Annotated in this window: 110 protein-coding genes, 1 tRNA gene and 1 riboswitch (2 of these 112 cut by a window edge); of the genes, 59 read left to right on the top strand and 52 right to left on the bottom strand. The window is 74.2% G+C overall.

All coding sequences use genetic code 11. From position 1 onward, the window contains the following. A protein-coding gene (locus QRT04_RS08090; protein WP_289454709.1) for a TetR/AcrR family transcriptional regulator crosses the window boundary here: on the bottom strand, window positions 1–471 show its 5' portion. It extends 135 nt beyond the left edge of the window; the window shows 471 of its 606 coding nt (coding positions 1–471); its start codon is at window positions 469–471; its stop codon lies off the left edge, out of view. Between the two features lie 113 nt (window positions 472–584). On the opposite strand from QRT04_RS08090, the gene QRT04_RS08085 reads away from it, so the two are divergent. The 3 genes from QRT04_RS08085 to QRT04_RS08075 all read left to right on the top strand — a co-directional run bounded on the left by QRT04_RS08085 (window position 585) and on the right by QRT04_RS08075 (window position 3,742). Beyond that, window positions 585–1,814 (top strand): GAF domain-containing protein, encoded by a 1,230-nt coding sequence (locus QRT04_RS08085; RefSeq protein WP_289454708.1) that lies wholly within the window; start codon window positions 585–587, stop codon window positions 1,812–1,814. Between the two features lie 266 nt (window positions 1,815–2,080). Next, a complete protein-coding gene (locus QRT04_RS08080; protein WP_289454707.1) occupies window positions 2,081–2,626 on the top strand; it encodes a DinB family protein in 546 nt (181 codons plus the stop codon). Window positions 2,627–2,836: 210 nt separating this feature from the next. After that, entirely contained in the window at window positions 2,837–3,742 is a 906-nt protein-coding gene (locus QRT04_RS08075) for a hypothetical protein (protein WP_289454706.1), read from the top strand. Window positions 3,743–3,802: 60 nt separating this feature from the next. Here QRT04_RS08075 and ligD read toward each other — a convergent pair whose 3' ends face one another. Beyond that, the gene (gene ligD / locus QRT04_RS08070) at window positions 3,803–5,428 is read right to left on the bottom strand and encodes a non-homologous end-joining DNA ligase LigD (RefSeq protein ID WP_289454705.1); all 1,626 of its coding nucleotides are present in this window, start codon (window positions 5,426–5,428) and stop codon (window positions 3,803–3,805) included. Between the two features lie 105 nt (window positions 5,429–5,533). Here ligD and QRT04_RS08065 point away from each other — a divergent pair, with 105 nt between their 5' ends. Further along, window positions 5,534–7,264, top strand: coding sequence for an SDR family oxidoreductase (locus tag QRT04_RS08065; protein WP_289454704.1), 1,731 nt, complete (start codon window positions 5,534–5,536; stop codon window positions 7,262–7,264). 26 nt (window positions 7,265–7,290) lie between these two features. Here the strand turns inward: QRT04_RS08065 and QRT04_RS08060 are convergent. Then, window positions 7,291–7,361 (bottom strand) — tRNA-Gly (locus QRT04_RS08060). 169 nt (window positions 7,362–7,530) lie between these two features. Between QRT04_RS08060 and QRT04_RS08055 the strand changes: the two genes are divergently transcribed. After that, the gene (locus QRT04_RS08055; protein WP_289454703.1) at window positions 7,531–8,145 is read left to right on the top strand and encodes a GNAT family N-acetyltransferase; all 615 of its coding nucleotides are present in this window, start codon (window positions 7,531–7,533) and stop codon (window positions 8,143–8,145) included. Window positions 8,146–8,250: 105 nt separating this feature from the next. Here QRT04_RS08055 and QRT04_RS08050 read toward each other — a convergent pair whose 3' ends face one another. Next, entirely contained in the window at window positions 8,251–10,050 is a 1,800-nt protein-coding gene (locus QRT04_RS08050) for a carbohydrate-binding protein (protein ID WP_289454702.1), read from the bottom strand. A 343-nt stretch (window positions 10,051–10,393) separates the two neighbouring features. On the opposite strand from QRT04_RS08050, the gene QRT04_RS08045 reads away from it, so the two are divergent. Then, the gene (locus tag QRT04_RS08045) at window positions 10,394–11,416 is read left to right on the top strand and encodes a LacI family DNA-binding transcriptional regulator (RefSeq protein ID WP_289454701.1); all 1,023 of its coding nucleotides are present in this window, start codon (window positions 10,394–10,396) and stop codon (window positions 11,414–11,416) included. Window positions 11,417–11,502: 86 nt separating this feature from the next. On the opposite strand, the gene QRT04_RS08040 is transcribed toward QRT04_RS08045, so the two are convergent. Both QRT04_RS08040 and QRT04_RS08035 read right to left on the bottom strand, forming a co-directional pair. Then, the gene (locus tag QRT04_RS08040) at window positions 11,503–12,480 is read right to left on the bottom strand and encodes an aldose epimerase family protein (RefSeq protein WP_289454700.1); all 978 of its coding nucleotides are present in this window, start codon (window positions 12,478–12,480) and stop codon (window positions 11,503–11,505) included. Window positions 12,481–12,510: 30 nt separating this feature from the next. Next, window positions 12,511–14,982: a GH36-type glycosyl hydrolase domain-containing protein gene (locus tag QRT04_RS08035; protein WP_289454699.1), complete on the bottom strand. Its 2,472-nt coding sequence runs from the start codon at window positions 14,980–14,982 to the stop codon at window positions 12,511–12,513. A 199-nt stretch (window positions 14,983–15,181) separates the two neighbouring features. On the opposite strand from QRT04_RS08035, the gene dcd reads away from it, so the two are divergent. Genes dcd through QRT04_RS08020 form a run of 3 tightly spaced genes read left to right on the top strand, consistent with a single transcriptional unit; the run spans window position 15,182 to window position 17,506 of the window. Continuing rightward, entirely contained in the window at window positions 15,182–15,757 is a 576-nt protein-coding gene (gene dcd / locus QRT04_RS08030; protein ID WP_289454698.1) for a dCTP deaminase, read from the top strand. Between the two features lie 4 nt (window positions 15,758–15,761). Beyond that, window positions 15,762–16,910 (top strand): hypothetical protein, encoded by a 1,149-nt coding sequence (locus QRT04_RS08025; protein ID WP_289454697.1) that lies wholly within the window; start codon window positions 15,762–15,764, stop codon window positions 16,908–16,910. Next, complete coding sequence (locus tag QRT04_RS08020; protein ID WP_289454696.1) at window positions 16,907–17,506, top strand: NUDIX domain-containing protein; 600 nt, start codon at window positions 16,907–16,909, stop codon at window positions 17,504–17,506. Before QRT04_RS08025 ends, QRT04_RS08020 begins: the two co-directional genes overlap by 4 nt. Window positions 17,507–17,513: 7 nt before the next feature. Here QRT04_RS08020 and QRT04_RS08015 read toward each other — a convergent pair whose 3' ends face one another. Next, window positions 17,514–18,836: an FAD-binding oxidoreductase gene (locus tag QRT04_RS08015; RefSeq protein WP_289454695.1), complete on the bottom strand. Its 1,323-nt coding sequence runs from the start codon at window positions 18,834–18,836 to the stop codon at window positions 17,514–17,516. A gap of 82 nt (window positions 18,837–18,918) precedes the next feature. Here QRT04_RS08015 and QRT04_RS08010 point away from each other — a divergent pair, with 82 nt between their 5' ends. Further along, entirely contained in the window at window positions 18,919–19,833 is a 915-nt protein-coding gene (locus QRT04_RS08010) for a sigma-70 family RNA polymerase sigma factor (protein ID WP_289454694.1), read from the top strand. 57 nt (window positions 19,834–19,890) lie between these two features. On the opposite strand, the gene QRT04_RS08005 is transcribed toward QRT04_RS08010, so the two are convergent. Next, window positions 19,891–21,786, bottom strand: coding sequence for an ABC transporter ATP-binding protein (locus tag QRT04_RS08005; protein ID WP_289454693.1), 1,896 nt, complete (start codon window positions 21,784–21,786; stop codon window positions 19,891–19,893). A 54-nt stretch (window positions 21,787–21,840) separates the two neighbouring features. On the opposite strand from QRT04_RS08005, the gene QRT04_RS08000 reads away from it, so the two are divergent. After that, window positions 21,841–22,404: a MarR family winged helix-turn-helix transcriptional regulator gene (locus QRT04_RS08000; RefSeq protein ID WP_289454692.1), complete on the top strand. Its 564-nt coding sequence runs from the start codon at window positions 21,841–21,843 to the stop codon at window positions 22,402–22,404. A gap of 63 nt (window positions 22,405–22,467) precedes the next feature. After that, entirely contained in the window at window positions 22,468–22,863 is a 396-nt protein-coding gene (locus QRT04_RS07995; protein WP_289454691.1) for a PLD nuclease N-terminal domain-containing protein, read from the top strand. A 21-nt stretch (window positions 22,864–22,884) separates the two neighbouring features. Here QRT04_RS07995 and QRT04_RS07990 read toward each other — a convergent pair whose 3' ends face one another. The 4 genes from QRT04_RS07990 to QRT04_RS07975 all read right to left on the bottom strand — a co-directional run bounded on the left by QRT04_RS07990 (window position 22,885) and on the right by QRT04_RS07975 (window position 28,588). Further along, window positions 22,885–25,116, bottom strand: a complete 2,232-nt coding sequence (locus QRT04_RS07990) for a (Fe-S)-binding protein (protein ID WP_289454690.1) — start codon at window positions 25,114–25,116, stop codon at window positions 22,885–22,887. Between the two features lie 139 nt (window positions 25,117–25,255). Further along, window positions 25,256–26,212, bottom strand: a complete 957-nt coding sequence (locus QRT04_RS07985; protein ID WP_289454689.1) for a hypothetical protein — start codon at window positions 26,210–26,212, stop codon at window positions 25,256–25,258. Between the two features lie 190 nt (window positions 26,213–26,402). Further along, on the bottom strand, window positions 26,403–27,668 hold the full coding sequence (locus QRT04_RS07980; protein ID WP_289454688.1) for an ABC transporter permease: 1,266 nt from the start codon (window positions 27,666–27,668) through the stop codon (window positions 26,403–26,405). Further along, on the bottom strand, window positions 27,665–28,588 hold the full coding sequence (locus QRT04_RS07975) for an ABC transporter ATP-binding protein (protein WP_289454687.1): 924 nt from the start codon (window positions 28,586–28,588) through the stop codon (window positions 27,665–27,667). Before QRT04_RS07975 ends, QRT04_RS07980 begins: the two co-directional genes overlap by 4 nt. A gap of 176 nt (window positions 28,589–28,764) precedes the next feature. On the opposite strand from QRT04_RS07975, the gene QRT04_RS07970 reads away from it, so the two are divergent. Genes QRT04_RS07970 through QRT04_RS07940 form a run of 7 tightly spaced genes read left to right on the top strand, consistent with a single transcriptional unit; the run spans window position 28,765 to window position 35,752 of the window. After that, a complete protein-coding gene (locus QRT04_RS07970; protein ID WP_289454686.1) occupies window positions 28,765–31,749 on the top strand; it encodes a Na+/H+ antiporter subunit A in 2,985 nt (994 codons plus the stop codon). After that, on the top strand, window positions 31,746–32,303 hold the full coding sequence (locus QRT04_RS07965; protein WP_289454685.1) for a Na(+)/H(+) antiporter subunit C: 558 nt from the start codon (window positions 31,746–31,748) through the stop codon (window positions 32,301–32,303). Before QRT04_RS07970 ends, QRT04_RS07965 begins: the two co-directional genes overlap by 4 nt. Continuing rightward, window positions 32,300–33,835, top strand: a complete 1,536-nt coding sequence (locus tag QRT04_RS07960) for a Na+/H+ antiporter subunit D (protein ID WP_289454684.1) — start codon at window positions 32,300–32,302, stop codon at window positions 33,833–33,835. Before QRT04_RS07965 ends, QRT04_RS07960 begins: the two co-directional genes overlap by 4 nt. Further along, window positions 33,832–34,425 (top strand): Na+/H+ antiporter subunit E, encoded by a 594-nt coding sequence (locus tag QRT04_RS07955; protein WP_289454683.1) that lies wholly within the window; start codon window positions 33,832–33,834, stop codon window positions 34,423–34,425. The genes QRT04_RS07960 and QRT04_RS07955 overlap by 4 nt, the downstream gene beginning before the upstream one ends. Continuing rightward, entirely contained in the window at window positions 34,422–34,838 is a 417-nt protein-coding gene (locus QRT04_RS07950) for a monovalent cation/H+ antiporter complex subunit F (protein ID WP_289454682.1), read from the top strand. Before QRT04_RS07955 ends, QRT04_RS07950 begins: the two co-directional genes overlap by 4 nt. Further along, on the top strand, window positions 34,835–35,206 hold the full coding sequence (gene mnhG, locus QRT04_RS07945) for a monovalent cation/H(+) antiporter subunit G (RefSeq protein WP_289454681.1): 372 nt from the start codon (window positions 34,835–34,837) through the stop codon (window positions 35,204–35,206). Before QRT04_RS07950 ends, mnhG begins: the two co-directional genes overlap by 4 nt. A gap of 51 nt (window positions 35,207–35,257) precedes the next feature. Continuing rightward, window positions 35,258–35,752, top strand: a complete 495-nt coding sequence (locus QRT04_RS07940; protein ID WP_289454680.1) for a hypothetical protein — start codon at window positions 35,258–35,260, stop codon at window positions 35,750–35,752. A 59-nt stretch (window positions 35,753–35,811) separates the two neighbouring features. Here the strand turns inward: QRT04_RS07940 and QRT04_RS07935 are convergent, their stop codons facing one another. The 4 genes from QRT04_RS07935 to QRT04_RS07920 form a co-directional block, all read right to left on the bottom strand. Next, on the bottom strand, window positions 35,812–36,243 hold the full coding sequence (locus QRT04_RS07935) for a MarR family winged helix-turn-helix transcriptional regulator (protein WP_289454679.1): 432 nt from the start codon (window positions 36,241–36,243) through the stop codon (window positions 35,812–35,814). After that, complete coding sequence (locus tag QRT04_RS07930; protein WP_289454678.1) at window positions 36,240–36,656, bottom strand: SRPBCC family protein; 417 nt, start codon at window positions 36,654–36,656, stop codon at window positions 36,240–36,242. The genes QRT04_RS07935 and QRT04_RS07930 overlap by 4 nt, the downstream gene beginning before the upstream one ends. Before the next feature lie 85 nt (window positions 36,657–36,741). Next, a complete protein-coding gene (locus QRT04_RS07925) occupies window positions 36,742–37,635 on the bottom strand; it encodes an HTTM domain-containing protein (protein WP_289454677.1) in 894 nt (297 codons plus the stop codon). Next, window positions 37,632–38,171 (bottom strand): hypothetical protein, encoded by a 540-nt coding sequence (locus QRT04_RS07920; RefSeq protein WP_289454676.1) that lies wholly within the window; start codon window positions 38,169–38,171, stop codon window positions 37,632–37,634. The genes QRT04_RS07925 and QRT04_RS07920 overlap by 4 nt, the downstream gene beginning before the upstream one ends. Window positions 38,172–38,311: 140 nt before the next feature. Between QRT04_RS07920 and QRT04_RS07915 the strand changes: the two genes are divergently transcribed. Beyond that, window positions 38,312–39,796 carry a phytoene desaturase family protein gene (locus QRT04_RS07915; protein WP_289454675.1) on the top strand — a complete coding sequence of 495 codons (1,485 nt, stop codon included), beginning with the start codon at window positions 38,312–38,314 and terminating at the stop codon, window positions 39,794–39,796. 174 nt (window positions 39,797–39,970) lie between these two features. Here the strand turns inward: QRT04_RS07915 and QRT04_RS07910 are convergent, their stop codons facing one another. After that, complete coding sequence (locus tag QRT04_RS07910) at window positions 39,971–40,921, bottom strand: hypothetical protein (protein ID WP_289454674.1); 951 nt, start codon at window positions 40,919–40,921, stop codon at window positions 39,971–39,973. Between the two features lie 430 nt (window positions 40,922–41,351). Here QRT04_RS07910 and QRT04_RS07905 point away from each other — a divergent pair, with 430 nt between their 5' ends. The 5 genes from QRT04_RS07905 (at window position 41,352) to QRT04_RS07885 (ending at window position 46,941) form a co-directional block, all read left to right on the top strand. Continuing rightward, window positions 41,352–41,615 carry a DUF4235 domain-containing protein gene (locus QRT04_RS07905; RefSeq protein WP_289454673.1) on the top strand — a complete coding sequence of 88 codons (264 nt, stop codon included), beginning with the start codon at window positions 41,352–41,354 and terminating at the stop codon, window positions 41,613–41,615. A gap of 356 nt (window positions 41,616–41,971) precedes the next feature. Beyond that, window positions 41,972–42,097, top strand: a riboswitch (TPP riboswitch). An 81-nt stretch (window positions 42,098–42,178) separates the two neighbouring features. Continuing rightward, complete coding sequence (locus QRT04_RS07900; protein ID WP_289454672.1) at window positions 42,179–43,258, top strand: thiamine ABC transporter substrate-binding protein; 1,080 nt, start codon at window positions 42,179–42,181, stop codon at window positions 43,256–43,258. After that, window positions 43,258–45,012: an ABC transporter permease gene (locus QRT04_RS07895; RefSeq protein WP_289454671.1), complete on the top strand. Its 1,755-nt coding sequence runs from the start codon at window positions 43,258–43,260 to the stop codon at window positions 45,010–45,012. Before QRT04_RS07900 ends, QRT04_RS07895 begins: the two co-directional genes overlap by 1 nt. Further along, entirely contained in the window at window positions 45,006–46,061 is a 1,056-nt protein-coding gene (locus QRT04_RS07890) for an ABC transporter ATP-binding protein (protein ID WP_289455735.1), read from the top strand. The genes QRT04_RS07895 and QRT04_RS07890 overlap by 7 nt, the downstream gene beginning before the upstream one ends. Before the next feature lie 118 nt (window positions 46,062–46,179). Then, window positions 46,180–46,941, top strand: a complete 762-nt coding sequence (locus QRT04_RS07885) for a hypothetical protein (RefSeq protein WP_289454670.1) — start codon at window positions 46,180–46,182, stop codon at window positions 46,939–46,941. 66 nt (window positions 46,942–47,007) lie between these two features. Here the strand turns inward: QRT04_RS07885 and QRT04_RS07880 are convergent, their stop codons facing one another. Further along, window positions 47,008–48,114, bottom strand: coding sequence for a GNAT family N-acetyltransferase (locus tag QRT04_RS07880; protein ID WP_289454669.1), 1,107 nt, complete (start codon window positions 48,112–48,114; stop codon window positions 47,008–47,010). A gap of 160 nt (window positions 48,115–48,274) precedes the next feature. Between QRT04_RS07880 and QRT04_RS07875 the strand changes: the two genes are divergently transcribed. Then, the gene (locus tag QRT04_RS07875) at window positions 48,275–49,603 is read left to right on the top strand and encodes an Nramp family divalent metal transporter (RefSeq protein ID WP_289454668.1); all 1,329 of its coding nucleotides are present in this window, start codon (window positions 48,275–48,277) and stop codon (window positions 49,601–49,603) included. Between the two features lie 9 nt (window positions 49,604–49,612). On the opposite strand, the gene QRT04_RS07870 is transcribed toward QRT04_RS07875, so the two are convergent. The 3 genes from QRT04_RS07870 to QRT04_RS07860 all read right to left on the bottom strand — a co-directional run bounded on the left by QRT04_RS07870 (window position 49,613) and on the right by QRT04_RS07860 (window position 51,911). Continuing rightward, complete coding sequence (locus QRT04_RS07870) at window positions 49,613–51,058, bottom strand: RNA polymerase sigma factor (RefSeq protein ID WP_289454667.1); 1,446 nt, start codon at window positions 51,056–51,058, stop codon at window positions 49,613–49,615. Beyond that, window positions 51,055–51,462, bottom strand: coding sequence for a YciI family protein (locus tag QRT04_RS07865; protein ID WP_289454666.1), 408 nt, complete (start codon window positions 51,460–51,462; stop codon window positions 51,055–51,057). Before QRT04_RS07865 ends, QRT04_RS07870 begins: the two co-directional genes overlap by 4 nt. A gap of 92 nt (window positions 51,463–51,554) precedes the next feature. Beyond that, on the bottom strand, window positions 51,555–51,911 hold the full coding sequence (locus QRT04_RS07860) for a YciI family protein (RefSeq protein ID WP_289454665.1): 357 nt from the start codon (window positions 51,909–51,911) through the stop codon (window positions 51,555–51,557). Between the two features lie 187 nt (window positions 51,912–52,098). Here QRT04_RS07860 and QRT04_RS07855 point away from each other — a divergent pair, with 187 nt between their 5' ends. Beyond that, window positions 52,099–52,878, top strand: coding sequence for a class I SAM-dependent methyltransferase (locus tag QRT04_RS07855; RefSeq protein ID WP_289454664.1), 780 nt, complete (start codon window positions 52,099–52,101; stop codon window positions 52,876–52,878). Between the two features lie 34 nt (window positions 52,879–52,912). On the opposite strand, the gene QRT04_RS07850 is transcribed toward QRT04_RS07855, so the two are convergent. Beyond that, window positions 52,913–53,977: a matrixin family metalloprotease gene (locus QRT04_RS07850; RefSeq protein WP_289454663.1), complete on the bottom strand. Its 1,065-nt coding sequence runs from the start codon at window positions 53,975–53,977 to the stop codon at window positions 52,913–52,915. Between the two features lie 145 nt (window positions 53,978–54,122). Here QRT04_RS07850 and QRT04_RS07845 point away from each other — a divergent pair, with 145 nt between their 5' ends. Together QRT04_RS07845 and QRT04_RS07840 are read left to right on the top strand one after the other, a co-directional pair. After that, on the top strand, window positions 54,123–54,869 hold the full coding sequence (locus QRT04_RS07845; RefSeq protein WP_289454662.1) for an SDR family NAD(P)-dependent oxidoreductase: 747 nt from the start codon (window positions 54,123–54,125) through the stop codon (window positions 54,867–54,869). 185 nt (window positions 54,870–55,054) lie between these two features. Next, the gene (locus QRT04_RS07840) at window positions 55,055–55,972 is read left to right on the top strand and encodes a PadR family transcriptional regulator (protein ID WP_289454661.1); all 918 of its coding nucleotides are present in this window, start codon (window positions 55,055–55,057) and stop codon (window positions 55,970–55,972) included. A 61-nt stretch (window positions 55,973–56,033) separates the two neighbouring features. Here the strand turns inward: QRT04_RS07840 and QRT04_RS07835 are convergent, their stop codons facing one another. Next, the gene (locus tag QRT04_RS07835) at window positions 56,034–56,504 is read right to left on the bottom strand and encodes an NUDIX domain-containing protein (protein ID WP_289454660.1); all 471 of its coding nucleotides are present in this window, start codon (window positions 56,502–56,504) and stop codon (window positions 56,034–56,036) included. A gap of 111 nt (window positions 56,505–56,615) precedes the next feature. Here QRT04_RS07835 and QRT04_RS07830 point away from each other — a divergent pair, with 111 nt between their 5' ends. Next, window positions 56,616–56,882, top strand: a complete 267-nt coding sequence (locus QRT04_RS07830; protein ID WP_289454659.1) for a hypothetical protein — start codon at window positions 56,616–56,618, stop codon at window positions 56,880–56,882. A 36-nt stretch (window positions 56,883–56,918) separates the two neighbouring features. Here the strand turns inward: QRT04_RS07830 and QRT04_RS07825 are convergent, their stop codons facing one another. From QRT04_RS07825 to QRT04_RS07815, 3 genes are all read right to left on the bottom strand, one after another. Beyond that, window positions 56,919–57,674: a VOC family protein gene (locus QRT04_RS07825; protein ID WP_289454658.1), complete on the bottom strand. Its 756-nt coding sequence runs from the start codon at window positions 57,672–57,674 to the stop codon at window positions 56,919–56,921. A gap of 72 nt (window positions 57,675–57,746) precedes the next feature. Next, complete coding sequence (locus QRT04_RS07820) at window positions 57,747–59,204, bottom strand: lipase maturation factor family protein (protein WP_289454657.1); 1,458 nt, start codon at window positions 59,202–59,204, stop codon at window positions 57,747–57,749. A gap of 105 nt (window positions 59,205–59,309) precedes the next feature. Continuing rightward, on the bottom strand, window positions 59,310–60,431 hold the full coding sequence (locus tag QRT04_RS07815) for a low temperature requirement protein A (protein WP_289454656.1): 1,122 nt from the start codon (window positions 60,429–60,431) through the stop codon (window positions 59,310–59,312). 274 nt (window positions 60,432–60,705) lie between these two features. Between QRT04_RS07815 and QRT04_RS07810 the strand changes: the two genes are divergently transcribed. The 5 genes from QRT04_RS07810 (at window position 60,706) to QRT04_RS07790 (ending at window position 65,574) form a co-directional block, all read left to right on the top strand. Continuing rightward, complete coding sequence (locus tag QRT04_RS07810) at window positions 60,706–61,839, top strand: ABC transporter substrate-binding protein (protein ID WP_289454655.1); 1,134 nt, start codon at window positions 60,706–60,708, stop codon at window positions 61,837–61,839. Then, a complete protein-coding gene (locus QRT04_RS07805; protein ID WP_289454654.1) occupies window positions 61,836–62,681 on the top strand; it encodes an ABC transporter ATP-binding protein in 846 nt (281 codons plus the stop codon). The genes QRT04_RS07810 and QRT04_RS07805 overlap by 4 nt, the downstream gene beginning before the upstream one ends. Continuing rightward, window positions 62,674–63,546 (top strand): ABC transporter permease, encoded by an 873-nt coding sequence (locus QRT04_RS07800; protein ID WP_289454653.1) that lies wholly within the window; start codon window positions 62,674–62,676, stop codon window positions 63,544–63,546. The genes QRT04_RS07805 and QRT04_RS07800 overlap by 8 nt, the downstream gene beginning before the upstream one ends. Before the next feature lie 88 nt (window positions 63,547–63,634). Next, the gene (locus QRT04_RS07795; protein WP_289454652.1) at window positions 63,635–65,026 is read left to right on the top strand and encodes an LLM class flavin-dependent oxidoreductase; all 1,392 of its coding nucleotides are present in this window, start codon (window positions 63,635–63,637) and stop codon (window positions 65,024–65,026) included. After that, on the top strand, window positions 65,023–65,574 hold the full coding sequence (locus QRT04_RS07790; protein WP_289454651.1) for an NADPH-dependent FMN reductase: 552 nt from the start codon (window positions 65,023–65,025) through the stop codon (window positions 65,572–65,574). Before QRT04_RS07795 ends, QRT04_RS07790 begins: the two co-directional genes overlap by 4 nt. Before the next feature lie 102 nt (window positions 65,575–65,676). Here QRT04_RS07790 and QRT04_RS07785 read toward each other — a convergent pair whose 3' ends face one another. The 3 genes from QRT04_RS07785 to QRT04_RS07775 all read right to left on the bottom strand — a co-directional run bounded on the left by QRT04_RS07785 (window position 65,677) and on the right by QRT04_RS07775 (window position 67,604). Beyond that, window positions 65,677–66,384, bottom strand: coding sequence for a VIT1/CCC1 transporter family protein (locus QRT04_RS07785; RefSeq protein WP_289454650.1), 708 nt, complete (start codon window positions 66,382–66,384; stop codon window positions 65,677–65,679). Between the two features lie 70 nt (window positions 66,385–66,454). Beyond that, window positions 66,455–66,880 (bottom strand): VOC family protein, encoded by a 426-nt coding sequence (locus QRT04_RS07780; protein ID WP_289454649.1) that lies wholly within the window; start codon window positions 66,878–66,880, stop codon window positions 66,455–66,457. Window positions 66,881–66,890: 10 nt separating this feature from the next. Beyond that, window positions 66,891–67,604, bottom strand: a complete 714-nt coding sequence (locus QRT04_RS07775) for a class I SAM-dependent methyltransferase (protein ID WP_289454648.1) — start codon at window positions 67,602–67,604, stop codon at window positions 66,891–66,893. Between the two features lie 148 nt (window positions 67,605–67,752). Between QRT04_RS07775 and QRT04_RS07770 the strand changes: the two genes are divergently transcribed. Beyond that, on the top strand, window positions 67,753–68,775 hold the full coding sequence (locus QRT04_RS07770) for a zinc-dependent alcohol dehydrogenase family protein (protein WP_289454647.1): 1,023 nt from the start codon (window positions 67,753–67,755) through the stop codon (window positions 68,773–68,775). A 156-nt stretch (window positions 68,776–68,931) separates the two neighbouring features. Here QRT04_RS07770 and QRT04_RS07765 read toward each other — a convergent pair whose 3' ends face one another. From QRT04_RS07765 to QRT04_RS07755, 3 genes are all read right to left on the bottom strand, one after another. Beyond that, window positions 68,932–69,960 (bottom strand): glycoside hydrolase family 11 protein, encoded by a 1,029-nt coding sequence (locus tag QRT04_RS07765; protein ID WP_289454646.1) that lies wholly within the window; start codon window positions 69,958–69,960, stop codon window positions 68,932–68,934. Window positions 69,961–70,408: 448 nt separating this feature from the next. After that, the gene (locus QRT04_RS07760; protein WP_289454645.1) at window positions 70,409–71,737 is read right to left on the bottom strand and encodes a glycoside hydrolase family 11 protein; all 1,329 of its coding nucleotides are present in this window, start codon (window positions 71,735–71,737) and stop codon (window positions 70,409–70,411) included. Window positions 71,738–72,229: 492 nt separating this feature from the next. Continuing rightward, a complete protein-coding gene (locus tag QRT04_RS07755; RefSeq protein WP_289454644.1) occupies window positions 72,230–73,579 on the bottom strand; it encodes a polysaccharide deacetylase family protein in 1,350 nt (449 codons plus the stop codon). Window positions 73,580–73,980: 401 nt separating this feature from the next. Here QRT04_RS07755 and QRT04_RS07750 point away from each other — a divergent pair, with 401 nt between their 5' ends. Continuing rightward, window positions 73,981–74,739, top strand: coding sequence for a hemerythrin domain-containing protein (locus tag QRT04_RS07750; RefSeq protein ID WP_289454643.1), 759 nt, complete (start codon window positions 73,981–73,983; stop codon window positions 74,737–74,739). A gap of 15 nt (window positions 74,740–74,754) precedes the next feature. Here the strand turns inward: QRT04_RS07750 and QRT04_RS07745 are convergent, their stop codons facing one another. The 3 genes from QRT04_RS07745 to QRT04_RS07735 all read right to left on the bottom strand — a co-directional run bounded on the left by QRT04_RS07745 (window position 74,755) and on the right by QRT04_RS07735 (window position 76,743). Then, window positions 74,755–75,327 carry a dihydrofolate reductase family protein gene (locus QRT04_RS07745; protein ID WP_289454642.1) on the bottom strand — a complete coding sequence of 191 codons (573 nt, stop codon included), beginning with the start codon at window positions 75,325–75,327 and terminating at the stop codon, window positions 74,755–74,757. Window positions 75,328–75,409: 82 nt separating this feature from the next. Next, entirely contained in the window at window positions 75,410–76,147 is a 738-nt protein-coding gene (locus tag QRT04_RS07740; RefSeq protein WP_289454641.1) for an SRPBCC family protein, read from the bottom strand. Then, the gene (locus tag QRT04_RS07735) at window positions 76,144–76,743 is read right to left on the bottom strand and encodes an ArsR/SmtB family transcription factor (RefSeq protein ID WP_289454640.1); all 600 of its coding nucleotides are present in this window, start codon (window positions 76,741–76,743) and stop codon (window positions 76,144–76,146) included. Before QRT04_RS07735 ends, QRT04_RS07740 begins: the two co-directional genes overlap by 4 nt. A gap of 153 nt (window positions 76,744–76,896) precedes the next feature. Between QRT04_RS07735 and QRT04_RS07730 the strand changes: the two genes are divergently transcribed. Further along, window positions 76,897–77,157 carry a GlsB/YeaQ/YmgE family stress response membrane protein gene (locus QRT04_RS07730; protein WP_289454639.1) on the top strand — a complete coding sequence of 87 codons (261 nt, stop codon included), beginning with the start codon at window positions 76,897–76,899 and terminating at the stop codon, window positions 77,155–77,157. Window positions 77,158–77,192: 35 nt separating this feature from the next. Here QRT04_RS07730 and QRT04_RS07725 read toward each other — a convergent pair whose 3' ends face one another. The 4 genes from QRT04_RS07725 to QRT04_RS07710 all read right to left on the bottom strand — a co-directional run bounded on the left by QRT04_RS07725 (window position 77,193) and on the right by QRT04_RS07710 (window position 81,698). Beyond that, the gene (locus tag QRT04_RS07725; RefSeq protein WP_289454638.1) at window positions 77,193–78,194 is read right to left on the bottom strand and encodes a YrhK family protein; all 1,002 of its coding nucleotides are present in this window, start codon (window positions 78,192–78,194) and stop codon (window positions 77,193–77,195) included. Beyond that, on the bottom strand, window positions 78,191–79,606 hold the full coding sequence (locus QRT04_RS07720) for a glutamate decarboxylase (protein ID WP_289454637.1): 1,416 nt from the start codon (window positions 79,604–79,606) through the stop codon (window positions 78,191–78,193). Before QRT04_RS07720 ends, QRT04_RS07725 begins: the two co-directional genes overlap by 4 nt. Window positions 79,607–79,828: 222 nt before the next feature. After that, the gene (locus tag QRT04_RS07715; protein WP_289454636.1) at window positions 79,829–80,275 is read right to left on the bottom strand and encodes an SRPBCC family protein; all 447 of its coding nucleotides are present in this window, start codon (window positions 80,273–80,275) and stop codon (window positions 79,829–79,831) included. A gap of 289 nt (window positions 80,276–80,564) precedes the next feature. Then, window positions 80,565–81,698: an endo-1,4-beta-xylanase gene (locus QRT04_RS07710; protein WP_289454635.1), complete on the bottom strand. Its 1,134-nt coding sequence runs from the start codon at window positions 81,696–81,698 to the stop codon at window positions 80,565–80,567. A gap of 231 nt (window positions 81,699–81,929) precedes the next feature. Between QRT04_RS07710 and QRT04_RS07705 the strand changes: the two genes are divergently transcribed. The 6 genes from QRT04_RS07705 to QRT04_RS07680 all read left to right on the top strand — a co-directional run bounded on the left by QRT04_RS07705 (window position 81,930) and on the right by QRT04_RS07680 (window position 86,110). Then, window positions 81,930–82,775 (top strand): ABC transporter ATP-binding protein, encoded by an 846-nt coding sequence (locus tag QRT04_RS07705; protein WP_289454634.1) that lies wholly within the window; start codon window positions 81,930–81,932, stop codon window positions 82,773–82,775. Between the two features lie 11 nt (window positions 82,776–82,786). Continuing rightward, entirely contained in the window at window positions 82,787–83,548 is a 762-nt protein-coding gene (locus QRT04_RS07700; RefSeq protein ID WP_289454633.1) for an ABC transporter permease, read from the top strand. A 55-nt stretch (window positions 83,549–83,603) separates the two neighbouring features. Continuing rightward, complete coding sequence (locus QRT04_RS07695) at window positions 83,604–83,957, top strand: DUF1048 domain-containing protein (protein ID WP_289454632.1); 354 nt, start codon at window positions 83,604–83,606, stop codon at window positions 83,955–83,957. Between the two features lie 11 nt (window positions 83,958–83,968). After that, window positions 83,969–84,757, top strand: a complete 789-nt coding sequence (locus QRT04_RS07690) for a MerR family transcriptional regulator (RefSeq protein WP_289454631.1) — start codon at window positions 83,969–83,971, stop codon at window positions 84,755–84,757. Window positions 84,758–84,792: 35 nt separating this feature from the next. Further along, a complete protein-coding gene (locus QRT04_RS07685; protein WP_289454630.1) occupies window positions 84,793–85,404 on the top strand; it encodes a hypothetical protein in 612 nt (203 codons plus the stop codon). A 64-nt stretch (window positions 85,405–85,468) separates the two neighbouring features. Further along, window positions 85,469–86,110, top strand: a complete 642-nt coding sequence (locus QRT04_RS07680) for an alpha/beta hydrolase (protein WP_289454629.1) — start codon at window positions 85,469–85,471, stop codon at window positions 86,108–86,110. Between the two features lie 22 nt (window positions 86,111–86,132). Here the strand turns inward: QRT04_RS07680 and QRT04_RS07675 are convergent, their stop codons facing one another. The 4 genes from QRT04_RS07675 to QRT04_RS07660 all read right to left on the bottom strand — a co-directional run bounded on the left by QRT04_RS07675 (window position 86,133) and on the right by QRT04_RS07660 (window position 88,628). Then, the gene (locus QRT04_RS07675; RefSeq protein WP_289454628.1) at window positions 86,133–87,386 is read right to left on the bottom strand and encodes an RNA polymerase sigma factor; all 1,254 of its coding nucleotides are present in this window, start codon (window positions 87,384–87,386) and stop codon (window positions 86,133–86,135) included. After that, window positions 87,383–87,769, bottom strand: coding sequence for a YciI family protein (locus QRT04_RS07670; protein WP_289454627.1), 387 nt, complete (start codon window positions 87,767–87,769; stop codon window positions 87,383–87,385). The genes QRT04_RS07675 and QRT04_RS07670 overlap by 4 nt, the downstream gene beginning before the upstream one ends. 16 nt (window positions 87,770–87,785) lie before the next feature. Beyond that, window positions 87,786–88,145: a YciI family protein gene (locus tag QRT04_RS07665; protein ID WP_289454626.1), complete on the bottom strand. Its 360-nt coding sequence runs from the start codon at window positions 88,143–88,145 to the stop codon at window positions 87,786–87,788. A gap of 117 nt (window positions 88,146–88,262) precedes the next feature. Beyond that, complete coding sequence (locus QRT04_RS07660) at window positions 88,263–88,628, bottom strand: winged helix-turn-helix transcriptional regulator (protein WP_289454625.1); 366 nt, start codon at window positions 88,626–88,628, stop codon at window positions 88,263–88,265. 137 nt (window positions 88,629–88,765) lie between these two features. On the opposite strand from QRT04_RS07660, the gene QRT04_RS07655 reads away from it, so the two are divergent. The 5 genes from QRT04_RS07655 to QRT04_RS07635 all read left to right on the top strand — a co-directional run bounded on the left by QRT04_RS07655 (window position 88,766) and on the right by QRT04_RS07635 (window position 92,738). Then, window positions 88,766–89,482: an SDR family oxidoreductase gene (locus QRT04_RS07655; RefSeq protein ID WP_289454624.1), complete on the top strand. Its 717-nt coding sequence runs from the start codon at window positions 88,766–88,768 to the stop codon at window positions 89,480–89,482. Between the two features lie 117 nt (window positions 89,483–89,599). Next, the gene (locus tag QRT04_RS07650; RefSeq protein ID WP_289454623.1) at window positions 89,600–89,977 is read left to right on the top strand and encodes a YciI family protein; all 378 of its coding nucleotides are present in this window, start codon (window positions 89,600–89,602) and stop codon (window positions 89,975–89,977) included. Window positions 89,978–90,073: 96 nt separating this feature from the next. After that, complete coding sequence (locus QRT04_RS07645; protein ID WP_289454622.1) at window positions 90,074–91,081, top strand: L-lactate dehydrogenase; 1,008 nt, start codon at window positions 90,074–90,076, stop codon at window positions 91,079–91,081. 83 nt (window positions 91,082–91,164) lie between these two features. After that, on the top strand, window positions 91,165–91,734 hold the full coding sequence (locus QRT04_RS07640) for a GNAT family N-acetyltransferase (protein WP_289454621.1): 570 nt from the start codon (window positions 91,165–91,167) through the stop codon (window positions 91,732–91,734). A 62-nt stretch (window positions 91,735–91,796) separates the two neighbouring features. After that, complete coding sequence (locus tag QRT04_RS07635; protein WP_289454620.1) at window positions 91,797–92,738, top strand: acyl-CoA thioester hydrolase/BAAT C-terminal domain-containing protein; 942 nt, start codon at window positions 91,797–91,799, stop codon at window positions 92,736–92,738. A gap of 12 nt (window positions 92,739–92,750) precedes the next feature. Here QRT04_RS07635 and QRT04_RS07630 read toward each other — a convergent pair whose 3' ends face one another. The 3 genes from QRT04_RS07630 to QRT04_RS07620 are packed head-to-tail and all read right to left on the bottom strand — an operon-like array spanning window position 92,751 to window position 94,304. After that, entirely contained in the window at window positions 92,751–93,317 is a 567-nt protein-coding gene (locus tag QRT04_RS07630; protein WP_289454619.1) for a dihydrofolate reductase family protein, read from the bottom strand. Window positions 93,318–93,348: 31 nt separating this feature from the next. Beyond that, window positions 93,349–93,888, bottom strand: coding sequence for a hypothetical protein (locus QRT04_RS07625; protein WP_289454618.1), 540 nt, complete (start codon window positions 93,886–93,888; stop codon window positions 93,349–93,351). Between the two features lie 50 nt (window positions 93,889–93,938). Beyond that, window positions 93,939–94,304, bottom strand: coding sequence for a nitroreductase family deazaflavin-dependent oxidoreductase (locus QRT04_RS07620; protein ID WP_289454617.1), 366 nt, complete (start codon window positions 94,302–94,304; stop codon window positions 93,939–93,941). Between the two features lie 205 nt (window positions 94,305–94,509). On the opposite strand from QRT04_RS07620, the gene QRT04_RS07615 reads away from it, so the two are divergent. Then, the gene (locus QRT04_RS07615) at window positions 94,510–95,439 is read left to right on the top strand and encodes a cold-shock protein (protein ID WP_289454616.1); all 930 of its coding nucleotides are present in this window, start codon (window positions 94,510–94,512) and stop codon (window positions 95,437–95,439) included. 65 nt (window positions 95,440–95,504) lie between these two features. Here the strand turns inward: QRT04_RS07615 and QRT04_RS07610 are convergent, their stop codons facing one another. Further along, window positions 95,505–95,966 carry an Lrp/AsnC family transcriptional regulator gene (locus QRT04_RS07610; RefSeq protein WP_289454615.1) on the bottom strand — a complete coding sequence of 154 codons (462 nt, stop codon included), beginning with the start codon at window positions 95,964–95,966 and terminating at the stop codon, window positions 95,505–95,507. A gap of 120 nt (window positions 95,967–96,086) precedes the next feature. Between QRT04_RS07610 and QRT04_RS07605 the strand changes: the two genes are divergently transcribed. Continuing rightward, window positions 96,087–96,491, top strand: coding sequence for a DUF2000 domain-containing protein (locus tag QRT04_RS07605; protein WP_289454614.1), 405 nt, complete (start codon window positions 96,087–96,089; stop codon window positions 96,489–96,491). Then, entirely contained in the window at window positions 96,491–97,870 is a 1,380-nt protein-coding gene (locus tag QRT04_RS07600; RefSeq protein WP_289454613.1) for an APC family permease, read from the top strand. The genes QRT04_RS07605 and QRT04_RS07600 overlap by 1 nt, the downstream gene beginning before the upstream one ends. A gap of 59 nt (window positions 97,871–97,929) precedes the next feature. Here QRT04_RS07600 and QRT04_RS07595 read toward each other — a convergent pair whose 3' ends face one another. After that, on the bottom strand, window positions 97,930–99,258 hold the full coding sequence (locus QRT04_RS07595; protein WP_289454612.1) for a cellulose binding domain-containing protein: 1,329 nt from the start codon (window positions 99,256–99,258) through the stop codon (window positions 97,930–97,932). A 320-nt stretch (window positions 99,259–99,578) separates the two neighbouring features. Between QRT04_RS07595 and QRT04_RS07590 the strand changes: the two genes are divergently transcribed. Then, a complete protein-coding gene (locus QRT04_RS07590; RefSeq protein ID WP_289454611.1) occupies window positions 99,579–100,370 on the top strand; it encodes a transglutaminase-like domain-containing protein in 792 nt (263 codons plus the stop codon). A gap of 75 nt (window positions 100,371–100,445) precedes the next feature. On the opposite strand, the gene QRT04_RS07585 is transcribed toward QRT04_RS07590, so the two are convergent. The 3 genes from QRT04_RS07585 to QRT04_RS07575 all read right to left on the bottom strand — a co-directional run bounded on the left by QRT04_RS07585 (window position 100,446) and on the right by QRT04_RS07575 (window position 102,930). Next, complete coding sequence (locus tag QRT04_RS07585; protein ID WP_289454610.1) at window positions 100,446–101,744, bottom strand: flavin-dependent oxidoreductase; 1,299 nt, start codon at window positions 101,742–101,744, stop codon at window positions 100,446–100,448. Between the two features lie 9 nt (window positions 101,745–101,753). After that, on the bottom strand, window positions 101,754–102,218 hold the full coding sequence (locus QRT04_RS07580; protein ID WP_289454609.1) for a DUF3237 domain-containing protein: 465 nt from the start codon (window positions 102,216–102,218) through the stop codon (window positions 101,754–101,756). Between the two features lie 106 nt (window positions 102,219–102,324). Further along, entirely contained in the window at window positions 102,325–102,930 is a 606-nt protein-coding gene (locus QRT04_RS07575) for a dihydrofolate reductase family protein (RefSeq protein ID WP_289454608.1), read from the bottom strand. A 296-nt stretch (window positions 102,931–103,226) separates the two neighbouring features. Between QRT04_RS07575 and dnaK the strand changes: the two genes are divergently transcribed. From dnaK to QRT04_RS07555, 4 genes are all read left to right on the top strand, one after another. Then, a complete protein-coding gene (gene dnaK / locus QRT04_RS07570) occupies window positions 103,227–105,089 on the top strand; it encodes a molecular chaperone DnaK (protein WP_289454607.1) in 1,863 nt (620 codons plus the stop codon). Further along, the gene (gene grpE, locus QRT04_RS07565) at window positions 105,086–105,721 is read left to right on the top strand and encodes a nucleotide exchange factor GrpE (RefSeq protein WP_289454606.1); all 636 of its coding nucleotides are present in this window, start codon (window positions 105,086–105,088) and stop codon (window positions 105,719–105,721) included. Before dnaK ends, grpE begins: the two co-directional genes overlap by 4 nt. 79 nt (window positions 105,722–105,800) lie before the next feature. Then, window positions 105,801–106,772 carry a DnaJ C-terminal domain-containing protein gene (locus tag QRT04_RS07560; RefSeq protein WP_289454605.1) on the top strand — a complete coding sequence of 324 codons (972 nt, stop codon included), beginning with the start codon at window positions 105,801–105,803 and terminating at the stop codon, window positions 106,770–106,772. 28 nt (window positions 106,773–106,800) lie between these two features. Continuing rightward, a complete protein-coding gene (locus tag QRT04_RS07555) occupies window positions 106,801–107,232 on the top strand; it encodes a heat shock protein transcriptional repressor HspR (RefSeq protein WP_289454604.1) in 432 nt (143 codons plus the stop codon). A gap of 333 nt (window positions 107,233–107,565) precedes the next feature. Here the strand turns inward: QRT04_RS07555 and QRT04_RS07550 are convergent, their stop codons facing one another. Then, window positions 107,566–108,537 carry a GlxA family transcriptional regulator gene (locus tag QRT04_RS07550; RefSeq protein WP_289454603.1) on the bottom strand — a complete coding sequence of 324 codons (972 nt, stop codon included), beginning with the start codon at window positions 108,535–108,537 and terminating at the stop codon, window positions 107,566–107,568. Window positions 108,538–108,608: 71 nt separating this feature from the next. Between QRT04_RS07550 and QRT04_RS07545 the strand changes: the two genes are divergently transcribed. Further along, window positions 108,609–109,859 (top strand): MFS transporter, encoded by a 1,251-nt coding sequence (locus QRT04_RS07545; protein ID WP_289454602.1) that lies wholly within the window; start codon window positions 108,609–108,611, stop codon window positions 109,857–109,859. 84 nt (window positions 109,860–109,943) lie between these two features. Continuing rightward, window positions 109,944–110,773 carry the 5' portion of an LCP family protein gene (locus tag QRT04_RS07540; RefSeq protein ID WP_289454601.1) on the top strand. Its footprint extends 364 nt past the window's final position, so the window shows 830 of its 1,194 coding nt (coding positions 1–830); it begins with the start codon at window positions 109,944–109,946; the stop codon falls past the right edge of the window.

Below are 110,773 nucleotides of genomic sequence, written 5' to 3'. Positions count from 1 at the left end.
GACGTCGAGGTCCTGCTCGGGGAACACGCCGGACTCGATGCCGGCGGTCAGGATGCCGCGCAGGATGCGCTCGACCACCACGACGTGCTCGCGCATGCGCTGCTGCGTGCCGCGCGACAGGACCGTGCGCAGCTCGGGGCCGGGCGTCACGTGGTGCGATGACGCGAGCTCGACCTGCTGGCGGACGTACGTGCGGAGACGCTCGACCGGGTCGTCGATGTCGTCGAGCGCCTTCTGCAGCGCCACGGCGTACTGCTCGGTCTCGTACGTGATGAACCCGAGCAGCAGAGACTCCTTGTCGGAGAAGTGGTTGTAGACGGCGGTCCGCCCGACGCCGGCCTCGGCCGCGATCTGCGCGAGCGTGATCGCGTCGAAGCCCTGCTCGGCCATCAGCCGCGAGAGCGCGTCGAACAGCCGGAGGCGCGTCTGCTCGCGGTGCTCGTGCAGGGACGCGCCGATGATCTTGGGCATGCTGACATGGTCGCACAATGTGTCAGGAAACCCGCACGGGATCTGACATCGGCGCAGAACAATCAGGAAATTCGTACACTCTTCCCAGGCGAAGAGGTCGCCGGGAGGTCTCGATGAGCGACGTCGTGACGACGGACCGCGTGCGCGCCGCGCACGAGCGGTTCATCACGACCGGGCGCCTGGCAGGCCGAGCGGTCCGGGCCATCGTCGCGGACTCGTGGCGGCGGAGCGCCCGAAGCGGCGTGGACCCCGAGATCCCGGCGGTCGCGGTCGACATGGAGGGCTCGGCCCTCGTCGACTACCGCAGCTCGCTCAAGATCGCCGCGGCCCTCCCGGCGGTGCGCGACCTGCTCGTCGGGCGCGAGCAGCCGTGGGTCGCGACCATCACCGACACCTCGGGTCGCCTGCTCTGGGTCGAGGGCGACCGTGACGTCGCGCGCCGGCTCTCGCCGGTCGGGTTCGTCGAGGGCGCCGTCTGGAGCGAGGAGTCGGCCGGCACGAACGCGCCGGGCATCGCTCTCGTCACCGGGCGGGCCGCCCAGGTGGTCCAGACCGAGCACTACACGCGGACGGTCCAGCCGTGGAGCTGCGCCGCCGCACCCGTGCGCGCGCCCTCGGGCGAGGTCGTCGGCGTGCTCGACGTGACGGGCGGCGACGTGGTCGGCTCGCCCGTGCTGATGTCGCTCGTGCGCGCGACGGCGGCGGCCGTCGAGGCGCAGATCGCGCGTGACGAGCAGACCGGGCCACGCCGCCGGCCGACGAGCGCCTCCCGGCTCCGCCTGCTCGGCGGGCCGCCCGCGCTCGTCGTCGACGGACGCGAGACGCGGCTGAGCCTGCGCCACGCCGAGATCCTGCTGCTCCTGTCGCAGCGCCCCGCGGGCCTGCGGGCGGACGAGCTCGCGGTGCTGCTGTCGCACCAGCTCCTCTCCGACGTCACGGTCCGCGCCGAGGTCTCGCGCCTGCGCCGGCTCGTCGGGCCGCTGCTCTCGGACGCCGCGCCGTACCGGCTCGGTGCGCCGCTCCGCACCGACCTCGACGTGGTGCGGGCGCGCCTCTCGTCGGGCGACCTCGGCGGTGCCCTGACGGCCTACCCGGGTCCGCTGCTGGTGCGGTCGGAGGCGCCCGGCGTGGAGCGCCTGCGCGACGAGCTCGCGGCCGACGTCCGGGCGTCGCTGCTGGCGAGCGCCGCGCCCGCCGTGCTGTCCCGGTGGGTCGCGCGCGACGACGGGGCCGACGACTGGCAGGCGTGGGAGCGGCTCGTGACGCTGGCGCCGCGCGGCACGCCGACGCGCGCGCAGGCGCTCGGTCGGCTCGAGCTGCTCCGCAGCCGCCTGATCCGCTGACCTCGTCCCGCGGCTGCGCTCCCGTGCGCGCCGCGCGCTCGCGGTTCACCCGTTCGGAGTAGTGGCTGCAACGCAGATGCAACGCCTACGCCCGTATCGTCCCATCATCCGGGCTGTCTCCGACCGGAAGCGGAGGCGGGCCGGACACCATGCTCGGCGCTGTCAGGCGGGGGCCAGGTGTTCGGTGGCCGGGCGGAGGTCGGAGGGGACCCGCCGCCCGGTCACCACTTCGTCGACGCCCTTCCCGCGGCTTGTAACGTTCCCGCATGACGAACGACGCGGCCGGCGGAGCCCCCGAGATCGAGCCCGACACCAAGGACTGGACGTGGGTGCTCGACGCCCGCTGCCCCGAGTGCGGTTTCGCGGCGCACGACGTCGACCCGCGCGGCATCGGCGCGACGGTGCGCGACCTGACGCCGCGGTGGGTCTCGGCCCTCGCGCGTCACGACGTGCGCGTCCGGCCCGAGCCCGCGGTGTGGTCGACCCTCGAGTACGGCGCGCACGTGCGTGACGTGCTGCGGATCTTCGACGGCCGCCTGGCGCTCATGCTCGAGCAGGACGACCCGCCGTTCGAGAACTGGGACCAGGACGCGACGGCGCTCGCGGACCGGTACGACCTGCAGGACCCGGCGCTCGTCGCCGACGAGCTGGTCGACGCGGCCGACGCGATCGCCGCCCGGTTCGACGCGGTGCGCGACGACCAGTGGGAGCGGCCGGGGCGCCGGTCGAACGGGTCGGTGTTCACGGTCCGCACGCTCGGCCAGTACTTCCTGCACGACGTGGTCCACCACCTCCACGACGTCCACGCCTGACGAGCCGCCGACTGCGCGCCCCGTCCGACCGCCGCGAGTCCCCGGCTCAGGGCGCGGAGTTATCCACAGGGTTCGTCCACACCCGTGTGTAGAGTTCCCAGGAAATCCGGAGGAATCGGCCCACCTCTGTGGACGAGGCCTCTGACCTGGGACGTCACACCGTCACACAGCCGAAACGGGCGCGCAGCAATCGTTGGCTAGCGTCGCGCCATGACAGCCCCGGCACAGGCGTTTCCCCAGACGCTCGACGGTCGAGACCTGCTCGTCGTCCCCACCGGCACCGACGTGCTGCAGCTCGCACGCGCCTGGTTCCCCGACGCGGTGTGGACGCGGCGGCCGGTGAGCGCGCAGGACGCGGTCGTCCGGCCGATGACAGGTGCCCGGTTCCGCGGCCTCGCGGCGGCGGGCGTCACGGTCGCCGCGCCCGGCGTCATGCGCCTCGACGCGGCGGTCGACCTGCTCGGGCCTCGCCCGGTCGCACTGGGCTCGGCGGTGGCGACCGGGCTCGCGGCGCAGCCGGCCGACGTCTACGAGCTCTCGCTCGCCGCGGTCGGCGAAGCCGCGGCCGAGACGGCGCGTGCCTGGCTGGTGGCCGCCGCGCGTCGTGCGAGCGGCGCGGTCGTCCCCGCGGACGGGTCGAGCGTCGTGGTGCCCGACCGCGGCGAGCTGCTCGACCTCACGCTCTGGACCGCGGTGCCGATGAGCGCGCAGGACGCGCTGCCGCTGCTGCGCCCCGCGCTCGCGGGCGGTCGCCTCGGCGAGCCGCGCACTGCGGGCGCCGGTCCCGGGCCCGTGCCGTTCTCGATCACCGCCATGTTCGAGTTCGACGGTGCGCTCACGATCGAGCTCGCGCGCCCCACGCACCAGCCTGCCGTGCTCGCCTCCCTCGACTGGCGCGAGCACGGGCCGTGGGCCTACCGCGTGGCGTGGTCGTCGTCGCCGGACGTCGAGATGGACCCGGCGTCGCCGCTGCTCGCGATCGCGCGCGGCCGCATGCGGCCCGTCGTCGGCCGCGCGATGTCCGCGCTCTGGCGCGCGGTGGGCGGCACGGTGGTCGACGCGGGGGGCTTCGTCGTCACGCCCGACGAGCTCCGCGACCAGGCCTCGCAGCGCTGACGCCCGGCTGACCCACCCGCGGCACCCGCGGCGGCGACCCCCGACCCGGGACGCCCGCAGCTAGGCGAGCCGCGGCAGCCTCTGGTCGGTGCGCAGCACGCCCGCGAACAGGTCGCCGCGTTCCGCCACGCGGTCCAGCACCGTGCGCACGGTGAACGCGTCGGGCCGCAGCCACGGCTCGTCGAGCTCGTCCCAGGTGATCGGCGCGGACACCGGTGCGCCGGCGGCCGGTCGCGGGCTGTACGGCGCGACGAGCGTCTTGTTGATCGCGTTCTGCGTGTAGTCCAGGCGGGCGTGCCCGCCGCGCTCGCGGACGCCCCACTTCCAGCTGACCAGGTCGGGGACGACGGCTCCGACGGTGCGCGACAGCCGCTCGACCCATGCGCGGGTGTCGTCGAAGCTCGGACCGGGCGCGATCGGGATCCACACCTGGATGCCGCGGCGGCCCGTCACCTTCGGGTACGCGCGGACACCGAGGTGCTCGAACGCGTCGCGGTGCAGGCGGGCCAGCACCAGCACGTCCTCCCACGCGGTCGAGGTGCCGGGGTCGATGTCGACCATCGCGTAGGTCGGCCGGTGGGGGTGATCGGTGGTGGACGTCCACGCGTGCCACTCGAGGCCGCCGAAGTTGGCGGCCCACAGCAGCGCGGCGGGCTCGTCGGCGACGAGGTAGGTGGTCGTGTCGTCGTCGTCCGCGTCGGGGTTGACCCACCGGGGCAGCCAGTCGGGTGCGTGGTCGGGCAGCTGCTTGTGCCAGAAGCCGCCGTGGTCGGCGCCCTGCGGGTAGCGGTGCAGGTTGAGCGGCCGTCCCCGCAGGTGGGGGACGACGACGGGCGCGATGCGGGCCGTGTAGGCGAGCAGCTCGCGCTTCGTGACGGGCGGCTCGTCGCCGCGGCCCGGGAACAGGACCTTGTCGAGGTTCGTCACGCGCAGGCGGCGGCCGAACACCTCCCACGTGCCCGCGGCGCCGAGGTCGGCGAGCGCCGCGAGGTCGTCGTCGGTCGCGGCCGGGACGGCGGGGTGGAGCTCGACGGACGCCTCCGCCGGCGGCAGGTCGGAGCGCCAGAGCCGGTCCGGGTCCGCCTTGACCTCGTCGTTCGTCCGGCCGCTCAGCACCGAGCGGGGGTGGTCCTCGGGGTCCCAGCCCTCGACGGCGTCGTCGTCGTGCTTGTGGACGAGGATCCACTGCTCCTTGCCGCCGTCGGCGGGTTCGTCACGCCGGATCAGCACGAGGCGGCCGCGCAGCTTCTCGCCGTGCATGTCGGCGTGCAGCTCGCCGTCCTTGACGGCCTGGGCCGGGTCGTCGGTCGCGTGCGGCTCCCAGGTGCCGCGGTCCCAGACGATCACGTCGCCCCCGCCGTACTGGCCGCCGGGGATGACGCCCTCGAAGTCCTCGTACTCGAGCGGGTGGTCCTCGACGTGCACCGCGAGGTGCCGCGCCGACGGGTCGAGCGTCGGGCCCTTGGGGACGGCCCAGCTGACGAGCACGCCGTCGATCTCGAACCGCAGGTCGTAGTGCAGCCGGCGCGCGCGGTGGCGCTGGACGACGAACCGCCGGCGGCCGGCGGCGTCGGGCGCGGGCGGGGCACCCGACGGCTCGGGTGTCCGGTCGAAGTCGCGCATCGAGCGGTACGTGTCGAGGCCGGGCTCGGGCGCCTTGTTCGTCGCGCGGCGCTTGGCGGGCATGGCACCAGGGTCGATGCCGAGCGGGCGGGCCGCGAGCCGACGCGTGAACCGCGCGGCGCCGGCCACCGCCGTGCGGTCGCCGCGTCGGCGGCTGAGACTGCTGCGATGACGACGGACCCGGACGTGGACCCGGACGCGGACCTCGACGCGGACGCGGACGCGGACCTCGCGCCCGAGCCGGTAGCCGCGACGCTCGCAGGCCTGGTCCCCGGGCACGACGCGACGGGGCACCCGCTGGGGCCGCTGGTCGCCGTCACAGGCGCCACCGGCTACGTCGGCGGCCGGCTCGTGCCCGAGCTGCTCGCGGCGGGCTACCGCGTGCGAGCGCTGGCCCGGCACCCGGACCGCCTGCGTGGTCGTCCGTGGTTCGACGACGTCGATGTTGCCGAGGCCGACGTCGGTGACGCGGCCGCGGTCCGCGCGGCCCTCGACGGCGTCGCGGTCGCCTACTACCTCGTGCACGCCCTCGGCAGCGACAAGGAGTTCGCCGCGCGTGACCGGCGCTCGGCCGAGACCTTCGCGGCGGCGGCCCACGACGCCGGTGTCGGTCGGATCGTCTACCTCGGCGGACTGACGCCCGACACGGACGACCTGTCGCCGCACCTCGCGTCCCGGCGCGAGGTCGGCGAGATCCTCCTCGCGTCCGGGGTGCCGACCACGGTGCTCCGGGCGGCCGTGATCCTCGGCTCGGGTTCCGCGTCGTTCGAGATGACGCGCTACCTGACCGAGCGCCTGCCGGCGATGACGGTGCCGCGTTGGGTCGCCAACCGCGTGCAGCCCATCGCGATCCGCGACGTGCTGCGGTACCTCGTCGGCGCGGCCGCCATGCCGCCCGACGTGTCGCGCGCGTTCGACATCGGGGGCCCCGACGTCCTGACGTACCGCGACATGATGCAGCGCTACGCCGCCGTCGCGGGCCTGCGCAGAAGGGTGATCGTCGGGGTCGGCGTCCTGACGCCGCGCCTCTCGAGCCTGTGGGTCTCGCTCGTGACGCCCGTGCCGGGTGGGCTCGCGCGCCCGCTCGTCGACTCGCTCGTGCACGAGGTGGTCTGCCGGGAGCACGACATCGCGCGGTACGTGCCCGACCCGCCGGGCGGCCTCGTCGGGTTCGACCGCGCCGTCCGCCTCGCGCTGCGGCGGACCGAGCAGGGCGACGTGCAGACGCGCTGGTCGTCGGCCGCGACGCCGGGGGCGCCCAGCGACCCGCTGCCGAGCGACCCCGGCTGGGCGGGCGGCTCGCTCTACGTCGACGAGCGGCGCACGGTGGTCGACGCGTCGCCCGCCGCGCTGTGGCGCGTGCTCGAGACGCTCGGCGGGGAGCGCGGCTGGTACTCGTGGGGTCTCGCGTGGCGCGTGCGCGGGCTGCTCGACCGGCTCGTGGGCGGTCCCGGGCTCCGGCGCGGGCGGCGCGATCCCGGGCGGCTGCGGGTGGACGACGAGCTCGACTGGTGGCGCGTCGAGGCTGTCGACCCCGGCCGGCTGCTGCGGCTGCGCGCCGAGATGCGGGTGCCCGGGCTTGCGTGGCTCGAGCTGCGCGTGGAGCCCGCCGGCGGTGCGGACGAAGCCGCGGAGGCGGGCGGGGCGCGAGGGATCGGCGAGGCCGGAGGGCTGGGCGGCGCGCGTGACGTCGGACCCGGCACCGACGGCTGGCTCCGCGCGCCGGTCGTGTTCTCGCAGCGCGCGCTGTTCCACCCGCGCGGCCTCGCGGGCGAGCTCTACTGGTGGTCGGTCGCGCCGTTCCACGGCGTCGTGTTCGGCGGCATGCAGCGCAACATCGCGCGCGCGGCGCGGTCCGCGGAGCGGGCTCGGACGGACGCGCCGCCGGCGGGGGGATGACGCGGACCCGCGTCGGGCGAGCAGGGAGCGGGTGACGGGAATCGAACCCGCGCCATCAGCTTGGGAAGCTGAAGTTCTACCATTGAACTACACCCGCGCGACGCCGTCGGAGGCTCGTCACGAGCACCTCCACCGTCGGCCGGGCCAGCATACCGGGCACGCCGGGCTGGCAGGAAAGCGCGCTCGCGAGCGCGCACCGGCACAGCGTGTCGAGCCGGGACCGGTCGTCCCGCCGGCCCGCCGGGACGGCTCGGTAGTGTCGCCGGGTGACCGCCGTGCTGCGCCCGTTCCACCCCGCCGACCTGCCCGCGATGTACCGGCTGTGCCTGCTGACGGGCGAGGCGGGCGGCGACGCGACGAGCCTCTACCGGAACCCCGACCTGCTCGCGCACCTCTACTGCGGGCCGTACCCGATCTCCGACCCGGGGCTGACGTTCGTGGTCGTCGACGAGCACGGGCTCGTCGGCTACATCGTCGCGACGGCCGACACCACGGCGTTCGACCGGTGGCTCGCGGAGCACTGGTGGCCGACGCTGCGCGCGCAGTACCCGCTCGAGACGGTCGGCCAGGACCCGGGCGACGGGACGCAGGACCACGTCCTCGTCCGGCGCATGCACGAGTGGCCCGTCGAGGACGAGCTGCCGGTGTTCGCCACGCACCCCGCGCACATGCACATCGACCTGCTGCCGCGCGCGCAGGGGCAGGGCTGGGGCCGACGCATGGTCGAGGCGCTGTCCGAGGCGCTCCGCGCCCGCGGCGTGCACGGCCTGCACCTCGGCGTCGACGACCGGAACTCCGGCGCGATCGCGTTCTACGAGAAGGTCGGCTTCCGCACCCACACGGCGCACGACTGGGGCCGCACGCTGACGCTCGACCTCTGACGCAACGCCCCCCCGGCCGCCCACGCCGGGCACGAACGACGCCGCGACCACGGCACTGGGCAGTCACGTGGTCGCGGCGTCGTTCGTCGTCGGCGGGCCGCTGGGTCAGCTCGCCGAGAAGGTGAACCAGTTGACGTTGACGTAGTCGGCCGGCTGGCCGCTCGAGAACGTCAGGTAGACGGTGTGCTTGCCCGTCACGCCCGAGACGTCGCCCGGGATCGTGCGCCAGCTCTGCCAGCCGCCGGTGTTCGCGAGCGCGAAGCTGCCGATCGGTGCGGCCGTCAGGCTGTCGAGCCGCACCTGGACGAGGCCGGAGACGCCGCCCGCGGCGCCGGACGCCACGCGCGCCTTCAGCACGTGCAGCGGGCTGCTGCCGAAGTCGACGTTGTCGTAGCGCAGCCAGTCGCCGTTCGCGATCGACGCCACGTCCTTGCCGCCGCCCGTGTCGGTGGTCGTCTCGGTCGTGGTGCCCTGCTGCGCGGCGTACGCCTCGGCCTGGATGGTCGAGGTCGCGGTGACACCGCCCGAGGAGCCGCCGCCGGTCGGGGTCGGCGTGGGTGACGGCGTGCCCGTCGAGCCGCCGGTCGAGCCCGTCGCCGGCGTCGTCACCGAGATCTGGTTCGACTCGGCCGAGGTCCCGGCGCTGTTCACGGCCTGCACGCTGTACAGGTACGGCGTGCTCGGGTTGAGGTTCGCGTCCGTGAACGACGTGCCGGTCGCCGTCGCGATCGGGACGCCGGCGCGCAGGACGCGGTAGCTCGTCGCGCCGGACGAGGCGTTCCAGGCCGTCGTCACGCTCGTGCTCGTGGTGGCCGTGACGTGCAGGTTCGTCGGCGCGGCGGGCACGCCCGAGGCGGGCGGGGTGGTCGTCGGCGGGGTGGTCGGCGACGTCGGCGGCGGGGTCGACGTCGAGCCGCCGCCCTGCTGGTAGACCGCGACGTAGTCGACCGACATGCCGGCGCCGGACGTCGTGCTGCCGAGCGACGCGGCCGTGCTGCAGCCGCACAGCGCGTCCGGGAAGGCGCCACCCATCGCGACGTTGAGGATCATGAAGTAGCCGCGGTCGATCGCCTGCTGCCAGGTCGCCGTCCCGACCTGAGCCTGCGTGACGGTCGACGTCAGGGCACCGTCGACGTAGAAGCGCAGCTGCTCGGCGGACGTGTTCCGGCGGTCGATGACGGCCGCGTACGTGTGGTAGCTCGTCTGGCAGCCGGCGCAGTCCTGCAGGCCGCTGCCGAGACCGATCGTCTCGTTGCACGGGCCGCCGCTGCCGGTGCCGCAGTGCAGCGTCTGCGCGACCTGGGACCGCGCGTTGACGTCCTCCATGATGTCGATCTCGCCGGTCGTCGGCCACGACGTCGCGCCGTTGGCCCGGGCGGCATCGCCGAGCGCCCAGAACGCGGGCCAGTAGCCGAGGCCGTTCGCGGGGTCGGGCTGCTTGAGGGCCGCGACCATCTCGAGCTGGCCGCCCGCGGGTGCGGCGAAGTCGGTGCGCTGCGTCTCGACGCGACCCGACGTCCACGTGCCGTCCGACGCACGGATCGGCTTGATGACGAGGTGGCCCGCGCCGTCCTGGTAGACGTTCGCGGTCGAGTCGGTCTCCGCCTCGACCTGGCCGGTGCCCCAGTTCCACGCGCCGCCGGGGTAGCTGTGCCCGAGGTCGTAGAGCCAGTCGGCGCGGTTGAGGCCCGTGCCTGCCGCCCCGCTGAAGTCGTCGCTGAACACGGTCGTCCAGCCGGACGGTGCTGCGGGGACGGTCGCGTTCGCCGCGCCCGCCGTCAGCGCGAGGGCGACGGGGGTCGCCGCGACGGCGAGCGCCGCGGATGCGGCGAGCGCGAGGCCGCGACGACCCTTGCGCCGTCGTGGTTCGCCGTCGGAGCTGGGACGGGCTGCTCGAGTCGCCATGGGAACCTCCTCGTTCCACGGCCGGGCACGGTGCCCGGTCTGCGGTCGCCGCCCGCGGCGCTGCGGACGACGATCGCGGTGCGCACGGCGAGGCACGCCGGGTGGGTGCCGGCGTTGCGGGGCCGTGTCTCCGGCCGGAACGGCCGGGTGGAGCAGGCGTGGCAACGTTGCCACGCCGAATTGCCCCACCTTGGAACCGATTGCCCAAGCCTGTCAAGCGGGACGTGGCAGGTCGGGGCGCCGCTGTGACGCTCCGCCGCCGCCGACGGGTGATGGCCAGGCGACGTCGGGCTGTGGCATCGTTGCCACGTCCACGGCCCGACGGAGGCGCGGTGAGGTTCGCATGAGGTCCGCAGCGCTGCGGCCCACGGTCGGCGAGGTCGCCCGTGCCGCCGGCGTCTCGCCGAGCACCGTGTCGCGCGTGCTCAACGGCTCGCCGCGCGTCAGCCCCGCGACGCGCGAGGCGATCGAGGCCGCGATCAGCGAGCTCGGCTACGAGCCCAACAACGCGGCCCGCAGCCTCGTCGGTGGCCGCACCCACACCGTCGGGCTCGTCGTCTCCGAACCGCACGAGCGCGTGTTCGGCGACCCGTTCCTCGCCGCCATCGTGCGCGGCGTCTCGCGCGAGGTGATGCGCGCCCGGCTGCAGTGCGCGGTGCTCATGGCGAACGACGCCGTGGACCGCGAGAAGGTCGAGCGGTTCGTGACGCAGGGCCACGTCGACGGCGTGATCCTCGTGTCGCTGCACGAGGGCGACCGCCTGCCCGACGTGCTCACCGCCGCCGGTGTGCCCGCCGTGCTGTCGGGCCGGCCGATGGGGCTGCGTCGGCCCGTCACCTACGTCGACGCCGACAGCCGTGGCGGCGCCGCGCTCGCGACCCGCCACCTGATCGGCCTGGGGCGGCAGCGCATCGCGACGATCACAGGCCCGCTCGAGATGCCCGCGGGCACCGACCGCTTCGACGGCTACTGCGACGCGCTGCGCGACGCCGACCGGCCGGTCACTCGCAGCCTCGTGGCCGAGGGCGACTTCACGGAGCACAGCGGCGCCGTGCAGATGGGCCGTCTGCTCGAGCGCCACCCCGACCTCGACGCGGTGTTCGTCGCGTCGGACGCGATGGCGATCGGGGCGTTGCACGCGCTGTCCCGCGCGGGCCGGCGCGTGTCGGACGACGTCGCGGTCGTCGGGTTCGACGACGTGCCGACCGCGCGGTTCACGAACCCGCCGCTGACGACGGTCCGTCAGCCGTTCGACGACATGGCGGTCGCGCTGGCGCAGCGGCTCGTCGCGCAGCTGGACGCGCCCGACGCGGTGGTCGACCACGTCGTGTTCCCCACCGAGCTGGTGGTCCGCGCGTCCGCCTGACCGGGCTCACCGGCCCGACCGGCCCGCCGGCCGCCGACCGGCCGTCGACACCGCCGCGCCCCCGGCTCGCGGCGGCGCCGCGGGACCTAGCGCAGCGCCAGCGAGAACGTCGCCGTGCGCTCCTCGCCGGGCGCGAGCACGAACACGCCGGTACCGGGGACGCCCGCCTCGAACAGCGCGAACCCGTCGTTGACGTTCGTCGCCGGCTCGACCGCGAAGTACGAGCGACCGCGCGGCGCGTAGACGATCACGTGCGAGTACAGCGGGTCGGCGTGCAGCTCGACCGTGAGCTCGTCGTACGCGATGGTGACCGGCACGCCGGGCTCGCGGGCGGTGAGCACGTCATCGACGAACGCGGTGCCGAGCGGCCGAGGCGCGCGGAAGTCGGCGCGCGCCGGGACGGGTCCCGCGGCTCCGAGCGCCATGCCGGCCCGGAGCGCGTACCCGGCGCGGGCCGGCACGTGCAGCACGGGGCCGCCCGTGGCCGCCGCGTCCGTCGCCGACAGCGAGCGCTCGAAGTACGGGTGGTGCCCGAAGCCCGCTGGGAACGGCACCACGTCGACGTTGCGGACGGTCGTCGTCACCGACAGCGCGCGCCCGGCGACCGCGTAGGTGACGCTCGCCGCGAACTGCCACGGGAAGTTCACGCCGACCTGCGAGGTCGAGTCGAGCGTCAGCGTGACCGCCTCGGTCGTGCGCGACGCCACCGTCCAGTCCGCGTAGCGGGACGCGCCGTGGATGGCGGTGCCGTCGGCCGCGTTCCGCTGCAGCTGCCACCTGCGGTCGCTGAACCGCAGCACGCCGTCGCGGATGCGGTTCGACCACGGCACCATCGGGAAGCTCGCGCACTTCTCGGGCTCGCCGAGCGACGCGCGCCGGGTGGGACGCAGCAGGTCCCGCCACACGCCGTCGCCCGTCCGGACGCGGCCCGCGGCGACCGACGCGCCCGTGCCGGGCAGCACGTCGAGCTGCCAGGAGTCGGACGCGATCGTGACGACGCGCGGGTCGGCGCCGAGCACCGAGGAGCTGGGCGCCGACCCGGGGCGCGTCTCGAGCGTCGTCATGCGACGGGCGTCAGACCCTGACCCGCCGGGTCAGAGCACGACCTCGACGCGGACGGTCGACCCCGCCGGCGCGTAGGGGACGAGGTTGCCCTCGACCGGCGAGCCGTCGACCGTCAGCGACCCGCGCGCACCGCGCTCGCCGCTGTTCGTCACGCTGATCTCGTAGGTCGCGCCGCGGGCCACGCGCGTCACCGAGTACGACGGGACGTCGGGGCCGATCTGCGGGTCGACGACCAGGCCGTCGTAGTCCGGGCGCACGCCGAGCAGGTACTGCGACACCGCCACGAAGTTCCAGGCGGCCGTGCCCGTGAGCCACGAGTTCTTCGCCTCGCCCGCGCGGACCGCCTCCTTGCCGGCGATCATCTGCGCGTACACGTACGGCTCGAGCTTGTGGGTGTCGGAGATGTCCTCGCGGTACGCGGGCGTGATGCGCTTGTAGTAGTCGAACGCGCGGTCACCGCGGCCCACCACCGTCTCGGCGATGATCACCCACGGGTTGTTGTGGCAGAAGATGCCGCCGTTCTCCTTGTAGCCCGGCGGGTACGTCGACACCTCACCGAGCTCGATCTGGTACGTCGTGTACGCGGGGTACTGGAGCACCAGGCCGTGCGGCGTGCCGAGCATCTCGCCCACCGAGTCGAGCGCCTGGATCGCGGGCGCGCTGGAGTCCGACGGGCCGTTGCCGACGCCGATGCCCGCCATGACGGCGAAGCCCTGCGGCTCGATCCAGATCTTGCCCTCGGGCTTCGCGTCCGTCCCGACCGGGTTGCCGTAGTAGTCGTACGCGCGCAGGAACCACGCGCCGTCCCAGCCGTGCTCGAGCACCGCGCCGCGGACCTCGTCGACCACCTTGAGCGCGTGCTCCGCGACGTCCGCCAGGCCGCGGCGCTCGGCGAGCGCGGCGTACTCGGGGCCGTAGAGCACGAACTGCGCGGCGATGAACACCGACTCCGCGGCGCCGCCGGCCTGGTTCTCGGTCGTCTGGAACGACTCGCCCGGCGTCGTCGAGAAGCAGTTGAGGTTGAGGCAGTCGTTCCAGTCGGCGCGGCCGATGAGCGGCAGGCCGTGCGGGCCGCGGTTCGCGACCGTGAACTCGAACGAGCGCGTCAGGTGCTCGAAGAGCGGCACCTCGGAGCCCGGCTCGTTGTCGAAGGGGACGAGCTCGTCGAGGATCGAGTCGTCGCCCGTCTCCTTGATGTACGCCGCGACCCCCGCGATGAGCCACAGCGGGTCGTCGTTGAAGCCCGAGCCGATGTCGTTGTTCCCGCGCTTCGTCAGCGGCTGGTACTGGTGGTACGCCGAGCCGTCCGGGAACTGCGTCGAGGCGATGTCGATGATGCGCTCGCGGGCGCGCTCGGGGACCAGGTGCACGAAGCCGAGCAGGTCCTGGTTGGAGTCGCGGAAGCCCATGCCGCGGCCGATGCCCGTCTCGAAGTACGACGCCGAGCGCGACATGTTGAACGTGACCATGCACTGGTACTGGTTCCAGATGTTGACCATCCGGTCGAGCTTCTCGTCGCCGCTGACGACCGAGTAGGTCGAGAGCAGCTCGGTCCAGTACGTGCGCAGCGCGTCGAACGCCTCGTCCGCCTGCGCCGGAGTGGCGAAGCGGCCCAGCAGCGCGTGCGCGCCGGCCTTGTTGACGACCTGGTGCGCGTCGTCGGCCCACTTCTCCTCGTCGGCGTTCTCGAGGTACCCGAGCACGTACACCAGCTCGCGCGACTCGCCCGGCTCGAGCGTGACGGCGACCGAGTGCGAGCCGATCGGGTACCAGCCCGACGCGACCGAGTTCGCGCTCTTGCCGGCGCGCGGCACCGCGGCCTCGCCGAGCGAGTTGTACGCGCCCACGAACGTGTCGCGGTCGGTGTCGAAGCCGTCGGCCTGCGCGTTCACGCCGAAGACGGCGTAGTGGTCGCGGCGCTCGCGGTACTCGGTCTTGTGGTAGATCGCGCTGCCGCCGTGCGGGCCGGTCTCCTCGACCTCGACCTCGCCGATCGAGAGGTTGCGCTGGTAGTTCGTCTGGTCGTCCTGCGCGTTCCACAGGCAGAACTCGACGAACGAGAACGCCGTGAACGTCTTCGTCGCGTCCGAGGTGTTGGTGAACGTGACCTTCTGGACCTCGGCGTTCTCGCCGAGCGGCACGAAGATCAGCGTCTCGACGCGCAGGCCGTTCCGCTCGCCGGTGATGCGGGAGTAGCCGAGGCCGTGGCGCGCCTCGAAGTGGTCGAGGTCGGCCTTGACGGGCATCCACGACGGCGTCCAGACGTCGCCGCCGTCGTTGACGTAGAGGTAGCGGCCGCCCGCGTCCGCCGGGATGTTGTTGTAGCGGTAGCGCGTGAGACGACGCATCTTGGCGTCGCGGTAGAACGAGTAGCCGCCGGCCTGGTGCGAGACGAGCGAGAAGAACTGCTCGGAGCCGAGGTAGTTGATCCACGGGTACGGCGTGTGGGGCGTCGTGATGACGTACTCGCGTGCCTCGTCGTCGAAGTGGCCGAACCGCATGGACTTGCCTCTCGAATCGCAGATGGCCCAGGCGGCATCCGCGTGGCCGCTTCGGTGCAGCCGCGCCTGGGGGGACGTCGTCAGGGGTCGTGCTCGTGATGCTGGGAAAGACGCTGCGAGAGCGCTCCCATGCGCTCACGGGTTGCAGCATAGCCGGACGCTCGGCGGACAGGAACGTGCCCGCCACTATCGTGGGCGCGTGCTGCTCTCCGACCGTGACATCCGGGCCGAGCTCGACTCCGGCCGGGTGGCCCTCGACCCCTACGAGCCGGCCATGATCCAGCCGTCGAGCATCGACGTGCGGCTCGACCGGTTCTTCCGGCTGTTCGACAACCACAAGTACCCCGTGATCGACCCCGCGGCCGAGCAGCCGGACCTCACGCGGCTCGTCGAGGTCGCGGGCGACGAGCCGTTCGTGCTGCACCCGGGCGAGTTCGTGCTCGGCTCGACGTACGAGTCGGTGCGCCTGCCGGACGACGTCGCCGCACGGCTCGAGGGCAAGTCGTCGCTCGGGCGCCTCGGTCTGCTGACGCACTCGACGGCCGGGTTCATCGACCCGGGGTTCTCGGGCCACGTCACGCTCGAGCTCTCGAACGTCGCGACGCTGCCGATCCTGCTCTGGCCGGGCATGAAGATCGGGCAGCTGTGCTTCTTCCGGCTCTCCTCGGCCACCGAGCACCCGTACGGCTCGAGCCAGTACGGCTCGCGCTACCAGGGCCAGCGGGGCCCGACCGCGTCGCGGTCCTGGCAGAACTTCCACCGCACCGAGGTCTGACGCGATGGTCCCGGCCCTGCCGCGGCTCGACGCCGCCGACCCGAACGTGCGGGGCCGCCACCTGCTCGCCCTGCCCGCGGACGTCGCGGAGGACGAGGTCGAGGTGCTCGCGCAGAGCCGTTTCGCGGGCGCGCGGTGGGTCGACGCGGCCGAGCCGCCGACGACCACGCGGAGCCTGTTGCGGCCGGTGACCGCGGTGCTCGGGATCCGTGCGGTCGGCGCGGACACGGCCCCGTCGCGCACGCTGCGGATCGGACGGCGCTCGACGCTCACCGGGCCGTACCGCGTCGAGCCGACCGACGCCGTCGCGCTCAACCTGCCGCCCGCCACGACGCTCGCGTACGTGGTCGAGGCGCCGCGCGAGCGGGGTGCCAAGCCGTACCCGGGCGGTGACCGCGACGGCCTCAAGCGCGCGTTCCCCGACGGCCTGCCGGTGCTCGAGGAGGAGCGCGTGGTGCAGTGGCTCGTCGCGGCCGCGCGTCGGCTCGGCGGCGCGGTGCGGACCGCCGAGCGCGGCGTGGTGCTGACGCCCGACCCCGACTCGGCGATCGACCTGACGGTGTACTCCGACCGCTGGCTCGAGCCGACCGAGACGCTGGCCGTCGTGCGGCGCACGCAGCCCGCCGCGATGCTGACGGGCCCGGAGGCCGGGTGGTCGGGCCCGATGGCGGGGTCGGGTCGTGCCGCGGCGGACGTGCCGCCCGGCCTGCCGGAGGCCGGTGGCCGCGGGCTGTCGGCCGCGCTCGCGCGCTACGGCGTCATGGACGAGGCCGAGCGCGCGCGCCTGTCGGCCGAGGCCGCAGCGTTCGACCAGCACATGCTCACCAACCCGCCGCTGCCGCGCGGCTACGGCGTGCTCGTGGACCTCGCGGTGGACGGGCTGCTGGCCGTCGAGGTCGCGGCCGCGGACGACGAGCTTCCGCCGCTGCTGCAGGGCCTGCCGTGGACCGCCAAGGGCGTCGTCGGCTACCACGTGCGGTGGGAGCCGCTGCTGATCGAGGAGCTGGAGGCCGAGCGGCCGTCGCTCGAGCACCGGGTGGCCCGCGGACGTGCCGCGCCGCAGCTGCAGGCTGTCGCGCGCTCGCTGCACGCGGCGGTCGGGCAGGAGATCGCCGACGAGGCCGGCTTCCTGGTGGACCCGGCGGACCTGTGAGCGGCTGGCGGACGCACGGCTCGCGGGTGGTCTACGAGAACCCGTGGATCCGTGTGCACGAGGACGACGTGACGCGGCCCGACGGCGGCGTGGGCATCTACGGCGTGGTCGAGGTGCGCCACCCGTCGGTGTTCGTGGTCGCCGTCGACGACGAGGACCGCGTCGTGCTCGTGCGGCTGTTCCGGTACACGACCGGGGCGTGGTCGCTCGAGGTGCCGGCGGGTGGGTCGGACGGCGAGGAGCCGCTGGTCGCCGCGCGGCGCGAGCTGCTCGAGGAGGCCGGGCTCGTCGCCGGGTCGTGGGACGAGGTCGGGCGGATGGACGCGCTGAACGGGATCGCGGACGCGCCGGAGCACGTGTTCCTGGCGCGGGATCTCGTGGCGGTCGACGGGGGCGGGTCGGCCGGGTCTGCAGGGTCGGCCGGTGCCGCCGACGTGGCCGAGGTCTCCGAGGCGCAGGCCGAGGAGGGGATCGCCGAGGTCCTGCGCGTGCCGTTCGCGCAGGCGCTCACCTGGGTGGCCGACGGCACGATCCGCGACGGCGAGACGGTCGCGGCGCTCGCGTTCGCCGCCATCCGCCTGGGCCGGCTCGGCTGAGGGATCGTCAGGGCGCGACGTTGAAGTTGCGCCGGAACACGTTCTCCGGGTCCCACGCCCGCTTCACCTCGGCGAGGCGACGCCGGGTCGGCTCGGGCCAGAGCGCCGCCAGGTCCGTCTCGGAGGCCGTGCCGAGGAAGCCGGCGTACGCGCCGCTGCCCTGGTCGGCGATCGTCCGCCACACGGCCTGGGCACCCGCGACCTGGTCCGCGGTCGCGCCGACCGGGAGGAACGCGGCGCTGACGACGAGCGCCTCGGCGTCGCGGTGCGCGAACGCCGTCGCGTCGGCGGGCACGCGTCCGAAGGCGCCGCCGAGGCTGCGGAGCCCGACGACGCGCCCGCCCCGCGCGTAGGCGTCGGCGATCGCGGACACGAGGCCGTCGTCGACCTGCCGCACGAACGTGCCGGAGCCGACGGGGACGATCCCCTGCGGGACGCGCGGCTCCTCGAGCACGCTCGCGTACGGGCGCTCGGTCACGTCGTCGGCGAGCGGCGTGCCGAGCGCCCGGAGCTCGTCGAGCGCCGTGGGGTCGTCGCCGCAGTCCGCGACCGTGAGCATGGCGACGGCGGGGCCGGGCCCGAACGCCGGCATGAGCGTCAGCACGGTCGTCAGGGCGTCCGGCGCCGAGCGCATCGCGGCCGCCCAGGCGTGGACGAGCCGGGGGACGTCGTCGGCCGGGAACCGGATGGTGCCGAACCGGATCGTGGTGACGGGCTGCGCCTGGAGCTCGAACGCGGTGACCACGCCGAAGTTGCCGGCGCCGCCGCGCAGGCCCCAGAACAGGTCGGGGTGCTCGGTCGCGCTGGCCTGCACGACGTCGCCCGCCGCGGTGACCACCTCGGCGGCCAGGACGCTGTCGATCGTGAGGCCGAACCGGCGGAGCATCCAGCCGATGCCGCCGGCCTGCGTCAGGCCTCCGACGCCCACCGAGCGCGTGTCGCCGGACGTGACGGCCAGCCCGTGGACGGCGAGCGCGTCGGCGGCGTGGCCCCACGTCGCGCCTGCGCCCACGCGCACCCGGCCGTCGCCGAGGTGCTCGACGGCGTCGAGGTGCACGAGGTCGAGCACGGCGCCGTCGTCGACGTTGGCGAAGTTCAGCGCGTGGTGGCCGCCGCCGCGGACCGCGACCGGGAGCCCATGGTCCGTCGCGAACCGGAGCGCGTCGGCGACCTCGGCCGCGGTGCGCGGGCGGAGCACCACGCCCGGGCTGCCGGTGCCGGCGAACGTGGTGCGCGCGGCGTCGTAGTCCGCGTCGCCCGGGCGGACCGCGACCTCCGCGAGCGTGCCCGGGAGGATGGCGGGGAGCGTGTCGGTGGGGCGTGCTTGCATGGCTCGGTCCTCACGTCGGTTACCTCGGCCCTGCCGGGCCCGTCACCTTCCTGACGGGACGACCTCGCGAAAGGTAACGACCATGCCCGATGACGACCTGGCCGGCCTCGCCCGCGCGTTCGAGGCACAACGCCCGCGGCTCGAGCTCGTCGCGCAGCGCGTCCTGGGCAGCCGCGCCGATGCGGAGGACGCGGTGCAGGAGGCGTGGCTGCGGTTGAGCCGCTCGGACCCGGCGGAGATCGAGAACCTCGCCGGGTGGCTGACCACGGTGGTCGGGCGCATCAGCCTCGACGCGCTCCGGGCCCGGAGCGCGCGGCCCGGTGCGTCCTACGACGACCTCGTGGTGGTACCCGACGACGGCGCCGTGCCGGAGGACGAGGCCGAGCTCGCGGACTCGGTCGGGCTCGCGCTGCTGGTGGTGCTCGAGACGCTGACGCCGTCGGAGCGCCTCGCGTTCGTGCTGCACGACCTGTTCGCCGTGCCGTTCGAGGAGATCGGTCGCATCCTCGGCCGGTCCGCCGACGCGGCGAAGATGACGGCCAGCCGGGCGCGGCGCAAGGTGCGGCAGCCGACGGAGCGCGGCGACGCGGACGCCGGCGCGGCAGCAGACGGGGCGACGGCTACGGCCGGGGTGACGGGAGCGAGCGGGCCGGCGTCGCGGGTCGTGGTCGACGCGTTCCTCGCCGCCGCGCGAGAGGGGGACTTCGCGGGGCTGGTGGCCGTGCTGCACCCCGAGGTCGTGCTGAACGTCGACACGCCCGAGGGCGTCGTCGTCACGCTCGGGTCGACCGAGATCGCGACGCGGGCGAGCATGTTTGCCGCGATGGTCGGCTCCGCGCGGCGGGTGCTCGTGGACGGGCTGCCCGGGGTCGTGTCGCGGGCGGCCGACGGGAGCGTGATCTCGCTGATGGTCTTCACCGTCGAGGGGTGGCGCATCACGCGGCTGAGTGCGCTCGCGGACCCGGCGCGGCTCGCGCGGCTGAGCCTGCCCGCGTGAGGTCCACGCGCCGCGCTGGTCGCGGTCGGGCGGTCGGGCGGCCGCGCGGTCGTCGTGTCAGGCGGCGGCGACGGGGGCGAACTGGGTCCGGTACAGCTCGGCGTACAGCCCGCCGCGCGCCAGCAGCTCGGCGTGCGTGCCCTGGTCGAGCACCCGTCCCTCGTCGAGCACGACGATCGAGTCCGCCTCGCGGATCGTCGACAACCGGTGCGCGATGACGATCGACGTCCGCCCCGCGAGCGCGCCGTCGAGCGCGGCCTGGACCGCGGCCTCGGACTCGGAGTCGAGGTGCGCGGTCGCCTCGTCGAGCACCACGACGTCGGGCGCCTTGAGCAGCAGCCGCGCGATCGCGAGCCGCTGGCGCTCGCCGCCCGAGAGGCGGTAGCCGCGGTCGCCGACCACGGTGTCGAGCCCGTCGGGCAGCGTGCGGACGAGGTCCGCGACGTGCGCCTGCTCGAGCGCGCGCCACAGCTCGTCGTCCGTGGCGTCGGGCCGCGCGTAGCGGAGGTTGCCCGCGATCGTGTCGTGGAACAGGTGCGCCTCCTGGCTCACCACCCCGACGGTCGCGCGCAGGCTCTCGAAGCTCGCGTCGCGCAGGTCCACGCCGGCGATGCGGACCGTTCCGCGCGTCGGGTCGTACATGCGCGTGACGAGCTGGCTGATCGTCGTCTTGCCCGCGCCCGAAGGCCCGACGAGCGCGACCATCTGTCCGGCCGGCACGGTGAATGCCACGTCGGTCAGCGTGTCGCTCGTCGGGTCGTGCTGCGCCACCGCGACGGACTCGAGCGACGCGAGCGACACCTCGTCGGCGCCGGGGTAGCGGAACCCGACCGCGTCGAGCTCGACGCCGGCGCCGCGGGCGGCGACGGCCGCCACCAGGTCGACCGGCTCGGCCGCCTCGCGCACCATCGGCTCGAGGTCGAGCACCTCGAGCACCCGCTCGAAGCTGACGAGCGCCGTCATGACGTCGACCTGCACGTTGGAGAGCGCCGTCAGCGGGCCGTACAGCCGCCCGAGGTACGCCGCCATCGCCACGACGACGCCGACCGTGAGCTCGCCCCGGATCGCCTGCACGCCGCCGATGCCGTAGATCGTCGCGACGGCGAGCGCCGCGAGCGTCGTCAGGCCGACGCGGAACCACGTCGACAGGAGCGCCTGCTTGACGCCGATGTCGGCGACGCGGCCGGCCTGCGTGCGGTACTGCGCGGACTCGCGGGCGGGGTCGCCGAACACCTTCGCGAGATGGGCGCCCGCCACGTTGAACCGCTCCTGCATGAGCTGCGCGGCCTCGGCGTTGAGGTCGTACGCCTCGTGCGTCACGGTCGCCATCCGCTTGCCGAACCAGCGCGCGGGCAGCACGAAGAACGGGAGCAGGACGAGCGAGAGCAACGTGAGCTGCCACGACATCGAGAACATCGCGGCCAGCACGAACACCACCGAGAGGCCGTTGCTGACCACGTTCGACAGCGTCGAGGTGAACGCCTGCTGCGCGCCGAGCACGTCGCCGTTGAGCCGCTGGACCAGCGCGCCGGTGCGCGACCGCGCGAAGAACGCGAGCGGCATCCCCTGCACGTGGTCGAACACGGCGGTGCGCAGGTCGAGGATGAGGGACTCGCCGATGCGCGCGGAGATCCAGCGGTCGAGCACCGCGATCCCGGCGGAGGCCAGCGCGAGCGCACCGACCGTCACGGCGACGCTGATCACGAGCGCGGTGTCGCCCTGCGCGATGCCGTCGTCGATGAGGGTGCGGAACAGCATGGGCGGGAGTGCGCCGGCCGCGGCGCCGGCGGCGATGACGACGAGGTAGATCGCGAGCTGCCAGCGGTAGGGGCGCGCGAAGGTGAGGATGCGGCGCAGCGTGGCGCGCGTCAGGCGGTGCTCGTTGACCGAGCGGTCCTTCATGAAGCCGCGCATGGGGTTGGGCCCGGGGCGTCCGCCGTGTGTCATCGACATGGGCAACTCCTGAGTTTGACTCACTATCTGCTCGGCTGAGGATAACCTCGACGCGTGACGAGACATTCCCGCCCGTCGGATCCGGGTGGCGGGCACCGCGGCGTCGGGCAGCGCGTCGGGCACCGTGGCGTCGGGCACGAGATCGAGCACGACGACGAGGCCGGCGAGCTCCTCGAGCTGCTCTACGGGCTGGTGCGCGACCTGCGGCGCGAGGCGACCGCCGGGACCGGCGTCACGACTCCCGGCCAGCAGCGGCTGCTCCGCGCGCTGCGCAACGCCGGGGAACCGCGCCGCCCGGGCGAGCTCGCGGCCGCGCTCGACGTCGCCGCGCGTTCCGTCACGTCGAAGGTCGACCAGGCCGAGGCGGACGGGCTCGTCCGGCGCGTCGCCGACCCACGGGACCGGCGCGCGACGCTCGTCGAGCTCACCGACGCCGGGCGGGCCGCGCTCGCGGAGTTCTCGTCACGACGGCAGGCGGGCGCCGCGACCCGGCTCGAACGGCTCGAGCCCGCCGAGCGCGAGCAGCTGCTCGCGCTGCTGCGGCGCGTGCGCGGCCAGGCGGGTGACTGCGAGGGCGCGATCCCCGGACCTGGCCCCGGCGGGCAGCCCCGTCGGTAGAGTCCGGCGCGGCCTTGCCCACGTCGGCGCGATCACCGTCGCCCTCGAGCCCCGGAGGACACCGTGGTCCGCTACCTGCCCGTGCTGATCGAGACGGGGCTGCTGGTCTACTGCCTCATCGACTGCGTCCAGGCGGACGCCGACCGGGTCCGCGGCCTCGCCAAGGGCTGGTGGATCGTGCTGATCATCCTGCTGCCGCTCGTCGGCGGGATCGCGTGGCTCGTCGCTGGCCGGCCCGAGCAGCCGCGCCGGCGCGACGTTCCCTGGCCTTCGACGCGGACGGCCGGCTTCCCCGAGTACGAGCGGCCGCGCCGGCTCGCACCCGACGACGACCCGGAGTTCCTCGCCGGGATGCGCGCCTCCGACGACAAGCACGAGCAGATGCTGCGCGACTGGGAGGCGCAGCTGCGCGAGCGCGAGCGGCGGCTGCAGGCGGGAGAGGACGCGCCGGAGTCCTGACCGGGGCTCGGTGCCTGATGGTCAGCGGCGGATCGAGTCCAGCAGCAGCAGCGAGATGTCGGTGACCTCGGGGACGCCGACGTTCGTGGCGGCCCCGGCGGGCGCGGCGGCCCCGGCGGGTGCGGGGTGGTCGGCCGGCTCGGCGGTCGCCGCGCGCACGCCGTCGGTCAGCATGATCGTGCAGTAGGGGCACGCGGTCGCGACCACGTCGGCGCCCGTGGCGATCGCCTCTTCGGCGCGGTTCGTGCTGATGCGCGAGCCGATCGTCTCCTCCATCCAGACGCGCGCACCGCCCGCGCCGCAGCAGAACGACGTCTCGCCGTGGCGCGGCATCTCGGCGAGCTCGACGCCCGGGAGCGCGCCGATCAGCTCTCGCGGCGGCGCGTAGACCTTGTTGTGGCGGCCCAGGTAGCAGGGGTCGTGGTACGTGACGCGGCGGCTTTGGGCGGCGGGCGGCGTGGACGCGCCTGCGCCGTCGGCGCCTGCCGCGGTGAGCGGCACCAGGAGCCCGTCGGCGACCAGCCGGTTGAGCAGCTCGGTGTGGTGCACCACCTCGTACCGGCCGCCGAGCTGCGGGTACTCCCGCGCGATCGTGTTGAAGCAGTGGGCGCACGTGACGACGATCCGCGTCGCGCCCGCCTCGTTGAGCGCCTCGACGTTGGCCGACGCGAGCATCTGGAACAGGATCTCGTTGCCCGCGCGACGCGCCGGGTCACCCGTGCAGGACTCGCCGCTCCCGAGCACGGCGAAGCTGACGCCCGCGGCCTGCAGCAGCTCGACCACTGCGCGGGACGTGCGCTTGGCGCGGTCGTCGTAGGCGCCGGCGCAGCCGATCCAGAACAGGTAGTCCACGTCCGCGGCCGACTCGACGTCGACGCCGACCTGCGGCACGTCGAGCCCCTTGGCCCAGTCCATGCGGGCGCGCGCCGGCAGGCCCCACGGGTTGCCCTGGCGCTCGAGCTTGGTGAACGTTCCGCCGAGCTCGTTCGGGAATGCGGACTCCATGAGCACCTGGTAGCGCCGCATGTCGACGATCGTGTCGACGTGCTCGATGTCGACCGGGCACTGCTGGACGCACGCGCCGCACGTCGTGCACGCCCAGAGCGCGTCGGCGTCGATGACGCCCGTGCCGACCAGGTCGAGGCCGGCGTGCGGGTCGGCGGACGCGGTCCCGTCGGCGGTGCCGGCGCCGGCCTTCGCCGCCGCCTGGAGATAGGGCGCGGTCGCGGCGGCGTGGTCGCGGAGCGCGAGCGTCACGAGCTTGGGGCTCAGCGGCTTCCCGGTCGCCCACGCGGGGCACTGGTCCTGGCAGCGGCCGCACTCGGTGCACGTGGCGACGTCGAGCAGCTGCTTCCAGGTGAGGTCCTCGATCGCGCCCGCGCCGAGCCGCGCGTCGTCGGGCAGGTCCTCGAGCGCCTCGACGTCGAGCGGCCGGTCGCCGACCCGGATCGGCAGGAGCGGGCCGAGCGCCGGGCCGCCGCGGGCCTCGCGGCGCGCGTAGACGTTGACGATCGCGAGGAACCGGTGCCACGCGACGCCCATCGTCGGCTGCAGGCCGATCACGACGAACCACGCCATCGAGACCACGATCTTCACGGTGGCCGTCAGCACGACGGCGGTCTCGAGCGTGTGCGTGGCGGCGCCGGACCACGCCTCGCCGAGCCACGCCGTCAGCGGGAAGTGCAGCGGGCTCGCCACGCCGGCGTCGTCCTGCGCCGCGAGCGCGTACTCGAGCCCGCGCAGCACGATCACGGCCAGGACCACCGCGGCGACCGTCGCCTCGACGAAGTACGCCTGCGCCTGGTTGGACCCGAAGAACCGCGACGCGCGCCGCGTCGACGGGTGCCGCAGCCGGATGACGAACAGCCCGACGATCCCCACCAGCGCGGTCCACGCGAACGCCTCGATCGCCCACTCGAGCGGCCACAGGTGCCCGACCCACGGCAGCGCGAACCGCGGGTCGACGACCTGGCCGTACCCCGTGACGAGCGCGACGAGCAGCAGCGGGAACGACACCATGACGACCCAGTGCGCGACCCGCACGAACGGCCGCGTGCGGAACCGCGTGTGCCCGACGACCTCGCGGGCCAGCGTCGCGAGCCGCGTCCCGACGGGCGAGGTCCGTCGCGGCTCGACGGGCCGCCCGACGCGCAGCGTCCCGACGATCCGCGCGATCCCGCGCCCGAACACCCCGACGCCGACGAGGGTCGCCACGACGACGACCACCAGACACCCGACCGACACCCCACTCACGCCGCACACCGTACCGACGCCCCACCCCCGCCGGCGGCGCCGCCCCGCCCGCGCCCGACCACGAACAATGCCGCCGACACGTGACTGCGCATGCACGTGTTCGCGCGGTTGTTCGTGGGCGGCGGCCGCGCGCCCCGCGTCAGGTGCGGAGATCGCGGCGCGGGTGGAGCTGAGGGCGTCGGCTCGCGGGCAGCGCTGCCAGCACGCGGGCGGTCAGGCGGGTCCCTCGGAGGTCCTCCTTCGACACGCGCAGCACGCGGTAGCCCGCCTCGACGATCGCGTCGTGGCGATGCTTCTCCCGGACGAGCGCCGCGCGGTCCGTGTACTTCCCGCCGCCGTCGTACTCGAGCAGCGTCCGCCACTCCTCCCAGCCCGCGTCAGCCCAGTAGGTGGCGGTGCGGGTAACGACCCGCACCTGCGTCGACGGCCTGGGGAGCCCGTCACGGAGGAGGACGAAGCGCATGAACGACTCGCCTGCGGACTCTGCGCCGGGATCGGCCAGGTCGATGACGGCCCGAGCCCGTCGCGCGCCCGGTCGGCCGCGCACCCCCTCCAGGCGCCCGAGGAGCTCCTCGCGCACCACGCCGGCTGCGAGTGCGGCGTCGGCGACGACAAGACCCGCGGCGGGTGCCAGCGTGCGTGCGCAGTCGAGCACGGTCCGATCGAGTGACGTGACCGGGAGGCCGCGGTGCACGATGACGTCGGCGGACCCCACAGCCGCTACGTGGTGGACGACCTGAGGATCGCTGCGCGCGCCGGCCGAGTGCCGCTGGATCAGGTGCGTCGATGACGGAGGGTCGAGCGTCGGGAGGCCCCAGATGAGAGCCGCCGTCTCGTGCGAGAACCAGTGGTCGGTGCTGAGGCGCCGATGCACGCCGATCGCGTGCGCCAGCGCGACACGGCGACGAACGGCTGCGGCCGCCGTGTCCTCGGCAGCTCGAGCCGGCGCTCGCGGGAGGTAGATGCCCCAGCCGATCCGCTCCCAGTCGCCGCCCCTGACCCGCCGGGCGACGGCGTCCCGCGCGAAGTCGCGGGCCAGCTCGACGTCCGGCAGGTCGGGGCCTGCGTGGAGAGGTGCGCCGGGTCGTCGAGCCATCGATCGAGCGTGCCGGTCGCGCAGGCGCCGACATCGCGACGAGCCGCCCCCGGTGGACGGTTGCGTCGTCCACAGGGCGCGTGTTCGGGTCGGCGACCCGCCGCGGGCAACGAACGTTGACGCAGACACGTCAGTGCGCAGTGACGCGGCCGCGGCGATGTTCGTTGTCGGCCGGGCTCGGGCCGGGGGGTCAGTCGGTGCGGTGGGGGCGGAGGGCCTCGCGGAGGGGGAGGCGGCCGCCCTGGTGGAGGACCGCGCCCGAGTAGACGCGGCCCGCGAGCCACACGAGCGCCGGGATCAGCGCCACCGAGATCGCGAGCGCGACGAGCGCCTCCCACGTCTCGGCCGAGCCCAGCGCGATCCGCATCGGCATCACCAGCGCGGAGCAGAACGGCACGAACGACAGCCACACGACCAGCGGGTTCGTCGGGTCCCACGGAGCGATCGAGATCCCGACGATGTAGGGGATCACGAGCAGCCCCATGATCGGCGCGATCACCGAGCCGACGTCCTCCTGCCTCGACACCAGCGCGGACAGCCCGGCGATCACGAGCGCGAACATCGTGAAGCCGACGACGAACCACACGAGCGCCCAGACTGCGGTGGCGCCGACGTCGAGCGCAGACCCGTCGAGCAGCCCGAGCGACAGCGACATGACGACGCCCGCGCCGACCACGCACACCATCTGGATCAGCCCCACGAGGCCGATGCCCGCCACCTTGCCCGCCATCAGCTGCCAGGGCCGCACCGTCGCGAGGAGCAGCTCGACCACGCGGCTCGACTTCTCCTCGACGACGCCCTGCGCGACGAGCTGGCCGGCCGTCATCAGCGTGAGGAACAGCAGGATCCCCGTGATGTAGCCCGCCACGATCTGGCCGGCGTCCTGCTTCTTGGCGGGCTCGAGCGCGGTGGCGACGGGCGCGGCCGACGACACCTGCGCCGCGACCGCGGCCGGGTCGCCGCCCAGGTCGGTGATCGCGGACCGGAGCGCGAGCTGCTGCGCGAGCGCGCCGAGCACGGCCTGCCCGTGGTCGTCGAGCGACTGCTTGACGACGACCTCGAGGTCGGGCGAGGTGGAGACGATCACGGCGTCGACCGCGTCCGAGCGCAGCAGGGCCTCGCCGGCGGCGCGGTCCGCGACGGTGCGCGGCTCGATCGTCACGCCGACCGCCTTGCCGGTCGCGACGAGCGGGTCGGCGACGTCGCCCGCCGACGACACGATCGCGACCTGCGACGCCGGTGCGGCGCGGTTGCCGCCGAAGAAGTGGATGGCGAGCCCGCCGAGCACGACGCCCGCGACGAGCGCGACGGTCGTCCACACGAACGCCTTCGAGCGCAGGCGGGTCGACAGCTCGCGGCCGGCGACGAGGCGGATCGCGGCGCCCGACCCGAGGGTGCCGACGTCTGCGCCGGGCGCGACGGCCGTGACGCTCGACCCGGGCGGCGTCGTCGTCATGCGCTGACCTCCTGCGGCACGGGGGCGGCGACCACGTCGCGGTAGAGCTCGACGAGCGTCGGCTGCTGACGGGTGAACTCGCGCACGGGTCCCGCGGCCAGCGCGGCGGCGAGCACGCGCTGGTCGACGTCGTCCGGCCCGGGGCCCGCAGCCTCGACGACGGTGCGCGTGCCCTGCGCGGACACGACCCGCACGTCCGGGACCGCCGCGGCCCACGAGGCCCCGGCCGGACCGTCCACCAGCCAGCGCCGCTCGTCGGTGGTCCGCAGCTCCTCGATCGAGCCGACCGCGACCATCGTGCCCGCCTGCACGATGCCGACCCGGTCGCACAGCCGCTCGACGAGCTCGAGCTGGTGCGACGAGAACAGCACGGGGACGCCGGCCGCGGCCTGCTCGCTCAGCACGCCGCTCATGACGTCGACGGCGACGGGGTCGAGCCCGGAGAACGGCTCGTCGAGCACGAGGATCTCCGGCTCGTGCACGAGGGCGGCCGCGAGCTGGGCGCGCTGCTGGTTGCCGAGCGACAGCTTGAGCACCTCGTCGTCGCGGCGGGGCGCGATGCCGAGCACCTCGGTCCAGCGCTCCATCGACCGGCGGGCCGCGGCCGGCGTCAGGCCGTGCAGCCGCGCGAGGTAGACGAGCTGGTCGGCGACCGTCATGCGCGGGTAGAGGCCGCGCTCCTCGGGCATGTAGCCGATCCGGCGGCGCATCGCGTGGTCGAGCTCGCGGCCGTCCCACCGGACGACACCGGCGTCGGCGGCGAGCACGCCGAGGGCGATGCGCATCGTCGTCGACTTGCCCGCGCCGTTGGAGCCGACGAAGCCGAAGATCTCACCGCCCGCGACGGAGAACGTCATGCCGCGCAGCGCACGCACCTCGCCGTAGGACTTGTCGAGCCGGTCGATGTCGAGCGTGGGCACGCGCTCGATCCAATCAGGACCCGAGGCAACCCGGAACCCCCGGGGCGCGGGCGGCGGTCGGGAACCGGCGCGAGCGCTTGATAGATTCTTGAACGACTCGTTGCCGTGTTCGGAGGCAGGCGCCACCGGCCGGGGACGTCCCGACCGACACCCGCCCCGACAGGACGGAGCCGGACGTGCTGGCGCTGCTCCTCGCCCACGCTGTGGCGGCGCTCGTCGCGCCCGCGCTCGTGGGGTGGCTCGGCCGGCGCGCGTTCGTGCTGCTGGCGACCGTGCCCGCCGCGGCGGTCGTGTGGGCGCTGAGCCTGACGAGCCGCGTGCAGCACGGGCAGGGTCCCACCGAGGTCGTCGACTGGATCCCGAGCCTCGGCCTGCAGCTCGCGTTCCGGCTCGACACGCTCGGCTGGCTGATGACGGTCGTCGTCGGCGGCGTCGGCGCGCTGGTGCTCGTCTACTGCTCGGGCTACTTCCGTGCGGGCGCGCAGGGGCTGGGCCGGTTCGCGTGCGTGTTCGTCGCGTTCGCGGGCTCGATGCTGGGCCTCGTCCTGGCCGACGACATGCTGCTGATGTTCGTGTTCTGGGAGCTGACGACGGTGACGTCGTACCTGCTCATCGGGCACTACGCGGACCGCAAGCCGAGCCGCCGCGCGGCGATGCAGGCGATCGTCATCACGACGGCCGGCGGCCTGGCGATGCTCGTCGGGCTCCTCCTGCTGGGCCACGCCGCGGGCACGTACCGGCTCAGCGAGGTGATCGCCCACCCGCCGCACGGCACCGCCGCGACCGTCGCCATCGTGTGCCTCGTCGCCGGGGTCGTCACGAAGTCCGCGCTGATCCCGTTCCACTTCTGGCTGCCCGCCGCGATGGCGGCGCCGACCCCGGTGAGCGCGTACCTGCACGCCGCGGCGATGGTGAAGGCAGGCGTCTACCTCGTCGCGCGGTTCGGGCCCGCGTACTCCAGCGACCCGACCTGGCGCTGGCTCATCACGACGCTCGGCTGCGCAACCCTGCTGCTCGGCGGGTACCGCGCGCTGCGGCAGCACGACCTCAAGCTCGTGCTCGCGTTCGGCACGGTGAGCCAGCTCGGCCTGCTCGTGCTGCTGTGCGGGCTCGGCACGCGCGCCACCGCGCTCGCCGGGCTCGCGATGCTCGGCGCGCACGCCATGTTCAAGGCAGCGCTGTTCCTGGTGGTCGGCGTGGTCGACGCCGCGACCGGCACGCGCGACCTGCGTCGGCTCTCGGGTGTCGGGCGTGAGCTGCCGCTCACGGCGACGGCGGGCGCGCTCGCCACGGCGTCGATGATCGGCCTCCCGCCGTTCGCGGGCTACGTCGCCAAGGAGGCGGGCCTCGAGGGGATCGCGCACCTGGACCGCGGCTGGGTCGGGCCGGTCGTGCTCGTCGCCGTCGCCGTCGGTTCGGTGCTCACGGTCGGGTACGGGCTCCGGCTGTGGTGGGGAGCGTTCGCGACGAAGCGCGCGCTCGTCACGGAGGCCGCCTCGCAGGATGTCGGGCTGACGATCGCCGAGGCGGGGACGCCCGACGCGCGGCCCGCGCCGATCAGCCACCCCTCGCTCGTGCTCGTGTGGCCGGCGCTGATCCTCGCGGTGCTGGGCCTCGCGGTCGCGCTGCTGCCGCACCTCGGCGAGCACCTGCTCGCGCCGTACGCCGAGACCTACCCCGAGGGCGAGCCCGGGCACCTGGCGCTGTGGGCGGGGTGGACGCCGACGCTCGCGCTCACGATCGGGATCCTCGGCGTCGGCGCGCTGCTGTTCGCGATCCGCGACCGGGTCGAGGCCTGGCAGTCCGGCGCGTACCGCGGTCCCGAGGCCGACCGGGTGTACCGCCGTGCGATGCGCCGGCTCGACGACCTCGCGGCCGACGTCACGGCGCTCACGCAGCGCGGCTCGCTCCCGTTCTACCTCGGCCTGATCCTCGTCGTGTTCGCGCTCGCGGTCGGCGGCGTCACGATCGCGGCCGCCGCGTGGCCGCAGTCGGTGCGCGCGTGGGACACGCCGGGGCAGCTCGTGTTCGCGGCTTTCGTCGTGGCGTCGGCGGTGCTGGCCGCGCGCTCGCGGCGGCGCCTCAAGGCCGTGATCCTGCTCGGCGTCGGCGGGTACTCCGTGGCGGGGCTGTTCCTGCTGCAGGGCGCGCCGGACCTCGCGCTCACGCAGGTGCTGACCGAGACCGTGACGCTCGTCGTGTTCGTGCTCGTGCTGCGCAAGCTGCCGCCCTACTTCTCGGACCGGCCGCTCGCCGCGAGCCGGTGGGTGCGGCTCGGCATCGGCGTCGCGGTCGGGCTCGTCGTCATGGGCGTCGCGCTCGTCGCGCCGTCCGCGCGGGTCCACGCTCCCGTCTCGGACGCGTTCGCCCAGGAGGCCGTCGAGTTCGGCGGCGGCACCAACATCGTCAACGTCACGCTCGTCGACATCCGCGCGTGGGACACCGTCGGCGAGATCTCCGTGCTCCTCGTGGCCGCGACCGGCATCGCGTCGCTCGTGTTCGTCTCGCGCCGCTCGGGCGCGATCTTCCGCGCCGCCGACGCCGACCAGGACCGCGCGGTCTGGGGCGGCATCGACGACCCGATGGCCGCGCTGCGGCGCCCCGCGTCGGTCGCGCGCCGCGCCGAGGGCCGGGCCGTCGACCGCGAGTGGCTCAGCGCGGGCCGCACGCTCGCGCCGCAGCGCCGCTCGGTGATCTTCGAGGTCGTGGTCCGGCTGCTGTTCCACACGATGATCGTGTACTCGGTGTTCCTGCTGTTCAGCGGGCACAACGCGCCCGGCGGCGGGTTCGCCGCGGGGCTCGTCACGGGCATCGCGCTGATCGTGCGGTACCTGGCGGGCGGTCGGTACGAGCTCGGTGAGGCCGCGCCCGTGCAGCCGGGCGTGCTGCTCGGCACGGGCCTTTTCCTGTCCGCCGGCGTCGGGCTCGTCGCCATGGTGTTCGGCAAGCAGGTGCTCGAGTCCGTGATCGTCGACCTGCACCCGCCGGTGATCGGCGACGTGCACCTCGTCACGAGCGTGTTCTTCGACGTCGGCGTGTTCCTGGTGGTCGTCGGACTGGTGCTCGACATCCTGCGGTCGCTCGGCGCCGAGATCGACCGGCGCGAGGAGCAGGGGCTCGACGACGGGCCGCTCCGCAGCCGGCAGCGGGTGCGCCGATGATCGACATGAGCCCGAACCTCGTGCTGGTCGTCGCGATCGGCGTGCTGTTCGCCGCGGGCGTGTACCTGCTGCTGGAGCGCAGCCTGACGCGCGTGCTGATCGGCGTGATCCTGATCGGCAACGGCGCGAACCTCCTGTTCCTCGTCGCGGGCGGCGCGGCCGGACGGCCGCCGATCGTCGGGCGCGGGTCCGGCCCGATGAGCGACCCGCTGCCGCAGGCGATGGTCCTGACGGCGATCGTCATCACGCTCGGCATGACGGCGTTCCTGCTGGCGCTCGCGTACCGGTCCTGGCAGCTGCACCGGCACGACGAGGTGCAGGACGACCTCGAGGACCGTCGCATCGCACGGCTCGCGGCCGTCGACCTGCTCGCGACGCGCGACACCGACATCGACGTCGCCGGCGCGACGCTCGACGAGGAGGCCGAGCTGGCGCGCGACGAGACGGACGAGGGCGTCGTGGTCGGCGGCGACCTCGGCGGCACGGACCACGCGCGCGGCGAGGGCGGCCGACCGCACGCGTCGGGAGACGGCCCGGGCGGTGACGCCCCGTGACCTGGCTCGTCCCGCTGCCCGTGATCGTCCCGCTGTTCGCCGCGGGGCTCGCGCTGGCGCTCTACCGCCGGCCGACCATCCAGCGCATCGTGTCGGTGACGGCGCTCTCGATCGTGCTCGTCGCAGCGGTCGGCCTGCTGGTCGGCGCCGACTCCGGCCCGCTCGTGGTCGACGTCGGGAACTGGGCCGCGCCCGTCGGCATCGACCTCGTGGCGGACCGGCTCTCGGCGCTCATGCTGACGATCTCGAGCGCCGTCACGCTCTGCGTCCTCGTGTACTCGCTCGCCCAGGGCGAGGGCGAGCACGAGCGCGCGCCGATCTCGATCTACCACCCGACGTACCTCGTGCTGGCGGCGGGCGTCGCCAACGCGTTCCTCTCGGGCGACCTGTTCAACATCTACGTCGGCTTCGAGGTGCTGCTCGCCGCGTCGTACGTGCTGATCACGCTCGGCGGCTCGCGCGAGCGCGTGCGCGCCGGGACGGTCTACGTGGTCGTCGCGCTGCTCTCGTCGGTGCTGTTCCTCGTCGCGCTCGCGGCGATCTACGCGACGTGCGGCACGGTGAACCTCGCGCAGCTCGCGATCCGCCTGCCCGAGATCGACCCGGGCGTCCGGCTCGTGCTGCAGGTGCTGCTGCTGCTCGCGTTCGCCATCAAGGCGGCCGTGTTCCCGCTGTCGGCGTGGCTGCCGGACTCCTACCCGACCGCGCCGGCGCCCGTGACGGCCGTGTTCGCGGGCCTGCTGACGAAGGTCGGCGTCTACGCGATGATCCGCACGCAGACGCTGCTGTTCCCCGACGGCCGCCTCGACACGGTCCTGATGTGGGCCGCGCTCGCGACGATGGTCGTCGGCATCCTCGGCGCGGTCGCGCAGGACGACATCAAGCGGATGCTCTCGTTCACGCTCGTCAGCCACATCGGCTACATGGTCTTCGGCATCGCTCTGTCCACCACGGCGGGCTGGAGCGCCGCCATCTACTACGTGGTCCACCACATCACGGTGCAGACCGCACTGTTCCTCGTCGTCGGGCTCGTGGAGCGCGTGGGCGGGTCGACGTCGCTGTCGCGGCTCGGCGGCCTCGCCAAGCTCGCGCCCGTCGTCGCGGTCCTGTTCTTCGTACCCGCCATGAACCTGGCCGGCATCCCGCCGTTGTCCGGCTTCCTCGGCAAGCTCGGCCTGCTCGAGGCGGGCGTCGCGCTGGGCACGCCGCTCGCGTTCGCGCTGGTGGCGGGCGGGGTGCTGACGTCGCTCCTCACGCTGTACGCGATGGTCAAGGCGTGGAACAAGGCGTTCTGGCAGACCCCGCCGGCCGAGGTGCGGCCGGTGCGCCTGCCCGCCGGCATGGTCGGCGCCGCGACCGCGCTGGTGGTGCTCGGCCTCGGCCTGACGTTCGCGGCCGGCCCGCTGTTCCGCTACACCGAGCGCGCGGCGACTGCGCTCACGCTGCGGTCGCCGTACGTCGTCGCGGTGCTTCCCGACGGGCTGCGCGGCACCGGCATCTCTGCCGAGCCGACCGGGGGTGAGGGCCCGTGAGCCTGCACCCGCGCCGGAGGGCGCGCGTCGGATGGGGCACGGTCGTCTGGCTCACGGTCGTGTGGGTGCTCCTGTGGGGCGACCTGTCCGTGGGCAACGTGCTCGCGGGCCTCGTGCTCGCGGTGCTCGTGACGTTCGGCCTGCGGATGCAGCCCATCGACTTCCACGGCCGGGTGCGACCCGGGCGGCTGGCCGTGCTCGTCGGGCGGTTCGTCGCGGACCTGGTGCGCGCGTCGTTCGAGGTCGCGGTGATCGCGCTGCGGCCGCGCTACACGCCGCGCGGCGCGGTGATCGGCGTGCAGCTGCGCGGGCACAGCGACCTCTACCTGACGATGACGGCCGAGCTGTGCTCGCTCGTGCCGGGCTCGCTCGTGGTCGAGGCGCACCGGCTGACGGGGATGCTCTATCTGCACGTGCTGGACGTGCGGCAGGCGGGCGGGGTCGAGGCCGCGCGCGCCGCGGTGCTCGCGCAGGAGGAGCGGGTGCTCCGCGCGTTCGCGTCTGACGACGAGCTCGCCGCCGCGGGGCTCTCGCTCGGGCGCGCGGTGCGCGGGGTGGGCCGCGGCTCGGGGGCGGGGGTCGGCTCGTGATCGTCGTGGTGCTCGTCTGCGTCGTGCTGCTCGCGGTGGGCGCCGTGTGCGCGCTGGTGCGTGCCGAGAAGGGGCCGTCGGTCCTCGACCGGACCGTCGCGCTCGACGTGCTCGTCGCGACGATGATCGCGGGCCTCGGCGTCTACGCCGCCTGGCACCGCCGCGTCGACGTCGTGCCGGTGCTCGTGGTGCTGTCGCTCGTCGGCTTCGTCGGGTCGGTGGCGATCGCCCGGTTCGCGGCCGTCGAGCCGGAGGGCGAGGGGCGCGTGCGCTCGCGCGACGAGATCGCGGCGGACGCGGCGGCGGCCCTCGGGGCCGCGTCGGCGTGGGACGACGACTCCGGCGACGCCGACGAGGACGACCGGCCCGACACCGAGCACTTCGGCGGCGGCGCGGAGGGGGAGGTCCGATGACGTGGGACCGGGTGGCCGACGTCGCGGCGGCCGTGTGCCTGCTCGGCGGCGCGTTCCTCGCGTTCGCGGCCGGCGTCGGCGCGCTGCGGTTCCCCGACCTGCTCGCGCGCATGCACGCCGCGACCAAGCCGCAGGTGCTCGGGCTGGTGCTCGTGCTCGTCGGGCTCGCGCTGCGGCTGCGCGACCGTGGGCCGGTGTGGGCGCTCGTGCTGGTGGCGCTGTTCCAGATGCTGACCGCGCCGGTGGCGGCGCACCTCGTGGGCCGGGCGGGCTACCGGACCGGCAAGGTGCGCGCCGACCTGCTCGTCACCGACGAGCTGACGCGCGACCTGGAGCGCGCGCAGGCAAAGGACGGCTCGGAGGACTGACCGCGCTGCTACGTTGCGAACACACCGGCGCGGCGGACGATGGAGCACGCGATGACGACGACGGGGGACCTCGGGGTGGCGGGACTGCCGACGCCTCGCGGCCGTCGCGCTCGGCAGAACCGGTGGCTCGTCGTCGCCGTCGGAGCGGGCCTGGTGCTCGTCGCCGGTCTCGGGGTCGCGGCTGGGTACGCGGCGAGGCAGTCCCACGGCGCGCTCGCGGTGGCCACGGCGCCGATGCAGTGGCCGTGGTCGAACCCGTCGTATGCGGGCATCGGCCTCGAGGGCACGCTGGGCGCCGAGCAGACCGAGCCGGGCTTCGCGTGCTTCTGGCTCGAGCACGACGGCCTGCGTGAGTACCTGCGGCTCCCGCACGGCTGGTCCGCGACCGCCGAGCTCACGCTGCTGGACGCGGACGGCGAGGGCGTAGCGGCTCCGGGAGACCACGTCGTCGGTGGGGGCGCGTCGCTCGGTACGTCGGTCTCCGTGGCGCACTGCCCGGCGGGGCAGGCGATCCTGGTCCTCGAGCCGCTCGTCGAACAGGGCTGACCGCGGCGCGGCGCGCGCGGTCGACCGGTCAGCTGCGCGCGGCGTTCACGAGGACCGGGTCACCGCAGCGCGGCGAGCGTCGTCAGCGCGGGCAGCAGCGCGCGGGTGTCGACACCGGCGAAGAACTGCGCGTCGGCCGCCTCGACCGCCTCGATCGCGCGCGCGGCGAGCGCCGCGCCCTCATCGGTGACCGTCACGACCTTGGCGCGCGCGTCGGTCGGGTGTGCCACGCGCACCACCAGCCCCTTGGCCTCGAGCCGGCCGACGACGTCGGAGGTCATCGTCACCTCGGTGCCGACCTGCGCCGCGAGCCGCACCTGGGTCTGCGGTTCGTCGTGCGTCTGCAGCCACCACGCGGTCGCGAGCAGCACGAACTGCACGTGCGTGAGGCCGAGCGGCGCGAGGGTGCTCGTCATCAGGCGCTGCCAACGCATCGTGGCGTGCCAGAGCACGAAGCCCGGGCTCTCACCGGGCCCGGCGAACCGGCTCATGCGCGCGCCGCCGCCAGGAGCGCGGCCATCGACTCGGGGAAGTCGCCGGCGATCTGCGGGCCGAGCTCCGGGCCGACCTCGTCGGCGGCCGGACCGGTGATGTCGAGGCGGTGCGTCACGCGCGTGCCGCCGTCGGGCAGGGCGCCGAGCGTGTGCCGGAACAGCAGCGTGACGTCGCCGAACGTGGTCTCGTCGGCGTAGGTCCGCTCGTCCTCGAGGTCGACGATGCGCGACGCGAACGTCTCCTGGCCGACCGGCGTCACGGACACCTCGGTGCCGACCGCGAACGGGCCGTGCAGCTCGAAGGTGTCGGCGCCGGGGTAGGTGAGCCGGCCCTCGTGCAGCGCGCGGAGCGCGGCCCAGACGGCGGCCGGGCCGAGGTCGGTCGTGGCGGTGTGCTCGGTGCTCCACATGATGTCCTCCAGAAGTAGTTGGTACGCCAATAGTAGGCGCACCAACTATAGGATCGCAAGAGCGAACCGACTGAAGCCGGGCGGCTCAGGAGGCGGTGGCGGGCGCGGCCGAGCGGCGCCCCGCGACCCGCCGCACGAGGTCGAGCAGGCTGGTCCCGTCCGGCAGGCTCATCGGCACGGCGACTGCCGCCGCCGTCAGCACCCACGCCGAGTAGTCCAGCCCGAGGAACAGCCAGATCGAGGTGTGCATGACGAACACCGCCACCGCGAAGAGCCACCGCGTGCGCCGGAACGAGAGCCACACGATCGCCGTCAGCTCGAGCGCCAGCGCGCCACCCGCCAGGCACTGCGCGAGCCACACGTGCGACGACACGAAGTCGGAGAGTCCCTGCGCGTAAGGCGACGCGCCCTGCCGCAGCACGTTCGCCATGTTGTCGCTGAACACCCAGCGCGGGCCGCTGTGCCGGAGCTTCTGGAAGCCCGTCAGGAAGTAGACGGTCGCCAGCACCGCGAGCGACGCGCGCGGCGGCCAGCCCCAGCGGACCGCCCGGGTGCGCTCGTCGTCGCGCGCCGGGACCGAGGCGAACAGCAGCGGGAGCGCGACCCAGACGGTCAGCACGTCGTTGTGCATCACCTTGCCCGAGCTGCCCCACAGCGCGGCGAGCACCAGGTAGCACAGCCAGCCGACCACGTACCCGGCGTGCGCCCAGCGGCGCCGCACGAGGTAGGTGACGATCCCGACCAGCCCGAGCACCTGGATCGCGACGACGACGCCGGCCGACGGCGTCGTCCGCAGCCACGACATGACGCCCAGCCCCGAGATCAGCACGGGCGGCCGGTCCGCGATGTCGACCCACGGCCGCACCAGCAGCCGCAGCGCGATCACGAGCGCGACGAGCGTCTGCACCTCGAGCAGCCGGTATGCCGGGCCGGGCGCGGTGAGGCGGGCATCGAGCCGGCGCGGCAGGCCGCGGATCACGGCGTCACCTCCGTGACCTCGGTGCGCTTCGTCTCGGCCCAGCGACCGGTGGCGTCGTCCCAGCGGAACGTGACCCGGTCGAGCCGCACGCTCGCGACGTCCGCGGGGTCGATCCCGGCGAGGTCGAGCCACGCGTCGACCTTCGCGCGCTGCTTGCTCGCGGGCAGGTCTCGCAGCGTCGCGAACTGGTGGCCGGTGATGACGACGACGTCGTTCGCGGGCTTCAGCAGGAGCGGCGCGCTCGAGCCGTCCGGGTGGACGACGACGAGCTGCAGCGACGTCGACGTGTCGGTGCGGACCTGGCTGAACAGGCGGAACGCGGTGACGGGCCACGCCTCGACCTCGGCCAGCGCGCCGAGCACGATGACGCCGACGACCGCGCACGTGACGATCCGGGCGAGGCGGCGCTGCCGCGTGTCGTCCGGCGCTGCAGGGGTCGTGGCACGCGCGTCGTCGCGCGCTCCCGGGGCGGCGGAACCCGCGTCGGCGCCGGGCGCCACCGCGGCCGCGCCCGCCTCGTCGTCCTGGCTCGTCATGCCTCCCCCTGTCCGCACGTGCGGGACGAGGGTAGCGACGCACCGAGGGGCGCGTGGTCGCTCCCGGCCCCCGCGTCCTCGCCGACCGATCCGGCGCGCACGGCATCGGTGCTGGTTGGATGGGCCATGAGGAGGCTGCGATGACGAACGACCGGCCCGAGGTGGTCGTCGTCGGCGCGGGCCCGAACGGGCTCGCCGCCGCCGTCACGTGCGCGCGCGCCGGGCTGCGCGTCCAGGTGCTCGAGGCGCAGCCCACGCTCGGCGGCGGTGCCCGCACGCTCGACCTGGGGCTTGCGCCGGGCATCGTCCACGACCTGTGCTCCGCGGTGCACCCGATGGCGTGGGCGTCCCCCTTCTTCCAGGCGTTCGACCTGGGCGCCCGTGGCGTCGAGCTGCTGACGCCCGAGGTGTCGTTCGCGCAGCCGCTGCCGGGGGGTCGCGCGGGCATCGCGTACCGCGATCTCGGCCGGACCGTCGACGCGCTCGGCCCGGACGGCGCGGCGTGGGCGGCGCTCGTCGGCCGGCTGTCCGAGCACGCCGACGCGGTCACCGCGGTCGCGCTCGGCGACAAGCGCAGCATCCCCGACGGCCTCGGGCTCGCCGGCCTGCCGACCGCGCTGCGGTTCGGCCTCGAGGTGCTCGAGCAGGGCTCGCGGGCATGGGACCGGCGGTTCACCGGCGACGTCGCGCCGGCGCTGCTGACGGGGGTCGCGGCGCACGCGATCGCGCCGCTGCCGACCACGGCCGCCGCGGGGACCGCGTTGCTGCTCGCGTCGCTGGCCCACGCGGGGGCGGGGTGGCCCATCCCGCGCGGCGGGTCGCAGGCGCTGACGGATGCGCTCCTCGCCGACCTGCGCGCGCACGGCGGGACCGTCGTCGTCGACCGCCCGGTCCGGTCGTACGGCGACCTGCCCGGTGCGCACTGCTACCTGTTCGACACGACGCCGGGCACGGTCCTGCGCGTGCTCGGCGACCGGCTCCCGGCGCGGACGCGCCGCGCGTTCGAGCGGTTCCGGCACGGCAACGCCGCGGCCAAGGTCGACTTCGTGCTGTCCGGCCCCGTGCCGTGGGCCGCGCCCGACGTCGCGCTGGCCGGCACGGTGCACGTGGGCGGCACGCGTCCCGAGATGGCGGCTGCCGAGGCGGCGGTCGCGGCTGGCCGGCACGCCGAGCGGCCGATGATGCTGGTCAGCGACCCGTCGGTGGTCGACCCCGGTCGCCGCTCGGGCGGCCTGCGACCACTGTGGTCGTACGCGCACGTGCCCGCGGGCTCGGACGTCGACGTCACCGAGGCCGTCACCGCGCACATCGAGCGGTACGCGCCGGGGTTCCGCGACGTCGTCGTGGCGTCGCGCTGCATCCCGGCCTCGCAGATGAGCCACCACAACGAGAACTACGTCGGTGGGGACATCTCGGCGGGCGCGGTCACGCTGAAGCAGATGCTCGTGCGCCCGACGCTGGGGCTCGACCCGTACGCGACCGGCCGCGACGGCGTGTACCTCTGCTCGGCGTCCACCCCGCCGGGCCCGGGCGTGCACGGCATGGCGGGCTGGCTCGCCGCGCGCCGCGCGCTCCGCGAGGTGTTCTCGATCGCCGCGGCCCCGTCCCTGGCCCCGGGCGCCTGACGCCGCCACCGGCCCGACCGGCCGGCCCGCCCGCCCCCACCCGGCTGCCCGCCGAACCCGGCTGCCCGGCGAACCCCGCTGCCCGGCGAACCCGTGAGTTCCGTCGGTTTCCGCGGATCGCGACCCACGGAAGCTGGCGAGACTCACGGCGCGGGGACGGAAATCACGGAGGTGTCAGCCGTTGAGGTGGCGTCGCGGGGTCAGCCGGAGGTCTGTGCCGGGCGGGAACGCATCGCGCACGCGGTCCGCGAGTGCGTGGCCGTGGATGTCCTCCTTGGTGACTCGGAGCACCCGGTAACCGGCCTCGACGAGAGCGTCGTGTCGGCGCTTCTCGCGCACCAGATCCTCCCGGCCGGCGTACTTGACCCGACCGTCGTACTCGAGCGCCACGCGGAACGCCGGCCACGCCACGTCCGTCCAGAACGTCCCGAGACGCGTCGCGACCGGCGCCTGCGTCACCGGCGTCGGCAGCCCGTCCCGCAGCACGACGAAACGCGTCGCGGATTCGCCCGGCGACTCCGCTCCGGCGTCGGCGAGGTGCACGACCTCCCGCGCCTGTCCGATGCCGCGCCGGCGCCCGCGCCCGGCCAGCCGAGCCAGTGCTTCGTCACGCTGCGCGCCCGCCCTGAGCGCGGCGTCCGCCACGACGAGGGCATCGATCGGCGCGAGGTCGAGTGCGCAGTCGACCAGCGTCCGGCCCAGGCTCGTCACCGGCAGGCCGTCGATGAGCACCACGTCGGTCTCAGGCGGAAGCCCGACCCGCCGCTGGACTCGACGATCGGCTCCCCGTCCGGCGCTGTGTGCGACCAGGACGGACGTTCGCTCGGGCGTCCGCCAGAGGGGGAGCCCCCAGAGCAGCGCGGCCGTGCCGTGACTGAACACGTGCCGTGCGGTGAGGCGCCGGTGCGTCCCCTGCGCGTGGGCGATCGCGCGGCGGCGCAGCTCGCTCGGGTCCGGCGGCGGCGCACCGGGGGCGGAGTCTTGCCCGAGATAGATGCCGCGACCGACGCGGATGAGCTGACCCGCAGCGACGGAGGTGCGCAGCCGGACGATCGGCAGGTCGCGGGCGAGCACCGCGCGCACGGGCGACGGCTGCGGCGCGGAGGACGCGGTTGCAGGCGGCATCCCGCCACCCTCGTCACCACGGACGATGATGTGGGCGTCATCTCCCGCCGCTGTGGATGATCCGACTGCCAACGAGGCTGGGGGTGGCTGGTCGCGCGCCGGCGACCCCGTGAGTTCGGCCCGTCTCCGTGAGTCGCACGTCACTGCATCCATCAAGAACTCACGGTTCGACCATGAACTCGCGGATCGGGCATGAACTCGCGGTTCGGACGGGGACTCGCGGTTCGATCAAGAACTCACGGTTCGATCGTGAACTCGCGGATCGGGCGAGAGCCAGCAGTCGGGGCGAGAGCCAGCGGTCTGGGCGCGAGTGTGCGGTGCGGGCGGGGACCCCGGGTGCGGGCAGCGGTGCTGGCCGTCGGCGATCGGCGAGATGAGAGGTGGCGGGATAGCGTCAGAGCAGATCCCACCGTTCCCCTCGGAGGTTGTCATGGCCGACACGTCCACCGCGACCGTCGACAAGATCGTCGGGCTCGCCGCCGCAGGCGTCGCGGCGATCGTCGCGCAGAAGGTCGTCGGACTGGTCTGGAAGGCCAGCGCGGGTCACCGGCCACCGAAGCCCGAGGACGACGGCGACAACGCGGTGGCCGAGATCATCGCGGCTGCGGCGATCACGGGTGCGGTCATGGCGATCGCGCGCGTGCTCGCGGCCCGGGGCGCGTCGCGCGTGACGGCACGCCTCGAGTCCCGCTGACGAGCCGGCCCCACGGCCGGCCCGCGGTCCGCGAGGCCGCGAGTCCGTGAGTCCGTGAGTTCGGCCAGTCTGCGTGAGTCGTTCCTCACGGGCTCCGCGTCGAACTCACGGAAGTCGCGCGAACTCACGGACGCGGCGCGAAAGCCACGGATCCGGATGCGGCGCGAACTCACGGATGCGGCGCGAAGTCACGGATCCGGATGCGGCGCGGGCTCACGGAAGTCGCGCGAACTCATCGATGCGGCGCGTACTCGCTGGCTCGGCACGGGTGGTGGTCCTGGCTCGGCGCGCGTGGTGGTCCCGCCGGCTCGGTGGATGCCGCGTCTCCCGGGTGCTCGCGGCGGGGCTAGGATCGCCGGGAACGACAGGGGAGCGTCAGGGCCGCGCCGCACGCGGGGCCGGGACGCTGAGAGTGCGGACCACCGCAGACCCTCGAACCTGATCCGGCTGATACCGGCGTAGGGAGTCGGGCTTCTCAGTCTCCGTGTGTCGTCGCCGGGGACCCGTCTGCGGCGCGGCCCGCGGTGACCCCCTCCATCACGACGACGGAGGAGCACCACCGCATGACCATCCGCAAGCCCCTCGCGGTCGCCGCCGCGCTGGCCGCCGCGGCGTCGCTGAGCGCCTGCTCGGTGCTGGGAGCGAACGCCGACGACAAGGCCAGCCCGAGCGCGTCCGGGACGCCCGGGGGGACCGTCACGCTCGTCACGCACGACTCGTTCGCGCTGAGCAAGGGCGTCCTCGAGGACTTCACGAAGCAGACCGGCGTCACCGTCAAGGTCGTGCAGCCGGGCGACGCGGGCGTGCTGACGAACCAGCTGGTGCTGACGAAGGACGCGCCCATCGGCGACCTCGCGTACGGCATCGACAACACGTACGCGACGCGCGGCCTCGACGCGGGCGTCTTCCAGCCGTACACGTCCACCGCTGCGGCCGCGTCCGACGCGGCGAAGCACCAGGTCGACGACTCGCACCGGCTGACGGCGATCGACCTGGGCGACGTCTGCATCAACGTCGACCACCAGTGGTTCGCGAAGCACCAGCTCGCGGAGCCCGCGACGCTCGACGACCTCACCAAGCCCGAGTACAAGAACCTGCTCGTGGTGCCGGGTGCCGCGACGTCGTCGCCCGGGCTGGCGTTCCTGCTCGCGACGATCGGCGCGTACGGCGAGGACGGCTGGCAGGCGTACTGGAAGAAGCTCGTCGCGAACGGCACCAAGGTCGACGCGGGCTGGTCGGACGCGTGGAGCACCGACTTCTCGGGCGGGGGCGGCGACGGGCCGCGTCCCATCGTGCTCTCCTACGCCTCGAGCCCGCCCGACACGCTGCCCAAGGGCGGCGGCGACGCGCGCGTCGGTGCCCTGCTCGACACGTGCTTCCGCCAGGTCGAGTACGCCGGCGTGCTGACCGGCGCGAAGAACCCGCTGGGCGCGCAGAAGCTCCTCGACTTCCTGCTGTCGGACGAGGTGCAGGCCGACATCCCGGGCCAGATGTACATGTACCCGGTCTCGACGCACGTGACGCTGCCCGCCGAGTGGGTCAGGTGGGCGCCGCTCGCCGGCAAGCCGTTCGACGTCCCCGCCGACGAGATCACCGCGAAACGCTCGGAGTGGCTGTCGCAGTACTCGGAGATCGTCGGCTGATGACGAGCCTCACCGCGCCCGGCCCGGGCCGCACCGCACCCGCGGTAGCGGTCCGGCCGGCGCGGCGGCGCCTGCCCGTCGGGCGCGTGCTCGGCTGGGGGCTCGCGGTCGCGGTGCCGGTCGCCTTCCTCGCGGTGTTCTTCGCGTGGCCGGTCGTCGTCATGGTCGGCAAGGGCTTCGTGACGGACGGGCGGCTCGACCTCTCGGGCTTCGCGGACGTGTTCTCACGGCCGCGGACGTGGCGCATCGTCGGCCAGACGCTCGGCCAGGCGACCGCCGCGACCGTGCTGTCGGTCGCGCTCGGCGTGCCCGGCGCGTACACGCTCTACCGCCGGCGGTTCCGCGGGCGCGCGGCCGTGCGGGCGCTGGTCACCGTGCCGTTCGTGCTGCCGACGGTGGTGGTCGGCGTCGCGTTCCGGTCGCTGCTCGTCGACGGCGGGCCGCTCGGGTTCCTGCACCTCGACGGCACGTTCGCCGCGATCCTCGCGGCCCTGGTGTTCTTCAACTACGCGGTCGTGGTGCGGGCGGTCGGCGGGCTCTGGGAGCGGCTCGACCCGCGTGCCACGCAGGCGGCGCGCGGCCTCGGCGCCTCGCCGTGGCGCGCGTTCCGGACCGTCGAGCTGCCCGCGCTCGCGCCCGCGATCTGGTCGGCCGCCTCGCTCGTGTTCCTGTTCTGCGCAACCGCGTTCGGCACGGTGCTGATCCTCGGCGGCACGCGGTTCGGCACGATCGAGACCGAGATCTGGATCCAGACGACGCAGTTCCTCGACCTGCGCGCCGCGGCGGTGCTCTCCGTGGTCCAGCTGGTGGTGGTCGTCGGCGTGCTGACGATCGCGGGCCGGGCGCGGGCGCGCCGCGAGCGGGCGCTGTCGCTCGCCGCGACGGGGACCGCGGTCCGGCCGCTGACGCTGCGTCGCCGCCCCGCCGACGACGGGCACCCGCTCGCGCTCGCGGCCGCGGGAGTGACGGCGGTCGTGCTGCTCGCGATCGCGGTGCCGCTCGTCAACCTCGTGGTCCGGTCGCTGCGCGTCGACGGCGGCTGGGGGCTCGACCACTACCGGGCGCTCGGCGCGCCCGCGCCGGGGGTACCCGTGAGCGTCTGGCAGGCGGCGGCGACGTCGGTCGAGACGGCGGTCGACGCGACCGTGATCGCCCTGGTCGTGGGCGGGCTCGTCGCGCTGGTGGTGTCGCGCCGCCCGCGGCGGCGGGCCGCACGCCGGGCCGTCGCGGGGTTCGACGCGCTGTTCATGCTGCCGCTCGGCGTCTCGGCCGTGACGGTCGGGTTCGGCTTCCTCGTCACGATGGACCGGCCGCTGGGCCTCGCGGTCGACCTGCGCACGTCGCCGCTGCTCGTGCCGATCGCGCAGGCGGTCGTCGCAGTGCCCCTCGTGGTGCGGACGGTGCTGCCGGTGCTGCGCGCGATCGACCCGCGGCTGCGCGAGGCCGCCGGGACGCTCGGTGCGGCGCCGGGTCGCGTGCTCCGCACCCTCGACGTGCCGCTCGCCGCGCGCTCGGTCGGCCTCGCCATCGGCTTCGCGTTCGCCGCGTCGCTCGGCGAGTTCGGCGCGACCTCGTTCCTCGCGCGCCCGGACCGGCCGACGTTGCCGGTCATGGTGTTCCGGCTCATCGGGCGGCCGGGTCCGGACAACTACGGCATGGCGCTCGCGGCCTCGGTGGTGCTCGCGGCGCTGACGGCGGCGATCGTGGCGCTCGCGGAGCGGCTGCGCGCCGGGCAGGTGGGAGGCGACTGGTGACGCTCCAGGTCAGGGACGTGGCGGTGGTGTACGGCGAGAGGCCGTCCGCCGGCACGCGCGCCGTCGACGGCGTCTCGTTCGACGTCCCCACGGGCGAGGTCGTCGCGCTGCTCGGGCCGTCCGGCTGCGGCAAGTCGTCGCTGCTGCGCGCGGTCGCCGGGCTCGAGCCGCTCGCCGCGGGCGCGGTGCTGTGGGACGGCGCCGACCTGGCGGGCGTGCCGGTGCACCGGCGCGCGTTCGGGCTGATGTTCCAGGACGGCCAGCTGTTCGCGCACCGCGACGTCGCGGGGAACGTGGCGTACGGGCTGCGCGGCGTGCCCCGAGCGGCGCGCGCCGGACGGGTGGCCGAGCTGCTCGACCTGGTCGGGCTCGCGGGCTACGGGTCGCGGCCGGTCGCGACGCTCTCGGGCGGGGAGCGCCAGCGCGTCGCCCTGGCCCGCGCGCTCGCGCCCGAGCCGCGCGTGCTGCTGCTCGACGAGCCGCTCTCGGCGCTCGACCGTGCGCTGCGCGAGCGCCTCGCGGTGGACCTGCGGTCGGTGCTCGTCGCCACCGGCACGCCGGCGGTGTTCGTCACGCACGACCAGGACGAGGCGTTCGCGGTCGCGGACCGCGTCGGCGTCATGCACGCCGGCCGGCTGCTGCGGCTCGCTCCGCCCGACGAGCTGTGGCGCGCACCGGGCGACCGCGACGTCGCCGCGTTCCTCGGCTACGAGGCGTTCGTCGACGTCGCGGCCCCCTCCGCCGCGCCGCTGCTCGCCGCGCTCGGTGCCCGCGCCCCGCGCCCGCAGGACGCGCCGGGTGCGGTGGTCGCGCTCGCCGAGGGCGCGTTCGTCGTCACGCGCGACGCTGCACGGGAGGACATCGGAGGCGCCGCCGGGCTCAAGGGCGTCGTCCGCGGCGTGACGTCGCGGCGCGGGCGCTCCGAGGTGCGCGTCGACGTCGACGGCGTGGGCGCGGTGACGGCGCTCGCGCCGGTCGGCGCGCGGTGGGAGCCCGGCGACGTGGTGCCGCTGACGATCGACGCCGACGCGGTCACCGTCCTGCCCTGACCCGGCGCGCGGTCACGGCCCCACGCCACGCCACCCGGCGCCCCGCGCTGCCCCGCACTACCGTCGGAAATGTCCGGGTCGAGCCGCGGTCCGGGCGGGACGAACGGGGTGAGGGGCGATGACGCTGGACCGTCGCGAGGTCGTGGCCGTCGACGTGCCGGTGGCGCTGAGCACGCTGTGGCACCACGTGCGCGAGCCGGAGCTGATCCGCCGGTGGTACCGGTCGGACCGCCCGAGCCTCGACGAGGAGATCCACGGCACGTTCATCGGCCAGGCGCGCGAGAGCATCGACACCGAGGGTGACCGGGTGGTGCACCGGCTGATCTGGCCGCACGGCGACGTGCTCACGGCGCACGCGTCGCACCACGACCCCGGCCACACGCACGTGACGTTCACGCGCGCGAGCTTCCAGGGGCTGCACACCAACACGTACGACGGCGTCTGGGACACGATCGACGAGCTCTGGGTCGCCGCGCTGCACCAGCTGGAGTTCGCGCTGCGCGTGCACCCCGGCGAGGACCGCCGCACGCTCTCGGTGCACGACCTCGACGCGGGGGCCCGCGGCGACCGGCTGCTCGACCGTGCCGGTCTGCGCGACGTCCGGGGCACGCCGACGGGCGGCCACGTCGAGGGTCGACGGCCCGACGGCGTGCTGCTCGGCGGCATGGTGCTCTACAAGGCGCCGCTCCAGTTCGGCGTCCAGCTGCACGGCGTCGACGAGCACCTGCTGGTCGTCTACGAGATCCCGATGGCCGAGCGTCCGCCGCACGGTGCGGTGTCGGCGATCCTTCACACGTACGGCCTCGACGAGGCACGGTTCGAGGAGGTGCGCGGCCACTGGGACGCGTGGTGGCGGAAGGCGGTGCCGGTCCCGGCGTGACGGCCGGCGCCCGCGCGGGCGCCGGGCCCACGGCTCCACCCCTCGGCCGCCCGGCACCGGGCGCCGTCAGGCGTCGCCGCGCCCGTCGAGCCGCAGCTGCCACTCGCCCGAACCGCCCGCCGGGCGGAACCCGAGCGCGACGTTGATCGCGAGCATCCAGCGGTTCTCCTCGGCGTTCCACGTGCCGATGCGTCGCACCGCGGGCAGCTCGTCGACGAGCCGCTGCACGTTCGCGGTCTTGACGAGCATGCCGAGGCGCCGGCCGCGGTGGGCGCGCGCCACCAGCGTGTCGTACTGGTGCACGTACTCGCCGGGCTCGTCGGGGACGAGGAGGTCGGTGTACGCGGCCAGCGTCCGCGTCGGCACGTGCTCGGCGCACATGACGAGGAGCGCGCGGCCCTGCGCGGCCCACGTCTGCTCGCCCCGGCGCACCCGCTCGGCGTCCCACTCCTGGGTGTCCTGTTCGAAACCGGCGTGCGGGTCGTCCGCGCTCATCTCGGTCTGGAGCGCGGCGAACTGCTCCGCGTAGTCGGCCGGCGTCGGAGCCGACCAGGCCAGCAGTCGGTAGTCCGGCCCGGCGTGGGCCTCGGCGTCGGCGCGCAGGCGGGCGACGTGCTCCCGGGCCGCGGCGTCGCCGTCCCGCGGCACGTCGAGCACCGAGTAGCGCGCGACCTGCTCGAGGTCCCAGCCGTGCCGCCGCGCGAACCGCACACCCGCGTCGTCGGCCGCGACGAGCCCCTCGCCGGTCGGCGGCGCGAGCGTCCCCGTGCCCGGCGCCGGCTCGACGCGCTGGTCCGTCGACGCCGTGAGCCGGGTGCGTCCGTCGGCGCGCGCGTGCGCGAGAGCCGCGGCGTGCAGCGCGGTGCCGATGCCCCGGCGGCGGTGCTCGGGGAGCACGCCGAGCTCGAGCGCGCCGGTGTGCGTGTTCTCGCGGCGCGGCAGGTGCAGCAGCGCGTAGCCGAGCAGGGCGCCGCCGTCGCGCGCGCCGAGCACGACGTGCCGCTCGTACGGGTCGTCGCGCAGCGACTCGAGGAGCTCACGCGTGGTCCGGCGGAAGTCGTCGGAGCCCCAGAGCTCGCGGTCGACCGCGTTCGTGACGTGCGCGAGCTCGCGCAGGCCGGGATCGTCCGGGCCGTCGGGGACCGGCAGCGGGTCGATCGACCACGTCGTCACGCGTCCACTGTGGCGGTGGGTGCCCGGGCCGGTCGACCGGAATGCCGCGGGATCATGCGGCGCGCGCTCGCGTGCGCGGGATGTTTGGCCGTCCGGGCACTAGAGTTTCGGGTATCCGAACAATCGGGTGGACGGTCGACCCGGAGAGCCGAGTGGGGCGATGAGCGCGAGCGACGAGGGCGTGCCCGGCGGCCGCACGGCCGCGCTCGAGGCCACGCCCGACGCGCCGCCGCCCAGCGGCCGGGGTGCCTCGACGTCCGGCGGGCAGGTCGCCCCACCGCGGCGCGGGCGCACCGCGCTGCTGCTCGGCCCGGCGTTCGTCGCCGCGATCGCGTACGTCGACCCGGGCAACGTGGCGGCGAACCTCACCGCCGGCTCGCGGTACGGGTACCTGCTGCTGTGGGTGCTCGTGGTCGCGGACGTCATCGCGGTTCTCGTGCAGTACCAGTCCGCCAAGCTCGGGCTCGTCACCGGCCGGTCGCTGCCGGCCGTGCTGGGCGAGCGCCTGCGCCGCGGGCCGCGCATCGCGTACTGGCTGCAGGCGGAGGTCGTCGCGGCGGCGACGGACATCGCGGAGGTCGTCGGCGGCGCGATCGCGCTGCACCTGCTGTTCGGCCTGCCGCTCGCCCTCGGTGGCGTGATCGTCGGCGTCGTCTCGCTCGGGCTGCTGACGCTGCAGAGCCGGTACGGCCAGCGGCGGTTCGAGGTCGTGATCATCGGGCTGCTCGCCGTCATCACCATCGGCTTCCTGGCCGGCCTGCTGGTCAGCCCGCCCGACGCGCGCGGCGTGCTCTCGGGGCTCGTCCCGCGGTTCGACGGGCCGGGCTCCGTGCTGCTGGCGGCCTCGATGCTCGGTGCGACCGTCATGCCGCACGTCATCTACCTGCACTCGGCGCTCGTGCACGACCGGCACGGGCACCCCTCGGACCACGACGCGCGGACGCACCTGCTGCGCGCGACCCGGTGGGACGTCGGAGCGGCGCTCGCGGTCGCGGGCGTCGTCAACATCGGGCTGCTGCTGCTCGCCGCGTCGGGGCTCCGCGACGCCGCCGGCAGCACCGACTCGATCGAGGGGGCGCATGCGGCGATCGTCGACGCGTTCGGCGTCGGCGTCGGCGTCGTGTTCGCGGTCGGTCTGCTCGCGTCGGGGCTCGCGTCGTCGTCGGTCGGCGCCTACGCCGGGTCGACGATCATGGCGGGGCTGCTGCACCGGCAGGTGCCGATCGTGGTGCGGCGGGTCGTGACGCTCGTGCCCGCGGTCGTGCTGCTGGCGGCCGGCGCCGACCCGACGTGGACCCTCGTGCTCTCGCAGGTGGTGCTGTGCTTCGGCATCCCGTTCGCGATGGTGCCGCTGGTCCGGCTGACCCGGGACGCGCGGCTCATGGGCGTCCACCGCAACGGGCGCCGGCTGCACGGCACGCTGCTCGTGGTCGTCGGGCTCGTCGTCGCGCTCAACCTGACGCTCGTGGCACTGCTCGTCGTCGGCTGACGGCCGGCGTCACTCGGTCGGGGACCCGCCCAGCGCCGCGAGGCGCGCCTCGAGGTGCGTGCGCTCGGTCGCGTTCGTGACGAGGTCGAGCGCGCGCCGGTACTGCGACGCCGCGTCGGCCGTGCGCCCCACGCGCACCAGCAGCTCGGCGCGCACGGCCGGGACGCGGTGATGGCGCGGCAGCGCGTCGTCCAGCCCCTCGAGCAGTGCGAGCCCCGCGTCCGCGCCCTGCGCCTCCGCGACCGCGACCGCGCGCGCGAGCCGCACGACCGGCGACCCGCTGAGTGCCTCGAGGTGCGCGTAGTGGGCCGCGATCACGTCCCAGCGCGTCGCATCCGCCGACGCCGCCGTCGCGTGCTCGGCCGCGACGAGCGCCTGCACGCGGTAGTCCTCCGCGAGCCGGGACGTCGGGACGTCGGGCTCGAGCGTCGTCAGGAGCGCCACGCCCTCCGCGATCTCGTCGGCGTGCCACCGCGACCGGTCCTGGTCCGCGAGCAGCACGATCGCGCCGTCGCGGTCGAGCCGCGCGTCGCGCCGCGAGTGCTGCAGGAGCAGCAGGGCGAGCAGCGCGCGCACCACGGCGCGGTCCGGCAGCAGGGTGTCGAGCGAGCGCAGCAGCCGGATCGCCTCGTCGCCGAGGTCGACGCGCAGCGGCCGCTCGCCCGGCGCGGGCTGGTAGCCCGCCGTGAACAGCAGGTACGCGACGGTCGCCACCACGTCGAGGCGGTCGTCGAGCCGCTCGGGGGCGGGCACCGCGAACGGGATGCCGGACGCCGCGAGCCGTTTCTTGGCCCGCGTCATGCGCGCCGCGAGCGCCGTCTCCTGGACCAGCAGCAGCCGCGCGATCTCGGCGGTCGAGAGGCCGACGACGAACCGCAGCGTCAGCGCGACGCGGTCGTCCGGCGCGATCGCCGGGTGGCAGCACGCGAAGACGAGCCGCAGCTGCTCGTCCGCGACGTGCGCGCCGGGGTCGACGGCGGCCGCCGCGAGGGCGCGCATCTCGTCGTCGACGACCATCAGGGGCTCCTTGCGCCGGTGCACCTGCTCGGTGCGCAGCCTGTCCAGCACGCGCCGGCGTGCCGTGGTGAGCAGCCACGCGCCCGGGTTGCGCGGGACGCCCGCGGTCGGCCAGTGGCGGGCCGCCTGCTCGAACGCGTCGGCGACCGCGTCCTCCGCGAGGTCGGGCCGCGCGTACTGGCCGATGAGCAGCGCCACGAGGCGCGACCAGCTCGTCGTCCACGCCTCCGCGATCGCCGAGGCGACCTCGGGCGCACTGGCGCCGGGGGCGGGTCGCTCGGCGGCGCCCGCCTCGGCCGCGGGGGCGTCGCCGGCCGGGCCCGCTGCACGAGGGGGTGCGGCGTCGACGTCCGCGCCGGCGGGTTCGGGTCCCGCACCGGGTCCGTCCCCCGCGCCGGCGTCGGCGTCGAGCTCCGCGTGGGGAGGGTCCTGCGTCACGACACCCCCGCCGCGGCCTGCGCGCGCGCTCCGAGGTCCACGTCCATCGAGTGGTCGATGATCGGGCGGATCTCGCACGCGGCGCCGTCGTGCCACGCGAGGACCTGGACGATCTCGGCGAGGCCCGCCGGGTCGTCCGTCTCGACCGCGTAGAACCCGCCGACCTGCTCGACGGCCTCGGCGTACGGGCCCTCGCTCGTCTCGAACCGGCCCTCGCCGTCGCGGCGCACGACCGTCGCGGTGCGGGAGCGGTCCAGCTCCTCGCCGCCCAGGATCCGGTGGCCGGCCCCGATGGCCCGCTGCGCGAACTCCACGTGCGCGCTGCGGACGCGCTCACGCGTCGCCTCGTCGGCGTTCTCCCAGGCTGCCTCGTCGGAGTGCAGCAGGACGATGTACGTGCTCATGGCGGGTCCTCTCGTCTGCGGGCCTCCCACTGTGCCCGTCTGGGGGGATGACGCGCGAGGGTCCGGGAAATCGACAGCCGGACCGAGTCGGGTCAGCCCTCGGTGTGCAGCATGAGGCGGATGTCGGCGTGCTCCGTCAGGGTGTCCGCGACGAGCTGCGCCAGATCGTTCGGGTCGGCCGTGCGCACCAGGTAGTACCCGCCCACCTGCTCGACCGTCTCTGCGAACGGGCCCTCGCTCACCGTCGCCTCGCCGTCCCGCGCCCGCCGCACCACGAGCGCCGTCGACGGGAGCGCGAGCTCGCGTCCCTCGAGGATCGTGTGCCCGCGCGTCGGGGCGACGGCCGTGAACTCGCGGTGCGACGCGTCGAGCGCGTCCCGTCCGGGCCCGTCGAGCGCGGACCACTCGCGCTCGTCGCCGAGGAGCAGCACCAGGTACGTGGCGTTCATGAGGGTCTCCATCCGTCCGTCGGGCCGCGCGGCGCGAGCCCGGTCGCCGAGATGACGCGCCGCCCCCACCCCGCTCGACACCCTCCCACCGAACGCCTCGTCGGGACCGTGCCGTCACGACGCGCGGCCGAACCCGCGCCGCCGAAGCCCGTGACGCCGCGCGGCGGTGCGTGCTGCACTGGGCCGCATGACGCGGACGGCGGACGGCAGCGCGGGGGACCACGACTACGGCCGCACCGGCGCGGTCTACCCGACGTACCGGCGCCCGGACGACCGGATCGCCGCCGCGGTCCACGCGGCGCTCGGCGACGCGCGCACCGTGCTGAACGTCGGCGCCGGCGCGGGCTCGTACGAGCCGACGGACCGCGACGTCACACCCGTCGAGCCGAGTGCTGCGATGCGCGCCCAGCGCCCGCCGCACCTCGCGCCGGCGGTCGACGCGGTCGCCGAGCACCTGCCGTTCGAGGACGGCGCCTTCGACGCGGCCATGGGCACGTTCACCGTCCACCAGTGGCCCGACCTCGCGGCCGGCCTCGCGGAGGTCCGACGCGTCACGCGCGGCCCCGTCGTGCTCCTCACCGGCGACCCCGACGCGCTCGCGGACTGGTGGCTCGTGCACTACGCCCCCGAGGTGATCGCGACGGAGGCGCGCCGCTACCCGCCGATCGAGGAGCTCTCGCGGCTCCTCGGCGGCCCCGACCACGTCGACGTGCGCGTCGTGCCGATCCCGCTCGACTGCACCGACGGCTTCAACGACGCCTACTACGGCCGGCCGGAGCTGCTGCTCGACCCCGCCGCGCGGCAGGCGTGCTCGGCGTGGGGCTTCGTCGAGCCGGCGGCGGTCGGCCGGTTCGAGCGGCAGCTGCGCGACGACCTCGACTCGGGTGCGTGGGACGCCCGGTTCGGGCACCTGCGGACGCAGCCGTCGTTCGACGGCGCGCTCCGGCTCGTCGTCGCGCGACCCTGACCGAACCGGTCCGTCCGGCAATCGGCCGCGACGGTCAGAGGTCCGGCCGGCAGTCGCCCCGGCCGAGGCGCGCCAGGCCCGTGAGGTCGCCCGCCGCGAAGCCCTGCAACCCGTGCGTCGCGATCGGGTTCATCGCCTGCGTCGGGTCGTCCACGTGGTCGAGCCCGACGAGGTGCCCGAGCTCGTGCATGACGATGAGCCGAGCCGCCGCGGGCTCGACGCGCTCGGCCGTCGCGATCTGCTGACCGTCGAGCTCGACGGTTCCCGAGACGTACGCGGCGTCGGCACCGGGCAGCGTCACGCCCGCCGGGCCGGAGAGCCCGGCGACCGAACCCGCGAGCCGCGGCTGCTCGTCCGGCGTCTCCCACGCGATCAGCACCGGCGCCCAGCGGTCGCCGTACCGGTCCGGCTGGAACACCGCGCGGTCCGCCGTGACGGACTCGGTCGTCGCGCCGTCGTCGACGAAGCGCAGGCCGGTCGCGCGCGTCACGGCGGCGATCGCGTGCGCGACGAGCGCGTCGCCGCCCGCGGGCGTGCCGGCGGGGCGCGTCACGTAGTGGATCGGACGGCACGGGTCCCACGTGACGGGTGTGACGCCGTCCGGCTGGCGGTGCATGAACGCGAACGACGAGCTCCGCGACGAGACGGCTGCGGGCGTCCCGAGCGGCGTGTCCGCCTCCTCGCGCCCGGGCGTCGGCGTCCCCGGCAGGTGCACGGCGTGGCCCGTCAGCCGCGCGACGCCCGTGTACGCCCAGGAGCGGACGGGCGCGACGGCCGTGACCAGCACGAGCGCGACGAGCAGCGTCCAGGCGACGGGATGGGTGCTGCGCCGGATGACGCGGTCGCCCGGCAGCGGGGCCGGGCTGCGCCGACGCGTGCCAGCGACGGGTCGGTGCGAGCGGCGACGCCGGTGCGGCTTCGCGCGTGTCCGCCCCGTCGCCGGGCCGCCGAGGTCGGGTCCGAGCAGGGGCGGTCCGACGCGCCACGGGTCGGGGGCGGTCCGCCGACCGGTGCGCGCCTCCTCGACGACCCACTGCGGCACGCGCCCGGTGGGCGAGCGGGGCAGGTCGTCGTGCGGCACGTGCGGGTGGTCGGCCAAGCCTCGCCTCTCCGGAGAGCCACGGTGCGCGGCGCGCGCGGTGGTCGCCTGGGGCATCGGCGCCGGGGGCGGCGTGCTGAAGGGGCGAACGGGTGACGAGCCGTTCCCGTCGACGTCTCCGCCGCGGCCGGGCACTCTGGTCGGCATGACGCAGGGGCAGCGGGCGCTGGTGACGGGTGGCGGCACGGGGATCGGGCGCGCGATCGCGCGCCGGCTCGCGCTCGACGGGTTCGACGTGACGGTCGTCGGCCGGCGGCGGGACCGGCTCGAGGAGGCGCGCGAGGCGATCGATGCCGAGACGGGTCGCGACGCCGTCAGTGTCGAGACCGCCGACCTGCGCGAGCCGGCCGACGTCCGCGCGCTCGCCGAGCGTTGGACCGGCCCGCTCGACGCGCTCGTGCTCAACGCGGGCGGCACCCGCGAGCAGCCGGAGGACACGCTCGAGCAGGTCGCCGAGCGGTGGCTCGAGCAGTTCCGGCTGAACGTGCTGACCACGGTGCTGACGGCGGACGCGTTCCTGCCCCACCTGAGCCGCCCGGGGGGCCGCGTCGTCGCGATGAGCTCCGTGGCGGCGCTGCGCGGCGCGGGCTCCTACGGCGCCGCGAAGGCCGCGATCAACTCGTGGGCGACGTGGCTCGCACGCGAGGTCGCGGCCGAGGGGATCACCGTCAACGCGGTCGCGCCCGGGTTCGTGCCCGGCACCGAGTTCTGGGCCGAGCAGGGGCTGACGGACGACGACCGGCGGGCGCGGCTCGCACGCATCCCCGCGGGCCGCGGCGGCACGCCCGAGGAGGTTGCCGCCGCCGTCGCGTACCTCGTCGGCCCCGACGCGGGCTGGACCACGGGGCAGGTGCTGGGCATCCACGGCGGCGCGGTCCTCGCCCGGCTCTGACCCACCGCGCCGCGCCCGTCTCCGACGCGATGGTTGCTAACGATGTATCAACGATATATCGTTACGGCGTCCGGTCCTCAGCGACCGGTCTCGCGATCGTTCCGGTCGGCCCGCGGCACCACGCGGCCGGCCCCGGCCCGCGGACCACCCACCGGCGGGCCTCGAGACACCCCAGGAGGCACCTCATGCGAGGCACCCATGATCGATACCGTCCCCGCCCCGGCAACCCCTTCGGGGCGGGCCCCCGCGACCGCCGCCGCCGCGGCGACTTCCCCGGCTCGCCCGACATCGAGCCCGGCGATGGCCGCACTGGCGGCGCTGCTGCCGGCGCACCGTCGCACGATGCTGGCGACGCTGGCCGCCCCTCCGGCGCCGACCCCGGCACCCCGACCGTCCCCGGCGGCCCGACCAACCCCGGCGGTCCGGGCAGCACCGGGGGCCGCCGTGGCGGTCCCGGCCGCGCGCCCGACGTCGGCTTCGGCCCGGGCTTCGGCGCCGGGTTCGGCGGCCGGGCGTTCGAGTACGCCGCCGAGGGCGGCGACCCCGGCCGGCGCGGCCACCACGGCCGCACCGCGCACGGCGATCGCAGCGGCCGGGCCCGAGGCGGCCGCGGCCCGGGTCGCCGTGCCGGTCGCGGCGACGTCCGCGCCGCCGTCCTGCTGCTCCTCGCCGAGCAGCCGCGGCACGGGTACCAGCTGATCCAGGAGATCGCGGCGCGCTCCGGCGGCCGCTGGCAGCCGAGCCCGGGCGCGGTCTACCCGGCGCTCAACCTGCTCGAGGACGAGGGGCTCGTCACGACGGCGACCGAGTCCGGCCGCCGGCTGGCGACGCTCACCGACGCGGGCCGCGCCTACGTCCAGGAGCACGCCGAGGAGCTCGGCACCCCGTGGGACGACGCGGCCACCCGGCCGGCCGACCCGATCCGCACGCTGCGCGACTCGGTCGGCATGCTCGTCTCGGTGGTCCACCAGGTGGGCCGCACGGGCACCGACGAGCAGGTCGCCCGAGCCGTCGCGCTGCTCGACCGCGCGCGCCGCGACCTGTACCTCGTCCTCGCGGGCGAGGACCCGGCCGCGCGCGACGCAGGCCCCGGCGCGAGCTGACGCCGACTCGACCAGCGGACCGCCCCGCCGACGCACGACGCTGCGCCGGCGGGGCGGTTCGTCATCCGGCCGCGGCCAGCGCGGCGACCAGCCGGTCGAGCAGCTCGGCCTGACCGCTGACGAGCAGAGGGCGCGCGTCCTGCGGCGTGAACCACGCGGCGCGGTCGAGCTCGGGCACCTCCATGGTCCGGCCGGAGCGCGGGGGCCACTCGACCACGGCGAGGTTGCTCGCGATCGTCGTGACGTCGAGCGTCCCGCGCCGGGCCCACGCGACGACGCGCTTGCCCGACCGCTGCCGCACCTCGCCCAGCGGCAGGTCGGGCTCCCGCGCGTCCGGCACCGGCATGCCGAGCTCCTCGGCGAACTCGCGCAGCGCGGCGGCGTGCAGGTCCTCCTCGCCCTCGGCAGCGCCCTTCGGGATCGTCCACGCCCCCGCGTCCTTGCGCGCCCAGAACGGCCCGCCCATGTGCCCGATCAGCACCTCGACGGGATCGACCCGGTACAGCAGCAGTGCCGCGCTCGTGCTCGCCATGACGGCACGGTCGCACGCCGGTCCGTCCGCCGCCCGGGGGACATACGTCCCCGCCTGGTGACGAAACGGCGTCCTACCGTCAGGATGACGGCACTCGCAGGAGGTGGCGGCATGGTGACCATGCGGGCGGAGCTCGAGCAGCGCAGGGATCGCGACTGGCTCGCGTGCTTCGTGCTGGCCGTGCTCGCCGTGCCCTGCGTCGCCCTGACGATGGCGGTGCCGGGGCTCGTCGGCCGGGCGGTCGTCGTCGGGATCGCGATGCTGCTCGCCGTCGCGTCGTACGCCGCGGGCCGGTCGGCGCGGACCGTCGAGTCGATCCTCGAGTCGGCGGCCGTCAGCCGCCATCCCGCGCAGGGCAGGGCCGACGCGGAGCAGTGAGCCCGCGGGGCGTCGCCCCTCGCCGATCACGAGCGGTCAGTCCGCGCGGCCCACCACCGGCTCGCGCGCCGTCAGGCAGTAGACGATCCCCGCCGGGTCCTGCATCACGACCCAGTCGGCCCGTTCGGCGAGGATCCGCGCGCCCGCCGCGACGTGGGCGTCTGCGACGTCGCGCCGCGCCGCGCCGGCGGCGAGGTCCAGGTGCGCCGTCACGGACTGGCGGGGATCATCGGAGCCGAGACGCTGCAGCAGCAGCCGCAGCGGGATCCCCGCGTGCCGGCGCAGCAGCGTCAGCTCGGGCTCGTCCGTGCCGTCCGCGGCCCACCCGGTGAGCGCGCTCCAGAACTCGACCTCGGCCGCGTGCAGCGCGTCAGGGACGTCGAGCGCGACCTGGTCGACCACCACGCCGCCGACCGGTCCCGGCCGCCGCTGCTCGCCCTGCCACGGGACGGCGCAGAACACGAACCCGCCGGGCGAGCGGAGCACCACGTGGTCCTCGCGGAAGAGCTCGGCGGCGCCGAGTGCGACGGCCGCCGCCGCGGCGGCCACGGGGTCGTCGACGTGCAGGTCGAGGTGCACCCGGGGACCGCCGTCGAACCGCTGCACCCGGAGGAACGCGTCGCCGTCCGCCGGCACCAGCGTGGCGAGCTCGCCGTGGTCGCCGCGCGGCGCCGAGATCCCGGTCGCCGTCACGCCGCGCCAGAACGCGACGGAGGCGGCGAACGCCGCGCCCGGCAGGTCGAGGAACGCCGTGGTCCAGCGCGGACCGCCGTGCTGCGTGTCCAGCCCCACGACCGTCCCTCCGCTCGTGACGCGGCGCGCGGGTCCGCGCCGTCCCGCGCGGCCGCGCAGGTCGGCCGCACCCTAGCGCGCGTACCGCGCCAGGCCGGCGAGGTCGACGGCGCCGATCAGCTGACCCTCCTCCTGGCGGACCCATCGCGCGCCGTCGACCCGGTGCTCGGCCGGCGTCGCGTACCGGTACCGGTAGAGCCGCGCGCGCACCCAGCGCGGGCGCGCGCCCTCGAACGGGTCGTGCGCGAGCAGACGCAGGGTCGGCGCGTCGGCCTCGAGCAGGCGTCCGAGGAACGGCCGGAACCACCGCAGCTGTGCGGCCGAGCCCAGCCCGAGGAACCACATGCCCCAGTCGAGCCGCAGGTGGTAGGGGGCGAACTGGCGGGGCAGCCGGCCCACCGAACCCGGCTTGCCACGGAACTCGTACTCGCGCCACACGGAGTCGGGGCCGGGTCGGGCGTCGGTGGTCCCTTCGACGACGACCTCGGTGCGGCGTCGCGTGATCGAGCCGAACGCGCCGTACGCATTCGCGAGGTGCCAGACGTTGAACGACGCGTTCATCAGCTGCCCCCGCGAGAACAGGTTGCGCAGCGGCCACCAGCTGAGCACCGCGAGGAGCGCCGTCATCGCGAGCACGACGACCACGAACCAGACCGGCGTGGGCCCGCCGTGGAAGCCCGGCACGTCGACGCCGAACGGCCGCAGCACCCACGCCCACGCCCGGTCGTCGATCGCCGAGCACGCGAGCACGATCGTCAGCCAGTTGAGCCACGCGAAGTTGCCGGACAGCACGAGCCAGAGCTGCGTCACGATCATCACCGCGGCGCCGGTCGCCGCGACGGGCCCGGGCACCAGCAGCAGGAACGGCACCCCGAGCTGCGCGACGAAGTTCGCAAGCACCTCGACGCGGTGCAGCGGCCGCGGCATCAGGTGGAACAGCCGGCTCGCGGGCCCCGGCATCGGCTGCGTCTCGTGGTGGTAGTAGAGCGCGGTGAGGTCGCGCCACGCCGGGTCGCCGCGCCACTTGATCAGCCCCGCGCCGAGCTCGAGCCGGAGCACGAGCCACCACAAGAGCGCCAGCACGGTCAGCGGCGGTGCGACGCGGTCCGAGCCGAGGAACGCGGCCAGGAACCCCGCCTCGAGCAGCAGCGACTCCCACCCGAACCCGTAGAACACCTGCCCGACGTTGACGACGGACAGGTAGAGCGCCCACAGCACGGCGAACGCGATCAGCGGCAGCCACGCGGGCCCGCGCTGCGGCAAGCCGGCCACGAGCGTCAGCGCGACGACGAGCCCCACCCATCCGACGGCGACGACCAGCCGGTCCGAGTACCGCCAGTGGAACAGGCTCGGCGTGCGCCGCCACGACACCCGCGCGACGAACGCCGGCACCGGCAGCAGCCCGTGCTCGCCGAGCAGCGGCCGGAACTGGCGCAGCACCGCCCAGAACGCGATCGCGTACACCGCCGCGACCCCGTGCTGCACCACGGCGCGGGCCACGGTGTACCGCTCGGCGTCGAACCAGCCCACGACGCCAGCGTCCCGCGAGCCGCGGCGGACCGCCCGCCGCGGCTCCGACCTCCGCAGCTCCGACCTCCGCCGGCTCGGGCCTCCGCGGCTCCGACCTGCGCCGGCTCAGGCCTCCGCCGGCTCCGGACGCGCGGTCCGCGCCTCGGCAACCAGCGCGACCGCCAGAACGAGCGCGAGGCCGCCGACGAGCACGGCCGCGTCGAGGCGCGCGCCGAGCAGACCCACCGCCGCGCACGTCGCGGCCGCCGCTGCGCGCCACCAGCCGGTGCCGAGGCCGAGGTACCGCCGGTAGTCGACGTCCGCCAGCAGGAACAGTGCGACGCCGACCCCGGCCAGCAGCCCGACCGGGACGCCCGGCGGCTCGAACGGCGCCTCGAGCGACAGGTGGAAACCCGCGCCCAGCAGCACGAGCCCGAACAGCATGACGCCGTGGTCGACGTAGAACGCGCGCAGCGCGGCCCCCGCTCGGCGGTCGACGTCGACCGCGGAGAACGCCACGCTGGCCCGCTCGTCGTCGCCGACGAAGTAGCACCACCACAGCGCGGCGATCACCGCGACGACCAGCACACCGCCGACGACCGTGCCCGCGTCGAGCTCGCCGCCGTGCACGCTCGCGGTCACGGACACGACCGACTCGCCGAGCGCGATGATCGTCAGCAGCCCGTGCCGCTCGACGAAGTGCTCGGCGACGAGGTCGAACGGGGTCCGCCGCCCGATCGACGCGCCCGCGACGATGAGCCCGAGCGCCACCGCGACCAGCGTCCACCGCCACGCGCCGGTCGCGAGGCCCGCGCCCGCCATCGCGACGCCGATCAGCACGTTCAAGGGCGTGACGCGCACCATCGCGGCCGCGCCGCTCGCGCCGCCGCGCGCGATGAACAGCCCGCCGTGGATCACCGCGACCGCGACGTAGGCGCAGCCGAACACGACGGCGCCGTGCCCGAAGGCCGTCGGGATGGCGAGCGACAGCACCAGGAATGCGGCCATCGCGGCGATCAGCAGCACGCGCACGGGCGTGGTGTCGGGCACGGCCTGGTTCGTCAGCCACGCGAACGCGGCGTACATCCACCAGACGACCGCCATCAGCACGGCGGCCTGCCCGATCGCGACCCAGCCGACGTCGTCCGCGACCGTCCGCGCGAGCTGTCCGACCGTGACGACGAAGACGAGGTCGAGCAGCAGCTCGAGCGTCGAGACCCGGGTGGCCCGGTGCGGGGTGCGCGGCACGCGCCCAGGGTGCCGGGCCCGGCCGTCCCTGCCTAGGGGAGTCGGGCGCCGCGGTGCGGCTCGTGCCGACCTGGACGGGTGTCCTTCTCACGATGCGAACTAATGTTGATCAGAATGGTCGGCTTTCTCTACGGTCCTCCGCATGCGCGCTTCGCGTCGGTTCATCTCCTCCCGCCGTCGGCCCCCGGCCCTCGGCTGTCCGTGCTGCCCCTGAGCCCCAGCACGTCGACACCGGCCCACCAGCGGGCCGCCCTTCCACGAGGAGAGAACGTCCATGCGTCAGCTTCGCCATGCCCTCCGAGCGTCCGTCGCCGCGGCGCTCGCCATCGCCACCGCCGCCACGCTCGCGGCCTGCGCCGGTGCGGAGGCGGCCGCGCCGCACGCGTCCGGCGGCACTACCGTCCTGCGCTACCAGGGGTCCGTCGGCCAGGTCGGGTTCCCGGAGCTCGCCGAGGACCTCGGCTACTTCCACAAGGTCAGGCTCGACTGGATCGGCGACGTCACCGGCGGCCCCGCCTCGATCCAGGCGACCGTCACCGGCCAGACCGACTTCGGCGGCGCGTTCAACGGCGCGATCGCCAAGCTCGCGTCGACCGGCGCCAAGATCACGTCGGTCATCTCCTACTACGGCGTCGACCAGAAGACGCAGGGTGGCTACTACACGCTCGCCGGCAGCCCCATCCACGACGCGCACGACCTGATCGGCAAGAAGGTCGCCGTCAACACGCTCGGCGCGCAGGCGGAGTTCGTGGTGCGCGAGTGGCTCGCGCGGGGCGGCCTGACGCCCGACGAGGTGAACAAGGTCCAGCTCGTCGTCGTGCCGCCCGTCAACGCCGAGCAGGTGCTCCGCGCGCACCAGGTCGACGTCGCCGCGCTCTCGGGCGTGCTGCAGGACAAGGCGCTCGCCCGCGGCGGCCTCACCAAGCTGTTCGGCGAGGACACGCTGTTCGGCGACTTCTCCTACGGGACGCTGATCTTCCGGGACGACTTCGTCGCGAAGCACCGTGACGCGGTCGCCGACTTCGTCCAGGGCGTCGCGCGCGCCATCCGGTGGACGCAGATCACGCCGGCCGACCAGGTCCAGGCGCGGTTCCGGTCGATCATCGAGAAGCGTGGACGCGGCGAGAACGCCGACCTCGTGCAGTACTGGAAGTCGTCGTCCATCCCCGCCGCGGGCGGCGTCATCCAGCCGCGCGAGATCAGCATCTGGGTCGACTGGCTGGTGCGGAACGGGCAGCTCAAGGAGGGGCAGCTCGACCCGACGAAGCTGTGGACCAACACGTTCAACCCGTACGCGAACGGGACGTACCCCGCCGACGCGGGTCCCGACGGCAGGCCCGTCGCGAGCACCCCGGCGGCGACCACGGCCGCGAGCGGCGCCGCGAGCACCCCGGCGGCGACCCGATGACCGCGCAGCCGCGCCTCGCCTTCGAGGGCGTGCGCAAGGAGTTCGACGTCCGCGGCGCGGGCGCCGGGCAGCGGTTCGTCGCGCTCGAGGACTTCACGCTCGCGGTCGCGCCGGGGGAGCTCGTCACCGTCGTGGGCCCGTCGGGCTGCGGCAAGTCGACGCTGCTCGACCTCGTCACGGGACTGAGCGCGCCGACCGCGGGCCGCATCCTGCTCGACGGCCGGCCCGTGACGGGTCCGGGGCTCGACCGCGGCATCGTGTTCCAGCAGTACGCGCTGCTGCCGTGGCGGTCGGCGCAGGGGAACGTCGAGCTCGGGCTCGAGGGCCGCGGGCTGCGACGTGCCGAACGGCAGCGCATCGCGCGCGAGCACCTCGCGCTCGTCGGGCTCGAGGGCTTCGAGCAGCGCTACCCGCACGAGCTCTCGGGTGGCATGAAGCAGCGCGTCGCGATCGCGCGGAGCCTCGCGTTCGACCCCGAGGTGCTGCTGATGGACGAGCCGTTCGCGGCGCTCGACGCCCAGACGCGCGAGCAGCTGCAGGACGAGCTGCTCCGCATCTGGCGGGCCACGGGCAAGACGATCCTGTTCATCACGCACGGCATCGAGGAGGCCGTCTACCTCGGCCAGCGCATCGTCGTCCTGACGCCCCGGCCGGGGCGCGTCCGCGACGTGATCGACGTCGACCTCGGCGACCGGACGGTCGGGTCGTCGACCGACCTGCGCTCCGACCCGCGGTTCGTCGCGTACCGGCACCGCGTGTGGGACGCGCTGCACGACAGGCCGGCGGCGACCACCGTCTCCGCGGGCGAGGTCGCGGCCGAGAAGGAGGTCGCGCATGTCTAGCACCCTGGCCTCGCGTCCCCCGGTCGTGGCCGACGAGCCCGCGTTCGCCGACCCGCCGACGCTCGGCCGCCGGTCCGTGTTCCAGTCCGCTGCCGGCGGCCGGTCGGTGCGGCACGCGCTCGCGGTCGCGGGCCGCGCGTCGGTCGCGATCGTCGCGTTCCTCGCGCTGTGGGAGGTCGCGCCGCGGGCCGGCTGGGTCGACCCGGTGTTCCTGCCGCCGTTCTCGACGGTCGCGCGTACGTTCGCGGAGCTCGTCGCCGACGGGACGCTCGTCACGCACACCACGACGAGCCTCGCGCGGGCCGGCGCCGGGTTCGCGATCGCGCTGGTGATCGCGGTGCCCCTCGGGCTCGTGATCGGCTCGTCGTCACGCGTGTCGAGCTACCTGACGCCGTTCTTCGAGATCTTCCGCAACACCGCGGCGCTCGCGCTGCTGCCGGTGTTCATCCTGCTCCTCGGCATCGGGGAGACGTCGAAGGTCGCGATCGTCGTCTACGCGTGCTTCTTCCCCCTGCTGCTGAGCGCCATCCTCGGCGTGCGGACGGTCGACCCGCTGCTGGTGAAGTCGGCGCGGTCGCTCGGCATCGGCCGCGTCGCGCTGTTCGCCAAGGTCGTGCTGCCGTCGGCGGTCCCCACGGTGTTCACGGGCATCCGGATGGCCGCGACGTCGTCGGTGCTCGTGCTGCTCGCGGCCGAGATGGTCGGCGCCAAGGCCGGCCTCGGGTACTTCATCACCTACACGCAGTTCAACTTCCAGATCCCCGAGATGTACGCGGGGATCGTGGCGATCGCGCTGGTCGGCCTCGCGGTCAACGCCGTGCTCGTCTCCGTCGAGCGCCGCCTGTCGCGGTGGCGGGCGGCATGACCCGGGCCAGGCACGCGGGCGGCACGCCGGGCTGTCGCGGAGCGGCGCCCCGCTGACCAGCTCGTCCCCGACCCCGAAAGGCACCGCCATGTCCGACGCACCGCGGCAGCTCAGCCTCAACCTCTTCCTCCACCCGGCCGGCCACCACGAGGCCGCCTGGCGCCACCCGTCCAGCAGTCCCGACCGCATCTACGACGCCGACTACTACGTGCAGCTCGCGCAGCGCGCCGAGGCCGCCAAGCTCGACGCCGTGTTCTTCGCCGACGGGCCGGTGCTGCACCGCGGCGTCGAGTTCAACTCGGTCGGCCACCCCGAGCCGATCCTCACGCTCGCGACCATCGCGGCGCACACCGAGCGCATCGGCCTGATCGCCACCGCCTCCACCACCTTCTACGAGCCGTACAACCTGGCCCGCCTGTTCGCGACCCTCGACCACCTGAGCCACGGGCGTGCGGGCTGGAACATCGTGACGACGGCGGCGGCGGACGCGGCCGCCAACTTCGGCCTCGACGCGCACCCGGACCCGGAGGTCCGCTACGCGCGGGCCGACGAGTTCCTGCGGGCCGCGACGCGGCTCTGGGACAGCTGGGAGGACGACGCGATCCTGCTCGACCGCGAGGCGGGCCGGTACGCCGACCCCTCGAAGATCCACGCGGTCGAGTTCGCGGGCGAGCACGTGCGCGTCGCCGGTCCGCTCAACGTCAAGCGCTCGCCGCAGGGGCATCCGGTGCTCGTCCAGGCCGGCGCGTCGAACGCGGGCCGCGACTTCGCGGCGCGCTGGGCCGAGGCGATCTTCACGGCGCACCAGCGCCTCGAGGACGCGCAGGCGTTCTACGCCGACATCAAGGCGGGCGCGCACCGGCACGGACGCCGGGCCGAGCAGGTCAAGATCCTGCCCGGCATCAGCCCGTTCATCGGCTCGACCGAGGCCGAGGCGCGGATCCTGGAGCGCGAGCTGAACGAGCTCACCGTGCCCGAGTACGGCCTGCGCCAGCTCGGCACCCTCGCGGGCGTCGACCTGACGGGCCTCGAGCTCGACGCACCCGTGCCGCTCGAGATCTTCTCGGGCGCGGGCGACGTGACCGACAACGCGCGCAGCCGGCTGCAGGTCGTGGCGGGCATCGTGGAGCGCGAGCGGCCGACGACCCGCGAGCTGCTCCACCGGCTCGCGGGCGCACGCGGGCACCGCGTCGTCGCGGGCACGCCCGAGCAGGTGGCCGACACCATCGAGGAGTGGTTCACCCGCGGCGCGGCCGACGGGTTCAACGTCATGCCGCCCGCGCTGCCCGCGGGTCTCGACGCGTTCGTCGACCACGTGGTGCCGATCCTGCAGGCGCGCGGCCTGTTCCGCACCGAGTACACCGGCACCACGCTGCGCGACCACCTCGGGCTCGGCCGCCCGGCGAACCGGTACACGCGCGAACGCGCCGAGGCCGAGCTCGTCGGCGCGGGCGCGGGCGCCGAGGGCGGTGTCCGATGAGCGCGCTCGCCGACACGGGTCGCGTCGTCACGCTCGTCGGCAACCCGCGGCCGGCGTCCCGCACCCGGGCCGCGGCCGAGGCTGCCGCGGGGATCGTGGCGCGCCGCCTCGGGCTGCCGGGCCCGGGCGTGACGATCGAGCTGGCCGACCTCGCGCCGCAGGTGTTCGCCGCCGAGCGGCCGGACGTCGACGCGGCGCTGGCGCTCGCCGCCGGCGCGAGGCTGCTCGTCGTCGCGACGCCGGTGTACAAGGCGTCGTACACGGGGCTGCTCAAGGCGTTCCTCGACGGCTACGGCCCTCGCGGGCTCGACGGGATCCCGGTGGTCCCGCTCGTGGTCTCCGCGAGCCCGGTGCACGCGCACGCGGGGGACGCGCACCTCCTGCCGCTGCTCGCGGAGCTCGGCGCCGTGGTCCCGGCCAGCGCGCTCGCGCTGCTCGAGTCCGAGCTGGGGCACGTCGAGGCCGCGACGGACCGATGGTTCGACGCGTCGTGGGTCCACGAGCTCGCGGCAGCGCCCGGCGGGCAGCGGCAGGTGGTGCAGGCCTGACCATGACGGCCGGCCGGGCAGGGTCGTGGGGGCCTGGGCGCCCGGCCGGTGGACGGGCGGGGGTGCGGTCGCGCACCCCCGCCGTCGTCGTGGAGCGCCGGGCTAGAGCTCGACCTCGGCGCTCCCCAGGTCGAGCAGGCCGCCGAGCCCGATCGTGATGAGCATCGCCAGCGCGCCGACGCCGACGGTCCGGAGCACCGCACGCACGGGCGACACCCGGCCGGAGCGCGCGGCGAGCATCGCGCTCGCCACCAGCGCCAGCAGCACCACGGCAGCCGTGACGGAGACCCGGACCGCGGGCCTGGCGACCGTCCCCACGAGCAGCGGCAGCATCGCGCCCGCGACGAACGCGCCGCACGCACGGAGCGCGGCCCGCGCGGGCGAGGTGGTCGACAGCGCGTCGAGCCGGTACTCGGCGTCGAGCTGCGCGGCGAGCGCGTCCCGCGCGCTCAGCTCCTCGGCGACCCGCCGCGCCGTCTGGGGGTCGAGCCCCTTCGCCGCGTAGATCGCGGTCAGCTCGTCGAGCTCCGCGGCGGGGTCGTTCGCGATCCTCCGGCGCTCGGCCTCGATGATCGCGTCGCGCGCGTCCCGCTCGCCGGCGGACTCGGCGAACCGCATTCCGCCGACGATCGCCGCGCCGACGGCCGCCGCGGCGATCGCCGACAGCAGCACGACGCCCGTCGGCGCGCCGGCCCGCGCGACGCCCTCGACCATGCCCGCGGCCGCGATGAGCCCGTCGTTGACGTCGATGAGCAGCTCGCGCCGCGCCTGCTCGCGGCCGGGGTCCTCGTCGGGCTCGGCGCCGTCCATGACCGGCACCGTACGGCCGGGCTGATCCCGACCGGCGGTGGCTCGCGGTCGCGGGGCGGCTCGCGCGTCGTCACATCGCGCGGGTGCCGTCCGACAGCATCGGCGAGATGACGCCGAACACGTTGCCGTCGGGGTCGATCAGGTAGCCGAGCCGGCCGATGCCCGCCATGTCCGTGGGCGGCAGCGCCTCGACGGCGCCGAGCTCGATGCCGCGCGCGTAGACGGAGTCGATGCTGCCGTCGACGCCGATCACGAGGTCCGCCCCGGTGACGGGGCCGCCGATCTCGGGCCGCGGGCCCCTGCGCCGCACGAGTCCGCCGTTGATGCCCGAGCCGGTGCGCGTCTGCGGGTCGATCGAGCCCTCGCCGGTGTCGATCACCCAGTAGTCCTGCGAGCCGAACCGCGTGAACGTCCAGCCGAACAGCTGCGAGTAGAAGTCGACGAGCGTCTGCGGCTCGGAGGCGTGGATCTCGAAGTGCACCACCAGGTTGCTCACTGCGGTCTCCTCACGTCGTCGTTCCCGGCCCACGCTCGTCGTCGCGGCGCCGGCTGTCCACGGCCCGGTCGCCCTCCGCGGCCGCCTTGCGCGCGACGAACGCCTCGACGAGCCGCCGCCGCGTCGCGTGCACGTCGAGCACCTCGAGCCCGGGGTGCGCCTGCGCCCAGAGCAGCGGCCGCCGCCGGTAGTGCTCCTCGGCGCGCATCGACACGAGGTCGAGCCCGCGCTGCAGCACGCGCACCGGCGCCGACGACGACTCGACGTGGTCCGCGAGCAGGAGCAGCCCGGAGGGCCGCAGCACCCGCACGAGCTCCGTCAGGACCGCGCGCTCGTCAGGCACCGCGCACAGCGCGAAGGTGCAGACCACCGCGTCGAACGCGTCGTCCGGTGCCGCCAGGCGGGCGGCGTCGCCCAGCTCGAGCGTCACGGGGAGCCCGAGGGCCGCGGCCCGCTCCCGCGCGAGCCCGACCATCGCGGGGCTCACGTCCGTCGCGGTGAGGCGGACGCCGGCGGGGTAGTGCGGCAGGTTCGCGCCCGTGCCGACCGCGACCTCGAGCACGTCACCGCGAGCCCGCGGCACGAGCCACGCGCGCGCCGGCCCGAACCACCGCCGCTCGGCCATCCGGGTCGCACGGTCGTACCCGCCCGCGAGCCGGTCCCACCGCCGCGCGGCGGCCGCCGTCGTCCGGTCCACGTCACCGCCCTCCCCGGGAAGCTCCACCGGGCCGATCCTGCCAGCGCGTCCACGTCCCTGACCCGGCTCCGAGCGCTCCGTCGTCGCGCCCGCTGACGAGGCCGACCATGCCGCGGTCGGCGCGCCGACGTCGGCTGTGTGAGCATGGCGGCAACCCCAGCGCGAGGAGGCCGCCGTGCGCGGTGCCGTGATCCATGCCCCTGGCGACGTCCGCTTCGAGGAGCGAGCCGACCCCACGATCGAGCAGCCCACCGACGCCGTGATCCGCATGGTCGCGACGTGCGTGTGCGGCTCCGACCTGTGGAGCTACCGCGGCGACAACCGCATCGACCACCCGCAGCCGATCGGCCACGAGTACGTCGGGGTCGTCGAGGAGGTCGGCGCCGACGTGCGCACGATCCGCCCGGGCCAGACGGTCGTCGGCTCGTTCTTCGCGTCCGACAACACGTGCGCCCACTGCCGCGCCGGCTACCAGACGGCGTGCCTCCACCGTGTGGGCATGGGCGGGCTCGGGGCGCAGGCCGAGCGGCTGCGCGTGCCGCTCGCCGACGGGACTCTCGTCGCGGCGAGCGGGACGCCCGACGCGGACCTGGTGCCGAGCCTGCTCGCCGCGTCCGACGTGCTGGGCACGGGCTGGTTCGCGGCGACCGCGGCGGAGGTCGGTCCGGGCAAGACGGTGGCGGTCGTCGGCGACGGCGCGGTCGGCCTGCTCGGCGTGCTCGCCGCGCGCGAGCTCGGCGCGGAGCGGGTCATCGCGATGAGCCGGCACGCGTCGCGGCAGGCGCTGGCGCGCGAGTTCGGTGCCACCGACATCGTGACGACCCGCGGCGACGAGGGCGTGGCGGAGGTCAAGGACCTGACCGACGGGCTCGGTGCGGACAGCGTCATCGAGGCTGTCGGGACCCAGCAGTCCGTGATGCAGGCGATCGCCGCGACCCGCGCCGGCGGGCACGTCGGCATGGTGGGCGTCGCGCACGGCGTCGCGATCCCCGGCGACCGACTCTTCTACTCGTTCGTCCACCTGCACGGCGGCCCGGCGCCGGTGCGCCGCTTCCTGCCCGAGCTCATCGGGCTCATCGAGCAGCGCGCCATCGACCCCGGCCGCGTCTTCGACCTGACCCTGCCGCTGTCCGAGGTCGCGGAGGGCTACCGCGCGATGGACGAGCGCCGCGCCATCAAGACGCTGCTGGTGCCCTGACCGGTCCGGGCACGGTGGTGGCCGCCGGGACGCTGCGTGCCGGCGCGGCTCGCTGCGCTGCCCGCAGGAGCGCCGAGGCCGCCCCGCACGTGCGCGGGACGGCCTCGGCCTGCCGGGCAGCCGGCGCTCACCCTCGCCGGCCGCCCGATCGCTGGGTCAGCTCGTCGAGCAGGTGGCTGTCGGCCAGGTGGTCGAGCCGTTCTTCATGATCGTCATGCCCCACGAGTTGCCGCTGCCGTTGGGCGTCGCCTTGAGCACCTGGGCGCTCGGGTAGGTGGCGTTGACGTTCCAGGTCGCCGAGACCTTCTCGGGCGAGGGGACGTTGACCGTGACCGTCCAGGTGTTGGAGCCGCTGACGTTCACGTTGAGGTTGTAGCGGTCGCTCCACGACTGGCCCGCGGAGAGGCTGACGGTGCAGCCGCTGCTTCCGCCGCCGCCGGTGTTCCCGCCTCCGCCGGTGTTCCCGCCGCCGCCGGTGTTGCCGCCGCCTCCGGTGGAGCCTTCGGAGACGGTGATGTTGGAGCTGCCGGAGGACTGGTAGCCCTCGGTGGCGAGGATCTGGTAGTTCTGCGTGCCCAGCGGCATGCCCTTGGAGGCCCAGGCGTCGAAGAAGTTGCCGACGGTGATCGAGCCGCCGGTCCGCTTGGACTGGCGCACGGCCCAGTACTGGTTGAACGTCGCGGTGCCGATGATCGAGGGCTGGTTCGTGCGGGTCGTCTCGTAGATGTCGTAGGTGCCGCCGTCGGAGGTGACGGTGCCCTTGTAGTTGCCCGTGGGCTTGTAGGTGCCGTAGTTCTCGACGATGTAGTACTCGACGAGCGGGTTGGTGGTCCAGCCGTACAGCGACAGGTAGGCGTTGCCGGACGGGCTGAACGACCCGGAGTAGTTCACGGTGTGCCGCGAGCCGGTCTGCCAGCCCTTGCCGGCCACGAAGTTGCCGGTGTTGCGCCAGGACGTGGAGTACGCCCCGCCGCCGTTGGTGTTCATCGAGACGGTGCCCTGGCTGTCGGTCCAGAACGAGTACCACAGGCCGTCATAGCCCGTGCCGTTCTGCGAGATCGTCGCCGCGGACGCCGGCGTCGCGAGCACGCCGGCCACGAGGGCTCCGGCCGCGCCCAGGCCCACGAGCGTGCGCACCGCGCGCCGCCGGGGCTTGCTCCGCTTCATTGCGAAACTGTCGAACATGTGCACTCCTTCGTGCGGAATTGGTGCGAGGCCGCGACAGGCGGTCTGTGACGGCCCTCGTGCGGCTCCGGGGGGTGACCTGGAACGGCGACCGCGCACGTCGGAGGGGTGACTGCGCCGCCGCCTCCGGCGAGTCTGCGGACCGGGGCAGACCGCGGTCAAGGCACCTTTTCGGTGTACGAAACGCTTAGTTTCCGCCTGATTGCGCCGCGCGAGTGAGGCTCGACGCCCCGATATTTTCGAAGATGCTTCGTCTGGGCGACAACGTTCACCTTCGGCCCAGGCGAGCCCCGAGCGCCTCCCGAGGTCACGCGCGCCCGGGGCGACGCGCCAAGGGCGCCCCGCCCCCAGGGGCCCCCGGACGCGCCGAGGGCGCCCGGCTGGTGCACCGGACGCCCTCGACGGTTCGTCGGCGAGGCGGCCCGGAGGGAGCCGCTCGCCGGGACGGTCAGCTACATGTCGCTGTGGGCAGGTTGCTGTTGCCGTTCTTGTACAAGGTGAACCCGAAGCTGTTGCCCGCTCCGTTCGGGGTCACCGTCAGGGTCGACCCGTTGTTCACGACGTTGGCGTTCCAGCTGTTCTGCAGGCTCTGGCCCGAGCCCAGGTTGACCTTGACGGTCCAGCTGCTCGAACCCGAGACGGTCGCGTTGACGTTGAACCGGTCGGACCAGTCGTTGGCCCTCGTCAGGCTGACGGTGCACGCGCTGGAGCCGCCTCCGCCGGTCGACCCTCCGCCTCCGGTGGACCCGCCGCTGGCGTTGCAGCTGGCGGTCGGCAGGTTGCTGTTCCCGTTCTTGTAGAGCGTGACCCCGAAGCTGTTGCCCGACCCGTTGGGTGTCGCGGTCAGCGTCGAGCCGCTCGAGGTGACGTTGGCGTTCCAGCTGTTCTGCAGGCTCTGACCCGAGCCGAGGTTCAGCGTCACGGTCCACGCGCTCGACCCCGACACCGACGCCGTCACGTTGAACCGGTCGGACCAGTCCTCGGCCTTCGACAGGGTGACGGTGCACCCGTTGCTGGTCCCGCCGCCGCCGGTGTTCCCGCCTCCGCCGGTGTTCCCGCCGCCGCCGGTGTTGCCGCCGCCTCCGGTGGAGCCTTCGGAGACGGTGATGTTGGAGCTGCCGGAGGACTGGTAGCCCTCGGTGGCGAGGATCTGGTAGTTCTGCGTGCCCAGCGGCATGCCCTTGGAGGCCCAGGCGTCGAAGAAGTTGCCGACGGTGATCGAGCCGCCGGTCCGCTTGGACTGGCGCACGGCCCAGTACTGGTTGAACGTCGCGGTGCCGATGATCGAGGGCTGGTTCGTGCGGGTCGTCTCGTAGATGTCGTAGGTGCCGCCGTCGGAGGTGACGGTGCCCTTGTAGTTGCCCGTGGGCTTGTAGGTGCCGTAGTTCTCGACGATGTAGTACTCGACGAGCGGGTTGGTGGTCCAGCCGTACAGCGACAGGTAGGCGTTGCCGGACGGACTGAACGACCCGGAGTAGTTCACGGTGTGCCGCGAGCCGGTCTGCCAGCCCTTGCCGGCCACGAAGTTGCCGGTGTTGCGCCAGGACGTGGAGTACGCCCCGCCGCCGTTGGTGTTCATCGAGACGGTGCCCTGGCTGTCGGTCCAGAACGAGTACCACAGGCCGTCATAGCCCGTGCCGTTCTGCGAGATCGTCGCCGCGGACGCCGGCGTCGCGAGCAGCGCGACCGCAAGCGCCCCCACCGCGGCCACGCCGGCCGCCGCGAGCCCGGACCGCCGCCGTCGCGACTTCCCTCTCAGAGCGAAACTTGTGAACATCACACACTCCCTCGTGGTGGGTCTCTCGGATCCGGGCGCGGCTTTGTCGTGCTCGCGGGGTCTGGTTCCCGACGGGCGGCCGGTCGCTCCGGCGCGGCCTCCGCGCCGCCCGCGTCGGCGGCATGGATACCGTTATCGAAGGAGTGTGGTGCGGGTCTGCCGAGGCGTGAACCGAGGGACAGGGCAGGTAAACCTTTAGGCCTGGCGGTTCGGTGAACGCTCACAAGCGACCCGCGAGACGCCCCGCCGCGCGTGCCGACCGCACTCGTCTCGGAGAGTTTCCGGACCGCCGGATCGCGCCGACGGCCCTCGGCAGGCGTCGCCGCTTCCGAGTCCGCGCGACCAGAGGGCGCCCGGTGTGGTGGCCCGCAGGGAGGCGTCACGCCGACCGGGCCCGCCGCCGGAGCGCGTACAGCCCGCCGAGGTGCGTACGCGGAGGTACGTGGTTCGACGGGAGGTACGCGCTTGGCGAGCGGGCCTGGCCGGGGCCCGTCAGCTGCAGGTGGCGGTGGGCACGTTGCCGTTGCCGTTCTTGTAGAGCGTGAACCCGAACGTGTTGCCCGAGCCGTTGGGGGTCGCGGTGAGCGTCGAGCCGCTCGACGTGACGGTGGCGTTCCAGCTGTTCTGCAGGCTCTGGCCCGAGCCGAGGGTGACCTTGACGGTCCAGCTCGAGGACCCGGACACCGTGGCGGACACGTTGAACCGGTCGGACCAGTCGTTGGCCTTCGTCAGGCTGACAGTGCACGCGCTGGAGCCGCCTCCGCCGGTGGAGCCGCCGCCGGTGGACCCGCCGGACCCGCTGGCGTTGCAGCTGGCGGTCGGCAGGTTGCTGTTCCCGTTCTTGTACAGCGTGACCCCGAAGCTGTTGCCCGACCCGTTGGGCGTCGCGGTCAGCGTCGAGCCGCTCGAGGTGACGTTGGCGTTCCAGCTGTTCTGCAGGCTCTGACCCGAGCCGAGGTTCAGCGTCACCGTCCACGCGCTCGACCCCGACACCGACGCCGTCACGTTGAACCGGTCGGACCAGTCGCCGCTCTTCGTCAGGCTCACCGTGCAGCCGCTGCTCGAGCCGCCACCGGTCGACCCGCCGCCGCCCGTGGACCCGCCGCCTGAGGACCCCGACGGCGCGACGGCGCGGCCGGTGCTCGCCGAGACGACGCCCGGGCACAGGTTCCGGGACTTGAGGTCGGAGAAGATGCCGGGGAGCGCCGAGAGCGTGTTCGCCGGCCAGTCGTGCATCAGGATGACCTGGCCGTTCGTCAGTCGTCCGGCAGCGGACCGGATCGCGCTCGCGCTCGCGCCGTTCCAGTCCTGCGAGTCGACGTCCCAGATCACCTCGCGCAGCCCGTACTGCGACTCGACCGACTTCAGTGTCGAGCTGGTCTCGCCGTACGGCGGCCGGAACAGCTGGGGCGCGGAGCCGATCGTCTGCTGGATGACCGACTGCGTCCGCGAGATCTCGGACGACATGTCGGACTGGCTGAGCTGCGTCATGTGCGGGTGATCCCACGTGTGGTTGCCGATCGTCAGGCCCGCCTGCTGGTACGCGCGGAGCAGGTCGGGGTGCGCCTGGACGTTCTGGCCCTCGGGGAAGACCGTGGCCGTCGCGCCGTTGCTCGTCAGGATGCTGACGAGGTTCGTCGTGTTGCCGGCGGTCGGCCCGTCGTCGAACGTCAGGCCGACGTAGCCCGCCGAGCAGCTGCCCGACCAGGTGGCCGCCGTCGCGGGCCCGGCCGCGAGGGCGACGAGGCCGGCGGCTGCGAGCGAGCCCGCGGCGGCGGCGCCGGCGACGGCCCGCAGGCGTCGACCGGGCGTCCGACGGTGGTGGCTGGGGTTGTGGCGCATCGTGCACTCCCTCGTGCGATGGGGTCCGCGGCGACGGCCGGTGCCGTCTCGATACCGTTATCGACCGAGGGTCGGCGGCGTCGCGGGCCGTGGGAAGGGCTGGACCGGAGTCCCGAACCGCTTAGGTGCGTGGAGCGCGGCGGCGCGCCACCAGGGTCGGCGGCGGCGGCGGGTTCCCGGGGAGCGCTGACGCCGACATCCGGCATCGGCGGCCGGCAGGACGCGTGTCGGTGGAGCGACGAAGCCGGGCTCGCGCGCGCCTGGTCCACGCGGAGCGATCGGACATTCCACCCGTACCGGCCCTCGCGGCGGCGGCGACGCCGTCGCTAGATTGCGGTGCGTCACGACCCCACGTCGGAGCCCTCGACACGGCGCAGCGCAGCGCCCCGCACACTCACCGCGTGAAGCACATCCACCGCGTGAAGCACGGAGGAACCGTGGTCGACTTCTACGTCTCCGCCCCCGGCGAGACGCTCCCCCCGATCCCCGACGGCCCCCAGCTCTGCAACGGCAAGGAGATGCGCGTCGTCCACAACGCGTTCCTCTGGGGCTACGAGAAGGCGTCGGAGCTCGTGCGGTCCGCGCCGGCAGGCGACACGCAGCGCAGCGAGTTCCTCGGGCAGTGGCTCGCGGACCTGGACGCGTCGCTGCACGTGCACCACGAGAGCGAGGACGAGCTGCTGTGGGACAAGCTCGAGACGCGCGCTCCCGGGTGCGCGCTGCACGTCGCCCAGATGCGCGCGCACCACAAGCAGGTGCAGGCGCTGCTCGAGGAGGCCGGCCCGCTGCTCGCCGAGTGGCGCCGCACGGCCGACCCCGAGACCGGTGAGCGGCTGGCCGACGCGTACGGCCGCATGCTCGACGTGCTCAAGGTGCACCTGCGCCGGGAGGTCGTCGAGGTCGTGCCCGTGGCCGAGCGCGTCATGACCGAGGCCGAGTGGAAGCAGATCGGTGAGCACAGCATGACGGCGATCCCCAAGTCGCGGCTGCTGCCGCAGCTCGGCATGCTGCTCGCCAACCTCGAGCCCGCCGACCGCGCCGAGTTCTTCGCGGGCGTCCCCGCGCCCGTGCGGTTCCTCTACAAGACGGTCGGCAAGCGGCAGTACGCCAAGCAGTACCGGCTGCTGTTCCCCGGCGAGCCGGTGCCGCCGACGGTCTGACGGCGCCGGCCGCGGTCAGCGCACGACGTCGAACACGTTCTTCTGGATGCCGTTCGGGTAGACGTCGTGCTCGACGAGCCGCAGCCGCTGCGCGTCGCGGTCGGACGTGCTGAACAGGCGCTTGCCTGCGCCGAGCAGCACCGGGAACACGAGCAGGTGGTACCGGTCGATCAGACCCGCGTCGGACAGCGCGCGGTTCAGGGCCGCGCTGCCGTGCACGATGATCGAGCCGCCGTCGGTCTCCTTGAGCGCGGCCACGTCGTCGAGCGAGCGCAGGATCGTGGTCTCGCCCCAGTCGGTGACGAGGTCGCCGTCGGTCAGGGTCGTGGAGACGACGTACTTCGGCATCGCGTTGTAGGTCGTGAACTCCGCCATCGCGGGCCACACCGGGCTGAACGCCCGGTAGCTGACGCGGCCGAGGAGCATCGCCGACGACTCCTCCTGCTCGCGGCCCTTGAGCTCGTAGGCCTCGGGCACGAACTCGACGTCCTTGAACGTCCAGCCGGAGTTCCGGTAGCCCTGCTCGCCGCCGGGTCCCTCGACGACCCCGTCGGCGGAGATGAAGGCGGTGCTGATCAGCGTGCGCATGGCGGTGCTCCTCGGTGTGCGTCGGGACGCGGGTCGGGATGGGGTCGGGTGTGGGTCGGTGTCGGTCGGGATGGGTAGGGGATCAGGCCGGCAGGGCGGCGAGCCAGGCCTGCCAGGCGGGTTCGGCGCCGTCGGCGGCCCCGAACAGGTGGTGGAACATCACGGCGACGCCCGCGCCCTGGTGGAACGTGTAGAGGCCGTCGGCCGTCCGGACCGCCGCCCGGTCGTCGTCCGCCCAGACCACGACGCCGTCGAGCGGCGGCAGCCCGGGGACGTCGGCGTGCACCGGCAGGCCGACCGCGAGCCGTTCGTCCGCGCCGAGTGCGCGCGCGATCGCGGTCCGGACCTCGTCGCGGGTGCGTCCGTCCCAGACGCGCAGGCCGAAGGTGGGCGTGCCGGTCCGGCCGGCGAAGTGCGCCAGGTACTCGCGCAGCGTGTGGAGGTGGAACGGCCACCCGCTGCGCAGCGCGTCGTACTCGTCCTGCCAGTCGTCCCCGAGCAGGCCGCTGTGCACGACGCGGAGGACGCTGCTGCTGCCGCCGGCGCGCCCCTCGATCAGGTACTCGAACGCCATGAACCGGCCGTCGGGTGCGGCGCTCGTCCGCGTCGCGAAGCGCCGGCCGGGCTCGTACGCGGTGACGACGGCGTCCTCCCGCCGGCCGCCCGTCTCCATCGAGACCGCGCCGCCCTCGCGCTCCTCGACCTCGTTGCGGCCCATGAACCACGAGTCGATGCCGGGACCCGTCGCGATCGCCGCCCAGACCTGCTCCGGGTCCGCGGGCAGCTCCTGCTCGAGCCCGATCTCGAACGGGTGCGTCATGCGCGGGCCTCCTGCGGCGGGTCGGGCAGCTGGTGGAGTGCGACCACGACCCGGTGGGTGCGTCCGCCGTGCGCCTGCTCGTCGTGGTACCGGCTGACGAGCGCGGTGACGGCGTCGGTGAGCTCGCGCGCGAACGCGGCCCGGTCGGCCGCCGACGCGAACCGCACCTGCGCGTCGAGCCCGAACGTCGCGACGGGTGCGTGCGCGCGGGCGCCGCCGGTGACGAGCGCGCCGACCTCCTGCACGAGCCGCGAGCCGAGCGCGAGCAGCCAGCGGGCCGACAGGTGGTCGGGCGCGCGGTCGGGGTCGGGCCGGACGGCGGCGAGCACGGCGGGGGAGATGACGTAGGACGCGGCGGTCGCGCGGTACACGCGCTCGGTGACGCTTCCCTTGCGTCGTTCCTCCGCGAGCTCGACGAGCCCGTGCCGCTCGAGCTCCTTGAGGTGGTAGTTCACCTTCTGGCGCGGCAGCCCGAGGCGGCCGGCCAGCATCGCCGCTGAGCCAGGCTCGGCGAGTGCCGCGAGCACGCGGGCGCGGATCGGTTCGAGCGATGCCGCGGCGACGGCGGGCTCCTCGATGACGGCGACGTCGAGCATGGCTCCAGCATCGTCACCGACAACTCTGATTGTCAAGACAAGAAGGACTGTCGGTGCCGCAGGAGGTCGCGGTGCGGCGATCGATGCGGCGCCGCCCGAATCATCCGTTGTGGGTAAGTGCCGAGCGGGCGCGCCTGGCCTAGCCTCGGCGGCATGCTGATACTCGGCCTGATCCTGTTCGGAATGCTGATCGGCGCCCTGGCGCAGCTGATCCTCGGACGGCGCGACAGGAAGATCGACTGGCCGATGGCGATCATCGCCGGGCTCGTCGGCTCCTTCGTCGGGGGCCTGCTGATCAGCCTCCTGGCGGGCGACGGGCTCAAGCTCCGGCCGAGCGGCATCATCGGCTCGATCGTCGGCGCGGTCGTCGTGACCGCGCTGTGGCGGTGGTGGGCGGGCCGTCGCACCGCCTGACGGACCGCGACTCCCCGGGCGGACCGGCCCGCGCCTCACGGCCCGGTCGTCGCGCGGTCGCGGGCCGACTCGACCGGCAGCAGGGCCGCGCCGAGCAGGAAGCACACCGCGCCCGCGAACGTGCCGAGGTTCACCAGCGAGACGTTCGCGGGATCGGCCGTGTCGCCGACGTAGCGCGCGCCGACCGCCGCGGCGCCGAACGCGATCGAGCCGACCAGGTTCAGCCCCGCGATCCACCAGCCCCACGACCGGTCCGGCCGCGGCAGCGCCCCGCGGTTGACCTCGGCGTACGCGAGCCAGCTCGCCACGAGGAAGCACACCGACCCGTAGACGTCGGGCGCCCACACGAGGTGCCGCGCGGCCGCGGCGTCGAGTCCCGTACGGGTCGCGGCGAACGTGCTGACGTTGAAGCAGACGGTGCCGACGAGCTGCACGAACGACGCCCAGAAGTCGATGCGGTGCGGGTGCCAGCGCAGCAGGGTGGCGAGCCGGCCGGGCAGGCGGTCGTCGAGCACGCCGCCCGGTGCGCGGAGCGTCTCGACGTGCTGGAGCGCGCCCGCGCTCGTGAAGAAGACGGAGCCGGCGAAGAACGTCCACGCCACGGCGACGGCGGCCACGTGGTCGAAGAACGCCGGCACCGACCCGAGCGCGAACAGCACCGACCCGACGCCGAACAGGAGGCCGAGCCAGACGCTGCCCGCCGTGGGCCGCGCGACCCGTCGGGTTCCGTGCGTCGTGGCGACGGCCGGCCCGGCGTCGTTCGCCGGCCCGTCGGTCGCGCGCAGGCCCAGCCCTTTGCGGTGCCGGCGTGACGTCCACTCGAGCCGCGCGCCCCCCGGACCCTCGAGGAGCGCGTGCGTGACGAACCGCCCGGGCCCGCGCGCCCGGACCAGACGCCAGCCGTCGGGCAGGTCGGCGAACGGCGCGGTTCGTCCGGTCCCGCGCTCGCCCGGTCCGCTTCCCTGTCCCCCCGGTCCCGTGCCCGGCGCGCCCGGCCCGTTCCCCGGTGCGTCGGTCCCGGCGCCCGTCCGCGTCACCGGTGCAGGCCGGTCCGGGCCTTGCTCTGCGCAGCGGCGTGCGCCGGGGAGGTCCACAGGTCGGCCTTCGCGCGGGCCCGGGCCGGCGGCGCCTCGGCCGCGAGCTCGTCGTACGCCTGATGGAGGTCGCGCAGCAGCTGCTCGATCATCACGCGGCTCAGGTCGGGCCGGACCACGACGCGCAGCAGGTGCACCTCGTCGGCGGCGGGCGGCAGCGAGTACGCCGGGACGATCCAGCCGTTCTCCCGCAGGCGCGCGGACAGGTGGTAGACGTCGAAGCCCGGGTCGTCGGTCAGCCGGAACGTCACGACGGGCTCCGAGAGGCCGGGGTTGAGGATCGCGAACCGGCCGCTCGCCTCGAGGCGCTCGTTGAGGTGGCGCGCGTTGTCGAGCATCGTCTGCACGATCGCGGTGTAGCCGGCGCGGCCGAGGCGCAGGAAGTTGTACATCTGCGCCTGGATCATTGAGGACCCGCGCGAGAAGTTGAACGTGTACGTGGGCTGCGCGCCGCCCAGGTAGTTGACGCTGAACACGAGGTCCTCGGGCAGGCGCGACGCGTCACGGAAGATCAGCCAGCCCACGCCGGGGTAGACGAGCCCGTACTTGTGGCCCGACGCGTTGATCGACGCGACCTGCTCGAGCCGGAAGTCCCAGCGCAGCTCGGGCTCGGCGAAGGGCGCGACGAACGCGCCGCTCGCGCCGTCGACGTGCAGCGGGACGTCCCAGCCGCGCTCGCTCTTGATCCGGACGAGCAGGTCGTTGATCTCCTCGATCGGGTCGGCCTCGCCGATGTGCGTCGTGCCGAGCACCGCGCCGACCGCGATGGTGTTCTCGTCGACGAGGGCCTCGACGTCGTCGGCGCCGATCGTGAAGCGGTCCGGCTTCATCGGGATCTTGCGCATCTCGACGTCGAAGTAGTTGGCGAACTTGTCCCACACCACGTGCGTCTCGGCGCCGAAGACGACGTTGGGCCGGTCCGTCGGCAGGCCGGCGGCCTCGCGCCGGTGCTTCCACGCGCGCTTGTGGGCGAGCAGCCCGAGCATGATCGCCTCCGACGAGCCGATCGTCGCGACGCCGACGACCGCGGCCGGGTCGGGCGCGTGGAACAGGTCGCCCAGCATGTGCACGCACGCCTCCTCGACGAGCGAGGCGACGGGGTACTCCTCGTGGTCGATGTGGTTCTTGCGCAGCGTGTCGTGGATGAGCGCCTCGGCCTGCGGCTCCATCCACGTCGTGACGAACGACGCGAGGTTGAGGGTCTCCCGGCCGTCGAGCATCAGTCCGGTGTGCAGCAGCTCGTACGCCTCGTCCGGGTCGAGGCCCTGGTCGGGGAAGCGAGTCCGGTCGATCGCGGTCCGGAAGGACGGTCGGCCGTGGATCGGGCCGTGGGGGTCGTCGTGGCTGTCGCTCATGCGTGCTCCCGAGGTCGGACCCGCGGCTCGACGATCACGCCGCGGTGTCGCAGTCGTGGTGGTGCGGAGGCGGCGACCGGAGCGTCGCGACAAGGTGCAGGCACAAGCCCGACATCTCGGGCAGGGGACGGGTCGACGGTAGCAGCGCCGGACGCGGCGACGCCCGGCGTCACGCGAGGTGAGCGCCGGGCGTCGCCGGGCGTGGGTCAGGGGGTCAGGTCGTCACACCTGGCCGCGCCAGCCGCCGGTCTCGACCCCGCGGTTCTCGATGAACTCCTTGAACCGCTTGAGGTCGGCCTTGACCTGCCGGTCGTCGGCGCCGAGGGCGGCGCCGGCCTTCTCGGTGAAGCCCTCGGGCTCCCACACCGTGCGCACGCGCACGCGGGTCTGCGTCGCGCCGAGGGGCTCGAAGGTCACGTTGCCCTCGTGCGTCTTGCCGTCCACGCTGCGCCAGCTGATCTGCCGGTCGGGCTCCTGCGCGGTGATCTGCGCGTCGAACTCGCGGTCGACGCCGGCGATCGAGGTGCGCCAGTGCGTCATCGTGTCGCTGACCTGGCGGACCTCGTCCACGCCACCCATGAACTGCGGGAACTCCTCGAACTGCGTCCACTGGTCGTAGGCGGTGCTGATCGGGACGTCGATGTCGATGCTCTCGTCGATGGTCGGCATGCCGTTCTCCTTCCGTCGGGACCTCGGTGGGTCGTCTTCCACGCTAGGTCGACGGTTCGAGCCGCGCGCGCCGAGCGACAGGCCCGTCCCACGTTCCGGTGGAGATCGCCCGCCCGGCGTGCGCGGCCCGCCGCACGGGCGCATCATCCGCGCGCGAGACGGCGCGTCGGGGGGCGGGACAGGGCCGGGAGACGAGTGCGGGGCACGGTGCGCGGTCCGAGGACGCGCACCGTGCCCCGCGGTCCGTCAGGCCGCGGCAGCGCCGCGGGACGGGGAGGCCGGCCGGGTGTCAGTGCCGGTGGTGACCGTGAGCGTGACGCAGCACGTCCGCCACGGCGAAGTACTGCGGCTTCGGGTTCTCGTTCTGGTCGTACAGCAGGCCCGCTCCCTCACCCGTGAACACGCCGGGGATCCAGGAGTAGTTGTCGGACACGCCCCACGTGGTGAACGACTTGCACGCCTTCACCGCGAGGCACGCCTTGACGGTGTTGGTCCAGTAGTCGATCTGCTTCTGGGCGTCGGCCGGGGTGGCCGGGGTGTCGCTGTACGTGCCGTCGGCGTTCTGCTTGACGAACGTGCGGACGTCGACCTCCGTCATCGCGACCTGGAGGTGCAGGTCGGCGAACCGCTGCAGGTTGTTCTGCAGGTCCGGGTAGCCGTACTGCGTGTCGAGGTGGCCCTGGAAGCCGACGCCGTCGATCGGCACGCCCTCCGACTTGAGCTGCTTGACGAGCGCGTACGCCGCGTCGCTCTTCACCCCGGTGAACTCGAGGTTGTAGTCGTTGTAGAAGAGCTTGGCGTGCGGGTCGGCCTGGTGGGCCCAGCGGAACGCGTCCGCGATGTACCCGGTGCCGTCGCCGGTGAGCTCCTGGTACGCGTTGTACCAGATGTCCTGGCGGAAGGTGCCGTCGTCGTTGAGCGCCTCGTTGACGACGTCCCACTGCTGGATCTTGCCGCGGAAGTGGCTCGCCTCGGCGGTGATGTGCTGGTGCAGGATGTCGCGCAGCTGGGCCGCGGTGAAGGTGCCCGACGTCAGCCAGGCGGGCAGCTGGTTGTGCCACACGAGGTTGTGGCCGCGCACCACCTGGTGGTGCTGCTTGGCGAAGGCGACGAGCTGGTCCGCGGCGGTGTAGTCGTAGACACCCTGCTCGGGCTCGACGACCTCCCACTTCATGACGTTCTCGGGCGTGACGCTCGTGAACTGGGTGCCGACGAGGTGGCGGTACTTGGCGTCCGTCGCCAGCACGTCGGTGTTCACCGCGGCGCCGAACTTGATGCCGGCCCGCTTGGCGAGGTCGCCGAGCGTGTCGTGCTTCGCCGGGTGCGAGTGGTGGTGCGACGCGTGCGCGTGGGGTGGGGGCGCGGCTACGGCCACGCTCGGGACGAGGGCGAGGCAGCTCGCCGTCAGTGCGCCTGCGATCAAGGCTCGAGAGGTACGCAAAGCATGCTCCTTTGCATGGAGGGGACTCTCGCGGGGGCTCCCCTGCCTGAAACCCCCGATCTGCACGGTAGGCACGATTTGTTCAACGGGTCAACGTAACCCGGTCGGATCCGGTCGGGCACCGGGCCGTCGGGGCGCCGGTCCGCGGGCCGCGAAACTCGTCGGGAAAAGGGCCTTGACCTTGACCCAGCGTCAGGGTTCGAGGCTCCTCGCATGAGCACATCACCAGCCATCCAGATCACCGGACTGACGAAGTCCTACGGCGACCTCCCGGTGCTGCGCGGCGTCGACCTCGACGTCACGGCCGGCAGCATCCTCGCCCTGCTCGGGTCGAACGGGGCAGGCAAGACCACCCTGGTCAAGATCCTGTCGACGCTCCTGCGGGCGGACGGCGGCACCGCCACGGTCCAGGGCTTCGACGTCGCGTCGCAGCCCGCGCAGGTGCGCGAGTCGATCAGCCTCACCGGGCAGTTCACGGCGGTCGACGAGGTCCTGACGGGCCGCGAGAACCTCGCCCTGATCGCTCGCCTGCGACACCTGCCGCGGCCGGGCGCGATCGCCGACCAGCTGCTCGCGCGGTTCTCGCTCACCGACGCCGCCGGCCGGCGCGTCGCCACCTACTCGGGCGGCATGCGCCGGCGCATCGACATCGCGATGAGCCTGATCGGGAACCCGCCCGTCGTGTTCCTGGACGAGCCGACCACGGGCCTCGACCCGCAGGCGCGGAACGAGGTCTGGGACGCGGTGCGCGAGCTGGCGGACACCGGCACGACCGTGCTGCTCACCACGCAGCACCTCGAGGAGGCCGAGCAGCTCGCCGACCGGATCGCGATCCTCCACGAGGGCCGCATCATCGCGAACGGCTCGCTCGCCGAGCTCAAGCGGCTGCTGCCCCCCGCCAAGGTCGAGTACGTCGAGAAGCAGCCGACGCTCGAGGAGGTCTTCCTCTCGATCGTCGGCGACCCGGCCCGCGCCACAGCCACAGCCACCGCCACCGCTGGCGCCCGCCAGGACAGGAACCCCGACGACACCGCCGCCACGGTCGGCGCCGACGAGTGAGGACCGGACCCGTGATCAAGCGCACCATCGGCGACACCGCCGCCCTGTCGGGCCGCTCGCTGCAGCACGTGCTCCGCAGCCCCGACACCATCATCACGACCGCGATCACCCCGATCGCCATGCTGCTGCTGTTCGTGTACGTCTTCGGCGGCGCGATCGACAGCGGCGACGAGAACTACGTCAACTACCTGCTCCCCGGCATCCTGCTGATCACGGTCGCCTCGGGCATCGCGTACACCGCGTTCCGGCTGTTCACGGACGTGTCGGGCGGCATCTTCGAGCGGTTCCAGTCGATGCCGATCGCGCGGCCCGCGGTGCTGTGGAGCCACGTGCTGACGTCGCTGGTCGCGAACTTCGTCTCGCTCGTGCTCGTCGTCGCCGTCGCGCTGCTGATGGGCTTCCGCACCGGCGCCGGCCTGCCGGCATGGCTCGGCGTGCTCGCGATCATGCTGCTGTTCACGCTGGCCATGACGTGGCTCGCGGTGATCCCGGGGCTGACCGCGAAGTCGGTCGACGGCGTCAGCGGGTTCTCCTACCCGCTGATCTTCCTGCCCTTCGTCAGCTCGGCGTTCGTGCCGACCGACAACATGCCGGCGCCGGTGCAGTGGTTCGCCGAGAACCAGCCCGTCACGCCGATCGTCAACACGGTCCGCAGCCTGTTCGCGCAAGAGCCCGTCGGGAGCGACCTGTGGGTCGCGCTCGGCTGGTGCGTCGGGCTGCTGCTCGTCGCGTACGCGCTCGCGATGCGCACCTACCGGCGTCGGCTCGCCTGAGATCCGGCCCGTCCGACCCGCCGCACGATAGAACGGCCTACGAGGGAGAAGACTGATGAACAACCTGCTCACGAAGCTGATCGGCGACAAGAAGGACTGGAAGCGCATGGAGGCCCGCGCGGCCGCGCTCCCGCCGGACTACCGGATCGTCTACGGCGAGATGAAGTCGTACATGTGGCGGTTCACGGCCGGCGACGGCATGGACATCGTCGAGATCCTGCGGGAGGTGCTGGGCGAGTTCGAGGCCGCGGCGGCCGAGGGCAAGCGGGTCCTCGACGTCACGGGTCCGGACGTCGCGGCCTACTGCGACGCGCGGCTCCCGCAGGTCCCCACGTACCTCGACAGGTGGCGCGCCTCGCTCAACGGCGACGTCCGGAAGAAGCTCGCGGCCGACGGCTCGCGGGCCTGACAGGAGGATCGGTGCTGACGATCAGCGAGCTCGCGGCGTACGCGGGCGTGACCGTACGGGCGGTGCGGCACTACCACGCGAAGGGGCTCCTGCCGGAGCCCGAGCGGGACCAGTCCGGGTACCGGCGGTACGACGCGGAGGCCGTCGTCGAGCTGATCAAGATCCGCACCCTGGCCGACGCCGGCGTCCCGCTCTCGCGGGTCGAGGAGCTGCTGGCCGCGGGTGACCAGGAGTTCGGGGCGGCGGTCGAGGACATCGACCGCCGCCTGCGGGCCGAGATCCGCGAGCGCGAGCACCACCGCGAGCGGATCCGCAAGCTCGCGGCGGGCGACAGCCTCGCGCTCCCGCCCGCGGCCGTGGCGTACGTCGAGCGGCTGCGCGCGCTGGACCTGCCGCAGCAGATGATCGACCTCGAGCGCGACGCGTGGATCCTCGTCGCCGCCCAGATGCCCGAGCAGATGCCGACGTTCATGGAGCTGAAGAACGGCCAGATCGACGAGCCCGGCGTCGTCAAGCTCTACCGCGACCTCGCGGAGGCGCTCGAGTGGGACCTCGCGGACCCGCGTTTCGAGGCGCTCGCGGACCACCTGGCCGGCCTGTACGCGATGGGCGAGCAGCTCGCCGCGGAGGCGGGCGGCGAGTTCCAGATCACCGACGACCTCGCCGAGCTCCTCGACTCGGTGTTCCTGACGACCGCGCCCTACGCGCGCCGGATCCTGGCGCTGCTCGAGGAGCGCGGCTGGACGGGGTGGACCAAGGTGCGACGGATCGACCCCGTGCGGCGGCGGGTCGCGGGGTAGGCGGGAGGGGGGCACCCGGCGCGCACACTGGCCGGGTGCTCGACCGGTACGACGGCCACATCCTCGGGTTCGCGACGGCGGACGGCCGACGCGTCGTCGTCGGTCGGTGGCTGCGCTCGCCGTGGCCGCCGTTCGCCGACGTGATGACGCAGGACGCCACGGGCCGGCGAACGCTGCTGGCGCCCTCCGCGGCCGTCGCCGACGAGATCGCCGGCACGTACGTGTTCGACGAGGTGGTCGTGACGCCGGTGTGCGTGACCGCGGACGCCGCCGGCCGTCGGTGGCACCTCGAGGCGGGACCGCTCGTCGCGGACGTCACGATCGGTCGCCGTACCGCGCTCGGCGCGCTGCTCGCGGCCGTTCCCCGTCCGGCGGCGCGCTCCCGGTGGTTCGCCGCCACGGTGGACCCCGTCGCGCGGCTCGTCCTGACCGGCGTGCGGACCCGCGGCAGCGCAGGCGGTGGCCGCCGGGAGTGGTACGGCGCGTCCGGCCAGCGCCGGGTGGTCGACGCGCAGGCGACCTGGCGCGGCGCGGACTGCGGGCCGCTCCTGCCGGTCGTCCCTCCCGTGGCGTTCGGCTTCTCGTCGGTGCCGGGGCGGCCGTCCGTCACCGCGCTCCGCACGACGATCGCGCGCCCGGGTCGATGACGCAACCGGGGCGTCTCCTGGGTCGCGCGTCGCGGGCCGGCGCACCCTCCGGCACGCTGGCCTGGTGGACGACGTCGGAGATCGCCCGGGGGCGGCGCACGTGTCGCGGTTCGTCGCCGGCAGCGGGACCGCGGCGACGCCGGCGCTCGTGCTGCTGCACGGCACGGACGGCGACGAGGAGCAGCTGCTGCCGCTCGGCGCCGAGCTTGCGCCGGGGTCCGCGCGGCTGAGCATCCGGGGCGCCGTCGAGACGGAGTCGGGCTTCGCGTTCCTCCGGCGCTTCCCCGACCGCCGGGTGGACGAGGTCGATGTGGCGAGGCGTGCGCGGGTGCTCGCGGACTTCGTCGAGGCGTCCTGCGCGGAGCACGGCCTCGCCGGGCCGCCGCTCGCGGTGGGCTTCTCGAACGGGGCGATCATGGCGGCGGCCTTGCTCATGACGCGCCCCGGCCTGCTCGCCGGCGGCATCCTGTTCCGCCCGCTGTCGCCGTTCACCGGCGAGGTCGGTCAGCGGCTCGACCGGACGCCGGTCCTCGTGGTCGACGGCGTGCGCGACGCCCGCCGGTCGCTCGGCGACGGCCGGCGGCTTGCCGAGCGCCTGCGCCGCGCGGGCGCTGCCGTGACCCACCACGTGCTGCCCGCGGGCCACGCGCTCACGCCGCGCGACGTCGAGATCGCGCACACGTGGCTCGCCGCGTTCGCCCGCTGAACGACGGCCGGCGATCTCGCGTCTACCCCGCGTCCGTCGCGCCGAGCTGGCCGCGCCGGCGCCTGAGGTAGGCGGCCTCGGCGGTGTTGCCGGCCAGCTCGATCGCGCGGTCGTAGGCGTCGCGCGCCTGCGCGCTGCGGCCCAGGCGACGCAGCAGGTCGGCGCGGGTCGCGTGGAACGCGTGGTAGCCGTCGAGCGGCAGCCGGTCGACGAGCGCCAGGCCGACCTCCGGCCCGTCCACCTGGGCGACCGCGACCGCGCGGTTGAGTGCGACGACGGGCGACGGGTCGAGGGCCGCGAGCCGGTCGTAGAGCGTCGCGACCTGCGACCAGTCGGTGTCGTGCGCGTCGCGCGCGTAGGTGTGGACCGCGTTGATCGCGGCGAGCAGCTGGTACCGCCCCGGCGGCGGGCCGCCGGCGGCGACGGCGACGAGCGTGTCGCGGACGAGCGCGTGGCCCTCGTCGATCAGGTCCCGGTCCCACGCGCCGCGGTCCTGCTCGTCGAGCGTGACGAGCTCGCCGGTCGACGACACGCGCGCCGGGCCGCGAGCCTCCGTCAGGAGCATGAGCGCGAGCAGGCCCGTGGCCTCGCCGGCGCCGGGCAGCAGCTCGCGCACCAGCCGCGTCAGCCGGATCGCCTCGCCGGTCAGGTCGTGCCGCACAGGGTCGGTGCCGGGGCCCGACGCGAGGTAGCCCTCGTTGAAGACGAGGTAGAGGACGGTCAGCACGCCGTCGAGCCGCGCGGGCAGGTCGTCCGCCGTCGGCACGCGGTACGGCACGTGGGCGGCCTTGATCTTCGCCTTCGCGCGCGTGATCCGTTGCCCCATCGCGGTCTCCTGCACCAGGAACGCGCGCGCGATCTCGGGCACGGTCAGGCCGCCGACCATCCGCAGCGTGAGCGCCACGCGCGTCTCCTGCGCGAGCGCAGGGTGGCAGCACGTGAAGAGGAGCCGCAGCCGGTCGTCGTCGATCGCGCCGCGCGGTGCCGGGGGATCGTCGTCGAACAAGAGGCGCGCCTCCTGGTGCTTCTCGTCACGCCGGGACTCGCGGCGCAGGCGGTCGATCGCCTTGCGTGCGGCCGTCGTGGTGAGCCACGCGCCGGGATTCGGCGGCACGCCGTCGCGCGGCCAGCGCTCGACCGCCGTCGCGAACGCCTCGGCGGCGCAGTCCTCCGCCAGCCCGAGGTCGCCGAAGCGCCGGGTCAGCGTCGCGACCACCCGCGCCCACTCCTCACGGTGCGCGCGGACGATCGCGTCGTCGACGGGGGACGGCGTCACGAGTCGAGCAGCGCCTGCAGCTCATCCGGGGTCGAGAACGGCCGCACCTCGACCTTGCCGCGGCAGGCGCGCGACCCCTCGGCCGCGAGCCGCAGCGCGACGTCCAGGTCGGGCGCGTCGATGATCCAGAAGCCGCCGAGGTGCTCCTTCGCCTCGAGGTACGGCCCGTCGCTGAGCACGGGCTCGTCGCCCTGGCCGTCGACCACCGTCGCGGTGGCGACCTCCGCCAGGCCGTCGGCGAACACGAAGTAGCCGTCGGCGACGAGCCGGTCGTTGAACGCGCCCGTGTCGGCGAACGACTCGAGCATGTCCTCCTTCGACGGGTAGCTGCCGTACGCGGTCCGCTCGGCGGGGCCGTACACGGAGAGCATGTACCGGGTCATGTCGGGTCCTCCCTCGTCAGCGGGCGAGCCACGCGTCGACGCGCGGGTCCGGCAGCAGCTGCCGGACCTCCTGCGAGCACCGGCACGCGGCGGCGATCTTGGCCGCCCAGGCGATCGCCTCGTCCCGGCTGGGGACGTCGACGATCGCGAAGCCGCCGATCTGCTCCTTCGTCTCCGGGTACGGCCCGTCGGTCACGGCGCCGTCCACCCCGACGAGCGTCGTGGGTTCGGTGTCCCCGATGCCGCTCGTGAACACGAACACCCCGGCGTCGACCGCCTCCTGGACCGCGGCCCGAGCCGCGGCTGCGACGGCGGGCAGGTCCTCCTCCGGGAAGGTCATCCATCCGCGGTCGAACGAGATCAGGTAGCGCGCCATGCGTTGCTCCTTCGGTGGGCGACCCCGCGTCGCCCTCATTCTCCCGACGAACGGGCCCGCGTCGATCCGACAGCCCGCGAGCAGCAGATGGTGCGGCGACCGCCGCGCGCCGGCGGGTCACGCCTCCGCGTCGGCGTACCGGGCGCGCGCCGCGAGGATCTCGGGCACGTGCGACTCGGCCCACTCGGACACGGCGCGCATGGGACCGCCGAGCGAGCGGCCGAGGTCCGTCAGCGCGTACTCGACGCCCGGCGGGTTCCCTGGGAGCGACGTCCGGCGGACGAGCCCGTCGGCCTCGAGCGCGCGCAGCGTCTCGGTCAGCACCTTGGGCGTGATGCCCTCGATGCGCGTCTTGAGCTGCGTGAAGCGCCGCGGTCCGTCGCCGAGCGCGAGCACGACGAAGACCGTCCACCGCGCGCCGATCCGGTGCAGCACCGTCCGGCTGGGGCAGGTGGCCGCCATCACGTCGTACGCCTTGCCCATGGGTCGCTCTGCCTCCGCCGCAGCCGTCCCGGTTTCGTTGAAGTAACCGGTATCAAAACCATACCGTGACCGCGGCGGTGCCGCCGGTGGCACCGCCGCCGGCGCTCCCAGCTCCGCACCGCCGAGAGGGGACGACCATGAACCAGCAGCTCACCGGTCAGCGCGTGCTCGTCGTGGGCGGGGCCCGCGACCTCGGCCTCGCGGTCGCCCGCGCGGTCGCCGCGGAGGGCGCGACAGCGGTCGTCGGGGCACGCGACGCGGCTCGCGCCGCCGCCGCTGCGGGGACCATCGAGGGCGCGAAGTCGGTCCGGGTCGACGTCACGGACGAGGTGAGCATCGTCGCGGCGCTCCGCGAGGCCGGCCCGCTCGACCACGTCGTCGTGCTCGCGTCGGCGCACCACAACGTGCCTGTCACCGAGCTCGACCACGACCGGACGGTGGCGGCGTTCGAGGCGAAGGTGATCGGCCCGCTGATGCTCGCGAAGCACACGGCCCGCGGCCTGCCGGCGCACGGCTCGATCGTGCTCTTCTCAGGCGTCGCCGCGTGGAACCCGTCGCCCGGCTACGCCGTCATGGGCATCGCGAACGGCGCGGTCGCGTTCGCTGTCCAGCACCTCGCGGCCGAGCTCGCGCCCGTGCGCGTCAACGCGGTATCGCCCGGGATCGTCGACTCGGGCAGCTGGGACGGTCTCGGCGCCGGCAAGCCCGCGTTCCTCGCGCAGGCCGCCGGGGGCACGCTCGTCGGGCGCGCCGGCTCCGCGGACGACGTCACCGCGGCCGTCGTGTGGCTGCTCGGCGCGGGCTTCGTCTCGGGCGAGACCATCCACGTCGAGGGCGGTGCCCGGCTGAGGTGACCGCGCGGGCCGGCCCCGCGAAGATGGAGTCGCGCGGGTGTCGGATCCCGGCCGAGCCGTTCGTCGCGCAGATGAGGCGCGGCCCGCAGGGGGCCGCCGGAGCGAGGGAGCCAGGCGATGACGCAGTACCTGATCTCGTTCAACGACGGCGCGATGGACCACATCCCCGACGCGGACTGGGAGGACGTCGGCCGCGCCTCGCACGAGGTGGTCGAGGAGGCCGTGCGCGCCGGGGTGTGGGTGTACGGCGCCGGGCTGCAGCGGCAGCGCGCGACGATCGTCGGGACCGACGGCACCGTCACCGACGGCCCGTTCCCGGAGACCAAGGAGGTCATCGGCGGGTTCTCGGTCATCGAGGTGGCGACGCGCGAGGAGGCCGAGGCGTGGGCCGCGAAGATCGCCGTCGGCTGCCGGTGCGCGCAGGAGGTCCACGAGCTGATGGACGACCCGGAGACCGACGAGCTGCTCCGCAAGGTCGCCGCGGGCGCGCTCTGACCCGCCGCGCGCGATCGGCTCCCGGCGGCCACGCTGGTCCCACCGGACGGCGTGCGGCGCCGGGAGTCGTCCCGCGCCGCGACGAGGGGAGCTGCGGTGGCACACGAGCAGGACGCGGAGATCGGCGACGGCGGGCTCGGCGACACGCTCCCGTCTCGCCCCACGGCGAAGGTCGCGGTCGTCGGGGCGGGCGCGGTCGGCGCGACGCTCGCCTACGCGGTGCTGATGCGGGGCGCCGCGCGCGAGGTCGTGCTGTACGACCTCGACACCGCGAAGGTGCGCGCGCAGGCGCTCGACCTCGCGCACGGCATCCAGTTCGTGCCGATGGCCCACGTCGTCGGCTCGGACGACGTGGCGGCGTGCGCGGGCGCGGACGTCGTCGTCGTCACGGCCGGCGCCAAGCAGAAGCCGGGCGAGACCCGGATCGACCTCGCGGGGCGGACCGTCGGGCTGATGCGGACGCTGGTGCCGCAGCTCGTCGAGGTCGCGCCCGACGCGGTGTACGTCATGGTGACCAACCCCGTCGACGTCGTCACGTACGCGGCGCTGCAGGTCTCGGGTCTGCCGCGCGCGCAGGTGCTCGGCTCCGGCACGGTGCTCGACTCCTCGCGGTTCCGGTGGCTGATCGCGCAGCACGTGGGCGTCGCGGTGCAGAACGTGCACGCCTACATCGCCGGGGAGCACGGCGACACGGCCGTGCCGCTCTGGTCGTCCGCGACGATCGGCGGCGTGCCGCTGCTCGAGCTCGAGCCGTTCGACGGCCACGCGCCGCTCGACGAGGCCGCCCGCGACGCGATCGCGCACGAGGTCGTGCACGCGGCGTACTCGATCATCGAGGGGAAGGGCGCCACGAACTACGCGATCGGCCTCGCCGGGTCCCGGATCGTCGAGGCAGTGGTGAACGACGAGCACCGTGTCATGCCCGTGTCGTCGCTGCTCGAGGACTACCGCGGCATCCGCGACGTGTGCCTGTCCGTGCCGACGATGGTGAGCCACGCGGGCGCGGGCGTCGCGCTGCCGGCGGCGATGTCGGACGCCGAGCTCGCGGCGCTGCGGCACTCCGCCGACACGCTGCGGGACGCGGCGCGCCAGCTCGGCCTCTGACCGCCGGCCGACGGCCGGGGCGGACGTCGAGGCTGGTCGAATCAGGTGCGTGCGGCCGGCGGTGCTCCGGCATGCTGGCCGCCGTGAGCTGGTACCTGGAGACCGACCGGCTGGGCCTGCGCCAGCTCGGTGCCGACGACGCCGACCTGCTGATCGAGCTCGACAGCGACCCCGCCGTGATGCGCTACCTGTCAGGCGGCGAGCCCACCGCCCCGGAGGAGATCCGCGACCTCGCCCTGCCGAGCATCCTCGCCGGCTACGACCGGTGGGCCGGCCGCTTCGGCCTCTTCGCGGCCGACGAGAAGGCGACCGGCGCGTTCGTGGGCTGGTTCTGCCTGCGGCCCGAGCGCGAGGGGCCGCTCGACGAGGCGGAGCTCGGGTACCGGCTGCGCCAGGCGGCGTGGGGCAAGGGCTACGCCACCGAGATGTCCTCGGCCCTGCTCGAGAGGGCGTTCACCGAGCTCGACGTGCGCGTCGTCTGGGGCGCGACGATGGCGCTCAACCGCCCGTCGCAGCACGTGATGGAGAAGGTCGGGATGACCGTCGCGGAGAAGCTCCCGACGCCGGACGACATGCTCGCCGTCGAGGGAGCCGAGCTCGGCGGGTTTCGGTACGAGATCACCCAGGACGAGTGGCGTGCGCGGCACGCCTGACCGTCGCGGGACGCGGCACGGGTCGCTCGCCGGCACCGGCGGCCCCCGATAGCGTCCCGCCCATGGAGCGGGGTACCCGCAGCGTCGTGCGTGACCGGGACGTCTGCCGGCGACACGGCGTGGTCGGCGTGCTCGTCGAGCCGCGGTCGCAGGCCCGCTGCGCGGTCGTCGTGCTCGGCGGCGCCGAGGGCGGGCTGCACGAGGCGGACGCCGTGGCCCTGGCGCAGGAGGGGTTCGCTGCGCTGGCGCTCGCCTACTTCGGGTCGCCCGGCGTCCCGAGCAGCCTCGTCGACATCCCCCTGGAGTACGTGTTCCGCGCGCTCGACCTGCTGTCGGCCCGCGGCTACGCGAGCGGGTCGATCGGCCTGCTCGGTGGTTCTCGCGGCGGTGAGCTCGCGCTCCTGGTCGGGAGCCACGACGAGCGCGTCGGATCGGTCGTCAGCGTGGTCGGCAGCGGCGTGGTGACCGCCGGGATCGACTACGCGGCGGGGAGGCTCGACCGGATCCTGGCGACGTCCGGCGCGGCGTGGACCGTGGCCGGCCGACGGCTGCCCCACCTGCCGTACGTCGTGCCGCCCGAGCTCGTGCGGTCGATCGAGCGGGACGAGCCCGTCTCGCTGCGCGACGCGTTCGCGGCGCTGCCCACGGGCGACGAGCTCGAGGCGATCAGCATCCCGGTCGAGCGGGTCCGCGGCGGCGTCCTCATGGTGTCGGCGGGCGACGACGGGTCGTGGGACTGCGTCGGGCTCAGCGAGGTCGCGGCCGGGCGGCTCCGCGCCGCGGACCACCCGTACCCGTGGGCGCACGTCGTGCTGGAGGGGGTCGGCCACACGATCGCCGGACCACCGGGCGGTCCGGTGGCGCCGTACGGCCCTGGCCCCGGCGTCACGTTCCGGTACGGCGGCGACCCGGTCCTCACGGCGGACGCGCGCGCCGAGACGTGGCGCCGGACGGTCGGCTTCCTTCGCTACACGCTGCCGCGGGAGACGGCCGACGAGGCGTGACGTCGACGGGCGTCAGGCGGCGCTGCGCACCGCGTGCCGCACGTACACCACGCCGTTGGCGAACCGGCGGTGGTCGAGCAGCTCCAGGGCCAGCCGGACGCCCCGCGGCAGCGCCGGCTTGCCGCCGCCAACGGTCACGGGGGACAGCAGGAGCACGCACTCGTCGACGAGCCCGTGCCGGAACGCCTCGGCGCCGAGGGCGGCGCCGCCGACGCTCAGGTCCGAGCTCGACCCCGCCTTGAGCCGCCGCACCGCCTCCGGGTCGAACCGTCGCTCGATCCTCGTGCGCGCCGTCGACGCCGCGTCGAGCGTCGTGGAGTACACGACCTTGTCGGTGTCGCGCCAGATCGCCGCGTAGTCGCGGACGACGGCGGGCTCGTCCGCCAGCCAGTCGTCGTCCTCCCAGACGCGCATCGTCTCGTACATGCGGCGCCCGTAGAGCGACGTGCCGATGCGCCGCTCGTGCTCGTTCCAGAACGCGTGCACCTCGCCGTCGGGCACCGACCAGTCGAACGAGCCGTCCGCGTCCTCGAGGTAGCCGTCGAGCGACGTGTTGGCGGCGTAGATCAGCTTGCCCATGACGGCCTCCGGGGGGACGGGACTCGGCGTGCTACCAGTCGGTGGCGTGGATGTAGCGCGCGGCCGGCTCGCCCAGCCACTGGGTGACCTGCATCGCCAGGCCCATGTCGGCCTGGCGCGCCGTCCGGAGGTTCGTCAGCCGGCTCGGGGTGCAGCCGAGCTCGGCGCCGAGGGCTGCCCAGGTCAGCCCGCGGGACTGCCGGCGGCGGTCGAGGTCGGCGTACAGCTCGGCGAGGTCCCAGTGGAGCCGCTTGTCGGGACCGGCCTCGACGAGCGCGGTCTCGCCGACGTCGGCGACGTCGCCGACCAGGAAGTCCTCGGGCGGCCGCCCGAGCCAGCGGAGCAGCGGCAGCGCGTACTGGCACGACATCGTTCCCCGCACCGCCGTGCGGTGGAGCGCGCCGGGGCAGAGGGCGTCGTCCCCGAGCCGCGCGTTGAGGTCGGCGGACTGCTCCCACAGCTCGACGGCGAGGCCCCGCCACGGCAGCGATCGCGCGGACCGCTCGTCGTCCAAGGCGCGGATCAGCTTCTCGCCGTCGAAGGCGACCGTCCCGGCAGTGCTGACCACCATTCCCCGACGCTAGGCCGCCGGTCGACGGTCTGGCCAGCGTCGGGCGGAGCTCAGGAGCTCGGCTCGAGCACGATCAGCGGGCTCTGCTCCATCATCAGCTCGACGTCGCGGCGACCCCACCGTGCCGCCGCCGACTCGATGAGCGGACGCCGCTCCGCCGGATCGGTGACCACGCGCGCGAGGGCCGGCACGTCGGCGTGCACCCCGTGCTTGAGGTGCAGGGTCACGTGCGGGTCGGCCTGGATGTTGTGGATCCAGGACCGCGTCTGCGGGCGAGGCATGCCCGTGATGAACAGCAGGCCTCGGTCCGCATGCAGGAAGATCTCGATCCGCCGGGCCTCACCGGTGCGGCGACCCGTCGTGGTCAGGTCGATGGTCTGGCTCTGCTGCAACGCCTCGATGACCGTTGGTTCCACGTCGTCCTCCCCACCCGCGCGACCGTTCGACGCGGACTCCTCAGCCGGTTCCACCCGACACAGGCAGGAACCGGACGGCGAGAGCCGGCATTCCGAGCTCGACGACGAGCGCGAGGCGTTCGCGGACGACGAGGCCGGCATCCCGCTCTCTGCGAGGGAGGAGGACACTGGACGGCACCGTTCGTGCATCGACAAGGAGTCCACCGTGCCGCAGGGAGTTGTCCGCTGGTTCGACCCCGATCGGGGGTTCGGCTTCCTCGACCTCGGGGACGGGGCCGAGGACCTGTTCGTGCACGCGTCCGAGATCGTCGGCGACGACGGGCCGCGGGTGCTCCGGGAGGGCCAGGAGGTCGAGTTCGAGATCGGCGAGGGCGACCGCGGCCCGCAGGCGCGCCGCGTCCGGGTCACGCGCGACCTCCCGGCCGACGCGACCCTGGGTGTGCTCGGCACCGTCTCCTGGTACGAGCCGGCGAAGGGGTACGGCTTCCTCGCACCGGACGGCGGCGGCGCCGAGATCTTCGTCCACAGCTCGGCCATCGTCGGTGGCGGCGTGGTCCGGGAGGGGCAGCGGGTCGCGTTCCTGGTCGTCGACGGGGAGAAGGGGCCGCAGGCGGACCACCTGCTGCCCCTCGGAGAGCAGGCCACCCGGGCGGCGGCGTCCGACGGCGCGGACGGCACCGTGACGTTCTTCGACGCCGAGAAGGGCTTCGGGTTCATCTCGCCCGACTCCGGCGACGAGGACGTCTTCGTCCACGTCCGAGAGCTGCTGGGAGGACTGCGCGAGCTGTCGCAGGGGGACCGGGTCGCCTTCGACGTCGCCGCCGGCGAGCGGGGCCCGCAGGCCCGCGACGTGGAGCTCGTGGGGGGCGCGCCTCGCCGGTCCGCGGCTCCCGCCGGCGGTCGGCCCGAGCCGCGGCGATCGGGCGCTCCCGTGCGCGGCGGCCAGGGCGTCGTCGCGCGCTACGACGCGGACCGTGGCTTCGGCTTCATCACCCCCGACGCGGGCGGCGACGACCTGTTCGTGCACGTGTCGGTCGTGCGCGGCGCCGACGCGCTGCGGGAGGGCGACAGGGTGCGCTACGACGTCCGGCAGAGCGACCGGGGACCGCAGGCGGACCGCGTCGAGCTGGTGTGACGGCGGGGGCGCCGGCCCTGCAGGGACTCGGGCGCACGGCGACCGTGCCTGTCGCGGTCGGTCCGTCACCCGTGCGCGAGGCGTTCGAGGACGTCCTTGTGCGCGCTCTGGAACACGATCTGGCTGCGGAAGCTGACGACCTCCCGGCGCGGAGCGAGGCGGTCGACGAGGAACGCGTGCAGGTGGTCGAGGTCGGGCACGGTGACGTGGATCAGGAAGTCCTCGTCGCCGGCGATGACGTAGACGGCGACCACCTCGGGAAGCTCGATGACGGCCTGCTTGAACCCGTCGATCACGGGGCGGTTGAGTGGTCGTAGTCGGGTCGAGACGAACGCCTCGACGCCGCGGTTGAGGGCCGGCGGGGAGATGACGGCGCGGTAGCCGAGGATCACGCCTCGTCGGCGCAGGAGCCGCACGCGCTCCAGGCAGGTCGAGGGTGCGATCCCGAGCCGTCGCGCGAGCTCCCGGTTGGTCTGCCGCGCATCGCGTTGCAGCTCGGCCACGATCGCCGAATCAAGTTCGTCCACCCGCCCAGCGTAGGCGCGGCTCCGAACGAAGTTCGGCCGCAGGCCGCACCAGACGTTCGTTCGCCTACCGTCGTGCGTGGACGGCGGTCATCTGACCGCCTCGTCGGGCGGGATGTGGACATGAAGATCGTTCTGGTGCTCCGAACCGATCTGCCCCCGGCGCTGGCCGCCAACGCGGCCGTGGTGCTCGGGCTCGCGCTGGGCGGACGCCTCGACGCGTCGGTCGCCGAGGACAGCGCGGATGCGTCGGGGACGCTGCACGCGGGGCTGAACCCGGTGCCGGTGCCGACGCTGGCCGCCTCCGGACGCGAGCTGCGCGAGCTGCACGTGCACGCGCTGGCAGCGGGCGGCGTCACCGTGGTCGGGTTCAACGAGGTCGCGCGCCGCTCGCGCAGCTACGCCGAGTACGAGCAGGCGTTGTCGGAGACGACGACGCAGGACGTCGAGTACGTCGGGCTGATTCTTCACGGCCCGCGCAGCCGGGTCACGAAGCTGACCAAGCGCCTGGCGCTGATGGGTGCGTGATGCCCGCACGGAGCCGGACGCCCTACCGGTTCGGCGTGGTCACGGGGGCCGCGATGCTGCTGGGCAGCCTGCTGGGCCCAGGAGCGCTCGCGCTGCCGGCGTTGGCCGCTCACGCGGCCGGCCCGGCGCCGCTGGCGGCCTGGGCCGCGCTCCTGGCGGCCTCGGTGCCGATCGCGCTGACGTTCGCGACGCTCGGCGCGCGCCATCCCGGCGGGGGAGGGATCTCGGGCTTCGCGGCGCACGCCTTCGGGGACTGGGCCGCCGGGCCGGTGGGGTGGTGGTTCTACGCCGCCGTCCCGATCGGGGTCGCCGCCGCCGGCATCATCGGCGCGCGGTACCTGGCCGCCGCGGCTGCCGTCGACACGGGGTGGGTACGGATCCTGGGCGCGGCGTTCGTCGTCGCCGGGCTGGCGGCGAACGTCGCCGGGCTGCGTGCGAGCGGACGCAGCCAGGTCGTCTCGACCGTGCTGCTCGTCGCGCTTCTCGCCACGACCATCGTCACGTCTGCCTCCCGGGTCGACGCCGCGGCGTTCACACCGTTCGCCCCGCGCGGGTGGACGGCGGTGGGTGCGGCCGCGGCGTTGCTCTTCTACGCCTTCTCCGGCTGGGAGGCGGCCACGCACCTGTCCGCCCAGTTCGGCAGCGGCACGACCGTGCTGCGCGCCACCGTCGTCGCACTGCTCGTCGTCACCGTCCTGTACCTGGGCCTGGCTGTCCTCACGATCGGGCTCGACGCCGGGCAGAGCTCCGTCCCGCTGCTGACCTTCCTTCGCGGCACGTTCGGTCCCGCCGGAACCGTGCTCACCGCCGGAGCCGCTGTCGCGCTGACGTTCGGCGCGATCAACGGCTACCTCGCCAGCGGCATCCAGCTCGGCGCCGCACTCGGGCGTGCGCGCACCGTCCCGTTGCTCTCGACGCCGGTCGGTCCCGACGCCGGCTGGTCCGGTCGCAGCGTGCTCACGTTGACCTGCAGCTGCGCGCTCGTCGTCGCAGCCACGGCGCTGGCCGGCCTGCAGCTGGACACCCTCGTGCGCGCCACGAGCGCCCTGCTCGGTGCGGTCACCCTTGCCGGCACCCTCGCCGGGGCGCGGCTGCTGACGGGTGGTGCGCGCGTCGGCGCCCTGCTCGCCTCCGTGCTCGTCGCACTCGTGCTGGTCTCCTGCGGATGGATGCTGCTGCTCCCCGTCGCCCTGGCCGCGGGGGCCGCCCTGTACGGCCGCCGGGTTGCGGCGGTCGAGCGAGCACGGGCCTCCCGCAGCCCGCGCGCCCCCGAACGCCACGGTCGGGCGCGGCGAGTCGCAGCGCGCGGCGACGACGCCGGTCACCCGATCGGTCAGAGCGACCGGGGACCGGAGCCGGACCGCGTCGAGCGGATGTGAGTGCCGGACGCCGACGGTGCGGCTGTGCCGACGTGCGGCCTGACGGCCGTCGCCGACCGTCAGGCCGAGCAGGTCAGGTGCGGCGTGCCCGGCGAGCCGGTGCCCAGGAAGCCGAACGTCGTCGTCCCGCCGGCCGCCACGCTGCCGTTGTACGACGCGTTGCGGACCGTCGCGGTCGACCCCGACGCCGTCACGACCCCGTTCCAGAGGCTGCTCACGGACGTGTCGGAGAGGGTGACCGTCCACGACGTGATCGCGGCGGAGCCGGCCGTCACCGTGACCTCGCCCTGGTAGCCGCCCGACCACGTGCTCGCGGCCCGGAAGGTCGCGGTGCATGTGGACGATCCCCGCGTGGGCGTCGGGGTCGGGGTCGGCGTGGCTGTCGGGGTCGGCGTGACCGTCGGGGTCGGGGTCGGCGTCGAGCCGGCCCCGGCCGTCGTCGTGTACGTGACGACCGTCCGCGGCGCCGAGCACGAGCCGCCACAGCTCGCCGGGAGCGAGAACGAGTACTCGCGGCCGCCGAACAGGTAGGCGCCGGTGACGTCCTTGACCCGGATCCGGTAGTCCGTCCCGCCCGTGGTGGTCGGCTTGATCAGGTAGGCCTGCCCCATGTCGGTGTCCATCGTGGCCGTGGCCCAGGCGCCGTCGGTGAAGTTCTCGACGCCGTGGATGCCGTTGGGCAGGTGGCTGATCGAGACCCCGCCCCACCACTTCTGGGAGCCCTGGATGAAGCCGATCTGGATGTCGCCGGAGTAGCTCGGCGCCGGGATGAACTGCCACGTGACGTGGCGGTTGCCCCAGTGCGCGGGCTCGAGGTCGCCGACCGGTGCGCCGTTCTGGACGAACCGGTTGATCGCCTGGTGGGCCAGGTCGATGTGGTACGGGTCGTCGCGGCACCACGCGTTGGGGTCGCCGCAGCTGTCCGCCACGAGCATGTCGAGCGTCGCGCCGTCGTACTTGTCCGCGACCCACGAGCCGTTGCGGCAGAACGCCTGCCCGGCAGCGCCGTCGTTGATGCCCGTGCAGTAGTCCCCGATCGACACCCGCACCCAACGGCCGCAGTTGAGGCCGTTGTCGAACATGCCGAGCCTCGCGTCGTTCGCGGCCATCGGACGCGAGTACATCGCGTAGTCACCCGGCGTGTTGAAGACGTTCAGCGCGATCCAGTTCTGCGTCTCGAGCTGGTCCTGCGGCATCCCGCAGCCGCCGTACGGCGAGCCGAGGTTGTCGAACCACGTCGCGTTGCCGGTCACCGGGCCCGGCTCGCCGCCGGCGTTCAGCGCGTCCGCGGGCGCCTGGCCGACGACGAGGGCGGCGACGAGCGCACCGGCCGCGAGGAGTGCCGTGAGCACGCGAGTCCGCCACCGGCCGTACCCCTGCGTGGACATGACGATCCCTTTCGACGGACGACAGGTCGCGCCGAGTGTGTCCGGCCGCCTGCGCGCGTCATGAGGCTGCAAATCGTTTACCGACGAGACGAGAGCCACGAGCGCGGCGGGGCGGTCGTCGCACCACGTCGTCCGGGGTTCGCCTGCGGCAGGGGGTCGCGGAGCTCGGACCGGACGGTCGGCTGAGGTTCTGAGTGGGCGCCGGCCGCGGTCGGGGCCGGTCGCGCGCGCCTGCTCTGGCGTGGGCGCCGGCCGCGGTCGGGGCCGGTCGCGCGCGCCTGCTCTGGCGCCGGGGCGCGTCGACCCACAGACTCGCGGGCATGGATCGCGACGTGTCCGCCCACCTCACGCTCGACGTCCGGACGCCCGCAACTCTCGCCTTCCAGCTGGCGCCCGCACCGGGCTACGACGTGCGCGAGCAGCTCACCTGCACGATCGACGGCGTCCCCGTGGCGCCGCGCGTCGTGGCGGGCGATCACGGGACGCGGGTGCACCTGCTCGACGCCGCACCCGGCGCGCTCGTCCTCGACTACGCCGGCACCGTCCTCGGCGGCACGCCGCAGCTCGCCACCGACGAGGCCGACCTGCTGCGCTACCTGCGGCCGAGCCGGTACTGCGAGTCCGACTCGCTCGGCCCGACGGCGCGCGCCGAGTTCGGGGGACTCGCCGGGCGCGACCTGCTCGCCGCGGTCTCGTCGTGGGTCGGCTCGCGGCTGGCGTACGTGCCCGGATCGAGCCTGCCGACGGACGGTGCCGTCCGCACGCTCCTGGCCCGGCAGGGTGTGTGCCGCGACTACGCGCACCTGGTCGTCGCCCTGCTGCGGGCGCTCGACATGCCGGCGCGGCTCGTCGCGGTGTACGCGCCCGGCCTGGACCCCATGGACTTCCACGCGGTCGCGGAGGCGTGGGTCGAGGACCGCTGGCGGGTGGTCGACGCGACGACGCTCGCGCCCCGCGCGACGCTCGTGCGGGTCGCGACCGGGCGGGACGCGTCCGACACCGCCTTCCTCAGCGTGCACCACGGCGAGGCGGTCCTCGGCGAGCTCAGCGTGACCGCGGTCGCGCAGGCGTTGCCCGACGACGACGTCCGCGAGCTCGTCACGATCGGCTGATCGGAATGGGGTCGCCGGGCCCGGCGACGGCCCGCCGTGTCACTCGCAGAGCCGTCGGGTCGCCGCCGCGGTCGGCTAGGTGCGGCCGACCGACCTGGCGCGGGCGCCGGGAGGGATGGTCGGACCGGCTGCGTTCAGCCGTTCGACCGCGAAGCCCGCCGCAGCCTTGTACCCGGCCACGAACGCGCTGCGCTCGGCCTCGGGGACCACGTCGTCGATGTCGTCGAACTCGCCGCCGCATCGTTCGTCGACGAGGTCGAGCAGGCCGAACGGGCCCGCCCCGCGGTTGCGCAGCACGAGCTCCGACAGGGGACCGCACAGCTCGGCGTCGAACGCGCCGAGCGCGTCGCGGGTCACGCCGTGCCGCACCATCGCAGCGCCGAGCACGCGCGCGTCGACGATCGCCTGGCTCGCGCCGTTGGACCCCGTGGGGTACATCGGGTGAGCGGCGTCCCCGATCAGCAGCACGGGGCCGTCCTGCCACGTCGGCACCGGGTCACGGTCGATCATCGGGTTCTCGTACGCGACCTCGGCGCGCGCCAGGAGGTCCGGCACGTCGAGCCACTCGTAGCTCCAGTCGGCGAAGTGGTGCGCGAACTCCTCGACGCCGACCTGCCGGAACCAGCCGCTGCGCTGCCAGCCCTGCGCGTCGTCGACCGTCAGCTCGGCGATCCAGTTCACGGTGGCCAGACCCGTGGCGGGGTCGGCTCGCGAGATCGGGTAGACCACGAAGCGATGGCGCGCCGAACCGACCCCGACGAAGGACGCGCCGGTGCGGACGGGCTCGGCCCGGGTGGTGCCGCGCCACATGATCGTGCCGCCCCAGTGGATCGGCGGCTGGCCGGGGTGCATCTGCGCCCGCACGGCCGAGTGGATGCCGTCGGCGCCGATCAGCACCGTGCCGCGCTCGCGCCACGCGCTGCCGTCGGCGCGCCGGCCGACCGCCGTCACGGATCCGTCCGCGTTCTTCTCGTAGCCCGTGACGCGGTGCCCGGGCCGGATCGCGTCCGCGCCGGCCCGGTCCCGGAGGGTCTGCGCGAGCAGCATCTGCAGTCGGCCCCGGTGGACGGCGTACTGCGGCCAGCGGTAGCCGGCGAGCAGGCCGCGCGGCTCGCTGTAGATCTCGTGCCCGTTGCGCCCGACGAGCGCCCACTCGCGGGTGGGGACGCCGATCCGGTCGAGCGCCTCCGCACCGATCCCGAGGTCGCCGAGCTCGCGCACGGCGTTGGGCTGGAGGTTGATCCCGACCCCGAGCGGCGCCAGCTCCCGAGCGCTCTCGAGCACCGCGAAGCTCACGCCGAGCTGGTGGAGGGTCAGCGCTGCGGCGAGCCCGCCGATGCCGCCACCGGCGATCAGCACGCGCGGTCCGGACACGTCCACCGTCTACTCCACGCTGTACAGGTCGATCTGCACGGCGCTCGCCTCGCGCGCGCCGGTGCCGACGAACACCATGCCGTTGAGCCACCGGTAGTCCGGGTGACCGCTCTCGAGCCGGGCCGTCGACCGCATGTAGTAGGACTCCGGCGGGGTCGGTGCGCCCGAGGCGAGCTGCTCCATCACCTCGGTCGGTCCGTGGCGGAAGCCGCGGTTGACGATCTCGATCAGGGCGCCGTCCGCGGTCTCGAACGCGTACCGCGCGTCGAGCTCGGCGACACCGTCGTGCGCGATCGACTGCCAGTCCGCACCGACGTCGAGGATCGTCCCGCTGACCTGGCCCGTGACGCGTCCGCCGATGATCGGGATGATGCGCCGTCGGCCAAAACGGCCGAGCCCGAGGTCCATGAGCGGGCCGAGCTGGACCTGGAGCGTGCAGAACGGCCGCACGGTCGGTGGCTGCAGTGCCGCCATGGTGTCCTCCCGGACGTCGGGGTGCGGCCGCACATTACCGGCGTCGTCCCGAACCCGGGCTCGCGATGCCCCTGCGTACGGCGCCGCCTGACCGCGGCAGGCGGGCTCAGCCGACCCGGCGATACCGGACGTGCGTCGCCAGCGGTGAGTGCAGGACCTCGACGGGCTCGAAGCCGAAGGACTCGATCCCGTCGAAGATGCGCTCGCCCGCACCCAGAACGACGGGCGCGATGTCGAGGGTGAGCTCGTCGATCACGCCGGCGACCAGCGCCTGCCGCACGGTCGAGGCCCCGCCGGCGATGTCCACTCCGTCGGCACCGGCAGCCTCACGCGCCGCGGAGTAGGCCGCGTCGAAGCCGTCGGTGACGAAGTGGAATGTCGTGCCGCCGTCCCGCTCGATGGGGTCGTGGGCGTGATGGGTGAGGACGAACACCGGCGCGTGGTACGGCGGTTCGGGACCCCACCACCCGGTCCACTCCTCGTCCCAGGGTCCCCGCACGGGGCCGAACATGTTCCGGCCCATGACGTACGCGCCACGTGGGCGCATGAGCCACCCGGTCGCGACCTCGTCGGCTTCGGTCGCTCGCGGGTCGCCCATGTGCCAGCCGTGCAGCTCACCACCGCGCTTCCCCAGCGGGTTCTCGCGGCTCTGCTCCGGCCCGGCGACGAAGCCGTCCAGCGAGATCGACATGTGGCAGGTGGTGTCCGGCACCGCAACCTCCTGAGTGATCGCGACCGTCGATGCGGTCGTCCGGACGCTAGCGGTGTTCGACGACCGCCGCGCCCTCGGCGGCTCGGCGTGGTCTGGGCGAACGGCCCACCAGCGGCCGCGCGTGGTGCGGGAATGACCGAGCGGTGGCCAAGGTTGAGCCCAACAGACTCAAGTTTGGCCCCACCCGGCTTGCGCGGCTGCCACCAGGCGCGCATTGTTGAGCCGGGCGGGCTCAAGGCAGACGCCAAGTCGCATCCCAGAGGAGCCCGCAGTCGCTCCGGAAAGAAGGCACACACATGGCACGAGCAGTCGGCATCGACCTGGGCACCACGAACTCGGTGGTCTCCGTCCTCGAGGGTGGCGAGCCCACGGTCATCGCCAACGCGGAGGGGTCGCGCACGACTCCGTCGGTCGTGGCGTTCTCCAAGACGGGTGAGGTGCTGGTCGGCGAGATCGCCAAGCGCCAGGCCGTCACCAACGTCGACCGCACCATCACGTCCGTCAAGCGCCACATGGGCACCGACTGGACCGTGACGATCGACGACAAGAAGTACACCGCGCAGGAGATCAGCGCGCGGGTGCTCTCGAAGCTCAAGCGGGACGCGGAGGCCTACCTCGGCGAGCCCGTCTCCGAGGCCGTCATCACCGTCCCGGCCTACTTCAACGACGCGCAGCGCCAGGCGACCAAGGACGCCGGCACGATCGCGGGCCTCAACGTCCTCCGCATCATCAACGAGCCCACCGCGGCGGCCCTCGCCTACGGCCTCGAGAAGGGCAAGGAGGACGAGCTCATCCTCGTCTTCGACCTCGGTGGCGGCACGTTCGACGTCTCGCTGCTCGAGGTGGGCAAGGACGACGACGGCTTCTCGACGATCGAGGTCCGCGCGACGTCCGGCGACAACCACCTCGGTGGTGACGACTGGGACCAGCGCATCGTCGACCACCTGGTCGCCGAGGTGAAGAACACGACGGGCGTCGACCTGTCCAAGGACAAGATCGCGCTGCAGCGTCTCCGCGAGGCCTCCGAGCAGGCCAAGAAGGAGCTCTCGTCCGCGACGAGCACCAACATCTCGCTGCAGTACCTGAGCATGAGCGAGAACGGCCCGGTCCACCTCGACACCAAGCTCACGCGCGCGCAGTTCCAGCAGATGACGCAGGACCTGATCGACCGCACGAAGGCGCCGTTCAACGCCGTGATCCGCGACGCGGGCGTCAAGCTCGCCGACATCGACCACGTCGTGCTCGTCGGCGGCTCGACCCGCATGCCCGCGGTCGCCGAGGTCGTCACGGAGCTCACGGGCGGCCGCGAGCCGAACAAGGGCGTCAACCCGGACGAGGTCGTGGCCGTCGGTGCCGCGCTCCAGGCCGGCGTCATGAAGGGCGACCGCAAGGACGTCCTCCTCATCGACGTGACCCCGCTGAGCCTCGGCATCGAGACCAAGGGCGGCGTCATGACGAAGCTCATCGAGCGCAACACCGCGATCCCGACCAAGCGGTCCGAGATCTTCTCGACGGCGGAGGACAACCAGCCGTCAGTGCTGATCCAGGTGTTCCAGGGCGAGCGCGAGTTCGCGCGGGACAACAAGCCGCTCGGCACGTTCGAGCTCACCGGCATCGCGCCGGCGCCCCGTGGCGTGCCGCAGATCGAGGTCGCCTTCGACATCGACGCGAACGGCATCGTGCACGTGTCCGCCAAGGACCGCGGCACGGGCAAGGAGCAGTCGATGACGATCACCGGTGGCTCGGCCCTCCCGAAGGAGGACATCGAGCGCATGGTGCGCGAGGCCGAGGAGCACGCGTCCGAGGACCGGAAGCGCCGCGAGGAGGCCGAGACCCGCAACAGCGCCGAGCAGCTCGTCTACTCGACGGAGAAGCTGCTGGTCGACAACGCCGACAAGCTGCCGGAGAACGTCAAGACCGACGTGCAGTCGGCGGTCGGCGAGCTCAAGACGGCGCTCGAGGGCTCGGACGTCGACGAGGTGAAGGCCAAGACGGCCGCCCTGTCGACGGCCGCGCAGAAGATCGGCGAGGCGATCTACGCCAACCAGTCGGCCGCTCCGGCCGACGAGGCGCCGGCGTCCGACGGCTCGTCGTCGGCCTCCGCGTCCGACGAGGACGTGGTGGACGCCGAGATCGTGGACGAGGACGAGGCGAAGTGACGGCCGACAACGAGGGCCGTCCGGAGCCGGGCCGCGGGGACGAGGAGTCCCCGCGGTTCACCGACAAGCGCCGCATCGACCCCGAGACGGGCGAGGTCCGTCAGCCGAGCCCGGAGGAGGCCGTCCTGGCCGAGGCCGAGCAGGTGGCGAGCAACGCCGAGGAGGCCGTGGTGCTGGAGGGCCTCGTCGAGGCGCAGAAGCTCGCGGCCGAGCGGCTCGAGGAGCTGCAGCGCGCCAACGCGAGCTACTACAACCTCGAGCAGCAGTACTCGGCGTACGTGAAGCGGTCGAAGGCCGAGGCCGTCGCCGCGCAGGACCGGGGTGTCGCGTCCCTCGCGGAGGCACTGATCCCGGTGCTCGACGACATCGAGCTCGCGCGGCAGCACGGCGACCTGACGGGTCCGTTCGCGTCGATCGCCGAGAAGCTGCAGGCGACGCTCGCGCGGTTCGGCGTCGAGCAGTACGGCGAGGCGGGCGAGCCGTTCGACCCGGCGGTGCACGAGGCGCTCATGCACGCGCACTCGGCCGAGGTCAGCGAGCCGACCGTCCAGCAGGTGCTCCAGCACGGGTACCGCACGGCCGACCGGGTGCTGCGGGCCGCGCGCGTCGCGGTCGTGGACCCGGAGGCCTGACGACGGCGACGACGAGCCCGCGGTGCGCCGACATGCACCGCGGGCTCGTCATCGGTGAAGATCGAAGGAGGGAGGCGCCGTGACCGGCCAGGACTGGCTCGAGAAGGACTTCTACGCCGTGCTCGGCGTCCCCAAGGACGCGGATGCCGCGACCATCAAGAAGGCGTACCGCAAGCTGGCGCGCACCAAGCACCCCGACCACAACCCGGGTGACGCGAAGGCCGAGGCCGAGTTCAAGCAGGTCGGCGAGGCCTACGCCGTGCTCTCGGACCCCGAGCAGCGCTCGCAGTACGACCAGCTGCGCCAGATGGCCGGCGGCGCCCGGTTCACGTCGGGCGGCCGCGGCGGGTTCGAGGACGTGTTCGGCGGCATGTTCGGCGGCGCGGCACCCGGTCCCGGCGGCACGCGTGTCCGCTACTCGACGGGCGGTGCCGGCGGGTTCGAGGACCTGCTCGGCGGCCTGTTCGGTGGCGGGGCGGGTGGGTTCCAGCGCGGGCCGCAGCCGGGCGCCGACCTCGCGGCGGCCGTCGAGCTGCCGTTCCGCGAGGCCGCGGAGGGCGCGACGGTCTCGCTCGACGTCGAGGGTCGCAAGGTCAACGCCCGCGTGCCGGTCGGCGTGCGCGACGGCCAGAAGATCCGGCTGCGCGGCAAGGGCCGGCCGGGCGAGGCCGGTGCGCCCGCGGGCGACCTGGTGCTCACGGTGCACGTCGCGCCGCACCCGGTGTTCTCGCTCGACGGCGACGCGAACCTCCGCGTCACCGTGCCGGTCGCGTTCGACGAGGCCGCGCTCGGCGCGACGATCGAGGTGCCGACGCTCGACGGCTCGACCGTCAAGGTCAAGGTGCCCGCGGGCACGCCGTCGGGACGCACGCTGCGCGTCAAGGGCCGCGGGCTCAAGGGCCCCAAGCAGACGGGCGACCTGCTCGTCACCGTCCAGGTCGCCGTGCCGCAGCGGCTCTCGGACGCGGCGCGCGAGGCGGTGCAGGCGTTCGGCATCGCGACGAGCGGCGACGACCCGCGCGCCGACCTGATGGCGCAGGCACGGACGTGACGGTGCCGCACGTGACGGACGGCCGGGCATGAACGAGGACTCGCGGGTCTACGTGATCTCGGTCGCGGCCGAGCTCGCCGGCATGCACCCGCAGACGCTGCGGCAGTACGACCGGCTCGGCATCGTCTCGCCCGGCCGGACCCGCGGCCGGGGTCGGCGGTACTCGCTGCGGGACATCGCGACGCTGCGCGAGGTGCAGCGACTGTCGCAGGACGAGGGCATCAACCTCGCGGGCATCAAGCGGATCCTCGCGCTCGAGGACGAGGTCGACCGGCTGCGCCGCCAGGTCGAGTACCTGCGCTCCTTCGTCGAGCCGGGCCGGCGCGTCTTCACCGCCGATCCGCGGGGCGACGTCGTGGCGACCCGCCGCGCCCCGCGGACCGCACGCCCGGCGCCGCCGCCCCGCGCCATCGAGGCCGCCGGCGCCGTCGTCCTCTGGCAGCCGACCCCGCGATCCTGACGCGCCCGCCCGCCCCAGCCGACCCGCAACGGCCGGCCGAGCAGGCGAGCCGCGACCGAGCACGCGAGCCGCGACCGAGCACGCGCGCCGCGACCGAGCACGCGAGCCGCGTGGCATCCCCCGCCCTTCCCACCGGACCGTGAGTTGCGCGCGCGACCGTGAGTCCTGCTTCACGGTCTCGTCAACCAATTCACGGCCTCGGCACAGACTCACGGCCCGCGCAGACGCACGGCTCCCGCGGACTCACGGCTCGCGCGGACTCACGGCTCCCGCGGACTCGCGGCTCGCGCGGACTCACGGACCATGCGGACTCGGTCCGGCTGCGGGTCCGCGTCAGACCGCGGCGAACGTCCGGCGATACTCCGACGGGCTGACGCCGACCGCGCGGCGGAAGTGCAGGCGCAGGTTGGTGGCCGTGCCGAGGCCGCACTCGGCGGCGACGCGGTCGGCGCCCCAGTCGGTGGTCTCGAGGAGCTCGCGGGCCCGGTGGACGCGTGCCGCGTTCAGCCAGCGCAGCGGCGGCTCGCCCGTCTCGGCGACGAAGGCGCGCGCGAACGTGCGCTCCGACGTGTGGGCGTGCCGCGCGAGCTCGGCCACCGTCAGCGGCGTGGCGAGCCGCGTGAGCGCCCACGCGCGCGTCGCCGCGAGCCCGGCCTGGCGCGGCGGCTCCGCGTCACGCGGGATGAACTGCGCCTGCCCGCCGTCGCGGTGCGGTGCGGCGACCACGAGCCGCGCGACGCGGTTGGCGACGGCCGCGCCGTGGTCGACGCGGATGAGGTGGAGGCAGACGTCGATGCCCGCGGCGATGCCGGCGCCCGTGACGACGTCGCCCTCGTCGACGAACAGGACGTCCGGGTCGACGTCCACGTCCGGGTAGGTCGCCGCGAGCTCGCCGGCGTGACCCCAGTGCGTCGTGGCCCGGCGGCCGTCGAGCAGACCGGCCTGGGCGAGCGCGAACGCGCCCGTGCAGATCGACGCGATGCGGGCTCCGCGCTCGTGGGCGGTCCGCAGCGCGTCGAGCACCGCGGGCCCGAGCACCCGGTCGTGCGGCCGGAACGCCGGGACCACGACGGTGTCGGCCTCGACGACGGCGTCGAGGCCGTGCGGCGCGACGACCGCGAACCCGCCGGACGTCTCGACCGGCCCGGGCCGCTCGCCGCACAGCACGACGTCGTAGGGCGCCCCGCCGCGCGCGCCGAGCACCTGGAACGGCATGCCGACCTCCATCGGCAGGGCGGCCGACAGCGCGAGGACCGCGACGCGGTGGACGCGCGGGGGCTCTGCTGCGGGGGGCAGGAGGCGCATGGCGGGAATCTATCGCACCTTGGCATTCCAGCCACTCGCTGGCGCTGACCTGCACCGACAGGGTGGGTCGCGTGACGACGAACACCACTCCCGCCGACGACGCCGCCATCTCGGCGACCGCCGAACCCGGCTCGACGGCAGGACCGGCGCTCGACGGACCACGCCTCGTCCGCGCGCTCCTGCCCGCGCAGACGTTCCTGGTCCTCGGCTCGTCGGTCGACCTCACGCTCACCGGCATCGTCGGTGTGCACCTCGCACCGACGCGCGAGCTCGCGACCCTCCCGTTCAGCCTCATCCCGGTCGCGACGATGGCGACGACCTTTGGCGTGTCGCGGCTGATCGGCCGCGTCGGCTACCGCCGGACGTTCGTGCTCGCGCCGCTCGCCGCGGTCGCGGCGGGCCTGCTGTCGGCCGCGGGCGTCCAGTGGCACGCGTTCTGGCTCTTCTGCGTCGGCACCGCGCTCGTCGGCGTCTACGGCGCGGGCGCCGCGTACTACGGCTACGCCGCCGCGGAGGCGAACCCTGCGACGCGCGCGCGTGCCGTGACGACGCTGCTCGCGGGCGGCCTCGTCGCGGCGCTGCTCGGCCCGTTCCTGGCGACGGCGGTCAAGGGCGTCACCGGCACGCCGTACGTCGCGTCCTACCTCATGGTGGCGGCGTTCGGCGTCGCCGCGACGGCCTGGAACGCGCGGCTGCCGCGCGCCCTCGACGGCCTCGCGGTCCCGAGCCGTACGGCGGCGCGCGCGGGCCGCCCCGGGCGGGTCCTGTGGCGCCAGCAGTCGCTGCTCCTCGGCACCGCGGCGCGGGTGCTCGCGGGCGTCTCGATGACCGCGATGATGACGGCCGGCCCGGTCGCGGGCATGGCGATGGGGCACAGCGAGGGCGCCGCCGCGTTCTCCGTGCAGCTGCACATGGTCGGCATGTTCGCGCCCGGCCTGCTGGTGGCGCGCTGGATCGGCCGGATCGGCGAGCGCCGCGTGGCGCTGCTCGGCGCGGGTGTTCTCGTCGTCGCGGGGTGGGCCGCGACCATGGGCAGCCCGACGTGGGCGTTCCTGCTGGCGATGACGGCGGTCGGCGTCGGCTGGAACCTCGCGAGCAGCGGCGGCAGCGCGATGGTGGTCGGCTCGTACGCGCCGGCCGAGCGCGGGCGCGTCCAGCCGTTCGTCGAGCTCGCCGCGACGGTCTGCCAGGTGGTCGGCTCGCTGAGCGCGGGCATCCTTGCGACGGTCCACGGGTGGTCTCGGCTCGGCGCAGGGGTCGTGGTGCTGTCGGTGCTGGTCGGTGGCGCCCTCGCGCGAGCCCGCCCGCGGTCGGCGGCCTGACCTTCACGAGTCGTCCGGGAACTCTGCCGACGGACTCCCCACGAACGCGCCCGCCGGCGGCCCGGTCGTGCCTAGCGTCGCGGCATGACGAGCGCGCGGCACGCCCGCGACCTGCCACGACGCCACCGCGCGCTGCGCACGACCGCGCTCGTGGCGACCGCCGTGGTGGTGTTCACCGCGTCGGCCGCGGCAGCGGTGGCGCAGCACCTGAGGTCGGCCGTCGACGTCGCCGACACCGACCAGTTCCTCGACGGTCCGCGGCCGACGCCGCTCGGCACGGGCGGCCCGCACGACGGCCCGCCGACGGACGGCTTCGGTGGGCGCGCGGTCAACCTGCTCGTCATCGGCACGGACAGCCGGGACGGCGAGAACGCCGAGCTCGCCGGCGCGGTCGCCGGCATGCGCAACGACACCACGATGGTCGTGCACGTCGCGGCCGACCGGTCGCGCGTCGACGTGGTGTCCATCCCGCGCGACTCGCTCGTCGACATCCCGTCGTGCAAGCGGCACGACGGGACGCGCAGCCCCGCGCTCGCGCGGCACCAGTTCAACGACGCGTTCTCGCTCGGTGCGGGCTCGGACCAGAACCTCGCGTCCGCCGCGGCCTGCGTCATCCGCACGGTCGAGCAGGACACGCAGGTGCCGATCGACGCGAGCATCGTCGTCAAGATGGACGGCGTGGCCGACGTGGTGGGGGCGCTCGGCGGCCTCAAGATCTGCATCCCCGAGCACATGGAGTCGCCGAAAGCGGGCCACCTGGTGCTCGACAAGGGCTGGCACCGGTTCGACGGCCGCACCGCGATCCAGTTCCTGCGGGCACGCACCGGCACGGGTGACGGCCTCGAGCTCGGTTCCGACCTCTCGCGGATCACGCGGCAGCAGCAGTTCATCGACGCGCTGAGCGCGCAGCTGCG

Origin of the sequence: Cellulomonas alba (assembly GCF_030362835.1) — a bacterium.
Taxonomy (GTDB): Bacteria; Actinomycetota; Actinomycetes; order Actinomycetales; family Cellulomonadaceae; genus Cellulomonas; species Cellulomonas alba.
The sequence above is the reverse complement of the archived record's forward strand: the minus strand, read 5'-3'. Positions and strand labels throughout refer to the sequence as shown.

Excerpts from the sequence above, each read along its gene's own strand:
- QRT04_RS08035 (WP_289454699.1), bottom strand. The coding sequence starts at position 14,982 with ATGCGGTTCGGCCACTTCGACGACGAGGCACGCGAGTACGTCATCACG.
- mnhG (WP_289454681.1), top strand. The coding sequence starts at position 34,835 with ATGACGTGGGACCGGGTGGCCGACGTCGCGGCGGCCGTGTGCCTGCTC.
- QRT04_RS07895 (WP_289454671.1), top strand. The coding sequence starts at position 43,258 with ATGACGAGCCTCACCGCGCCCGGCCCGGGCCGCACCGCACCCGCGGTA.
- QRT04_RS07900 (WP_289454672.1), top strand. The coding sequence starts at position 42,179 with ATGACCATCCGCAAGCCCCTCGCGGTCGCCGCCGCGCTGGCCGCCGCG.
- QRT04_RS07845 (WP_289454662.1), top strand. The coding sequence starts at position 54,123 with ATGACGCAGGGGCAGCGGGCGCTGGTGACGGGTGGCGGCACGGGGATC.
- QRT04_RS07935 (WP_289454679.1), bottom strand. The coding sequence starts at position 36,243 with ATGAGCCGGTTCGCCGGGCCCGGTGAGAGCCCGGGCTTCGTGCTCTGG.
- QRT04_RS07860 (WP_289454665.1), bottom strand. The coding sequence starts at position 51,911 with ATGAACGCCACGTACCTGGTGCTGCTCCTCGGCGACGAGCGCGAGTGG.
- QRT04_RS07595 (WP_289454612.1), bottom strand. The coding sequence starts at position 99,258 with ATGTCCACGCAGGGGTACGGCCGGTGGCGGACTCGCGTGCTCACGGCA.
- QRT04_RS07600 (WP_289454613.1), top strand. The coding sequence starts at position 96,491 with ATGCCCGCACGGAGCCGGACGCCCTACCGGTTCGGCGTGGTCACGGGG.
- QRT04_RS07605 (WP_289454614.1), top strand. The coding sequence starts at position 96,087 with ATGAAGATCGTTCTGGTGCTCCGAACCGATCTGCCCCCGGCGCTGGCC.
- QRT04_RS07660 (WP_289454625.1), bottom strand. The coding sequence starts at position 88,628 with ATGGGCAAGGCGTACGACGTGATGGCGGCCACCTGCCCCAGCCGGACG.
- QRT04_RS07555 (WP_289454604.1), top strand. The coding sequence starts at position 106,801 with ATGAACGAGGACTCGCGGGTCTACGTGATCTCGGTCGCGGCCGAGCTC.
- dnaK (WP_289454607.1), top strand. The coding sequence starts at position 103,227 with ATGGCACGAGCAGTCGGCATCGACCTGGGCACCACGAACTCGGTGGTC.
- QRT04_RS08045 (WP_289454701.1), top strand. The coding sequence starts at position 10,394 with ATGAGGTCCGCAGCGCTGCGGCCCACGGTCGGCGAGGTCGCCCGTGCC.
- QRT04_RS08080 (WP_289454707.1), top strand. The coding sequence starts at position 2,081 with ATGACGAACGACGCGGCCGGCGGAGCCCCCGAGATCGAGCCCGACACC.
- QRT04_RS07715 (WP_289454636.1), bottom strand. The coding sequence starts at position 80,275 with ATGCCGACCATCGACGAGAGCATCGACATCGACGTCCCGATCAGCACC.
- QRT04_RS08040 (WP_289454700.1), bottom strand. The coding sequence starts at position 12,480 with ATGACGACGCTCGAGACGCGCCCCGGGTCGGCGCCCAGCTCCTCGGTG.
- QRT04_RS07855 (WP_289454664.1), top strand. The coding sequence starts at position 52,099 with ATGACGCGGACGGCGGACGGCAGCGCGGGGGACCACGACTACGGCCGC.
- QRT04_RS07625 (WP_289454618.1), bottom strand. The coding sequence starts at position 93,888 with ATGGTGGTCAGCACTGCCGGGACGGTCGCCTTCGACGGCGAGAAGCTG.
- QRT04_RS08075 (WP_289454706.1), top strand. The coding sequence starts at position 2,837 with ATGACAGCCCCGGCACAGGCGTTTCCCCAGACGCTCGACGGTCGAGAC.
- QRT04_RS07650 (WP_289454623.1), top strand. The coding sequence starts at position 89,600 with ATGACGCAGTACCTGATCTCGTTCAACGACGGCGCGATGGACCACATC.
- QRT04_RS07755 (WP_289454644.1), bottom strand. The coding sequence starts at position 73,579 with ATGCGCCACAACCCCAGCCACCACCGTCGGACGCCCGGTCGACGCCTG.
- QRT04_RS07795 (WP_289454652.1), top strand. The coding sequence starts at position 63,635 with ATGTCCGACGCACCGCGGCAGCTCAGCCTCAACCTCTTCCTCCACCCG.
- QRT04_RS07915 (WP_289454675.1), top strand. The coding sequence starts at position 38,312 with ATGACGAACGACCGGCCCGAGGTGGTCGTCGTCGGCGCGGGCCCGAAC.
- QRT04_RS07840 (WP_289454661.1), top strand. The coding sequence starts at position 55,055 with ATGCGAGGCACCCATGATCGATACCGTCCCCGCCCCGGCAACCCCTTC.
- QRT04_RS07875 (WP_289454668.1), top strand. The coding sequence starts at position 48,275 with ATGAGCGCGAGCGACGAGGGCGTGCCCGGCGGCCGCACGGCCGCGCTC.
- QRT04_RS07790 (WP_289454651.1), top strand. The coding sequence starts at position 65,023 with ATGAGCGCGCTCGCCGACACGGGTCGCGTCGTCACGCTCGTCGGCAAC.
- QRT04_RS07550 (WP_289454603.1), bottom strand. The coding sequence starts at position 108,537 with ATGCGCCTCCTGCCCCCCGCAGCAGAGCCCCCGCGCGTCCACCGCGTC.
- QRT04_RS07785 (WP_289454650.1), bottom strand. The coding sequence starts at position 66,384 with ATGGACGGCGCCGAGCCCGACGAGGACCCCGGCCGCGAGCAGGCGCGG.
- QRT04_RS07635 (WP_289454620.1), top strand. The coding sequence starts at position 91,797 with ATGGAGCGGGGTACCCGCAGCGTCGTGCGTGACCGGGACGTCTGCCGG.
- QRT04_RS07835 (WP_289454660.1), bottom strand. The coding sequence starts at position 56,504 with ATGGCGAGCACGAGCGCGGCACTGCTGCTGTACCGGGTCGATCCCGTC.
- QRT04_RS07830 (WP_289454659.1), top strand. The coding sequence starts at position 56,616 with ATGGTGACCATGCGGGCGGAGCTCGAGCAGCGCAGGGATCGCGACTGG.
- QRT04_RS07630 (WP_289454619.1), bottom strand. The coding sequence starts at position 93,317 with ATGGGCAAGCTGATCTACGCCGCCAACACGTCGCTCGACGGCTACCTC.
- QRT04_RS07985 (WP_289454689.1), bottom strand. The coding sequence starts at position 26,212 with ATGGCTCGACGACCCGGCGCACCTCTCCACGCAGGCCCCGACCTGCCG.
- QRT04_RS07745 (WP_289454642.1), bottom strand. The coding sequence starts at position 75,327 with ATGCGCACGCTGATCAGCACCGCCTTCATCTCCGCCGACGGGGTCGTC.
- QRT04_RS07810 (WP_289454655.1), top strand. The coding sequence starts at position 60,706 with ATGCGTCAGCTTCGCCATGCCCTCCGAGCGTCCGTCGCCGCGGCGCTC.
- QRT04_RS07760 (WP_289454645.1), bottom strand. The coding sequence starts at position 71,737 with ATGTTCACAAGTTTCGCTCTGAGAGGGAAGTCGCGACGGCGGCGGTCC.
- QRT04_RS07800 (WP_289454653.1), top strand. The coding sequence starts at position 62,674 with ATGTCTAGCACCCTGGCCTCGCGTCCCCCGGTCGTGGCCGACGAGCCC.
- QRT04_RS07695 (WP_289454632.1), top strand. The coding sequence starts at position 83,604 with ATGAACAACCTGCTCACGAAGCTGATCGGCGACAAGAAGGACTGGAAG.
- QRT04_RS07590 (WP_289454611.1), top strand. The coding sequence starts at position 99,579 with ATGGATCGCGACGTGTCCGCCCACCTCACGCTCGACGTCCGGACGCCC.
- QRT04_RS07910 (WP_289454674.1), bottom strand. The coding sequence starts at position 40,921 with ATGCCGCCTGCAACCGCGTCCTCCGCGCCGCAGCCGTCGCCCGTGCGC.
- QRT04_RS07730 (WP_289454639.1), top strand. The coding sequence starts at position 76,897 with ATGCTGATACTCGGCCTGATCCTGTTCGGAATGCTGATCGGCGCCCTG.
- QRT04_RS08065 (WP_289454704.1), top strand. The coding sequence starts at position 5,534 with ATGACGACGGACCCGGACGTGGACCCGGACGCGGACCTCGACGCGGAC.
- QRT04_RS07670 (WP_289454627.1), bottom strand. The coding sequence starts at position 87,769 with ATGACCCGGTACATGCTCTCCGTGTACGGCCCCGCCGAGCGGACCGCG.
- QRT04_RS07720 (WP_289454637.1), bottom strand. The coding sequence starts at position 79,606 with ATGAGCGACAGCCACGACGACCCCCACGGCCCGATCCACGGCCGACCG.
- QRT04_RS07705 (WP_289454634.1), top strand. The coding sequence starts at position 81,930 with ATGAGCACATCACCAGCCATCCAGATCACCGGACTGACGAAGTCCTAC.
- QRT04_RS07980 (WP_289454688.1), bottom strand. The coding sequence starts at position 27,668 with ATGACGACGACGCCGCCCGGGTCGAGCGTCACGGCCGTCGCGCCCGGC.
- ligD (WP_289454705.1), bottom strand. The coding sequence starts at position 5,428 with ATGCCCGCCAAGCGCCGCGCGACGAACAAGGCGCCCGAGCCCGGCCTC.
- QRT04_RS08015 (WP_289454695.1), bottom strand. The coding sequence starts at position 18,836 with ATGCAAGCACGCCCCACCGACACGCTCCCCGCCATCCTCCCGGGCACG.
- QRT04_RS08085 (WP_289454708.1), top strand. The coding sequence starts at position 585 with ATGAGCGACGTCGTGACGACGGACCGCGTGCGCGCCGCGCACGAGCGG.
- QRT04_RS08010 (WP_289454694.1), top strand. The coding sequence starts at position 18,919 with ATGCCCGATGACGACCTGGCCGGCCTCGCCCGCGCGTTCGAGGCACAA.
- QRT04_RS07885 (WP_289454670.1), top strand. The coding sequence starts at position 46,180 with ATGACGCTGGACCGTCGCGAGGTCGTGGCCGTCGACGTGCCGGTGGCG.
- QRT04_RS08005 (WP_289454693.1), bottom strand. The coding sequence starts at position 21,786 with ATGTCGATGACACACGGCGGACGCCCCGGGCCCAACCCCATGCGCGGC.
- QRT04_RS07920 (WP_289454676.1), bottom strand. The coding sequence starts at position 38,171 with ATGACGAGCCAGGACGACGAGGCGGGCGCGGCCGCGGTGGCGCCCGGC.
- QRT04_RS07740 (WP_289454641.1), bottom strand. The coding sequence starts at position 76,147 with ATGACGCACCCGTTCGAGATCGGGCTCGAGCAGGAGCTGCCCGCGGAC.
- QRT04_RS07905 (WP_289454673.1), top strand. The coding sequence starts at position 41,352 with ATGGCCGACACGTCCACCGCGACCGTCGACAAGATCGTCGGGCTCGCC.
- QRT04_RS07665 (WP_289454626.1), bottom strand. The coding sequence starts at position 88,145 with ATGGCGCGCTACCTGATCTCGTTCGACCGCGGATGGATGACCTTCCCG.
- QRT04_RS07735 (WP_289454640.1), bottom strand. The coding sequence starts at position 76,743 with ATGCTCGACGTCGCCGTCATCGAGGAGCCCGCCGTCGCCGCGGCATCG.
- QRT04_RS08025 (WP_289454697.1), top strand. The coding sequence starts at position 15,762 with ATGGTCCCGGCCCTGCCGCGGCTCGACGCCGCCGACCCGAACGTGCGG.
- QRT04_RS08050 (WP_289454702.1), bottom strand. The coding sequence starts at position 10,050 with ATGGCGACTCGAGCAGCCCGTCCCAGCTCCGACGGCGAACCACGACGG.
- QRT04_RS07655 (WP_289454624.1), top strand. The coding sequence starts at position 88,766 with ATGAACCAGCAGCTCACCGGTCAGCGCGTGCTCGTCGTGGGCGGGGCC.
- QRT04_RS07765 (WP_289454646.1), bottom strand. The coding sequence starts at position 69,960 with ATGTTCGACAGTTTCGCAATGAAGCGGAGCAAGCCCCGGCGGCGCGCG.
- QRT04_RS07965 (WP_289454685.1), top strand. The coding sequence starts at position 31,746 with ATGATCGACATGAGCCCGAACCTCGTGCTGGTCGTCGCGATCGGCGTG.
- QRT04_RS07940 (WP_289454680.1), top strand. The coding sequence starts at position 35,258 with ATGACGACGACGGGGGACCTCGGGGTGGCGGGACTGCCGACGCCTCGC.
- QRT04_RS07930 (WP_289454678.1), bottom strand. The coding sequence starts at position 36,656 with ATGTGGAGCACCGAGCACACCGCCACGACCGACCTCGGCCCGGCCGCC.
- QRT04_RS07580 (WP_289454609.1), bottom strand. The coding sequence starts at position 102,218 with ATGGCGGCACTGCAGCCACCGACCGTGCGGCCGTTCTGCACGCTCCAG.
- QRT04_RS07865 (WP_289454666.1), bottom strand. The coding sequence starts at position 51,462 with ATGAGCACGTACATCGTCCTGCTGCACTCCGACGAGGCAGCCTGGGAG.
- QRT04_RS07805 (WP_289454654.1), top strand. The coding sequence starts at position 61,836 with ATGACCGCGCAGCCGCGCCTCGCCTTCGAGGGCGTGCGCAAGGAGTTC.